Here is a 115,343-nt window from a genome sequence, read left to right as displayed (position 1 = left end):
TTATTAAAATAGCAAGAATGTATAATTTTAGCTTTTTCATGTTTATACTTGTTTAGTGGATAAGATAAATAAATGAGACTGTAGCTTTGGTCGGCCCCCAGTAATTATAATGTGACGATTCTATCTTAGGACCGCAATTCGGACATGGATATTTGTCATATTCTATACGGGCATAACCAACACCGATAGAGGCTTCAAAATTCCATCTCTTACTTAATATCCACTGATGACCTATACTGATGCCTCCACCGTAGAAATATCCTTCGTAACGATATCCTTCCAGATTAGGGAATATACCGAATGGAAGATGCTTGCCTGCAACACTGAACTCTCCCCCGTGTGCATGCACACCAAAGAACGTCCCGTTAAATTTTTCGCAAAACCAGTACCTGTATTCCGGCTGAACCAGCCAATGCTTAAACTTCTTATGGTCGCTGAAAGTAAACGGATTGTAACCTACATTCAGGTCGAGTGTTGACTTTTTACCCAAACCGATTTCCAAACCCAGATTGGGAGTCAGGGTAGCATCATAGACAAGGTTGTTTTTAATACCTATATGCTGGGAAAATGCCGTTACCGATAGTAATAATGAAACCAATATTATAATTCCTTTTTTCATTATATTCTTATTTTATATTGCTACTATTTATTCTATTTCCACTGACCCCGATGATGAACCATCCCAGTCACTGTCTAGATCTACTATAAAGTCCAGTTCTCCGTTATTGAAAGTCACAGCGATATCTATCAGCTGGTTTCTCAACACAGATAGATCTTCTGTGACCATACGTGACATATAAGGCTCGGGTTCTCCGTTGCGGTAGAGATTTATATGGAAAGCCGAAAACTCGTTTGTAGGAGTAGGGAACGTGCCTATCACATACTCTCCGTCTATCCAAGCTTGCTTTTTGCGCGGAGTTATCAGATATTTCATATTTGCTTCACAAATATTCTTATAGTCACCGTCTATCCATTTTTCGAGATATACGTTTTTCATTATTACCTCTATGTCAGACACTTCTTCAGGCATATTGTTGAATGTGTATCTTATGACTCCATTCGTACGCATTAGTCCGACTTCATATTCTGTATTTCTGTCATCCTTTATAGAAAACGGGAATACAGCTGTGAAGTAGTCTTCGTTGTCGAGACATCCCGGGAAGGTAAGTAGCAGATTTGCAGATTTTGCCGCTAATCCTGTCAATGATTTTTTTGCAGAATTGGCAATCAATACCATTTTATATTCGCCTTTTTCAAGATCGGATAGGCTAAAAGTATAACTGCTTGGAGCCGCTTTCGGGAATTTGTCTATAATTCCTTCATCGTGCAGTTCATTATTTTTGTATACGAAATAACGTAAGTGCGTAATTCTGTCTGTAAAAACCGCTTCTCTGTCATCAAGCGGATTTTGCGATTTGTTCCTGAATTTTTCGGCATACACATGTATTATTGCACTTCCGGTTAAAGATCTCGGTTCGGGCGGACATAAGTCTTCACCGTCTTTTACGCAGGCCGATAAAAGAACTACGAATAAGAATAAGCCGATTATTTTTATCTTCTTTGTCATATCTTTCATAAATTATTTATTATGTTCTGCGTAACTGTTGTAGATACCTAATGTATTGTCATGCACACCGCCGTTCATCTTCAACTCCATGTCGCTTATAGGCGGCCATGTAGGCTCCGGCGTGGTATAATAGCCTGGATTGAATACTATTCCATCTACATTGTTATGCTTTAGTGTAACTTCTATCGGATCACCCTTATATACGTAATAACGTTCGTTCGATTTAAAATTAACAAGGGCATCCGTGATGATTACCTTTACTTCATCACCGGGTTTGGAGAAAAAGTAAGGCGAGTGTACGCGTGGACCTATAGGTACACTTAAATAATACCTATTGCCGTTCGGATGTGAGTACATCGGGCTCATGGCCTCTGTACAGTAAGTCATCTTTTTATTTTCTATATCAGGATTATACCAAGGCTCTCCCCATATATCCAACCCGTCTACATATTTACCTTCTACTGCAGGCATCACTGCTTTTATAACCGGTGAGGCATCATTATATGCAAAAGCTTCAGTGCGGGATATACCTTGCGGATCTTCCAACAAAATGCGAAATTTTGTTACGCGCCGTTTGAGTTTGATATGTATATTATCCAGTGCCGGGTCGGGCTGAGAATGTAAATCTTCTGTTTTCCGTACAGTAAAAGTTGTAGTACCGGTGTGGATTTCTTCCGAAAGGTATTTCAGCCCATTATTAGAATAATCTTTTGTACCGGTTCTGTAAGTAGAAGCAAACGTATGACTACCATCGTTTACAGCATCTGCAACTACTCCGCCTCTTCTTATATGGCCGTTCCATGCCATGGCGCCTTGTCCTGTAAAAATGGAAATATAATATTTACCGGGAGTAAGTTCGAGATATAAGTCATCGAAATTTTGTCCGGCCTTAAAGCTTGCCAAGCCCCATCCTGCAGTTCTCATAGCTAAACCTGTAGCAATGGAATCTATAATGATCTTATCGTTTATTTTTTTCATTATTACGATCCTGTACTGATTGGTTATCCTAAGCTTTACTTCATTTGGATCGCTTTTCAGTGAGCCCATCGGTTCATAGCCCGTATTCAGATCAATATCATTGAGTGAAACTCCTATTTTTACAGGAATTCTTTCTTCTTTTGCCTGCCCTGTTCCTGATTGAAAATCAGCATCATCCTGCTGACATGATAGCAACCATACAGCCAAGCTCAATAATATTATTATTTTATGTATCATATAAGCTTTCATATTTTATTGATTATTTATCATTTTCCCAATCGGTATTGAACTCAAATGAAGTCTTTGTACCTACATCTATTATCCTGTTATATCTTATCTGGGCAGTATTCACTGTAAAGTGGTTCGGTATGATGCTTAACGGATCATGTGTTGCTGAATTTTCTTTCGGCAGGTTCAATTCTATAGATTCCTCAGGAAAGCATCCTACAGTATATATATACTCTTCCAGTCCGCATTTAGCAGGCACGTCATAACATTCTTTTCTGTGTGCATGCGATTCTTTTCCGCATGTCAGTTCGTCGCCTGTATAACATGATTGACTATGCATATGCGGCAATTTTCCACATATCGGATTAATGTCAGGATAACAATTACTTGCATGATAATGCTCCCTCTTATCGTTGCATATAGGCGTGGTATCGTAATAGTGGAATATGAGTTTGACTTTCATATTTTTATCGGAAGGCATACAATAGATACCTGCAATATGTGCGCTTCCTGCTTTTTCCTTCGAATATGTCAGGCTATCTACTTTTTGAGACTCATCTATCTTAAAATTACGGAACCATGGGTTTTCGCCCTGGAAAAGAATTGGTGTTATCTCTTGTTTATGCGACTCACCCCATATAGCCTGATGTTTCAATTTGTTGTTCTGATCGTATACTACACCCTGAGTAAGGTTCATATATTCTATTTCAATCTTATATACACGGTCCAATACATTGAAATGAGGCGTAGCGACTCCTGTGCTTACGTATTTATCATCTTGTTTTACGACTTTGTATATATCGAATTTGAGTTTTCCTACAATTCTCGTTAGAGTTGCATTAATATTTTTAGTGCTTAATATTTCTTCAGAAGTTTTATCTACAAATCCCTGATAGTTATTAGCCGAAACAAGTTTCTCATTAGAGTTGATCATAATATCGCTCCATTTGAGACCGAGGGCCAGAGCTGTTCCGTCTTTCTTTGTCAGCGAAACTTCTTCCAAGTTTTTTGAAGTGGCTATAAAAAGGAATCGATACGTTTTCTCTATAAGATCTATATTTTTTATTTCCAGTTTATTATCTCCATTAGGATTAATTGTTTGCGTAGCCTTCAGCGTGTATTCACTATCCTGAGCGGTTGAATTCTTCTGGAAAATATACATTTCACATTGTAAGTAATCCGGTAAAGGTTGACCCAAGACAGTCAGTGTAATAGGCTTATCGTCTTCGCTCTGTTCATTGCCCGGAATATTTTCTTCTACATAATCATCTGAGGAAGAGCATGAGAAAAATGCCATGCTAGCAAAGATGAGCAGGAAATATTTTATATATTTATTTTTCATATTGATATCTTCTTAAGCTTTGTTATTCCCATATTCCTGAATCTCCGTCGTGCACATCCGACATCGGTTCTACATCTACGCTTATATCAATCAATTGATATGTCGACGTAACGAGGAGTGTAATAATTATCTGTTCGTTTCTTTTAACCCTGCTTTCCACTTCTGTTTTCAAAATAGGGAAAGGGCTGTCGCTGGCAGGATTTACCGTTACTTTTATTATAGTTTTATTTTCATCGACAGTAGGGAAAAGGAATGGCCCTTCTAATGAAGCAAAGCCTTTGGCATCTATTTTTGCTTTTGTATTATCAAAAGTATAGAACGTTTTAACCGAGCCTTTGCCCTCTTTTATATTTATATATTCACCGATCCCTGATATATCCAATGTTATATCCCCTATATTATCCATTACATTCTGAGGTTTTGTAAATGGCAGGTGAGTTGTGTCGTTACCGTTTTTAGCTACACGATGCACATTGACCACAACCTGACCTACTGCTCTTGTCAGTTTATTTTTTACGGTAGTAGGGCCTGTGATAGTATATACTGAATCGGCAAGAAGAGTTGTTTCCGGAAAGTAAATTTGATCGACCGGCTTTACATAACCCGGATGCAGAGCATCATCATTCACTTTGATGTGAATATCTTCGAATTTAGTTGTAGCTTTTAGTTCTGTGGGAAAAAGTGTTGTACTGTCACCGGCTGTTTTAATAAACAAAAACTTATATTCCCCTAGTTTGAGCTTTGTCTGTACCTGATTATTTGCATCCCAGCCTGAACTTATCTTCGATTGATAATTGAATGCATCATCTTTTTCACCGAAGATTAAAACCGAAACGTCTTTTACCTGGCTCGAAAGAGTGACAAAATCACCTTTCCCTTCCAGCTTGGTATCATCATGTACTAAACGATTTTCATCCTCATTGCTACATGCTGTCATTAAGATAATCAACATATAAATTATATAATAACCTTTATTCATATCGTTTCGGTTTTTATCTTACGGTTTGAATTTATTATGGTTTGCAACCCGTGAGTCGGAATTATTCCAACTCACCTGTTACTTCGTGCGAACCAGCCCATTTAGTTTCTATTTCAACATCGAATTTTACTTTAGTAGTAAATACTGTAGGAGGAGGTGTATTAGGATCGTCTTCAATTACATATACCTTTACAATTGTTACCTTATTTCTTTCGAGAGGTAATTTCTTGTCAGCAGTAAGAGAAACATTGATAGTTCTTCCTACTTCATCTTTAGGTTTGATATATATTTCCAGAGAAGTTGCTTTTGAAGCATCGTTGTTTGGCAACAGGTAGTTACCGAATACGTGAGCCGATCCGTAAATTAACTGCTCGGAATTGATATTGTCATAGTCGAATGTATCGCCGACACCAATAGTCGAAGCGTTTTCGCTTTCTCCGATCATGATGATACCTTTATCCAGGTTCAACTCTATATTTTTATCAAAAGGAGTAGTAGTCTTGTTAGAACCGAAATAACTCATCAGATTATTCAAGCCTTTGTAACGCATCTCGATCTTTTCGATTTCAGCTTCACCGAATACATCTTTATTTTCAGGATAAGCTGTTTCTGTATAAGAGCCGTCTTCTTCCTTTTTAACTTTGATAAACATAAGGTCTACCCTTGAAACCGCTCTCTGCAATTTTGCAGTAACAGTTTGGTTAGGAGTACTGGTCAGACCCATCGGATAAGCAGTAAGAGCACCTGTATTGCCTACAGTTACAGGCAAGAAAATTTCTGTAAGATCCTTACCACCTTCGTAACCGATAGTATAAGTGTCATTCAGAGTTTTTCCTGCCCAATCAGGAGTTGTTAACAAAGTAGATTGGTTTGCAATACCATATACCGGAAGGAATTTATAATTTCCGATAGGTAGTATGTCTGTACCGGTCAATTTTTTTGTCGTTGGTGAATACGACAGTTTAGTTAAATCTATGGTTTTTTCATACTCATAAACTGAGCCGCCGTCTTGCTTGATACGGAATGCATAAATACTGAATGCATTCTTGGTATAAGAATTGGAAGGGGAAAACTGGTCGGCCTTTGTTTGTACGATATAACCCAGCGAACTTGCATCAAGTTCGAAATTAACAGCAGTTTTGCCCTCCATGTTCTGGGTGTCAACTGATCCTGTATCCATACCATCATCGCTCGAACATGATGTAATGAATAGGCCCATAAGTGCCATAAAATAAACAGCTAGTGAAGTTTTCATCATTTTTTTCTTTTTTTGTTATTACTCTTTTACTAATTTTTTTATTTCCCCCACTTCTCGTTATTTAATTAATCATTGATTCTTGATTTATTTAATAATTAGATAGTTAATAAATAATTAGCTATAAATTGACCTTTATAAAACAGACAAATTTCTCTAGGAAGCTACTTACATAAGTAGACACCTATAACTTCCAGAATCTTAGTCGGATTTACGATATCAATAACCGTAATCAAGATATTTTTGTTTTTTGGGAAAGAGTCCTGAACCTTTTGTGTATCAGGTTTGTTTGCTTAAGTTATCCAAGAGGCAAAATGCTATAAATGTAAATTATATAAAGGGCAGTCACATAAGTATTATTTATTAACATATACTCTTAATCCCAGCAAATATTTAAGTATATTTTTACCTGAAATAAGAGGATTCAACATCTCAAAATTCTATTGTCTAAAGGAATTCGCTGAATTATTAAGCAAATGGCTTTTCAAGGAGTGAAATAATAGGAGATAACTTATACTATCAATAGGTATTCAATGAACAACTAAACAAAAAGTAATTTGTTAATATATGTTTATTGAAAATAAATTTGTATAAGAATGTTGTTAATTTAGGAAGGAAATATAGTAAATTAATATAATAACCTATGAAAAAACAAGAGGTTATGTTAAAGTTATATGTCAATTTGTATAAAAAAAACTGTTTTTTAAATTATTTTAATGATTTTGTTTAATGCTCAAAGTTCTTCGTATTTATAAAAAAAACTGTCCATAATATTATGTTATTCACACAACATTATGGACAGTAAACAGATAGGAATTATTTTATTTTCTGTATTCTGAAAGCAAAGTTCAGAGGCTGATTTTCAGGAATCATATATTCCGGTAGCGGGAACGGCCCGCAGGTTGCATTTCCTAGACCTTGTTGTATACAATCCAGATTTAAATAAACTTGAGGTTCTCGTATCTTATCAAGATTAAAGTCATGTGTTGCTTCCCACACAGCCTTATCTGTGAAATGAAGAGCACTGAAACTCATTCTGTTTTTCGAAATGACTTTTAAACCTGCATTTTTCCATCAGATATTTCGATCCAGCGTACATCTTCCCTGTTTCCTAAACTTTGGGCACGTACGTAATGCTCATATTCCATGCCTTTAGGAGTTGTGGAATATAAACCTACATATGCAGATTTTATACGGTCGATATAGCTTTCGTGGGGCCCTTTCCCATAATATTTGATATTTTCAAATCCTTCCGGCAACTGCATCTGTAGTCCCAGACGGCGGATAATAGCTCCTGTTGACGGCTTGGTAAAGCTTCCTTCTACATCTATCATTCCATTACCATATACAGTGTATTTTACAGAATATGGCAATTTTACAGGAGTAGGACTATTAATTGTAGCAACAAAATCACTGATTAAAATTACAGACTTATTATCATCAGCAACCGAATAGATAAATACCGGTTTGTCTTCTAGTACCGGGTAATAGTTTTGGTCAGTAAATTTATCATTGCCCACACTCCTATACCAGTTCAGATTTAATCCGTTTTGCTTGTAAAGATATTCTGTATTTCCATATTGCAAAGATGTCATTTTTCCTGTTGCAGTATTAAATGCTGTACTGAATCCTGAGCCGGAAATAATCAGGTTACTACCTTCTGTTTTTACATTCAAAGCTGCCAAAACAGAATTGTCAATCGCTTCTATTGCAGGACGAGGTGTCAAAGCAAATTGAGCAGACGCAATCTGATGTCCTTTCTCTGCCCAGGAAGTTTTATTTTTTAGAGTAGCTGAAATATTCAGAAAATATTCTTTTCCCGGATCGTAACGGCGTTTAAATGGAAATTCTATTACTGTTTTTTCATTTGGAACAAGATTTAGTTCTTGCAGTGTGCCCGATTCGACAGGAATCCCTTCCCTCAGAACAATCCAAGATATATCGAATTCATTCAGGTTTAGAAAGTCATATTTATTTTCAATTTCGACTTTCCCTGCCGATAATGCTGTCGGTTTGAATTTTATATACTGGTATATTTTTTTCAATTCTATCAGCTTTGCAGTTATTTTCCTATCAGGGGTAACCAATCCGTTACATGAAAAATCTTCGTCATTCGGTATATCGCCATTAATAAGGTGTACTATTCTTAATACAGATTGATTCCAAAATTACTTAATGAAATTGTAAATTTTTTATTGTTTTTTTCTTTATCTAAAACTTGGGATCGCAACTATTCTATTTGAGAGACATATGCAAATGATGCTCCACCGTACGTTGTGAAAGATTACGTTGCCGTGCAATTTCTGCACTTTTTTCTCTTCAAGATATGCTAATTTGAGAGTGTAATTATATTGAAATAATAGATATTCAATAATCATCATTATCTTATAAAGATCTAGCAAATATAATAATATCAAAACAGATTTAACGAAATGAGTATTTGATCCAATCTATTTTTTCGATATCCGGCTCCAGTATATTCTTTTCAAAAAGGGAATGATTTAGGCCGTCAGGATGATACTGCGCTTCGATACAGAGACCCTCGAAAGGAATAAAATTCCCTGAAAGATAGTCTCCGGTATAAAACTGAAAGCCGGGCATGGAAGTATATAAATCCACACTTCGTCCTGAATAATTATCGGTAACGCTGGCCAAGGGCATATCACTTTTATTTGACTTTGTGCCAAAATATGTATTATATCCTTTTATGATTTCATTTTTCAATTGTAGCATTTGACCAATCTCTCCCGCCCTTCTAAAATCGAAAGCTGTATTATCTAAAGGATAAATATTGCCCGTGGGCAAAAAACTATCATCAGTTTCCAAATAATAGTCTGCATTTACCTTAAACAGATGATTAAGAATAGATTGTTTCTCGCCTGATAAATTAAAATAAGCGTGATTAGTAAAATTAACAGGGGTTCTTTTATCGGCCATAGCTTTATATTCGATATTTAATTCATTATTATCGCTAAATGAATATGAAACATCCAGTCGCAGATTGCCGGGAAAACCGCTTTCTCTGTCAACGCTTTCTGTTGAAAAGACTATATTGTCTTCATTAACTTTATAATCGAATATTTTCCTGTTTAATCCATTAAATCCTCCGTGATTTGAATTTTCTACATCGTTTTTATCAAGATAATATGTTTTTCCGTCCAATATAAATTTTGCATCTGAAATCCGGTTGGCATATCTCCCTACAGTACATCCTAAATAAAAGGGATCTGTAAAATAACTTTCTATATTATTATAGTGTAAGATGATGTTTTCTAATTTATTGTTTCTATCAGGAACTACAACAGATAGAATTGTTGCACCGTAATTCATAACTTCCACATAAGCACCACTGTTATTCTTTATACGAAACACGGAAACCACTTTGTTCTGATGTATTATTGAGTTTATCTTCGAAATCATAGGGTTAACATTGAATGAAAAACTGAATCCGAAGGTAGAAATAAAAAGGATTTTACTCAAGTCAAAATAAGTACAATTCTATCTTTTTATTCTAAAAATTTGTTAATATAAAAATTCTTTATATATTTGCATCTGGATAAAAAGAATACTAACCCTTAAAGATAAGAGAAAGGGTACAATTATGTTAGTCAAAAAATAAACACAGGACATTAGAAACTAATTTGGTTTATCGGGATGATGAACCTGACAATATTATGTATATCTATCACAATTAACAGCTACGAGGTTGATAGTCATTGGTTAGTTTCAAAATCATAATTCTAATTTATTATTTATCAATGTCGATTCATTGACAGTAAGTATCTATTCGTACGTCAGTGTATTCTAATGATGTATCTAGCATTAAAAGAAATACAACCAAACGACTATTGATAAAGCCTTCGGCATGGAAAACAAACCATGCAAAAGGCTCGGTTAATTGGAATAATAATAATCTTCAGCGGAGGAGCCCTGAAAAAATTATAAAGGAGCTGCTGAATAAAAAAATAAAAATATGTATAAAATAAGATTAGATCATGAAGCGCCGTTGGCAATCGAAAAATGGGGCTGGAAATATCATCATATGGGAATTCCAACAGATAAAGTGATGCCAAACGAAAGGTATTTACCTCACCTGAAAATGTCTGTTTTAGGATTCGACACAAGTCCATTCGGGGTTGAATGGATGAGATTTGACGATGACTGTCCAATATCAGAGATAATAAAAACAGTTCCTCATATTGCATTTGAAGTGGATGATATTGACGAAGAATTTGCCAGACATAATTTTGAAATCCTTTCTGAGCCGGGTATACCTGGTCAAGGAATTAGGGCAGCAATGATTTTGCACAACGGAACTCCGATAGAATTAATAGAATTCAAAATTGAAAAGAAATAATGACAAAACAAGATAAAAAGCGAATCGGAAAATAGTCTGGCTCACTGATTATGTAGATGTAAAATATATTTCGGCGAAAAATTTATCTATATAATTGGCTATTAGCTGATGACCAGCTCTTTGAAAGTTTTAGTAGATATGTGAACGAGTTGCGAGAGAAGTGGATAAGTATCTCGCAGCTTGTTTATTTGTCAACTATAGAATCCGTTACTTTTGTTACTTTTTAACTATATTATATTAAAATATGTAAATCTAGGAACAGATATCAATATGTTCTTTCAATATTAAATATTAATTCTTTTTAAAAAGAACCTACTTTAAAATATATTTGGATAACTTTAGCCTAATTAACATGAATTGCAAACCAGATTGAATATTTTGATCGAGAAATGCCCGATATAACTGACTTTCTAGTTAGCATTATCATTTAAAAATAATTAAGTGCCTTAACCAAAAAATTGAATGGAAATCTTATTTACATTCGTATAATTATTATATGGATCAATCTTTACAACTATTTTCTGAAAACTTGCTCCACATGATGCGCGGAGCGCTGATGATGATGTTTATTACAATGTGCCTAAGTCTTTATCCAAGGCGAAAAGAAAGCTCTATTCTGAATTATCTGTTTTGGCTATTCGTAATAATGCCGGCCTTTTTATTCCTTTCCTTCGGGTTTATGATCGAGGAATTGAGGGATGATGAGCGATTCAATATCTTTAATATATTGATAGATCTTTGTCTCATACCATTAATTGGCTCTTTTCTACTGAAAATCATAATGCCTGAATTAATCAACAAGCGGAAAATAATTTTGCTATTAACCCCTACCGTAATTTTTGTTATTATATATACTATTACCCATAATAGCCTAATGCTTACATTTTCTTTTATTTACACGGCTTTGGTAGCTCTTGTCATCTTTGTACTTATAGTATTTATTTCAATACGTTACGATCGCTTTCTTAAAAATAATTTTTCAAACATAGATAACAAGACTGTAGGATGGGTTCGGGTGGTGATTTTTGTTTTTGCCTCATGGTACCTGATATGGAGTATTATCGTCAAATATGATAGTAGATGGCTCGATTCGGCATATTATGTATTCCTTATCACTATCTGGATATTTATATACAAATATTCAATAAGGCATGTTGCCGTCTCTCAAGCAGAAGAATTATTTACATCCCCTAAACAAGAAGATACGAATCTGCTCCAGTCCGAGACAGTTAATAAGAAGCTCGGCTATAATTTAGAGCAATATATGAATCAGGGTCTTCCATGGCTAAATCCGTCCCTGAGTTTACAGGATTTGGCTATTGTTCTTAATACTAATCGCACCTATCTCTCCGAATATTTTCATAAAACATTAAATACTACTTTCTATGATTATATAAATAGCTTTCGTCTGGAATATGCTTGTAAAATCTTACTATCCCAACCGGATTTATCGATCCTTCAAGTAGGAGAAATGTCGGGCTTTAATTCATTATCAACCTTTAGGAGAGCTTTTCAACGACAGATAGGATGCACTCCCGCAAAATATCGCAGGCAAAATATTGATATTTAAATTGTCGATTTATTATCAGATTATCAGATGGTTATATATCCCTTTGAAAAATTGACACATTTTTTGAAAGATTGACACATCCTATTTCAGTATTATTTAATACTTTTGAAAAATAAATGCTAAACGATCATAACAAGCATAGAAGAAATGCCATTTTAATATAAAGGAAGAAATAACTTTAGTCGGATTATGTCCGGTTCAGCACTAAAATCAATTAGAATATTATTATTTGTAAAAGCAAAAATATTAACATATAACAATCTATTGATAAGATGAATTTCTTATTGAATTTTAACGCATATACCGTATATCTTTTGTAAGACTTTTTGAAGAGATTATACTTAGCATCAAAAAAATAATTGCCCAGTTTATTATATTTGTAGATGCTATGGATAATTTCCACACAATTTAATTGAGAATATTTTATATTTTGAGAGGATACATATGTGTCCTTCAACGGCGAAGCTTTTGCCAAATTTGAAGTAAGAGTCTGATTTGCCTAGACTTAAACACACAAACAAAACGATAAGGTGACTATAATTGTATCACCCTGTTTTAATGAGAAATCAAAAATAATATTATCATCTTTCCGGTCATTCTAATGATCTGAGCACCATTTGTTTTTAACATTTGGAACGAACAGCAAATGAAAGAAAATGCCCATATATTCCTATAACTTAACCATTCTTTGAATGTTATATTACAAAACAAATGTCTGGTTGGCTGCTCGTGTCCGGCGCAACCAGGAAAAATCAGTAAAAGCGAAACTGGAACAACTCGGAGTACAGAATTATGTACCATTCCGAAAGGAAATCCGGAAGCGCAAAGATAGAAAAGTTGAGGTCTGGATGCCGGTAATTCCTAATATTGTTTTTATATATACCGATTTTTATAAAGGTATGTCAATCGCAAATGATTACGGAATCGGGATTTCATATCTGAAGGCAATAGACGGTAAAGGCTTGCTGATTGTTCCTCAAAAGCAAATGGACGATTTTAGATTGATTTGTGAAAGCGGGATAAATTGCATAATGGAAGAAACTTTTGAAAAAGGAGATCGCGTACTGGTTGTCAGCGGATGCCTCAAAGGAGTTGAAGGAGAGTTGATAAGCACTAACAGGGATAATAGCAAAATGCTGGTAAGACTCGAAGGGATTGCAACCTTTAAATTAACAATTCCTGTAAATATGCTCAGAAAAACAACAGAATTAAGTGAAATCTACTGATCTTTTAAAACCAAATTATCAGAGATGCTATCATTAAAGAAAAGTTTCTTTTCTATATATACAAGTTATATTGATAAGTTACGTAATCTTCAATATCTGAATAGGGGTATTGTATTCGTACTCGATTTACTTTTGTCTTCTCTCGGAACGCTAAGTGCCCTTTTGCTTGTTTGGTTTATACAGGGAAAAAGCGTAGCAATGGGTTCTCTGGCTTACATTATGATTTTTGCCACGATAATAACCACTCTTTTATTCTTTTTGTCCCGGCAGTACAAAACAAGTATCAGGTTTTCAACGCTTCGGGAACTAAATGGAATATTTTTTTTGCTGATTATCAAATGCCTGTTATTATCATTGGTTGTAATAAAACAGGAAGTACTATATACAAAATATATTTTTATCTGTGGATTGCTGGATTTGTTAATATCCTCATTTCTTATGATTTCGTTCCGTGTTTTTATGGTAAGCATTTATCATTCTATACTGAACATAGACAATAAGCCACGAAATAATGTATTAGTGTATGGGAATGGCGATTATGCCCCACTGGTCGCTTCTCAGATCAATAGTAATGAGAAAGCTCCATATAATGTCGTGGGCATTTTAAGCCGGATTCAGCAAAAAAAAGGATTCAAAATAGCAGGATTACGAGTTTATACTTGGGATGGTGATTTAGAAAAATTATTACTTTCTGTTAAGCAGAATGTTACGCACATTCTATTTACCAGCTACGCCGATTTTAACCACGAGCGTAGCGATTTGGTATATAGCTGCATGGGTCGTAATATTCAAATGCTGATGGGAGGAGAAATACATTTGTTGAATAAAGAGAATGCCCGGCAACATATAAAAAATATTGATATAGAAGATCTGCTGCAACGCGATGAAATAACAATAGATACAGAGTCCGTGTCTCGGGAAGTATGTGAGAAGATTATACTGGTAACGGGTGCAGCCGGTTCTATCGGTCATGAGATTTCAGTACAGCTGGCACGCTTCGGCGTGAAACGCCTGATTCTGTTGGATAGTGCAGAAACACCCTTACACAATTTGGAACTTAACATGAAGAAAGAGTTTCCAAATCAGGATATTACTTTTATCCTGAGTGATGTGCGTTCATATGCAAGAATTAAAGATGTATTCGAACAGCATAAACCTGATTTTGTATTTCATGCGGCGGCATACAAGCATGTTCCGGTCATAGAGGACAATCCTTGTGAAGGCGTACTGACAAACATTTGGGGCACTGTAAATATAGCACGTCAGGCGCAATTCAAAAAAGTAGAGAAATTCATAATGATATCTACCGACAAGGCTGTAAATCCGACAAGTGTGATGGGGGCGACCAAACGTATAGCGGAACTGTGTGTACAGGGATTGAATAATGCATCCGGCACTCAGTTTATTACAGTCAGGTTTGGGAATGTATTGGGTAGTAATGGTTCTGTCATTCCGCTGTTCAGAGAGCAGATAGCTTGCGGCGGACCAGTGACTGTTACACACCCCGAAATGATACGTTATTTTATGACCATTTCTGAAGCTTGTAGATTGGTATTACAGGCGGCTACTATGGGTAAAGGAGGAGAAATCTTTGTTTTCGACATGGGCGAACAGGTAAAGATTGACAATCTGGCACGTAAAATGATACTACTCTCAGGGCTTATCCCTGATGAAGATATAAAAATAAAATATACCGGCCTTCGTCCGGGAGAAAAGCTATATGAGGAATTGCTTACTGAGATAGAATCTACCCAAATAACTAAAAATCAAAAAATCCGCATAGCGCATGCTGACGTAATAGATCATAAAGAGCTGAAAATCATGGTCAGGAAGCTAATAGGTTTTGCTGCAAAAACAGATATAACGGCCACCGTGCGAATGATGAAGCAAATTGTACCGGAATTCAAGAGCAACAATTCCGAGTTCGAAGTTTTAGATAAAGAGGCCATTATTATATATAGTGAAAGCTAAAAAAGTATGCCCGAAAAACCAATCAGAGTACTCATGCTTTTCACTATACTCAACAGGGGAGGTGCTGAAACGATGGTAATGAATTATCTTAGGAAGATAAATCGGAATGAAGTTATTTTCGACTTTATTGTACATCGTCAAGAAAGAGGAGCATATGATGACGAAGCAGAAAGCCTTGGATGCAAGATATTCAGGTTTCCTCCTTTAAGGATATTACATACATCTACATACAAGAAGCATCTATCCGATTTTCTTGATGCACATCCCGAGTATAAAATGATACATGGGCATTGTTCCGAATTAGGTTATTATATATATAAAGAGGCGCATAGAAGAGGGCTTAAATTTATTGCCGCACATGCTCATAACCAACCTTCGGGATACGATATAAAAACTCCTGCCAGGAATATACTCAAAATTGCAATGCGCCCATATCTGACTCACTATTTCGCTTGTAGCTGGGGTGCGGCAAAATGGCTATTTGGAAAAAAATCGTTGAAAGAAGTGAAGTTTTTTCCCAATGCGATTGATGCGCATTCTTTGGCTTTCGATCTAGTGAGGAGAAAAGAGATCAGAATTAGTAACAAATGGAACGGACGGCTGATAATAGGAAATATTGCGAGATTTTCCCACCAGAAAAACCATTCTTTCCTCTTAGATATATTTGCAGAAGTAGTTAAACTGGAACCCTCTGCTCTGCTCGTTCTGGTAGGTAGCGGAGGTGAGTTGGAAAAAAAGGTAAAGGAAAAAGTTAGACGCTTAGGTCTAAAGGATTATGTAAGTTTTATGGGAAGCCGTTCTGACATTCCCGATTTGATACAGGGAATGGATATATTCCTATTTCCTTCACATTTCGAAGGATTGAGTGTTGCCCAATTAGAAGCGCAGGCATCGGGACTGAAAATAATCAATTCGACAGGGGTACCTAAAGAAGGAACTATAATACCGGAGCTAGTAGAATCTTTATCATTAAAACTTTCTGCTGCAAAATGGGCACATAAAGTGCTACATTCTATTCATTACGAAAGAAAAGACCGCTCGCAGGAAATTGCGAAAGCGGGCTTTGATATAAATAAAAATGCACAATGGCTGGAAAATATATATCTGAGAGAAAGCCAACGCTAACCGTATTTACTCCGGCTTATAACCGTGCCCACACGATAGAATTGTGTTATAAGAGCCTGTTGCGTCAGACATCAAATGATTTCAAATGGTTGATAATAGACGATGGCTCCACAGATTCTACAGGAAATTTGGTCAGAAGTTGGATAGAGGAAAATAAAATACCTATTCAATATTATTATCAGGAAAATCAAGGTATGCATGGGGCACATAATGCAGCTTACCGTTTGATAGATACAGAATTGAATGTTTGCATAGATTCAGATGATTATCTTGCTGATAATGCCGTTGAACTTATTGTAAATAAATGGCGGAATGAAGGTTCTGATAAGTATGCAGGTATAATAGCGCTGGATGCAAAGTTTGACGGAACTGTAATAGGAACATTTTTTGATATATCACACACAACCCTTTCAGGCTTTTATATGCGGGGAGGTAACGGCGATAAGAAACTGGTATACCGTACATCGGTATTAAAAAGTGTACCTGAATATCCGCTGTTCGAGGGTGAAAAATATGTAGGATTAGGCTATAAATACCAACTTATCGATCTTAAGTATGAGCTGTTAACAATGAACGAAGTTCTTTGCTATGTAGATTATCAGGCAGACGGTTCTTCAATAAATATGTATAAGCAATATTTCCGGAATCCTCGTGGATTTTCATTTATACGCAAGGAATCGATGAAACATCACCCTTCATATAAACGCAGATTCATAGAAGCTGTACATTATGTAAGTTCGAGTATTATTTGCCATAATTCTAAGTTTATATTGGAATCTCCAAGGAAGCTTATAACCATTTTAGCTATTCCATTTGGCGTCATGCTATATTTATGGCTTTCATTCCAGTACAAGCGTAACAAATCGATGACGCTAAATTCATAAATAGCGATTAATACTTATTGTGAAAGAACGGGAACAATATTTGGATACGCTCAGGGCTCTGGCCTGTATATTAGTCGTATTAACACATAGTGTTCCGCCACTACGAACGGGGACAAGCAGTTCCCATGCATTTATTTCATTTGTATGTTCACCGAGTTCGGAACTTTTTCTGGCAATATCCGGAGCATTGTTATTACCTGTTCGCAGGCCTACCGGAGAGTTCCTGAAAAAAAGATTTATGCGGGTATTTCCCCCGCTGCTCTTTTGGTCGGCTATTATTGTTATTTACAGGTATTTTTCACAATCGGCCTCAATAGATGAAACATGGAGATCTTTAGCAACCATACCTATCAAACCTGTTTTGGGTGCCTATTGGTTTTTCTATGTAATTTCCGGGCTATATGTTTTCGCTCCCGTCATTTCGAAATGGTTGTTAAACACATCGAAAAAAGAGATCAGATTTTTTATGTTTTTGTGGGCTACAACATTATCTCTGGCATCTATAAACATACTTTTTAATATCAATCTGATAGATATAAACGGAAATTATTATTTCATCCTGAATAGTTTCGGAGGATTTTTAGGGTTCATGATATTGGGCAGTTATTTACGTAATTATACGGCTGAACGGAATTTTAAAAGCAATATTATTATTCCTTTTGTTATTCTGTTCACCTTATTGTTATTAGCTGTCGTCGGTTATAAAATGCGGATACTTACGGCCGATTTCTTCATGGAAAATCTGTCATTGCCTACAGCTTTGATGGTATATGCAATTTTTATGTTGTTTAAGAGTCTGAAATTCAACAATAAAACAATTATAAAAATCATATCCGAAGTAGCGCTTTGCTCTTACGGGATTTACCTTGTTCATATTTTTATAGCCAGAACTCTGGTATGGAGTCTATTAGAGAATTTAGGCATAATGAACTATCATGCTGCTATTACTATCTTTTTCTCATTAATATTGTCTCTGGCTATCTCATATGGTGTGGTAAGGCTGATAAAATGTCTTCCCTACAGTAAATATATTGTAGGATGATAACAATCAGATATTAATATATGATAGATTCTATTCCTGCACAGTTATATACTGATGTTTTTAACTATATAGTACTCGGTCTGATTGTTTTCGCCGTATTCGAAAGTTTTTCAGGCGTCTTGTTCAAACCTGAAATAAGAGGTGTTAATAACATCGTAGGCTGTATAGTTCTCATCGGTTTGATTCTGTATATGGGATTACGCCCTGTATCGGTTAATTTCGGGGATACCGTCGTTTATGCACAATCCTTTTACAGGCTGCAGATGGATACCGATAATTTCCGGATACTGAGCGACGGAGAATGGGTCTTTAATACTTTAATGCTGTGGTTTGCCAAGTATAGCAATATCCATATCTTCTTTTTGTTTTGCTCGACAGTTTATGTGGGCACCTTATGGTGGGCGCTGAAACGCATTTTTAGAGAAGATTATCTTATTCCGTTCATAGTGGCAATAGGGATGTTTACCTTTTGGAGTTATGGAGTTAACGGTATCCGAAACGGTATGGCAGCCTCACTTGTAATCCTAGCTTTGACCTACAGACAGAATATTACCGTGCTGGTAATATTATCACTCTTAGGAGTCGGGATTCACAAGTCCATGTATCTCATACTTGTTGCGGCAGCAATAGCATGGTTTGCCAAAGATTCAAAAATATATCTGGGGATCTGGGTAGCCTGCATCTTCTTTTCACTTATTGCAGGTAGTTGGTTTACAGATATGTTAGCTAATAGTAACTTGATAGAAGATGATCGCTTTACAAGCTATCTCTCGGGCGATAACACGCGTAATATCTTTAGCTCTACAGGCTTCAGATGGGATTTTCTGATATACAGTGCTATTCCGGTTGCAGTCGGATATTATTTCATATTCCAAGAAAAATATACAGACAAATTCTATATATGGTTGTTCAATATCTATTTAATGACCAATGCATTCTGGATTATGGTAATAAGAGCAAACTTTTCGAATCGTTTTGCCCAGATTTCATGGTTCCTTATACCGTTGGTATTAATCTATCCTTTCTTCATGAAGAAATTTTGGGATGATCAGCCTGTTAAGATCGGATCTATTGTGATAATCTCCTATTTATACACATTTTATCTTATGTTTTTCCGCTGATGAAGAAAATAATCAGGGTGGCGGCAATACCTGCTTCGCTTGATATATTATTGCGCGGGCAGTTACAATTTCTGAATAATTACTATGAAGTTGTAGGAGTTGCCTCACCGGACAAAGAAATGCACAAGAAAATAGCAGAGCGTGAGGGCATACGCACCGTAGAGCTTAATATAGAACGTAGAATATCACTTCTTAAAGATTTGAAATCATTAATCGATTTATACCTGCTTTTCCGTAGAGAAAAGCCCCATATAGTACACTCATTGACACCTAAAGCCGGCTTGCTTTCTATGATAGCTGCAAGGCTGGCAAAAGTACCGGTGAGGGTACATACTTTCACAGGTCTTATATTCCCTTGGAAGAAAGGCTACATAAGTAAATTGCTTAAAATAATGGACCGGCTGACCTGCATGGCGGCAACATCAGTTATTCCCGAGGGGGAAGGAGTAAAAAAGGACCTTATAGAGAATTGCATAACCAAAAAACTCTCGAATGTACTGGCCAACGGCAATATCAATGGTATAGATACAGAATATTATAAACCCATACCTAAGATTTCGGACAATACTGTTACACGCTTCGTTTTTGTCGGGCGGCTTGTACACGATAAAGGACTAGAAGAACTGAAAGAGGCATTTGAACGATTGGATAATGCGGAACTAACTCTTGTTGGCCCTTTCGAGCAGGAACTCGATCCTTTAAGTGAAAATTGCCGTAAATGGATTAAGAATGGAAACCGAGTTATGAGTGTAGGGTATAAAGACGATATCCGCCCATACCTCGCCCAAGCCGATGTATTTGTGCTTCCTTCTCATCGCGAAGGTTTTCCGAATACACCTATTCAGGCCGGAGGTATGGGGCTTCCTGTTGTAGCAACGAATATCTGTGGATGCAATGAGATTGTCATTAACGGAGTTACAGGATTGCTTGTAGAGCCCCATAATTCCGAACAGCTTTATCAGGCGATGAAATCGCTGGCAGATAATCCTCCCTTACGAAAAGAAATGGGATTAAAAGCCAGAATACATATCACTGAGAAATTTTCTCAGCAGAATGTCTGGAATGCATTATTAGAATTTTATCGGAATGTATCGTAAGTACTTCAAAAGAGTGTTTGATATTATGGGTGCTGTTTTAGGGCTTGTAGTGACATTTCCTATATTATTTGTTATGGGAATATTATTAGCTATAGCAAATAATGGTTCACCTTTCTTTTACCAATACCGGCCCGGCAAAAACGGGAAAATATTCAGGATAATTAAATTCAAAACAATGCATGATAAACGGAATGGTAATGGAGAATTGTTACCGGATTCGGAAAGAATGCATCGGATAGGAAAATTTTTAAGATCGACATCCATTGACGAACTGCCTCAAATGATTAATGTATTACTTGGCCATATGAGTTTTATCGGTCCTCGCCCATTACTGACAGACTATCTCCCATTATATACAGCTGAACAGGCTCGTCGGCATAATGTACGGCCAGGCATAACGGGCTGGGCGCAGGTAAATGGGCGCAATACTATTTCGTGGGCGCAAAAATTTGAATATGATGTATGGTATGTCGATAATATGAGCCTAAAATTCGATATGAAAATATTATGGATGACAATACAAAAAATAGTTATCCGCGATGGAGTTAATGCAAATGAAAATATTACGATGGTTCCGTTCGATGTGTATAAAATGCAGATGAACGAAGTACAAATAAATGAGTAATCTAGGACAATAATGAAAGACTTAATTGTTTTTGGTGCTGGCGATCTCGGAAAACATATTGTCTACAACATAGATATGTTTGAGGTAGAATACAATATTCTGGGCTTTATGGATGAAGATGCCAATAAAGTAGGTTGGGAACTTTGCGGATTACCAATATTAGGCATAGATTATTTGCAATCAAATAAAGCAGAAAATTTATGCATGGTCATAGCCATAAGCTCTCCGTCGGCAAAAGAAGCGATTTCTAAAAAATTGGAACTTTATAATATTGAATTCCCCAATTTTATTTCACCTCATTGTTGGTTATCTAAAGGAGTAAAACTAGGACAGGGAATACTGATATATCCAAATAGTACGGTTGATTTCGAAACGGAAATAGGCGATTTTGTTACCATTAATGCCGGATGCACTATCGGTCATAATGTTACAATAGGGAGATTCTCAACAATCGCCCCCGGGGTCAATCTTGCCGGATTTACTGAACTCGGAGAAAAAGTTAATATGGGTATAGGATGCTGTTCAATACAGAAGATTAAAGTGGGTAACAGTAGTATAATAGGAGGACAGGCCATGCTGATAAAAGATATCGAGTCCGGAAAAACCGTAGCCGGAGTACCTGCCAAAATAATCAAGTAAGCTACAATGGAATCAAAAAAAATATGGCTATCAATCGCTCACATGGGCGGACTGGAACAGCAATACATTCAGGATGCTTTTAATAGTAACTGGATAGCGCCTTTAGGCCCGAATGTAACAGGATTCGAAAAAGACCTGGAAAATTTTCTAGAGGGATGTAATGTAGTGGCTCTTAGTGCCGGAACAGCTGCCCTACATCTTGCTTTAGTTCAATTGGGCGTAGGTGCAGGGGATGAAGTTATATGTCAGTCCTTTACATTTTCGGCATCGGCCAACCCCATTGTTTATCAGGGGGCTACACCCGTATTTGTAGATAGTGAGCCCGATACATGGAATATGTCACCTGAATTGCTTGAAAAAGCTATCCTCGACCGAAAGCTTAAGACACGAAAATATCCTAAAGCCATTATTGTAGTTGACCTTTACGGAATGCCGGCAAAAATGGATGAAATACTTACCATAGCATCCCGATATGATATTCCGGTAATAGAAGATGCAGCAGAAGCCTTAGGTTCGGAATACAACGGACGTAAATGTGGTACATTCGGTGAATACGGGGTATTGTCGTTTAATGGAAATAAAATCATAACTACTTCCGGCGGCGGTGCCTTAATTTGTAAAACAGCGGAACAAGCCCGACAAATTACTTTTTTGGCCACTCAAGCAAAAGAAAACAAGCCATACTATCATCACGAGAGGATAGGCTATAATTACCGATTGAGTAATATTTGTGCAGGAATAGGTAGAGGGCAAATGGAGATATTCCCAAGACTTTTGTCTCGAAGGCGGGAAATCCATGCCTTATATACAGAACTATTAGCAGATGTGAGAGGAATAAAAGTAATGCATAGCGAAGATGAGAAATTCAATTGTAACTATTGGCTGACTTGTATTACTGTGGACAGCAAAATTTCCGGAGTGACAGCAAATGATATCCGGATACATCTCGATTCGGTAAATATAGAATCACGGTTGCTTTGGAAGCCATTACATATGCAGCCCGTATTTGAATTATATCCTGCATATACAAACAGAACATCGGAAAGAATTTTTAATAAAGGTCTTTGCCTGCCTTCTAGTCCAGCCTTGAGTGATGAAGATATAAAAAGGGTAGTCAAAGAGCTGAAAAACATATACCTAAGTTAACGTACAAGCAAAGCTCAACTTGCTTATAAACAACAAACAAAATATAAATTATGAAAACAGTATTCAAATTATTCGTAGGAATAATCATCACAATTTTGCTCGGTTCATGTTCTTCCAAAAAAGTAGCCTATTTTCAGGATATCGAAAAGCAGAAAGACCTCACAATCTATCATAATTACGAACCAAAAATTAAAAAAGACGATAAACTCAATATCGTTGTTTCAGCACCGGATAAAGACGTCGTCACACCTTATAATAATGATCGCATGGCTTATCTGGTAGATGCAAACGGATACATAAACTTTCCTGTACTAGGGAAAATAGAGGCGGAAGGTTTAACCGTGCGGGAGTTGTCGGACAAGCTTACAGCCGAAATATCCAAAGATGTAAAGAATCCTATTGTCAATGCATCCTTTACTAACTATAAGATAACAGTTTTGGGCGAAGTCCGTACACCGGGTACATTCACCATGACAAGCGAAAAAACAACTCTCTTGCAGGCGCTCGGTATGGCCGGCGATCTCAGCTTAGGCGCAAAACGGAGCGATATACTTTTAATCCGCGAGATAGACGGCAAGTACAAACATATAAGAATAGACCTTCGAAAATCCGATATTTTTTCCTCACCATATTATTACTTATGTCAAAACGATGTCATTTATGTTACCCCTACATCTTCCCGTACATTTTCAGGTTCGAGTCAGGCCACTTTAATACCGATAGTAACTTCTTCTATAGGATTGGTAATATCTATAGTAGCACTGGTATTAAGCAATAATTGATAGTAAAGATTATATTTTAATCAAATATTATAATTCAACCATGACCGATAGAGAATTTCTAAGAGATAAAGAGCGGGTTACCAAAGTAGATTTTCGTAAAATACGTATCATCTTATGGAATATTAAGTACATATTACTGGTATCGATTATAGTATGCCTGACAGGAGCTTATTTTTATCTTCGCTATACTACGCCAATCTACAAAAAAAGTATAACTGTTGTTCTTAAGAACCAACAGACCCAGTATCTCGATAATTATCAGCTAATATCCAATACTTTGGGTATGGGAAACAAATCGAGTTTTGACAACCAGATATTCATCATGAAATCGGCAAGACTGATGAGCCGTGTTGTCGAACTTGGCAACTTTAATATAAGATATTTCAGTATAGGAAGTTTTATCGATATAGAGCAATATAACGATTCCCCTCTCAGATTCTCATTCAATGCAAAAGAAAACTATGAGGAAATCGATGTCGATATGGAAATAACATTCTCAGGAGAAAAAGGAATAACAATAGACACACTGTTAATTAATAATGCTCCTGTAACATTACCGATAAAAAATATCAGTTACGGTCAAACTATCAACACGTCTGCGGGCAGCCTCAATCTGGCGGCAAAAGAGAAAATTAATACTTCAAAACTGACAGGTAAAATGCGGATTACCCGCTCAGGTGTGGAACGTGCAGCAAGAGGATTAGCCGAATCTCTGGAGATAACCTCATCGACACAGCAGCCTGATGCTTTAATTATTTCGCTAAAGGGGAAGCATCCCAAGCGGATAGAAGATATCCTGAATATGCTGATAGATGAGTATAATATTCTGACTAAAGAGAATGACAGTCAAAGCATTCTCGGTACAATATCGTTCCTTGACGAACGCATCTTGGGATTAGAAAAAGAACTGAAAGAAGTAGAAGGATCGTTTACCAAATACCGGTCAGCGAATGAATTACTTGATCTCGGCTCACAATCTCAAATTGCAATGAGTACCGATCAGGGGTATAAAGAACGTTTGAATCTACTTACAATGCAACTCAGTCTTCTCGAAAGCATCAATGATTCCTTTCATAGTGATACTCATGAATTAATTCCGGTGAATATAGGTATTACCGACGGCACCCTGAATGCATCTATTTCTCAATACAACCAACATGTGATAGACAGGAACAGGATGCTTGCAGGATCTAGCGAAAGTAATCCTAAGGTACAAGCTATAAACGGCGTGTTAACCACATTAAGAGAGAATATTAAGCTATCAATAAATAATCTGGTATCAGGTTATAAATTTCAGTTACAATCCATCGCCAAACAACAAAACTTAAATCAGCGGGAAATGGTTGCCATGCCGTCAAAGCAGCTGGCGCTGACACGGATGTCGCGCTTGCAACAAGTGAAAGAACCGCTCTATATACTTCTGCAACAGAAAAGAGAAGAGGCATTGCTTATGTTATCATCATTGTCTAATCAAGCTTATGTTGTAGATAAAGCGTTCGGGTCGAATCTACCTATTTTCCCAAAAAGAGAAGACATTTATATGTTAACTCTGGTTTTAGCAATTATACTTCCCATAAGTGTTGTGTTCGTACTGAACGTGCTTCGTGAAAGAATTATCTTCGAAAAAGACATTGTAGACCGGACTAACATTCCGTTGTTGGGAGTGATACCTTCTTCGCCGAAAAACAGAAAATCTCCTATGAAGGCCGATATAATAACTGATACAGGGTTAGATCCTCTTACAGAAAGCTTTCGTATGATGCGCTCCAAGTTAGAGAATCTTAGTATTACAAAGAAAAAACAGGGAGCGCTGATTCTGCAGGTATCTTCATCCGGACCATGGGAGGGAAAGAGTTTTGTATCAATCAACCTCTCTTTATCACTGGCATATTTAGGTAAAAAAGTCTTGTTGATAGGGGCAGACTTACATAGGCCGGCATTGAACAGATACCTGGGAATAGACAATAACGAAATGGGGTTGTCCACATATCTGGCAGGGATGCAGGATGATATCCATCAGGTGATAATTCCTTACAAGGATACTCCCAACTTAAGCATTATCCCCGCAGGTCCAGTACCATTAAATCCGAGCGAATTACTCTCTTTCCCATTATTACAACAAACATTGGATAATTTACGAAAGGAATACGATTATATAATAATTGACTCTGCTCCGTTCCTGGTAGTTTCCAGTGGATTTATTGTCAGCAAATATGTTGATAGCACTTTATACATTGTAAGATCGGGCTATACCAAATTCGCTATTATCGATACTCTTAATAATATAATTCGGGAAGGTAGCCTGAAATCGGTAATGATTATGCTGAATGCTGTCGATTACAGGAGAAAATCGATTTATGGCACCGGCGGTTTTGGAGAGAGTTACAGCTATGGGTACGGCTATGGCTATGTGAACTACCACAGAAAGAAAAAGTAATTGCCGCATCCGTAAACAATAAAATACACCTTAATACTTTACATAAATTCTGGTCAAATAGAAAACGAAAATAGTTTCAATAAAAGTCTACGATTAAAAAACAAAATATAATAATAGAGGAATTACACATACTTGCTATTCGGATTAAACTCATTTTTAGGGTACTTATTTATATTAACTAAAACGAAGAAAAATGAAAAATGAAAAAATGAAAAAAGAGTATGTATCTCCTCTGATTGAAATCATAGAGGTAGAAGTGGAAGAAGGATTTGCCATGTCGACAGGCGTGGAGATAAGAGGTGCTTCACATAATTTTACCAGCAATAGCTTCGGCAACGGAGATGGCGGTAATACAATGGGAGATTTTTAACTTAAGTATGATAATTAAAAATTCGAAAAGTAATGAAGAAAGTAATATTTGCCGCACTTGTATTAGTAGCGGGGTTGTGGTCATGTTCAAGTGATGATAATGAGGGGCCGGATAATGTGCCTGATGGATTTGTAAAAGTAGAAATCGGAAGTGAATCCAAAGGACTGAAAAGTATTATAATACCCGGAGGCGGAACATCTTGGGATGTGATCGATGAAGTGAAAATTATTGATGCCGACGGTGCACCACGAACATTTACATATGGAGCGTCGGGTACTTCTCCGTCAGCTAAATTTAATGGAATGCTGTTGGCTAATCAAGGTGAGAAAATATACAGGGCATATCATGCACCTAAAAAGTCTAAATGTACACTGGAAAGTGGACATATTCTCATTGTAGAAAGAGAAGACCTTGATATAACTGAAGACGGAGTTAATTACAATTCGGCTCTGTTTGGCTCATATTGCCCTATGGTGGCTTTTCCTGTGAAATTCGATGCGCAAAGTAAGGACCCAAAACTATTTAGCTTCTCTCATTTGACCAATATGATTGAAGCAAGAGTGACTTTGAGGGAAACTGAAGAGAAAGAATTTTTGGATAAAAGGTTTGACAGAGTAGTGTTTGAACTCAAGGCAAATGGATCTAAACCATTCTATACAAAAATAAAATTTGATATGAAATTGCTTCAGGTGGGTAATAATGCAGAACATCTGGATGATTGCATAATAAATAAAGGTGATAAGTCAACTAATACCGACTTTATGTCTACTACTATGAATATGAAAGAACGTACTATAAGAGAACTTATGAACGAGTACGATATTAAAGGATTCCCTATCCCGATATTCGCTCTTCCAACTGATGATCCGTTTGATTATACAGCTACAATATATTTCTACCTGGGAGAAACAATCCAACTAAAGATGGAAGGTAGCGAACATTCAACCGGATTGAAACCTGTAGGTTTGAATACCCTGCCGTTCGATCACGAGGAAATTGTTCGTGAATAACTAATTCCATAATTTATACTATAAAGGACATGCTAATATATTGTTAGCAGTCCTTTATAGTATTATTATCTAAATGTATTAATATGAGAATTAAAAAAGGTTTTAAAATGCAATCTGTAGGGGGAGAAAATATTATACTCCTGCAAGGGACATACGGTGTTGACACTACAAAAATAGTATCGTTCGACGACACTTCTCTCTTTTTATGGAGCCTCTATGAAGATAAGGAATTCACCACGGAGCAAATAGCAGAATCTCTTATCGAAGAATATGGTATAGAAAAAGATCTGGCACTTAAAGATGCCGAAAGCTGGGTTGATACACTGATCCAAAACAGACTGATAGAACAGCAATGACGAATGTAACTGATATGTTCTTTACACTGCTCAGACTGAGTCTGAATATTGATAAAAACAGTACGGGGCATAATTCTTCTTCGTTTGTAGATGCAAAAGATGAAGATTGGGAACAATTGTTTAATCTTTCCGTAAGGCAAGGGGTATTGTTGCTATCATATGGTGGTTTGCAATTTTTACCGACAGAATCACAACCGCCCCGCAAACTGAAATTGCGCTGGTGTGTAAATGTGGTGAAGGGTAGCGAGCGCTACGATAACTACAAACGCGTTTTAGCGAAGTTATCGAACCTATTTTTAGATAATAATATAAATCTTCTTGTAATCAAGGGAATTACTATTGCCGAATTATATCCTGTACCGTATTTTCGCGAAAGTGGTGATATAGATATTTATTTACAGGATAAAACCAGACAGGCAAATGATCTGATGTTGTCTATGGGAATAAAAAAGGCGGCAGAAATACCGAAGCACTCAAGCTTTATTCTGGAAGGAATATCTATAGAAAACCACTTCACACTTTTCGATACCGCCTTGCAATTCCGAAAAGAAAGCCAATTATATAAAAGAATGGAAGATATCCTTAATGTAATGTGCACTGAGAACATATGTTTCCCTATACATTGTGGTAATATCTTCCAGTTATCACCACAAGCAGCTTCTCTTTATCTTATAGGTCATACTTTCAGACATTTTTGTTGCCTTGACATCAATATCCGGCAGATGTGCGACTGGACAATATTTTTCAGCAGAAACAAAAATGATATCGATAGCCAATTATTATCTTCACAAATAAAAGAATTAGGGCTGGAAAAATTTGTTCGACATATCAACTCTTTTTGCGCCAGTCGTTTCGGATTCGATCCATATTTCATATCTCCGGAAAAAACAGATAAAAAAGCAGAGCAGTTTGTCCTGAATACAATCATGCGTTATAGGCTTACTCCCAAAATACATATCCCTGTTTTTGGTGTATTGCGCTATCTTATCCGTAGAAATAATATATATAGGAAATATCTTGACAAAGTAAATATTTGGGAATTCTTACTTCCTGAGGTGAAAAGTTATTTTACTTATTTGCTTAAATACAGATGGTATCCTGCCAGTAAAAAGCAGGATTAGTTCTTAAATAGAACTTTGCAATGAGAAGTAAACAGTTTTTAAAATCCACTAGTAATTTTGCGTATCCTTTCGAAGATCGTAATATACAGAATGTAATATTTTATATTTGTATATTCATATGCTTTTCTTCCATACTAATACTAAACTATCTGTTTCCTGTTTTTGGGGATGATTGGGTTTATACTTTTGTTTTCAGGAGCGATCCCCCCATACATATTACAAATCTAAAAGAAATAATATATTCTCAATACACTCATTATTTGACATGGGGCGGACGTTTCGTAACTCATTTTATAGCTCAATTTTTATTAATGCTTGAGCCATGGGTGCAAAATTTAATGAATGCATTCGTCTTCACCGTTTTCATTTATTTAATCTTTAAGATTTCCAATTACAATAAAAAACTGAATCCGGCTTTATTTATATTTATATATTCACTTATTTGGTTTTTTCAACCTGCTTTTGGAGCTACAATCTTATGGATTACAGGGAGTTCGAATTATTTATGGAGTACGACAATTATTCTTCTCTTTATTTATCCTTATTATATTTTTTTTAGATGTCCCCAATATAATCCGAAAGGTATTTTTACCTGTATCTGCTTTTTCATAGGAGGAATTTTGGCAGGATGGACTAATGAAAATATGTCTGTGGCGGTAGTCTTAATGCTTTTGTTAATCTGTGGGTATTTTAAAAAAAGAGGAAGATTGCCTAAATGGGCTACCATAGGTTTTATAGGATTTTGTTTTGGATGCGCTTTACTTCTTGCGGCTCCGGGAAATTATGTACGGTTAGACACTATTAATGAAAATATCAGATCGATAGAGATGGCGGATATTTTTAAGAGCAGATTTTATACAATGTTATATCACTACTTTTATCATATTTTGTTATTGACAATCATTTATATAATCGGGCTTATTATTTTCATAAAAATCAAAGATAAAAAAGATAAAAATTGCAGAACTGCAATATCCATATCTTTAATTTTTATTATTACTGGTCATATTGCATTTGCTGCAATGATTATGTCTCCTCAATTTCCCGATCGGGCACTATTTGGTACAATCACCTTTACTATAATTGCTATTTGTATTTTGTATACAAATATCGGCATACCCAATATATATGTTAAGGTGTTGAAACGGTTAGGAGTAATATTGTTGATAGTCATATTAAGTTATGATTATTATTCCCGATATAAGGTTTTATGTTATGCTCACAATATGTGGGAGAAACGTTATGCATATGTAATTCAGCAAGTAGAGAAGGGGAATTTGGATATTGAGTTGAAAGAAGAAATAATAATAGAGCCTAAATATTTCTTACATGAATTATCACCTGACCCGAATATATGGTATAATAAAGCCTTTTCAAAATATATGGGTATTAATTCTGTGAAAGTTATAGAATAGCCTAAACCGGAGAGATACATCAACAAGCTCAAAGTTACTTTTGTATGAATTTAAACCTATACCTGAAACTGCTTCCGTATCGATTTCGAAAGAGAGCGGCCCGAATAGTTATCATCGGTATAATAAACAGACTGTTGGATTTAGTTGGATTAGCCTCGTTGCTACCAATTATCATAGTAATTATGAATCCGGCAAGTATTCAGTCAGACGGTTCTTTTATGTCACGCCTTTTCGAAATCATGGATTTGGAATCTCTGGCACAATTCGGCATTATATTAGGAGTAGTTGCTCTGATGTTATTACCACTCAAAAGCGTTATTACAATCTGGTTGGGAAATATTCAGAATAAATATTATCTGGAAATATATAAATATTATTCCTTAAAACTTTATAATTATTATCACGAGAAGGGCCTTTTATTTATACGTCAAACATATTCTTCGCAATTAGCGTTTCATATCAATGGTGCTTGTTACGGATTTGCAACCAATATCATCCGAACTATCTTGGACTCTGCATCTAACCTTGTGATAACACTTCTTTTAGCAAGTTTTCTAGTCTGCCTCGCACCTATGGCCTCTCTGATATTATTGGTGGCTATGCTGCCCGTATCTCTGTTATATCTGGCTGTAGTAAGGAATAAATTAAAAAAGATCGGATTGGATGCATACGAAGCCCGGCGCAGACAAGCGCAGATTGTACAGGAAAGCCTTAAGGGGCATGTGAGTCTGAGAGTTAACGATTCATTCGATAGAATAAGCGAAGAATTTGAAAACGGGCTGGATACAATATTCAAAGCAGATATAAAAAATTCGATTTATAAGCAAATTCCATCCGTAATCTTTCAGATATGCATTGTTGTTGCACTTATCATATTACTTCTTGAAGGAGTGGCTAACGGCACATCTGTCAATTCTTTTATAATCTTCGGATTTATAGCCATCAGGATAATGCCTTCGATACTGACTCTCATAAGTAGCTGGCATACACTTCAGAACAACCAGTATGTAACAAATGTCATTAAAGGTATAGAAGAAGATGATGATAACAGGAATGAGGAAAATGAAGAATGTCTGCAGCCGATAAGTCTAAATGAACAGATAGAATTAAGAAATATCACTTTTGCTTTCAATGCAGATGAGCCTATGTTTTCAAACTTTTCATTAAAAATAGGCAAGGGTGATATAATTGGCTTCAGAGGAAACTCCGGATCAGGAAAAAGTACTCTATTCAATCTGTTACTGGGTTTCTACGTTCCGCAACAGGGAGGTGTATATATAGACGGAGTAAAGTTATCTTCTCAAAACAGGAAAAGCTGGCACAAAATGGTAAGCTATGTAGAGCAGGATGTATTTATAAAGAATGATTCTGTGATAAAAAATATAGCGATGTCGACAGACAAGCCTGATAGAGGCAAGATACTTTTTATATTAGAACAAGTAGGACTAAAAACATGGTACAACAGTCTGAAAGACGGATTAGACACCATTATTGGAGAAGGGGGCACCACCATTAGCGGAGGAGAAAAGCAACGGTTAGGTATAGCAAGGGCATTATATAAAAACCCGGAAGTGTTATTTGTCGACGAAGCTACTTCTGCCCTCGATGCTAAAAGAGAAGAGGATATCGTTTCACTACTTTATTCTCTGGCTTCCGGCAATTTTACACTTTTGATAATATCGCATCGGGAACGTACGCTCCGGTTTTGTAATCGTATAATTGAGATATAAGTAATTGTCTTGATTACTTCTTTATAAAACAGTTTCACAGAGATAAAATGAAAAAAATATATTCTATCGCGGACTTGAATGTAGAACTGAATGGAGAACAAACCTTGCAGCGGGTAATTGACTTACCCGGATTCGATATATTCGAAATAGAGAATCCCGGTCAAGAAAATGTAGATATCCGTATACTGATGGACAGAGACATCGATACTGCTAATCTTATAGAAATCTGCCCTATTCATCGTTTTAAAGTATTGGATGTAGATCATTGTTTTTCAGCACACAGAGATGGATATTGCTTTGAGATGCATAGGCTAGACAAAAGCAGAATCGTCAGTATAACTTATAATCCTCATGAAAATATTGTTTTTATGTCTCCCTGCGATTGTAATATGTCTATTAAATACGCGGTATGGATTGCATATCTTCTTGCTGCAGTCAACAGGAATGTAATTCCTATACACGCTTCGGCAATAGTAAAAAATTCGCAGGCCGTTCTCTTTCTTGGTGAATCAGGGACAGGAAAAAGCACCCATACAAGGTTGTGGCTCCAATATATCGAAGATTCTCACCTGCTGAATGACGATTCACCTCTCTTATGCATTAAGAATGATAAAATATTAGCCTATGGTTCACCTTGGAGTGGAAAAACCGATTGCTACAAGCAGGAAATATTTCCCTTAAAAGCTATAGTCAGACTTAAGCAATATCCAGAAAACGTCATGACTCGTTTTGGAAAACTAAAATCGATCGGGGCTATTCAACCTTCTTTTCCCCCTTTCTTAGCTTATGATGAGTTTTATACTCAAAAAATAATTTTCCTGATAGATAGGATAGTTAGTTATATACCTGTATATGAATTTAAGTGCCTTCCGGACAAACAAGCAGCAGAAATGGCATATGCCGAAATACATTGATTTATATGGCTGTGAAAGAGATATCTAACAATTTGTTTTTTGCGAATGTCGAGAGCATAATTAATTCGGGTAACTCAGTAGAGCTCAAAGTTAAGGGAACGAGTATGTATCCTGCATTGCGAAACGGGAAGCATAAAGTGGTTCTTGTTCCTTATCGAAAAGAATTTCTCAGAATTGGTATTATAGCCCTTTTTATACATAATCAAAAACACATATTGCATAGGCTTGTATCTATCGATAACAATATTTTGACATTTCAAGGGGATAACCTTCCTTATGTAAAAGAATATATTGAAGAAAAAGATATAATAGCCATAGTGGAATTCATTATTACGCCCGACGGTAAAGTTACAGACTGTAAAAAGCAATGGTTCTTTATTAAAAACAAATTATGGCGGCCCATATATAAGAATCATATTTTGTTTATGAGAAAAATAAAGAGCCTCTTTTACAAAGCATTCGTTATCTCCAATTAAAAGAAGATATTATATGTTCAACAGGTGCATCAACTTTATAAAATCCCGCATAAGAAAATTTTTTTTGGATGAGTACTGGCTTGACGATTATATAAAATTAGGAATGAAAGTAGGCAACAACTGCTCTATACAACCCGGACTAACTGTCGATGTAAGTCATTGCTGGCTCATAGAAATAGCAGACAATGTGGTTATCGCACCACAGGTTTATCTGCTGGCACATGATACAAGTACAAAAAAATATACAGGATATACGAAAATTGGTAGGATAAACATCAAAAAAAATGTTTTCATCGGAGCACGATCAATGATTATGCCGGGTGTCACCATAGGTGAGAACTCTGTGATAGGTGCAAATAGTGTAGTAATAAAATCAATTCCGGATAATGTTGTCGCAGCCGGCAATCCGGCAAAAGTGATATGTTCGTTAGAAGAATATCAAGAGAAAACCGATGAGATTTTCAGAAATGCTCATATATTTTCAGATGAATATACTTTACGTAAAAAAATTGATAGGGATAAGAAACAGCAAATGAGAGTTCTGTTGACATCAGATAAAGCCGGTTTTGTAGAATAAATTATTTGTACTGAACATGGAGCCCAAAATAAAAGTATTGTTTTTTATAGAATCGCTTGCCGGAGGCGGAGCTGAAAAAATACTTTTTACAATCGTAAATCATATAGACAAAGATAAATTCGATATTACGGTGGCTACAGTAGTAGCGGATGGTGTATATGTGAATCAGATCAGCAGGTTGGCTAAGTTTAGACCATTGATAAGTACCCGTAATAAAATATTATATAAAATATTATATCATCTGATCTATTTTTATTTACCACTAAAAATGGTGTATAATTTATTCATGCCAAAAGGAAATAATGTCGAGATTGCTTTCTGTGAAGGTTTTGCTACAAAATTGCTGGCTTTCTCTCCAGCTAAAAAAAAGTTTGCGTGGGTGCATACCGATATGTTGCTCAATCCGTGGACACAAGGGATAGTTTATTCGTCGATAGATAAAGAAAGAAAAACATATTTAAGATATGACAAAGTAATATGTGTTTCAGAAACCGTAAGAAAATCCATTCAAACCAAATTTGAGATAGAAGCTAATACGATATACAATCCTATTGATAGTGAAGAGATTATTAATAAATCGAAAGAAAAAGTTTCTTTACCTACAAAAAAGAGACTTCGGTTTGTTAGCATTGGCCGTCTGGTTGAACAAAAAGGATTTGACCGATTGATAAAGGTTATCAATAAACTCAAAAACGAAAATCTGGATTTTGAATTATGGATACTGGGGGATGGACCTGAAAAGAAAGATTTAGAGGATTATATCGAAGATAATCACTTGATTAATTACGTGAAAATATGGGGGTTCATCTCCAATCCATATCCGTATATAGCAGCCAGTGATATTTTTATCTGCTCGTCACGATGCGAAGGATATAGCACAGCGGTAACAGAAGCACTAATTCTTGGAATCCCTGTAATTACTACTCTTTGTGCCGGAATGACAGAGCTTTTAGGAGATAATAAATATGGGATTATAGTACAGAATGAGGACATGGCCCTACTTGAGCCTATGAAAAAAATTATTTGTGATCGAAATTATCTTACTATGCTAACAGATAAGGCAAGGGAAAGGAGTAAAGATTTCTGCATATCGTCTTTAATGAATCCGATAGAGAAATTGTTGAGATGAAAAAGAAAGAGATTGCATTTGTAGTCAACGGTCTTTACGGCGGAGGTGCGGAGAAGATATTGCAGGTAATTCTAAATAATTTCGATTGGCAGAAATACAATATTACTCTTATTAATCATAGGGAAGAAGAGATTATCAATGAACTTTATCCTGCCGATATTAAATACAAAAGCATACTTAAGAATACAGAAAAAAGGAAATCGAAAAGAGGCAGGCTTTGGGTCAAAATATATAATAAAGTCAATCTTATTATATATGATAAATTTTCTTCCCGTATTTTCCGATGGCTTTATTTAAGAGATAAATTCGATGTTGAAATTGCTTTTATTGAAGGTTACGCTACACGTATAGTCAGCGGTGGCCGATCTGATAGAAAAATAGCATGGGTACACATCGATTTGAAATTATCTCCATGGACAGATATAGCATTCCGATCTAAAAAGGAACAGATTGAATGTTATACATGTTTCGATGAAGTAGTTTGTGTTTCTGATAGCGTAAAGGAAACCGTTGAAGAGTTGTTTTCCCGTCAGTCTATAGTTATCCATAACCCTATCGATACAAAAGAAATTCAAAAAATGTCTTCTCTTTTTACTGTTGAAAGAGAAAATCAACCAATACTTTTCATATCAGTTGGGCGATTAGTTCCACAAAAAGGATATGATCGGCTGATTCCTATTATCGGTAAGCTAGTTGCTGAGGATTTCGATTTAAGATTATGGATAGTAGGCGAAGGTACGGAAAGAAAATCTTTGGAAGAATTAATCCAGAAATGGCATCTTGAAGGAGTTGTTAAATTATTGGGATACAAAAGTAATCCATATCCATATATGGCAGTCTCTGATATTTTTGTTTGTTCGTCGCGAAGCGAAGGATACAGTACGGCCGTAACTGAAGCATTAGTATTGGGAATTCCTGTAATCACCACACTTTGCGCAGGAATGAGAGAGCTTCTGGAGGATGATAAATATGGGGTGATAGTAGAAAATGATGATATCGCTTTATTAGAGGGAATAAGAGATATACTGAAGAATAAGGATCAACTCATAAAATATAAATCACAAGCAAAAAAAGCTGCCGGTCGCTTTTCTTTAGAACATCAGATGAATAAAATATACAATTTAATTGATAGAAGTTCCTCTTCTGTTATATGAATATATCAGTCATAATCCCTGTTTATAATACTGAACAATATCTGGAGGAATGTCTGGATTCGTTATTATTACAGCAATTTCAGGATTGGGAATGCCTGCTTATTGACGATGGCTCTACCGATGGTAGTGGTAATATATGTGACCGATATGCTCAAAAAGACAGCCGCTTCCGTGTTTTCCATACTATAAATTCCGGCGTATCTGCTGCACGGAATCTTGGGATAGAACACGCATCGGCACCATATATTGCATTTATAGACAGTGATGATACAGTCGATAGTACATATCTTTCACAGCTTTATGAAGCAATCATAGAACAGAAAACGGAATTAGTGGTTTGTGGAATTAAGCTTATTCGTCAGTCAGGAACAGAAATAAATTGTGTAAATAAAGGCCTGATTACTATCGGAAATAAAGATGCTGACCGTTTTACCGAACTGAACGAGAAACACCTATTATATGGCCCGGTTATTAAACTCTACCGTTCGGATATCATCAAAGAAAAAGAAATAAGATTTCCTATTGGAATACAATATGGTGAAGATCTTATATTCAATTTAGAATATCTGGAATATGTAACTACCATTTCTACCATAGATTCATCTGGTTATAATTATCGGATTATATTGGAAGGTTCGCTCTCCTCTTCAGCTCAAAGACTGGATTTTAAAATGAATTATGAGCAATGGAAAATTATCTGTTCTTTTTTTGAAAGGAAAAAAATAGATGGTATAAATACTCAAATATATTTATCCAACCGCTTATGGGGAATTGCTTATGATTTGGTAATGAATAATAGGCTATCTGTAAATGAAATAAAGTATACTCTTTGTTGTGATGTAATACATAGTTTGAAAACCTTTGATAAGTATACTATTTGTATTCCCAAATGGCTGAAAATAGTTTTATTAAAAAGATTCTACGGGCTGATGTGGCTGATACAACGAAGAGTTAAATAAATAATAATATGAAGATCATTCTTTCACCGCACGGCGGGAGTGGTAATCACGGATGCGAAGCAATAGTCAGGTCTACATTAAGTATGCTCGAAAAAGCAGATTTTCATTTATTTTCTTCATCCCCTGAAGAAGATACCAGATACGGATTATCTGACCTTTGCAAAATATCTTCTCCCCAAAAACCAATCAATCGTTTTTCAATACCATATCTTCAGGCCCGTATAAGTGGAAATCAGGAAAGATTTGACAGGCTGGTGTTTGATCCGATTATCAAAGCTGCAAGGGAAAGCGATATGATGTTGAGTATCGGTGGTGATAATTATTGCTACGGAATCAATGATCATATTTTATTGGTAAACAGGGCAATCAGGAAGATGGGGAAAAAAACTGTATTGTGGGGATGTTCCATAGAACAGGATGCAATAGATAATAATGTCGTTTTTGAAGATTTATCTGCTTTCGATTCGATAATTGCGCGGGAGAGTATTACCTACAATTCTTTAAAGAAAAAAGGGCTAAAGAGAGTATCTTTATTTCCTGATCCTGCCTTTCAACTTAATCGGATAGATCTCCCTCTACCCAAAGATTTCAAAGACGGGAATACAGTAGGGATTAATATAAGCCCAATGATTATCAGCTACGAAAAAAATGAAGGTTCTACATTCAAGAATTACGTCAGACTGATAGAATATATATTAACTTCTTCAGATATGAATGTAGCCTTAATCCCCCATGTGGTCTGGGCACATAATGACGACAGAAAACCACTTTTGCAACTGTATGAACACTTTGCATATACAGGAAGGGTAATTCTCTTAGAAGATGCCACATCGCCCGAACTTAAAGGATATATAGCCCGCTGCCGTTTCTTTGTAGCAGCGCGTACACATGCTAGTATTGCCGCATACTCCGAAAGTGTGCCCACATTAGTTGTTGGCTATTCGGTGAAAGCAAGGGGCATAGCCCGGGATATTTTCGGAACAGAAGATAACTATGTAATACCCGTCCAGTCTTTGACAAAAGACAATCAACTGACCGAAGCTTTTAAATATTTATACAGACACGAAACTGATATTAAAAAACATTACGCTTCAATGATGAAGCAATATAAGGCAAAAGCAGCAGAAGCTGTAAATGATATTTTGAAAATATGATATTAGTTTTATCACTATTTACCATAATCCTTATTTTTATAGGATTTGACTTTGTCTTATTCTTCTATGAATGGCAAGCTAGAATACACATAGGCCGGTGGAACGATCGACTGGAGTGGCAGAAGGCTATAGAAGCTAAAGCCCATAAATGGTTGAGAAGGTCTCCTACGGTAAAACTGACTGATAACAATTACTGGGTTCTTTACGACGTATTGCGAGGCCGATACCGCAATAGAACAATACAAAGCTGGCAAGCAGCGGGACTATTAATTGCTTTTGGCAAAGAGGAATCAGCACAATATGCAAACCGGGTAATAGATGACGACACAAATGATTGGAAAGTAGAGCCTGCTCATATAGATGAAGTATTATTGGCATACGTTCTGAAAAAAAACGGAGTATTATCTCAAAAGGCTGAGGCATCAATTCTTTCGCTTTTGTTGAATTTGAAAGGTAAACAAACGACTATTCCTTACAGATCAACCATTCCCAATGTGAGGTTTGTAGATACTATAGGAATGGCTGTACCTTTTCTTTTCCACTGCGGAGAATCAGAGCTTGCTATGAAGCAAATAGTGGAATATGACAAGGCAAAACTATCAGGTACTTCTATCCCCTCGCATGCATACGACATAATCCATAATGTACCTTTAGGAATATATGACTGGGCACGCGGCATTGGGTGGTATATTCTCGGACTTGTGGAATCCAATACAAAAGGATTATTAAATAACCGTATCATTTCATTAGCAGAAGAACTATTGCCTTATCAAAAAGCAGAAGGAGGATTCGGGGCTATGTTTTTCAATAAAGAAGCTGTAAGCGAATCATCCGGTACGGCCCTGATAGGTTTGTTAATGATAAATGCGTACCGTATCAGTTCTGATTCCCGATTTCTGGATGCTGCTTTTCGTGCAGAAAAACAATTAATGGCATCAACCCGCAGAACAGGTGCAATAGATTTATGTCAGGGCGATACGAAAGGTATTGGTTATTATTCCACCACTTTTTCAGTTATGCCTTTTGCTCAGGGGATTGCACTAAAGTTATCAAAAGAGCTCAACGCATATGCGAACCGATAACTCCCGGAAGAATTTTATTGCCAGTCTTTCAATCATGTTTGCGATGACTCTTCTGGGTTTTGTCACCCGAAAAGTCTTCGTAGATAATATCGGTGTTCAATATCTCGGGCTGAATGGCCTGCTCCTAAATATTCTGGGAGTGGTTTCTTTACTCGAAGGCGGTTTCGGAACCAGCATTGTTTACAATCTGTACAAACCGCTAGCCGAAAAAGATGAACCGCGTATTATTGCGCTCATCCAATTATACCGGAAAATATATCGTTACATCAGTCTCGGTATACTGATTATGGGGCTGGCGATATACCCTTTTCTCGATGTCTTTATTAAAGACGGGGATTCACTGGAATATGTTTCTATAGTATTTTTCATTTTCCTTTTTAACAGTATAGTTCCCTATTTTGCTGCTTATAAATGGTCATTAATCAATGCAGATCAGAAACAATATAAACTCGCTGCAATCAATCTTGGATATCAGATAGGAGTAAATCTGACTAAATTAGCCATTCTCTATTATACAAAAAATTACATTTTATACCTGCTTCTGGAATCGCTCTTTCTTGTCGGATACAATGTTGCAATCACTCAAAAAGTTAATCGTTTATATTCATATATCAAAACTAAAGTAAGATACGAAGTCGATAAGTCTACGCGAAAGCAAATTATTACGAATTCCAAGGCACTTTTTTTACATAGTTTAGGCGGTTATTTAATGCATTCTACAGGTAATATAGTTATTTCTTCATTTGTCAGCATCGCCGTAGTCGGTTTATATTCCAATTATACATTGATAACAAGCTATATAAACAGCCTTATCACACAGACTCTAAATAGTTTTTCCGAGAGTGTAGGCAACCTTATCGCTACCGAAAGTGACAGCCGCGTGAATGAGGTTTTCAATACTATATTCCTGCTGAATTTTATCATAGTTTCTCTGCCTGTCATTATCCTTTCAAATACGATTAATCCATTTATTGTATGGTGGCTGGGTTCAGAGTATTTATTAGATGCGGCCACTGTAGCCATTATTCTGATCAATCTTTATATTATGGGAATGCGTGTTTCCGTACAAATTTTCAAGGTAAAATCAGGAATTTTTACACAAGATCGTTTCTCGCCACTTATACAGGGTTGTCTAAATATTATCTTATCACTTATCTTGGTACAATTCTGGGGTATAACAGGGGTCCTGCTTGCATTCACCATTAGCATACTATCTATAGGGTTTTGGCAATTCCCATATCTTGTTTACAGACATACATTCAAGAAGCCACTCCGGCTTTATTTCATAAGATATGCGAAATATACTTTGATTGCACTTATTTCATGGGCAGTAGCATATTGCTTATGTCATCTTATAAGTAACAACTCGCTTATCGATATTATTCTAAAAGGTATGATTTCTTTAATCACACCGGTGTTATTCTATTATTTGATATTTGGTAAAACCGAAGAGATGCAAAGATTTTTATTCACTTATATTAAACCGATGTTCGTCAGGTTATTAAAAAAATGAAGAAACGGTTATTTATTTCAATTCAATATATGGAGATCGGGGGAGTAGAACGTTCGTTGCTCGGTCTTCTGGATAGTATAGACTATTCACGCCTCGATGTAGATCTTTTTATATATCGCCATTCGGGAGAATTGATGCAGTTCATTCCTTCTAAAGTAAACTTACTGCCGGAGAATCCTATATATACAACACTTACACGTCCTATAGTCCAGATTGTACGCGAAGGATATTGGAAGATGGCCTTGGCTAGGTTATATGCAAAATTTCAGGCGAGATTTTTTAGCAAGAGAAATAAAAATAATGACGAAAATTATTCGATATATCAATATGTTGCCGATGCTACCACTCCTATTTTACCCGCTATAAACAATATCGTATACGATTTAGCAATAAGCTTCATAACTCCCCATAACATAGTAAAAGATAAAGTGAATGCTAAACGTAAAATTGCATGGATACACACTGATTACTCAAATGTCACTATAAATGCAGAGCGCGAATTAAAGACGTGGAGTGCATACGGCTATATTGCTGCTATTTCGAAAGAAGCGAAAAAAGCATTTATATCTAAATTTCCGTCTTTGTCTGAGAAGGTAATTGTGATTGAGAATATCCTTTCTGCAAATTTTGTCCGCGAACAAGCACTGCTGGAAAAACCGGAATTATATGGCCAAATAAAGCTTCTTACTGTAGGCCGCTTCTGTTATCCGAAGGCATTTGATCAGGCAGTGCGGATATGTGCGGATTTAGTAAAAAGGGGTATTCCTGTAAAGTGGTACGCTATAGGCTATGGAGATGAAGAAATTCTCCGAAATGCAATACAAGAGTGCGGAATGCAGAAGCATTTCATCATTCTAGGAAAGAAAACAAACCCATATCCTTATATTGCTGCCTGTGATATATATGTGCAACCTTCCCGCTATGAGGGAAAAGCGGTTACTGTAAGGGAAGCTCAGGTACTGGGAAAACCGGTTGTAATAACTGCATTCAATACTTCTGCAAGCCAATTGATAGATGGTTATGACGGGCTTATTGTTCCAATGGATATTGATGGTGCTGCCTCAGGAATTGAATATCTCATAAAGAATAAATCATTGCAGGAAGAGTTTCGCAAAAATATGGCTGCAACAGATTATAGTAACACCAAAGAAATCAATCTCATATATAATTTATTATGAGGTTATTGTATATAACGAATGGTTTTACGGGAATCGGCGGTCTTGAACGCGTCCTGTCTGTGAAAGCCTCCTATCTTGCTGAAAATCTAGATTACAATATCTGTATAGTTTCGCTTAACGAGAAAGGAAAAGAACCATTCTATAAATTCAGTTCAAAAATAGTTTTTCATTCGATAGATACGACCATTAGTCGTTTCGAATATTTTTCGGGTATACGTCGTATCGTGAAGGATTTTAATCCTGATGTTGTTTCTGTTTGTGATGATGGACTAAAAGGCTTCTTCGTTCCGCTCTGGGTCGGAGGAAAAGCTAAGATAATCTATGAAAGGCATGTCTCGAAAGAAATGGTTACCCAAGGTAAAAAACCTAATCTAAAACAAAGAATATCCTTTTTATTGATGAATATAGGGTGTAGGCTCTATGACAGGTTTATTATACTGACAAATGACAACAAGCAGCAATGGAAATCCGCAAATGTAGAAATAATACCTAATCCGCTCCCTTTTTATCCCGATTCGGTCTCTAAATTAGATAATAAACGTATCATTGCTGTTGGAAAAGTGTGTAGACAGAAAGGTTATGATCGTTTGGCTGAGGCTTGGAAATTAATTGAACACAAATATCCGGATTGGAGAATCGATATATATGGTTCGGTCTCTGATAATAGTAATCTGATAGAGGATATAAAGGGAATATGTATAAAAGAGCCTGTCAGCGATATACAAAAAGAGTATTTATCTTCCTCCATTTATGCATTGCCTTCCCGCTTCGAGGGCTTCGGAATGGTACTCATAGAAGCTATGGCCTGTGGAGTTCCCTGCGTGGCATTTGATTGTCCGTGCGGCCCACGAGACATAGTAAGCAATGGAGAAGACGGATTTTTGGTAGAAAACGGGAATATAGAACTATTTGCCAAACAATTATCAATATTGATCGAGAATGATCATCTACGCAAAAAAATGGGAAAAAATGCCCGCCTGAATGTTCAACGATATGATATCGACACAATAGCCCGTCAATGGGATAAGCTTTTTAAAAGTTTATGATAAGCATAATTGTACCTGTTTATAATGCAGGTCTTTATTTAGAAAGATGTTTGAATAGTTTGTTACAACAAACTTATCGTAATATAGAAGTGATCTGTATCGATGATGGTTCACAAGACGATAGCAATTCTATTCTGAATAAATATTCGCAGAAAGACCTTCGTATAAAAGTAATTACTCAAGAAAACAACGGTATAGCTTCCGCTCGCAACAGGGGCTTGGAGGAGGCGAAAGGCGAATGGATTATGTTTGTCGATTCTGATGACTGGATTGATATTACTACCTGTGAGAAAGCAATAGAAACGGCTTTAAGTAAGAACGTTGATGTAGTGTTTTGGGCATATATCCGCGAATTCACGGATGGCAGGAAGAGTCCGCGCTTTCTAATGGAAGAAGATAAACTATTCGACGAAAAGAATATCAGATCGCTACATCGTAAGATAGTAGGCCCCCTTGGACCAGAATTGCGTGACCCGACTTTGCTTCATTCGTGGGGAACAGTATGGGGAAAACTATATTTACGTAAAGTGATTTCCAAAATCAGATTTACAGATACGAAAGTTGTAGGCTCGGCCGAAGATGTCTTGTTCAACATGGAAGTATTTGCTGATGTAAAAAGGGCATATTATATAAATGAGCCTATGTATCACTACCAAAAGAATGCCAAATCATTTACCGGTGGTTATAATGAATATCTCAATGAACGGTGGCTAAATCTTTATGCTATGATGTCGGATATAATTATTAAACACAGTCTCCTTTGTGATTTTGTTGAAGCACTAAATAACCGGATTTTATTAGGAATAATAGGACAAGGAATAAATGAATGCAAATCGTCACATAACATACGAGGCAAAATAAATACAATAAAGCAACTAATAACACAACAACACTATCGACAAGCAGTGCAGAATTTGCGGCTTAATTATTTTCCTTTTCATTGGCGCTTATTTTTCCAAGCAGCAAAAAATGGTAATGCAACAATACTTTATCTTCTCCTACTTATAATTTACAGCAGAACTTAATTACATTATAAGCTTTAATCTATAATTAAAGTTTTCCGGAGATCGTTTTGATAATCCCACAAGAAGATTTTTCATGGTATCTCTTTGAGTAAATACATTGATATATTTAGACTTAGGTGTAATTTGTATCTCCATCACCATAACTATACCTTCTTTAGCCTTGTTGCTAATAACAGCTTTACGAACTACGTCTATACTTTCCACATATTTACCAATCTCAATTTGGCAAAAGCTCAAAATATTATGCTTTGTCAATATCCTGTCCTTTGAAGTTAAATAGAAACTGTTTATTGCCTTCAAATCTTCAAGATCAAAAAAATCCTTTCCTCCTGTAGTCGAGGTTAAAAGAATAGCCTCCGATTTATTAAGTTCGGGAATTTTATTAGCCATAAGTCGTGTGCCTGCTGATATCCCGTTCAGTAAATTTGCGTATGTGGTCCAATATGAAATGTTTACGGAAGAAACTTTTTCTTTTGGTATCAGTACTAACGAAGCTGCTTCCAGTTTTTCATTCAGCCTGTTAAGTTCAATTTTCTGAGTATCCTGGTCTTGTAATGAATATATTGAATTAAGAATGCCTATCACCTTATCGTTATCGATACCTGAAAATGCAGACCTTTCATCATGAATGATATCCGATAGACGCTCCAGATAATCTACTATACGTGGATCGTCAATATTTTTTCTTTTCGCAGCAATTACTGTATATTTCCCTTTCTCGGCTATATTGCTTATATTTTGATGATATATATTGCCTGCTGAATCGGTAACCGATTCTATATGAAGAAATTCCTGTCGTATAGCAGAGGATAATGAAATACTTCGTCCAAGGTCTTTTTCGTAAATCTCTAATTCATTATAATTCCTGTCCATAACCGGAAAGGCATTAAGCATTATAGACATTCTTTTTATATCTTCCTGTTGAAAATCAGCAGGGAATGAGAGTGATATCCAATATAATGAAGGTAACGATATAGATTCATATCCGATAATATCTGCTAACTCATCCGGAAGGCTTTTTTTATGGAGATCACGAAGATTTATTTCGGTTGCTATAGTATAGAAATGATCTTCGTAAAAATCAAGAATATCTCTTTCTCCCTTATTGAGGACTTTATTTTGTTTATCGGGAATTCCTTTTCTTACTTTGACTAACTGGTTATCGAAATTCCATCGAACCTCATTTAATATATCATAATATTCATGATGATTGGGCAAATGACAAAAATCCATATAAAAGCTTAAGTCTTTTAAAGACTTGATTTCCGGGTCGATATCCAGTCCAAGCCATATCGTATTATATTTTGCCCTATTGGAAGTATTGAATATATTTTTTCTTTCACCGGCTTCATTTATCACCCAAAGTTCTTTATCACAAAAGCAATGAGTAATTTTTATCTTATGTAACGATATATCAGTAACAGGAGTATAAGAAGCAGCGGTTATCCCCCTGCTTCTTATCTGCTCCGGCAGCTGTTTTAATACAAAGCCTGTGTGTTTATTCAATTTATAAACAGCTTCTGCCGGATCTATCTTTAATATTGCATGACTGGGACGTACATAGCTGAACATAACAGGAGATAATCGTTCAACAAGTTTACACAGAACAGAATAATCTATTTCTTCAAGTTTGTTGTCCAGCAAAAATAATTCATGGCTAGTTTCTTCAATCATCAACTGAACCAATGAATTCATATTATTGATATTATTTACGTCCCAAAGCAAATTGGCATAGTGTACTATGTCCTTCCTTATGGCTTCCTTACTTTTCATCTATCCTGCGCAATCCGTTTTTATGCCAACTTATGGCAATAATCTTCTGTCTACCCAATAATAAATCTCCCCGTTAGATTCAAACTTTTCGGCCTTATCCAACTCTTTTTTCATTTTTTTGTAATAAGTGATTAATTCATCTAAAGTTTTGTCGGATACTTTTTTCTTATCCTTCAAGTCTTTTATTTTGATAGTATTAAGTTCAACTTTAGACGTCGGACATCCCGTTATTCTGAATTGGGCCTCAGCCAAAGTAAGGAATTTCAAATTACCGCTCTTTTCTTTACATAGCTTACAATACTTTATCGGATCGATAAATGCCTGTTCCAAATGTTTACGAATCTTTTTCGTATTGATATAAGTCTTGGAAGACGCTTCATTATTAATTGTATCATTCATCATAGCTTCACGTTCAAGCTCTAGAAACAAATCATCTTCCGGACAATTACAAGGCTTACGTTTCGATGCGTCTCTTTTCTTTTGCTTGTAAACGTAATCGACCTCTTTTTCAGACAGACGAACTATGAACTCTTTTATTTCAGTCATCTCCTGCTCTGATAACATCAGATTGTAATTCTGTAGTTTATTCACCGAATCACTCAAAACAACAACCTTTGACGGGATATACCATCCGGGAACATCGTTAACAAAGCTTGTGACCAGTCTTTTACGCGATATGCCCAATGTGTCGATATTATTGCTTCTTACATAGAGACTGTCAAACTTTGTACGGTTATTACCTACCGAACGGAATGCCTTTGCCATATGTCCGACAACATCTTTATTGTCCATTTTCACCTGCTGAATAATGGTATCGACATTATTTGCCAGTACCTCCATTGGCAGCATTTCATTCTTCTGCGGGAAGAATAGAGCTCCCTGTGTTACACTATTATCAGGGAAATCCAAACGGTAACCATTGGTTTTTCCTCCGGCCGGGATATAATAATTCGCTCGTCTTATCTGTTCGGGTGAAGCCATTATTTCACGCTTTGTTTTAAGCATCTTTTTGGAATATGCACTGATTACATCTTCAATATCGAGCACGAAATTATTGTAATCATCTCCTTCTCCGCCATATACCTGGAATCCGATAAGACGGCAGTTATTTTTTATCATTCTGTTCACCAAGAGTGAATCTATTGCATTGTTGGTAACCCTCTTGTCGCCAACCAAGACAATCAGATTTGTAGCCTGTTTTTCCTTTTCAAATAATTCAACAGATTTACGCAATGCCATCCAGGAATTGCGAGCCAGCATTATCGGACGTAACTTTTGATGCTGATTAGCCTTGTGCGATAAGAAATTGATTAGTTGGGTGTAATCATTCGTAAATTCCGTATTTACAGGACGTAATATATTTCCTGATTCGTCAAAGGTCATTACAGTATTGAACTGATATTGATAATTATCGTCCGATTGTTCAAAAATAGATTTCATATTTTGTAAAGCATTTACAATCTGCGGGAATTGAGCAATTGTCTTTTCTCCTCCATCGAATACAAATGATATATTTATCTTATTCAGCTTCTTGGCAACTGCCTTAAATTTCTTGTGCGATACAGGATTCCCATCTACATTAAATACATAATTATCACTATAATCGAATATAGGCAATACCATGCGTGTTTTGAATGCCGTCAACATATTCTGGGAAGAATAAGAAGATACCGGATTATATTTTAATGTCTTGTATTGCTCTGCCAGCATATTTCCGGCATCGATCATATCTTCCGTTAAGGCAAGATTTTCGTTCTTCTTCAAAGTATATTCTTTTGCTTCTTCGGGCACACCTTTGAGATTCACATGTAATCCTGTGCCAATATCTTTTATCAAGGCATTATCTATCCAGCCCAATACGTCTGTTTTTACTTCTTCCGGTTTTATATAAGGTTTTCTTCCTATCAGTGTCATTGTATGGTCTTCTGACTCTTTCAACTGATAAACCACACTATACGGAAGAATAGCTGCAGACTGGGATTTATAGTCCAAGTCTTTATAAATTTTGATCAAATCGCTTGCGAAAAACTTTTCAGGTTCGTTAATAAATACAGTATCTGAAAATACAGCCAGCATTTTATTCTTCTTACCACTAGCAATATCAGTCACCGATTGATGATTGAGCAATAGTTTCGACATATGCATCCATCCGTAATATTCGGCATTTTTATACTCCAGTTTACCATTTTTAAGTATATCAGGGGTGTATTTTATAAGTTTAAGGTATTCACCTTTCTGGCCAATAACCAAGAACGGTTCAAGGTATTCCACATCTTTGGCTTTAACCTTGCCTCCGGCATTATGGAAAGACTGATTCTTATCTCTGTCGGAATAGACTATCCAGGGTTTTTTATTCAAGTCGGTTTTAGGGGCTTTAATATCGCCTCCACAATAGTTCAGGGAGTATTCCCGTGGAATTTTCTTTACGCGTGTAAAACGGTGTACATGGCCACATGAGGACATATATAATAAGATTCCTGTTAAGGCCAAAACGAATAATATGTATTTTTTGTAAAGCATTGTTTCAGTTAAAAGTCAGTTTGTACTATTATTAATTTCTTTATACAGGTGTCTGTATCCTCTATGTCTATCACTACCTTTTCTATAATAGTGCTTTGCTTACCAATAATCTTCAATCCCTGACAGTAAGAATAGAAATCGTTTCTCTTGTCATTATTTATAATTACCATAGTATTAGGATTGTTGCACAGGTAACTAGTCAATATATGATTGTAATTCTTATTAAACGGTTTTTGATCGATTATCGCCTGTAGTTTTTCTTTTATATCATTTGCTATGATTGAACTTACATCTTCTGTATCCGCTTCTGTATATTGAGGCAGGATTTCGATTGTATGTATGACCGGATATTGCGTATCTTCCGTTCTCAACGAAACCGTATAGCGCCCTGCAAGCTCATATTTATAGATAGCCGTTTTTTCCATAGCATCGACATCTCCTGTTTCGCCGAATTCCCAGCGCCATTCTTTAGAAGGGCCCTCACCTCGGAAAGTAATGTATTCTCCTTGTAAGGCTTCTTCCGGTGCAATAATTTTTACTAGTTCCGGAGCTTCCTCTTTTTTCGGAGCGCGGATATTGACTAAAAATCTCTTTTCCAGATTGTCGTTGACCGTTAGTCGTATCTGATATTTTCCTGTCTCCGGGAAATAATATTCTCCGTTCTTTTCAGATGATGTGTCTCCGTTTCCAAATTCCCAAAGCCACTTATGGGCTCCTTTGGTGCTGTCTGCATATGCGACAGGCATTCCTAATTCGATATCCATAGGGGTTACTCGGGCTATTATCTCTTTATTATACATCTGTGAACGTATAAAGAAGATAGCTGCAAGTAAAACACCAATGGCTATGATAATAATATAAATCCGATGGTTCAACAATTTACTCATATTCTATTTTTTTGAATTTTTTAGTTCATCTTTCTTTTTTTCAAGACCTATACGGCATTCTTCCAGATTCTTTTGAAAGCGGACAATATTTTGCTGTTTGCTCCAAAGTTCCTTTTTATCGGCAAACCACATACTATAAAAACCCGATACCTGAGAAAATATCTTATAACGTCCGTCATAACTATTGTCTTCATGTAGTTTTTTTATATCATTCAGGTAAAATTTTATATCGTTTTCTTCATAGCTGGCATTAACGCCAAGGTTAAAACTTTTTATTTTATTGTAGATAGAATCGACGATCATTATTTGTTCGGCCTGTACATTCTGGAATGCCCGTATGCGATCCATTTTAGCAATCACGAATTCTTTACGTGTTTCATTGCTTCCGTCGGTGTAATAGAATAGACACCACCCACAAATAAATGTGACAACGATGAATAACATACTTACATAGATAAGCCCGATTGTCTTCTCCCTTCTGTTACTCGTATTTTTAGTCTTCTGTTTCATACTTTATTTTTTTACAGTTATGCCTCCAATACTAAGCTGACGTGATGTTTGTTTATTTTCTTCTGTACACCTCAACAGATCGGCTTTCAACATATCTTCTTCTGCTTTTGCTGTACGGATAGAGTCTTTTGCTCCCAAAAAGACATTCACTTCACTCATCAGTTTCTGATATAGTCGTACATCACGGCCGCTCATATTGTCCATAATCGTGAATATGTCCTGCTTGCGACGGCTTACGAGATGTGACAGTTGAGCATCATTCAGATTGTTATTGAAAAGAGTAGTGTAATAATAGAGCGAATCGATTCGATTGGCCAGATCGATCTGGCGGACATAAATCTTATCATACTCTTCCGTTTTCTCCACTATCCTTGACACTTCTATACCCGAAGTATGGATATAACAGAAATAAATAAATACACCCAAAAATACCGTAGCGATAAAATAACCTGAAAATTTCCTGTAGCCACGATTGATCTCCTTGTAATTTTGTGCGCGCATAGATTAATTGATTAACATTTACTTGTTTTTTATAATTATATATTGTCAAAATTTTATTTTTATTCGTATCTGCAAATTGATAATAAACTGCTTCAAAATCGTGAAAAATATTTATTATATGCTTATTGATTCATTTTAATATTTCCGGCTTTCACATTCATTTTGCTTCCCCCGTCAATATTCATTTTTGATGAAGCTTTCATAGAGACCGTTTCGCCCTTCAGGGTAAATTCTCCTGTACTTTCTTGTGCAACAGTTGCCCCAAGAATTTCTACTTTATCGCCGCTTTCTGCGTGAAGCATGCTTTGAGCAACCATTTCGATTTTATCTTCGGCTGTGGCCTGAATCAGTTCAGCTTTCATGATGATTTGCTTTGCTTCCATCTGGATCAGTTCAGGTGCTTTTATGAAGATATCCTGAGTAGATTCGATATGGATAGTTCCTTTATCTTTTTCTACTGAAATGGAAACTGTATTGTTATCGTTATGTTGCAGAATGACTGTATATTTTTCTTCATCTTCTATATCGGCAAATTCCAGTTTGCTACCGCTTCGGGTAATAATACTCTTTTTGAAGTTCTTTTCGCCACCTCCTTCTCCATTTGTGCCATGGAACATGCTACCCATCACATATGGGCGGTTAGGGTCTCCAAATTCGAAGCCTACCATTACCTGATCGCCTTCTTCGGGAATAAATACGATGCCTCTGTTTTTATTCACAATGTCGCTTGAGCCCGCATGCGGAGTCATTACTCTCATCCATGTAGCGCTTACACGGTCTTTTGCAAAAGGAAACTCTACCCGAACCCTGCCTTGTCCTTCAGGATCGGCATTATTAATCACTGTGCCCAGCAATGAACTAGCTACCGGCATCTTAATTTCCTGAACAGGGAAGAATTTCAGACTTGAAGGGATTGCCTCAAATTCACATGAATAATGATGGTTCTCATCGATAGTATGAGTTACTTTCACTACACGGTAAGTACCCAGATCGCCAAACTCAGACATTCCCTGCGGCATTGATATGGTGATCAGGCGGCCAATACGCGGATCGCAGGTTTTTGCTATCCCTTTTATATAAACAGTGCGCGCAGCGGTAGAGGCTTTTCTCCTTTCAGCCATATCGTTCAAAGCTCCTTTATCTTCAACTTCTAATGAAGGCGGTATAAGAACCGGCCTGTCTTTTACCATAGTTTTAGCTTTTTGTGCTGCCAAATCGACATATTCGTTCGAATTTTCTATTTTATCCGGCGATTCCTGAATAAGAGTTTCATCTTTTTCCGGAAGATATTGATAATTAGTAAATTTATTGGCCAGCAAACGGGAACCAAACTGTATATGTGTAAGTTCTTTATCATACATGACATTTGTTGCCGCCCAGTCTTTATACTGTCCGAATACAAGATCTCTCCCCGTGTAAAACAGAGTTTCTCCGGATATAGCCGACAAGCGTTGCAAAAATTCCCAGTCGCTTTCATTGTATTGCATCAGAAAATTCAGAGGCACATTATACACCGGGCTATTTACTTTAGAGAGCGCTGAACCTTGTACCCCATCAGTAACTTCTTCAAATACTTCCTGCAATCCCATATCGGCAAAAATATCAAGTCGTTTACCCCTTTCCAGCAAATATGTAGGACTATATCCACAGATAACAAGATATCCGTGTTTACCTTCCCGCCCTTCCATATGGACATCATTGATTATGCCCCTGAATTCGTAGGCCTTTCCGCGCTCATTACCTTGCTGCAACTCTATATCGAGTGTCTTGCCGATCAGGTTTATCTGATCAGTAGGGTTACCTAAAAAGTTCTTCTTAATTATATCATAATCTAAGATTACCCTGAATGTATGGTGATGTCCAAATTCCTGATTCAGATACAATGAAACTTTATTCACTTCTTCACCTTCTATGTATACGATAGCATTGGTAATGTGTTTCTCATCGAGTAAATTCTGTGTTGCCATATTTTTTAGTTTTGTTTATAGTCTTGTGTTAATGCCCAGATATGCTGTATGATTTTTTCCGGATAAACGAAATTTTGCTTCCGACTCGGCTATTTCGTATTTTTTTACCGTATTATGATTAAAAGGAATTAATAAATCGATCAGTTCTGCAAGTATCAGATCGTTAGTCCGGTTTGCTTCGAATAATCTCATTTGGTTAAGGTTTATCGGACCTATATTGATAATTAAATCCAGATTACCATATTCCATAGTATTACCCAGTATAGAATTTACACCCAGTTTCCAGTCCCCGAGTTTTGCTTTGTCCTGCTTTTCGAGATGTAATCGCGATTTTTCTCCCTTCTCTATCTTTACCGGACAATCCAATATGATAGACATCACTTTTGCGGTGAGGTTCAAATTCCCCGGAATTTCATTTATTATAGATACAATTTTTATAAAAAGTAAAGCTTGTTCTGTGTTCAGATATTGTAGAATATTCCAGTATCCTTTTACAATATCGGTTAGATTACTATAAAAATTAACTTTATCATATTTCTGTTCATATTCCTGAGCATCTATCAATAGCTTATCGATAGCTATCTCGAAAGGCAGGAAGAACTTACGGATATCTTTTTCCCTTCCTCTTTCAGACCGGATCTCGCGGATAATATCTTCCTTATTCTTTTGTTTTCCTAAAGTCGACGATTGATGAAATAATCCTTCAGGTAAAGAATCGTATATACTTTCCCTATTGGTATATATATACAGATACTCCATCATATCGAAATAAGAATATTGATAGTCCAGTTTATCTATATCCTTAGATACTTCTTTTTTATTCCCTTTATGGCGTACAATAAGGAGCCTTTCGGAATCTACCGCATTACCGATCAGGTGAGAAGCTACAACTTCTGCCCGAAAATTAGTATCAATGGTATTTATGTCCGGTAATTTCTTCATTCCTTTTTAATCCAAAATTGTCCAACCTCCTGCTTTTTTAGCCTGTTCCTGCTGATATACTCTTTCCGATACAACAATATTTTCTTTGTGCTGACCGATATATTCCAGAGTGCTCAATCGTAGCCATAATTCTGACATAATCTGTAAGAAAGATTCGACCTGTATCATTGTCGAACGGATATTGTTGTGGTCATAAATAATGCTCAACGTATTCGATAATAATTCTTCGAAAGAACCGGGAGTAACATCACTCCATTCGTAGAAGTATTTCAGCAGTTCTTCTTTTTCGGTTTTACTGGCAAAGTCCAGACTGATATAACAAGTATGTGCCAATGTAGAAAAATAGTTTATAATTTCTACCGGCAGTGCATCTCTGCCGGTATTGCGGTAAGAGAAGTAAATACTAGCAATGTAGCGCATCATATTCTCACACATTACAGCAATGTAGTTTGCTATAGGAGAGTTCTGACTCCTATTCCGTATTTTTGAAATAATAATTTTTGAAGCCCTTTCGATATCATTAAGGCAACTTCCAAAACTCTCATAGTATTTCAGCAAATCAGGATGGCTGCACATACTGGTACACGGCGGTATATAATTTGTATCGACTTCGTATCTTCCTCCATACTGGCGAACTCTTCCGATTACCAGATGAAAACTTCCCAAACGTTCATAATTGACATGGCCTTGCGGTGCCAGCGATAACTGATAATGTTCAGTTACATCCGGGTGCCGTGGCGGGTTTTCTTTACTATCGGGAATGCCCGAAGGGATTCGTTCGAAAGGATCGACGGAGAGAATGACATCCCAATAGCTTGTATTTGAATTATCTTTTTCTTCATCAAAAGAGTGAGTATATAGTAAATATTCGGAATGCACCGGATTATAGGATATACGATAGCCCCCGGCAGTAATGCCATTGCAGCTTCTCAATCTTATCTCTACTTTTCCAGTAACCCTTTCACTAATATCAAATTCGCCAGAAGCCTGCTTACGGTCTAAAGAAGGTAAAAGCCCGTAATTATATCCTGTGAGGCGGCTCGCCAGATTATCACCTAAACGTTCAATAAAATAATTTTCAGTCTGTTGCAGATGTTTGAAATCAACATCCATACCTTCTGTCCAATTGACCAGCTTATATCTATTTTCACTCATTAGTCGATTCTCTTTATATTATTAATCTGTATAATCTTCGTATTGCACCCGTTTAGCTATAATGATTTTCTTTTCCTTTATTTTATTTTTACTAAAGGACAAGTCCGGGTCTATATATCGCTTCCTTCCCAAAAAAGACGTCACATAAAATATCCATCCATAGGAATCGTTATTGTCTTTGTATCTTATCGGGCTTTGCGGGGATTTCTTATTGTAATCGCTGATAAAAGTTTTGAACCATGGCCCGAAAGGTGTGATTTCGGATGACTTCGCTTTGATATTAAGAGGCTCTGTATCCTCTACCTGTTTGAACATTTCAAGTTCTACTACGATAATATTATCTTTGTCGAAATCATCTATAGTTATTTCCTTCTCTTCTTTGTCATAGGACCATATACGGTAAACTTCCAATGGTATTTCCATGAAAGATTCATAACTCTTAATAAAAAGAGTAGGAAAAATGAATGTAATAATGCATGTTGAGGCCCACAACCCATATTGCAATTCATTACATAAATTAAAGGCTAATGAGAAAAAGGCAGCACTAACAATCATTAGCACAAATGAAAAAAGAAACTCTACATAATAAGGTTTTTCATCATAATCGTCTATAATTTTTTCTAAGATACCTAAATGTACATAGCCCAGAATGAGGTATAATCCCATCAGTCCGATATATACATACGGCATAAACCAATAATCGATAAATCCTAAGAATGCAGGCACCACCATTATCACAACTGCCGACAGAAAGTAGAATATAATCTTTTTATTAGCCAGTAATTTGTTTTTCTTTGCTACAACTACCATTACTACACCCAATATCAATCCGATAATAGGCATCAGTAAGTATAACAATACAAATTTTCCAATAGCAAATTCCATTTATTATATGCTTATATTTTCTAATTTCAATTCTGTAATACTCTATCTATAAATATCCGGTAATTAAAAGTCGCCGGAGATTTTTCCTTCAAAGCCTTCAGATAATAATTCTTATCAGCCTCATTCATGTAATCCCTCATCGTTTCTATCGGTAGCAGATATACGTCGGTAGTTTCAATGAATCCGAATTTAGGATTATCGCTTTTCATAAAACCTTTCGATACTCTGACGCTTTTGACAGACTCTCTAAATTCTTCTGTGCAAAACTTCTCTATATCTTCGTTGGTCACCAGTAGATTATGTGACATAAGATTCTTTTTGTAGATTACCTCTTTTTCTGATGCCTGTGGTGCATATTTTCCTCCTGTGGTACGGTTAAGACTGTATATAGAAGAAGGTATTAATGCCATATCCGACAATATACTGAATACAACTCCCGATTTTATGTCATTTGCTTGTGTGCCGTTTGTTATCCAGTAATCCAGAAAATATACTTCATCTTCTTTTTCAGGATCAAGCAACAAATAGTTCTTTATTTCATAATTATATTTATTATCGGCAAGACTTTTATTTAATTGCCTTATCAATCGATTGATCCGGGTTTCTATCCTTTTCAAATCGTTTTTGATACTGTCTTTATCTTTAAAAAAAGATGTAATTTCCCTGTTCAAGTCATTTATTACGTTTATAAGATATTCTCTGGCATCCCGTCTATCGTAATGCTCTATCCCCCCTCTGCGCAATGCATAGACTCCATAAGATTGCGTGGATGTATTTTTGACCGGAAAATCGTAATACCTCTTTCCCGATGAATCAATGACATTGTGTACAGAAATAAAAGATTCTCCGTTTCCGGTATCGAGCGGAATAACAGGTGTAGTCTTTTTTATCCTAATTATCTTACTGACAAATCCTTTATTGACAACCGGAAATGCATTGATGTCCAACTGTATGAGATCTATCATTTCGGGGGCAATTTCCTGAGGGCAGGTTACTTTTATCCATACCAAAGGCTTATTAATCCCTGTCGAAAGATTTTCAGGGAAACTATCTGTTAGTTCTTTCGGAAAAGGCTCTTTTTTATCTTTTATAAAACAATCTTTATCTATTGAAAGAAAGCAATTATTATAGTGTTTCTTTACCGATTTATTAATTTTATTAGACAAATCATTATGAGCAAATAATTCCAGTGTGATATTCTCATATTCGTCTTTTGATGAGAATATTCCTTTACTTACAGGAATCTTCTTACCTTGTATGCTCCACGTAGTATGCGGTAATAAATTCAGATATTTGTCTTTGTCGAAAACACCATGAAAATCAAAATAAAAAGATAGGCCGCAGATGTTTTCTATATTCTCATTTAAATCCAACCCTATCCAGAAGTTGTTCTTATCCGGTGAATTTTTCTGATGGCTGCGATAATATAAGGTTCGGGATAAATCTCGCTCTATTGTATAAACAGATTCTTTATGAATAAAATAAGCTATCCGCCCGTTGTATACTCTGGTATTACAAACAGGATAAAACGATAAGTTTTGTTTTCCATTATAGTACTGAAAGCCTGATTGGGCTGTTATATCTGTAACAACATTCTGAGATGATGCATGCATAATGCAATAAGCAGGCTTTGCTATAGTGTCTAGTGTCGGCACAAGGATTGAAGATAGCTTATCGAGTATGCGGTTTTCAATATTGTCTATTTCTCCCGCTATTTTATAAATTTCTTCGGAAAGGGATTCAAGGAACAAGTTGATAACAGGATCCAACAGTTCGGTCTGATTAACACCGGACAGATTAGCTGCGAACTGGCGCATTCTGTCCAAAATTTGTTTTTTATTTGTATATCTGTTGTTCCTTATCATATTTTATTCTGTTGACAGAGGTCCTAAAAACAGTTTATACCTGAATTCACAATATCCACCCGAGGAAACGAGTATTCCTTTTACCTGAACTATTACTTTTTTCTTAATAGCTGTTGTCTTCGTAATACTGTCTTCTCTAGTCACTTCCATTACCTGAATGGCGACTTCAATATCTTTGATTCTCGACTCGAAACGTTGTATAGCATCCGCAATATGTCCTGTAAATTCTTCTTCCCATTTTTTGCGGAGAACGACTCTCTCAAAGTCCATATCCCAGATACGGCAACCAAAATTTTTATTGAATTTGTGCTCTCCCGGACAGGTAGTAATGATCAGTTCTATATGCTGGTCTATGGATTCTATTTCACTGCATGTATGCAGTTTTCCGCCATCTTCATCAAAGATGTTATCGAGATTCAATGGTAGTTTGTAGTATATAGTATCCATAGATAGATATTTATTTTTAATGTTTTCTTGTCACCGCGTTTAAAGGACTGGCATCGAATACAGCCCGGTTCGCCTTCTTTCGGAAAACTGATTTTCGCCTTCTTGCATGTTCCTGCATACCTGACATAAATGACGATAAAGTATTGAATTTATAGCCGGTAACCAACTTAAATGCATAAATACAGTTTTCTGCTTTCTGAAAATGATCTGATACAGAGATCACCATCATATAAATGTTTTTGGTAGCCTTGCTATGCAGATAAAAATCCAACAGATAAACATTATTGTATAATCTTACCATTGGAATCTGATTTTGATACTGCCCGCCCGGTTTTATCAATATGCAACCGCTGTCACCGGAAATGTATCCCCAACCCGTAATTTCACCGCCTGTGAATATGCCGAGTTTCAGCAGAGTATAAAAATCTGATATAGTGTGCATATAATTCATCTATATCAGTTTTTTATTCGCTCCAACTGTTACGAAACTCTTCATTTCCCATTTTTATAATGCGTGGCGATATCACTAAGGTTGTCAATACACCTGAACCTTTCGGATTCATTACTTTCCGGTAGTTCACGCAATAAGCTTCCTTGAAATGAATCTGTAATAATGCACCCTCTCTTATCATACCTTCATTACTCAGAAAATGAATCTCTCCATCTTGTGTCCGGTGAGTATCCATCATCCACGAATTTATATTGTCGTCAGGTATATCACTAATAGTTATAGCCATCTGCCCTCCATATGGGAAACTGTTTGGTTTACCACTGTCGCTAACATCCTGCTTGAAATCCAGATCAAATTCCTCGACAATATATTGTTTTCCTTTGAAAAGAAATCTGACTATCATTGTCGGGACTTCTTTTCTGCCGAAAAATAAATTACCTTTTCTTATTCTGTCGAAAAATCCCATTACCTACGATTGTTTGTATATTCGGATTCTCCGATAATCAGGTGTTGTGCGTTGATAGTAAGAAGCAGGATTACATTTGTTGTATCTCCCGGCTCGTAATGCAATCTGAAACCAATAGGACGTGCTTCCTCGAAATAGATCTTCTCTAAAGATTCTTCGTAAGCATCATTTATAGAGATTTCTCCATTATATTTCCGGCTAACGTCAAATACCCATGTCATGATATTATCATCAGGTAAAATAGGTAGAGCAACAACAATATTACCTGCACGAATATTCCCATTCACTTTACCTTGTTTGTTTACCTGTTTGCTGAGAGAATATTCGCAATGCAACAAGTCGTAACTTTCATGATAAAGGTTCTGGATATTATTTGTTAAAGGTCTTCTTAATCTTAATGTTGCTTTTCCGTCCATAACATATTAATATCACTCAGGGTATTTGTATCTAAAGTGTCGGATTTGAAAACACTTTAGATACCGCCCTATATATTTATGCCTGCTCAACCTCTGTATTCCAGGTATTTTCCTCTTCTCCCTTAGTTCCGTCGAGTTTGATTACGAAACTTTTTGCAGGGAAGAAAGGTGTTAAATGGATATCCAGATAGATACGGTCTTTCTGATTCGGGTCACGTTCGAAACGTTGTATTTTAAACTTCTCAATCAGCCGGTCGGGACCTTGCACTCCATCGAGGAATTTAATAATCTGTGAGCGTAAGTCTCTCTCTGTCTTATTGTTCCAATTTTCAAACGCTCTGCGGTTAAGGAAGTCAAACAATACTTTTGTTATGTAGTCGAATACACGTACTACAGAATAGGTCTGAAGTCCGAGATTGTCCCCGTTAAACAGCGTTTTTCCCGAGAATGCCATTACTTTTCCGTATTCGTTTACCATAGGTATCAATCCCATTTTATCCAATTGAGATATTTCACTCTTCTTCAATGGGAATACTACGCTATCTACTTCATTTATACCGCCATGCTTTTTACCTGCTGTGATTTGCGACATCAAAGTTGCATATACTTTTCCGGCTAATGCAGCCGAAGGCGAAACATGCAAATCGGCTTCTTCTCCCAATTCACTGTATTTACCGCGTCCGATTAGCCAGTTACAAGCCATACAAGTATTTGCCTTGAATGGTTCACCTCCAGCCAAATTGGAAGTAAAGAACATATCTACAACATCATCAGGATTTTCAAGGTCCATAAAGTCTGTATAGAGCATCGCTTTGTTATCGTATGCGACCTTCGACCATTTGTCCACTACTTTTGTACTTCCCAAATATCCGGGTAGTACAAGTAAAGAATAGTTTGAACGCAGATCGAGTTTATCGAAATTCTGTTTCAATTCGCTTGCCACATGATCTATAAAGCGTGAATTATCCAGATCGGAAATCTGCTCACGGGATGCATTCAGTATAGAAATATTGGTAAGTTTATCAGACTCGGTATTCTTGTAGAACAACATTACATTCCTGTATGATTGCTCTAAATCCCGGACTTCTTCAACTACCTTCAATTGATTTTTTGCCAAAAGTGATGATACATTTGTTGCATTCTCATTAGCCTTTTCCAACATTTCCGAAACCGAACTTGTTGAAGTCAGCAATTCGATCCAAAGATTTATGTTGTTTTCAAGACTTTTTCTGGCTGCTTTTCTGTCATTATCATTAAGAAAAGCTTTCTTACGGGCAGCTCTTTCCGGATTCATTGCAGCGATTCCATCTACTACCGATTCAAGAAAGTTAAACCCTCCAAAGCGGGCCAGATTATTTACAGCTTCCTGCACCGAATGTGCCGAGGCCGCTTTACCTTTCGTATTTTTAGAATCCTGTGCAATTGCTGCATCTTTAATTTCTTGTGCCATATTCTGAATAGTATTATATTATTTATCAGCTTCCTTTAATTCTGCCAATATTCCTTGTAAAGATTCAAGGAATGCTTGTTTCGACTCAGAATTTTCTAAAGCACGCTGAAGTACTTTATTGGATCGCAATTGTTTTTTCAGGCTTTCCCAAAATTCCTTTTCTCCGTTTATCTGGCTTAGGAAAGGACTTTGTTCTGTCATATTTTTAACAGAAAAGTCGCCTACATTAGCGAAATGGAAAACTTCCGATACAGATTGACCTTCTGCATTTTCAAGTTCCACTTCTTTTTGCGGCTTATAATGTTCAAAAACCTGTTCGATAGTGGATAAGCCCGTTACAACTTCGGGGTTGACAGGTTCGTCTGAGGTCAATTGCTCAACCATCAATGTTCTGTTCTCAGGAATTGCTGCAATAGATTCAGAAGAATCCACTCTCACTTCATTGCCTCCAATCCCATACTCAAATATTGCCATATTCGTGTTTTTTTATTAAGGTATGTATTCTTTATTTGCTATCTTTGCAAAAGTTTCCTAGGGGATATAAAAAATGCGTTTGATATTTTATATACCAATCGAAATCTCCTGAGAAATACTTAAGTAAGGACGGAACGGAGGGATTAATCATTCTTGGAAGGAGCTGAAGAATCCACTCCGCATCCGTTCTGTTTTTAATTTGCCGGCCAGTTTTGCTCAAATTGTGCACCGCCGATTTTCAACACTTGCGCTGAAACGACAAAAGTCAATGTCATTGGCTTGTTTCCGATTATATCGATATCTTCTTCAAATTCGATAATGTAACCGTTTTCAAATGTCAATTCTTTCATTTTAGCCTCTTCATCGCCTTTTTTGAAAACGATACTGCCCGAAATTGGTTTGAACTGACTTACCATACTCTCCAGAATAGATGTATCATCTGTGGATTCCACATGTACTCTTACTTTACCGCCGTAAATGTTAGATGATGGGCGTCCTTTTGAGTCTACATCTCTCTTCAATGAATAATCACAATCAAGGACATCGAACTCTTTGCCACCGAGTGATAGTGTTGCTCTGAAAGCCATAATTTTAATTTATTAAAATGAATAAATTACCGATACTGATGTATCAGCGTTAACTGAGTTTTTTGATGATTTTTTAATAGTCTGATTATATTTATTAGCTTCTAGTTTTATAATGTTAATTTGCCTCTATTTGTCGTTTGTCTCTATTCTGATTTTTTTATGTTAAGTTTTTTTAAAACCAGCCAATCTTTTTCTTGCAGTTATAAAAACGCAGATAAAGTTAATTCTTGTACGTCTGTGTAAAAATACGTGTGCTTTGTATATTAAGTGTCAAAGAATTCATTTCCTTTCGCTGACAAAATAAATAAATAAATTTTAGATATGCAATAAATCCATATTATTATTTATATTTGTCGTCACATACAAATGAGAACTTTAGCACACATAATATGAGTTATTTACTTAATGATTTAACCGTAAATTTGTTACTGACAAAGCTTTATTGTGTAATTTTTGACATTACTTAATTTTTTTGATGATTTAACAACTATTTATCAATTCCTATTAAAAAATATTCCAACGGCTATTTAACAATAAGACTGATGTGTTTTAACAAATAGGGCTATAAATTCCAATTTGCCAAGGCACTGATGCTTTAGAATCGTAAATTCTTTCTGAGTTATAAGTGGAGTAACTTAATAGAAAAATATCTTGACATATGAACTTTATAAATCTAAATGAATCTGTAAAAACTGCTACCAGAATTGCCGGGTCTATTGCCCGCGAGTACTACAATGCGAACTATGGCGCCCCGCATTTATTAAAAGCTTTGCTGCATAAAGAAATAGGCATCAGAGATTTTATCTTAAGTATGGATAAAGACCTCGGATATTTTGAAGAATGGGCAGAAATGCGTATCGAAGATTTTCCGAAAGCAGGAGTTGTTGCCGATATACAGCCAGATGATATAATACCCGTAGTATTTGAAGAAGCCGATAATGTCCGCCTCAAACTGGGGCTTTTAGAAATCAATCCCATATGTGTACTTGCAGCTTTAGCCCGTCCTAATATTGCTTTCACTTCGGACCAGTTGAAGTCGTTTCCATTACGGGAAAATGAAATATTCGACCTATATGTAAGTGGGAAAGAAACTGTGTCGGCTATCGGGATGGCTAATAATGCTTCATTTGTAACTACAGAAGATAAAGGTGCAATGCCTCTGATCAATTTGATGAAATACTGTGTGGATAAAACAGCATTGGCGCTGGATATGAAAGTACACAGCATAGTTAGCCGGGACAAGGAAACCCGTATGATGATGGAAATACTGGGACGCCACAGCAAACCAAACGTGATGATCATAGGTGACTCCGGTGTCGGTAAAACTGCTCTTGTAGATGGTCTGGCTCATGATATTGTTAACAATAAAGTACCACCTTACCTTCAGGGCACTGTTGTTTATGAACTGGATACAGGAGCACTAATAGCAGGAGCGACATATAAGGGTGAAATAGAGGACCGCATAAAAAATATAATAAAAGAAATACGCAATATTGACAATGCGATTCTTTTCATCGATGAAATTCACATTCTCCTCGATCCTAAACAAGGAAATTCAGGTGCAGCTAATATTCTGAAACCGGAACTGTCGAAAGGTGAACTAACGGTAATAGGTGCGACCACTATAGATGAATATCGTAAGTTAATAGAGCCGGATCATGCTTTCAGCCGGCGTTTCGAAGTGTTGCAAGTCAATGAGCCCGATATATCATCGGCAGTACTGATGATGCATTCTGTACTTCCCCGTTATGTAGAATTTCACAAATTGGAAGTGTCGAAAGATGCTGTGGAAGAATGCGTACGCTTGGCAAAGCGTTATGATAAAGATCGAAGACTTCCTGATTCGGCTATCGATCTGATGGACAGAACCATGTCGGCAACCAAAATGGTAAACGAAACAGCACAGGGAGATATACAATATTATACGCAGGAGCTGGCAAACATAGAAGCAGAAGTAGAAAAATCTGCAGAAGACAGGCTGGAGGATTTACGTTTTCTCTTATTTTCCATGCAAAACAGATTAAGTCCAATATTGCAGGGAATTATTAATGATGAAACGGACGTAAAAGAGATTGAAGATCCTCAACAACTCTTTGAATATATAGATAAAGCACTGAATACTCTGCGGGAATTTGCAAAAGAGAAAATAGTCAAAATTTATCCGCATGAAGTGGCAGCAATTATTTCTTCCAAGACTGGGATTCCGATAGGGAAAGTTCAGGCGCAAGAAAAAGAGCGTCTGTTAGGAATGGAAGATTTGCTCCGGCGTAGGGTCGTAGGACAGGATGGAGCATTGAAATCACTTGTTGATGCTATTCTCGAATCACGTAGTGGACTAAATAAGCAAGGCCAGCCTATCGGTTCATTTTTCCTTCTCGGACCAACAGGTACCGGTAAAACCGAATTGGCAAAATCATTGGCAGAGGTATTATTCAACGATGAAAAGGCGATGATCCGCTTCGACATGTCGGAATTTAAAGAGGAACATTCGGCTGCTTTATTATACGGAGCACCTCCGGGATACGTGGGATATGAAGAAGGGGGATTGCTGGTCAATAAAATCCGCCAACAGCCTTATGCGGTAGTTTTATTTGATGAGATTGAGAAAGCCCATTCATCCGTTTATGATATTTTTCTTCAGATAATGGATGAAGGGAAATTGCATGACCGTTTAGGTAAAGAAGGAGATTTCTCTAATGCAATTGTCTTATTTACTTCGAATGTGGGTAGCCAGTGGCTTACAGAGCAATTGAACAAAGGCATAACTCCGGAAACAACACAGCTAATGGAAGTAATGGGGCAATATTTTCGGCCGGAATTTTTAGCCCGTCTCTCTGAGATCGTTCCTTTTTCGCCGATTAACGAGGCAATGTTGTTGAAAATATTCAATATACAACTTCGTAGTATGGTGGATGCACTTGGTAAACAAGGTATAGAACTGGAAATCGACGAAGAAACGCGCAAAATGCTTGCAGAGAAAGGCTTTACACCAAAATACGGAGCCCGTCAGGTTGCCGGAAATATACGTACATATTTGAGAAGACCAATATCGAGGCTTATCGTCGGAAATAAACTGACCCATGGTCATAAGCTTATTGTAGGGAAAAACGATAAAGATGAATTGACGTGGAATATAGAATGATATTGTAATACTTCAAGACAGCATAGAGCAGAATCTATGCTGTTTTTGTATGCATCAATCCGATTAAATAATTACTTTTAAGCTTAGGCTTAAACCTATATTATGAAAATAAGAACAATGTGCATACTAATAATTATTTTAGTCAGCATTGACCAATTTATCAAGGTTATAGTTAATCGATTTCATATTTTAAACCGACTTTCAACCATAAATATTTTACCTGAATTCTCTTTATGATTTGGGTAATGGTTATTGGATGTATATCATCGGGTGCATAATATCAATTCTTATAATGATGGCAATTTATATTTATTATAAACGTAGAAATCAGGAAACTTTTATTCTTTCTGCTGGAATAACGATTGCTATTGCAGGAGCAATATCGGCATTGATTTGTACTATTTTCTGGAACGGTACACTCGATTATATTTACCTAAAACCTTATTTTGTTTTTGACTTAAAAGATATATACTTGAATACGGCCATGCCTTGTATAATAATACATGCTTTTCTTTTGTATAAGAAACAGAAGAAAGTATGATCAGTGTGAAAAAACATTTTTTACACTGATTGTTTATAAGCTATCGAAAGGGCTATTATAGACAATAGGCTCATCAAAAATAAGTTTATCAAGCTCGCAAAAAGGGACTCAATAATTAATTCTTTTTGACTTTGCAAAAAACATTATATTTGTATTAAAGAAAATATTCAGTAAGATAATATGATATTAAGGAATGATTTAAATTATAAATATATTCATTCCTTAAAGTTATTCTTTTAATATGCAAATAGAGCAGATAGATGAAACAATTCTGAAAAGGATTAATTTAGGCGACGAAAAGGCATTCTCTATGCTTTACAGGGCCTATTATGTTTATCTCAACACAATTGCTCTTTATTACATCAACGACGAAAATGTATCCCGTGAGATAGTAAATGATATTTTTCTTCAAGTCTGGAATAGACGGGGCTCTCTTACCTATCCGGTTCATTCTTATCTTATCAAAGCCGTGCAAAACGGGAGTATTGATCATTTACGTAGTGAACAATCTTCTCAGCGGGCATTAGAAAATCATAAAAAACAATTTTCCATATCATATCACGAAAGCTATATACGGTCAACACCGCAACCTTTGCAATATGTGGAATTACGTCAGGCTGAGGAAGAAATACAAAAAGCATTAGAACAATTACCAGCCAAATGCCGGCAAATATTTACAATGTATTTTTATGAAAATATGACGGCAGAAGAAATTGCCAAAAATATGGAGATTAAAGTCAGTACAGTTCGTGTGCAATTGAAGAATGCATTTGACCGAATAAAAAAACTTTTGGAACATCTACTTTTCCTCCTTTTTTAGTTAAAAACAAAAAAATTACATTTTTCTCTAAATTTTTTCGTCACGAGATACGTATATATTATTAAAGGGTAAAATATATATGGAAAACGGCGATCAGTTATTCGAATATTTTTTGGAAAAGTACTTTTCCAAAAATATATCTATTGAAGATAAAGAGAAAATGTTCTCCATGATTATGGAATCGCCTTCTTACAAAGATCAGTATGAGAAAGCTGCAAAGCTAAATACCTTACTTCATATATCCTCTTTTGATTCATTTATAGACGATGACTATCTGTTATTACAAAAGAGAGGTGCTATTTATTCTGAAAACCGGCTTGATAACAATAAGGCCGAAAGATTTTCACTATGGCGAAAAATTGCTGTTGCAGTTATCTTGATTTTGTTCAGTTCATCTGGATCGATATATTTATATGAAAGACTTAATAATCAGGGTGAAATAGTCAGTTTGATTGAAACATCTACACCATTAGGAGGCCAGACTAGACTTATATTGCCCGATGGATCTGTTGCATGGATAAACGCAAAATCAGAGTTGAAATACAATTCTAATTTCGGAAAAAATAATCGGGATCTTCTTCTAAATGGAGAAGCTTATTTTGAGGTAAATAAAAATGAAGAGTTACCTTTCTCTGTTTCAGCTGGTGATATGAAGGTTGTTGCAACCGGAACGCAGTTCAATGTTCGCTCATATCCCGATGATTACAAATGGGAAGTAAGTCTACTGGAGGGAGGAATAAATGTTTCCGTTTCCGATAAACACTTTGCTTTAATTCCTGATGAAAAAATTATTTACAATAAAACATCAGGAGAGCTTCTGGTAGAAAAAACAGATGCAGAAATGGCTACACAATGGACCAAAGGAAAACTTTCATTTTATCAGGCTTCAATATCCGAGATATATAAAATGCTGGAAAGACATTTTAATGTCCGGATTGAAATCGAAAGCGAAGAATTAAAAGAAGAATACTTCCTTGGTAGCATCAATCTGGAAATGAGCCTTAGCGAAATTTTAAGCTATCTGGATGTGGATAAGAAATACAAAATACAACTAAAAGATGAAGTCATTATTATCAGAAAAAAATAAAAGCCGAAGAAAATACAGGAGAATTTATACCTGACTGGCTAATTGAATGTTTAACCCTTAAATCTAATTATTGCTTATGCCAGACACTTCATAGACCCCAAAAAAGAAATCGGAGAAAATAGCCGTTTCTCCGATTCCATAAGTTGTTATTAAAAACACGTAGTTATTAACAAACAATCATAATACAAAAGTATGAAAATACAAATAAATAAGGAATTGAAATGCATGAATAATTTCAATTCAGGGCGGATTTTTGCCCTTTCCCGTTTTCTTTCATTAATCTTATTTTTAAATTTACTGTTTGCCTTACCCTTATTCTCTCAGAACGCGAAACTTACGATCAGGCACGACAATGTTTCTCTAAGTAAGATAATCTCTGATATAGAAAAGAAAAGCGGCTATTCTATAATTGTACGTCTCAATGACTTGGATGTACAGGAAAAATACTCGGTGAACGAAACCGATAAAAATCTTGACCAGATATTAACTGCTTTATTTAAAGGAAAAGATATCGGTTTTGAAGTAACAGCAAATACTATTTCCATTTTCAAATCACAAAGACAGCCGGATAGTAATGAACAGCAGACAAAGCGACAAATTTCGGGAATAATAACCGACGAAACCGGTGAACCGGTTATTGGAGCTAGTGTAGTTGAAAAAGGAACTACAAATGGAGTTATTACAAATGTAGATGGACAATATACTTTAAGCGTTTCAGAAAATGCTGTCCTCAAGATTTCGTATATCGGATATATCGGCCAGGAAATCAAGGTTGGCAATCAATCGAATATTTCAGTACAATTAATAGAAGATCTTCAGGCGTTGGACGAAGTTATTGTTATCGGTTACGGGACAGCCAAAAGAAGAGACTTCACAGGTTCTGTATCATCTGTCAGACTGGAAAATTCACCCATTGCATTAACATCAAACCTGAATGCAATGGAATCATTGAAGGGAAATGTATCAGGGCTTGACATCGGTTTTACAAATACGGCAGGAGGAGAACCAACTATGCAGGTTCGCGGACAAAATTCAATCAACGGATCCAATGATCCGCTGATAGTAGTTGACGGAGTCATATTTATGGGAAGAATGAATGATATTAATCCGAATGATATTGCTTCATACGATGTACTGAAAGATGCGACATCAGCAGCTGCATACGGATCCCGTTCGGCGAATGGAGTCATTATTATTACAACAAAAAAGGGAAGAACCGGTAAGCCTATTATTCACTTCACGGCAAAGGGCAGTATGCAAACCTGGCATCGAAAACCTAAAGTAATGAATGGCGAGCAGTGGCTCGATGCCGTGGCAGCAGCCAATTCATATTCCGATTATAGTTTTCTTGTACCTCAGGAAGAATTGAACTATAAGGCCGGGAAAGAAACAAACTGGCTGGATGCAATCTCTCGCACTGGTTGGATACAAGATTATCAGGTTGCCGTATCGGGTGCCGGAGAGAAAATGAACTATTATCTGTCGGCTTCATATACTGATAATGAAGGTATAATCAAAGGGGACGACTTTAATCGTACCTCTATACTCGGAAAAATCAATACGGATATCACCAGTTGGCTACAGATAGGAATAGATGCTGCATATACGCGCACAGACTATTCAGGCATAGGTGCAGATATGTGGTCCGCTACAATATTATCTCCGTATGGAATGATGTACAGGCCTAACGGCGAGTTAGAAGCAATTCCCGACGGTTCCCGCGGCCGTGGCAATCCTTTATGGGGAATAGATGACAAGTCTAAGAAAGAAAATATTGATTACATCGATAATTTTCGCGCCAATGCTTATGCTGTAATCAAATGTCCATGGTTGCCGGGCTTAAGCTATCGCATAAATTATGCCGGTAATCTGGCTTATCGGAAAATAGGAAATTTCACTCACGAATCTTATTTTGTTCCTAACGGATCTTATGATGATGATTCACGTTATTCTGTTGCAACTCAAAATAGTTATTTGAGCAGTGCAAATGGTGAACTCATAGACGAAAGAATCTCCAGTTACGTGATAGATAATATTTTGAATTATACTAACAGATTCGGCAAACACAGTATCGACCTTACTGCTGTTGCCACCCGCGACCGGAAAAAGTATGATTATCAGAAAGTAACCGGATCGGATTTCGCTGCAAACGGCAACACAGTATTGGGTTTAGGCGGATTGCAATATGCCACTACTCAAAAAATACCACAGACTAACTCCGATAATAAGTCTGTAGGAAAAGTAACGAATGTAGGCTATTTCGGACGTGCAAACTATTCATTTGACGACACTTACTACCTTACAGCATCTTACAGGCGCGACGGAGCTTCTGTTTTCGGAGCGAATAACAAATGGGGCGATTTCTTCGCCGTAGGAGGCTCATGGCGTATCTCTAATGAATCATTCATGAAAAAGATATCATCCCTCGACGATTTAAAACTTAAATTATCGTGGGGTAAGAACGGGAATCAAGGATTGAATCAATACTCTACACTCTCTAAGGTGAGTAATGGTCCGACCGGTAAAATATATTATGCTTTCAACAATTCAGGTAAACCGTCTTATGGAATTAACCAGCTGACAATAGGTAATTCGGATCTGGGTTGGGAAACCACCGAAGCATGGAATACAGGCTTTGAATCTGTCTGGCTAAACAATCGTCTGTTTGTTGATATGGATCTTTACTTTTCCAAAACATATGATCAGATTTTCGACCGTACCATACCTGTCATGACGGGCTTCCTAAAAATGCTTTCATCGATGGGTGAAGTGAAGAACAATGGGATTGAATTAACTGTAAGAAGCGTTAATATTCAAAATAAGGATTTTAACTGGACGACAGGTGTAACATTCTGGAGGAACCGTGATAAATTAGTTCGTCTTTACGGGGAAGACTTAGATGGTGACGGTAAAGAAGATGATGATATTGGAAACGGTAAATTTATCGGAAAATCTATACACTCAATTTTTGGATATGAACAGGATGGAATCGTTCAGGTCACAGATACTAAGTATATGGAAGTAAACGGTGTTTCTGCCGGTGTCCCTAAATATGTGGATAAAAATAACGATGGTATAATAGACGAAAAAGACCGATCGGTAATAGGCAATCGAAGACCTAACTTCAAACTGAACCTGAGTAATACGTTGCAATATAAGAACTGGGAATTGTACGTAATGATTGCAGGCGTATTCGGTGGTAACGGGTATTTCCAAGATGAAAATAAAAATGCGTTTATTACAAGTGGTGACAGGAAATGGTTCGCTTCCAACGGACTGCACATTCCTTACTGGACAGAAGAGAATCAAAGTAATAAGTATCCTGCTGCCACTTTTACCGGAGATGACTATTTTCTTGGTTTACAAAGCCGTGCTTATATCCGGCTACAGGATGTTACCTTGTCCTACACATTTAATCAACCATGGGTAAAAAAAGCAAAGATAAATGATCTTAAGGCATTTATCACCGGAAAAAACATCGCTACAATTACAGGATGGGATGGCGGAGATCCTGAATCAGGTGGCACGATGCTGAGTAAAACCTATCCGGTTATGACTAATGTTTCATTGGGTTTTAATTTTAATTTTTAACTTTTTATCTTGTATTATAATGAAAAAAACATATAGTAAAAACGTTTTGTGGTTACTGATTGCCTTTATTTCTTTTGCAGGTTGTGACGATTCCGGTTACCTGAAAGAAAAGCCTGATACATTTTATACCATCGACAATATATTCACTACTTCGGGGCAAGTAGAGCAGGTTTTAACAACTTGTTATGCCAAAGTTCGAAATATATATTGTCCTTACAATAATTTTTCAGAATTGAATCTCTGGTCGTACGGCATGGGCAACGGGACTGATGTTTTTGATGTGCCGACTATACGTTACAGTTATCGCTTCAATGATTATAGTATAATTAGTCCGCAAAATGGAGTGTTCAAGGATACCTACGCTGCTTTTTATCAATTAATAAGCACCTGTAACATAGCCTTATATGCAGCAAATATAGAACATATTGCATGGAATTCGCAGGAGGAGAGAGCATATCTTATCGCTCAGGCCCGGTTCTTCAGGGCTTTTGCCTACCGAAATTTGAGCGAATTGTTTGGCGGTGTTCCTTTAGTTACGGAAATGACTACCACACCACGTTACGATTACGCACGTGCTTCACGGATGGAAACTTATCAATATGCTATTGATGAAATGGAAGCTATATTGAACGATCTTCCGGTAACCACACTAAATGCCGGACGTTTGGTAAGGGCAGCAGCACAGCACAACCTTTGCCAGTTATATATAGATAAAGGAGTATTGCTGGAAAAAGAAGGAGGTGATGCAACCACAGCGTATAATAAGGCTCTTTCTTATGCCAATGATGTAATTGATACCGGCACATACAGCCTGATGACGGAACGCTTTGGTTCGCGTAAGAATGAAGGACCGGAATTCTATTATGCTACTTCGGTAATGGATCAGACACCAGAGCACAGCTACTCATCAGCAGGTTACTCTACCGAAGGAAATGTATACTGGGATTTGTTTCAGATCGGAAATCAGGACTATCAGGAGGGAAATAAGGAAGCTATCTGGTGCGCTCAATCCGACTATGAAGTTTTCAAATCGGATGGTAATCTTACTTGCTTAGACTATCCGGCTATTTACGGGCCGGTGTTCAGAGATCAAGGAGCTGGTAATATTACAGGACAGATGGAAGATGTCGGAGGTTTCGGATGTTCTCAGATAACCCCTACTGCCTATGCCCGTGACATGGTTTATGATGGCAAATGGAATGAAGATTTACGCAATTCGGAAGCTGCTCTTCGCCGTATTTTTCTAGGCAATGTAAAAACATCTGAATATTATGGTAAGCAAATCCCATGGGATGTATTATACAGAAAAGATGGTAACGGAAAATACGCAGATGCAGCTTACACACTACTATATCCAATATCATGTAAAATAGGACCGGACTTTTTCACTGTTGCGGCTGACGGAAGAGTACTCCGCAATATTTTCAGGGACGATTATCTGATCCGCTTACCGGAAACGATCCTTTTGCGCGCTGAAGCAAAATTAAGACTTGGCGATAAGGCCGGGGTTGTATCTGACATTAATATGCTTCGCCAAAGGGCAAAATGCAGTTATCTGGTGACAACAAATGATGTCAGTCTCGACTTGATTCTTGATGAAAGGACACGTGAATTGATGTATGAAGAAAGCCGCTGGAATACGCTGCTTCGTATGGGTGGAACTGTTGCTGTAGACCGGATAAAAAAATATTCGTATTGGGATTATCCGAGGACGACCCTTACAAAGCCATTTAATGTATGGCCCATACCTCAGTCGGTTATTGATACAAATAAAGATGTAGTATTAGAACAAAACGAAGGTTGGAAATAATTATAATGGAAACGAAAGAATAAAAATATGTATTTTAGTGAGGCTTTCTCATATGATAGGGAAAGCCTCCCTTTTTTAGTCATTATATAGAATATCAGAGAAATATAAAACTTTTATTTATGAAAAGAGTAATTGCCCTTCAGTTCTTTCTTCTATTTTTTCTTTTCTTTCCGCTTATTCATGCTCAATCACAGAAATATAAAGGATATCCGGAAAAGAATGCGGATATTCTTTCTGGATTTACCCGCCCTCCGAAAGGCTATGGGAATGTACCTTTTTATTGGTGGAATGGCGACAGCCTGAATAGGGAAAGGATGAAAGAACAGCTTGAAATATTATCCGAAGCTGCCATAGATGGTTTTGCCGTAAGTTATATACATATGGATACTGAAGTCGATATTGAAGAAATGAAAGACGGATACGGGCTTTACGGAAAAACAGAACCGGGAAGGCCGAAAGTTTTTTCGGAAGACTGGTGGAATATCTGGAGTTGGTTTGCAAAAGAATGTGCATCAAAAAACATCGGACTAGGCATGGATGACTATACTGTAGGATGGATAGGTAATGGTTATTATACCGATGAAGTATTGGAAAAAGAAAAGTTTAAGAATTATAAGGGAGAACTAGATATAATATCAAAAACCGCGCAGGGAGGAACAACTTTTGCTTACAATATACCAGAGAAATTTTTAGTAGCGGTAGCTTGGCCCGAAAAGATTGACCTCACACAATATATATCCGGAGGAAAACTTGTATGGAAAATCCCGGAAGGAAAAAATTACAATATATATATAATATCTACTAAGGATAGTCACTATTTACATCCCGATATTGGAAAAGAATATGTAAATGTTTATTTCGACCGTTTTGAAAAAAAGATGGGGGATGCTGTGCAGGGGGGAATGAATTATTTCTTTCAGGATGAACTGTCGTATCCTATAAAAATGGGCTCATGGTCGGAAGACTTTAAAGAAGAATTTGTGAAAAGAAAAGGATATGATATCACATTATATCTTCCTGCGCTAAAATATGACATTGGAGATATAACACCTAAAATACGTCTCGATTATTGCGATGTACTGATGGATTTAGCAGAAGAACGGTATTTCCGCCCCATTTATGACTGGCATGCATCGCGTGGGTTGATTTATGGCAGTGATAACTTAGGCCGCGGAATGGAACCGTTGGCATACGTAGATTATTTCAGAGCAAATTCATGGTATACTGCTCCCGGAAATGATGCACCATCGACAGGTTCCAGTTTTTTACAGACAAAGGTATCCAGTTCTATTGCCCATTTATACGATCGTCCACGAACATGGCTCGAGGCTTTCCATAGCATGGGGTGGGGAAGTTCCGGCTCATGGCTGACCCGGCAGATGGATCATCATTTCATGGCAGGTGGAAATCTGGTATGCATGCATGGATTGTATTATTCTACACATGGCGGTTGGTGGGAATGGGCTCCTCCTTGTTTTCATTTCAGGATGCCCTACTGGCCGCATATAAAAAAATGGCTGAAATATACAGAAAGGTTAAGTTATCTGATGAGTCAGGGAAATCATGTTTGTGATATTGCATTGATGTATCCTACCGAATCGATGCAGGCCTATCCGAATGCAGATGCTAACATAGCCTTTAATCAGGCTGTAAAACTCAGCAATGCCGGTCTGGATTACGACTTTTTGGACTACAGGTCACTACAACAATCCAAGGTGGAAAATGGCACTATAAATATAGCTGGTGAAAAATACCGTATATTGATTCTTGCAGATATGAAAGCAATGCATCATGCTTCTCTGCAAAAAGTTTTGGAATTTTATCAATCAGGAGGAATTGTATTAGCAACAGGAGATATACCAAAAGCGAGCACGCACATGGGAGAAAACGATCCGGAGGTGGATAAGATTATTCATGAAATATTCGGGCTTACTGCCCGGGAAGCTATTCAGAGAAAAAGTGCGGTAAAGCAAGTTAATAATTCGAATGGCATGGGCATATATCTACCGGATAGTGAAATGGCTAGTGAGATATGGAAGCTCATAACCCCCGATTTCAAACCTACTGGAGGAGTGGGTAAAGTTTTGCACAGGCATATTGGAGAACGTGATGTCTATATGGTTATGGACGTACCGAAAGGCACAGAATGTTTTTTCAGAGCGAAAGGTAAAGTCGAATTGTGGAATGCTTCAGATGGATCGATATCCGATTATCCGGTTGTCCGTCAAACTGAAGAAGGTACATGGCTTTTGCTTGAAAAAGAGCCGGATAATTCATATCTTTTTGTTTTCTCACCGGGCACTCCGACTAAAATGCTTAATCATAAAAAAGAGCAAAAGCTCGTTTATAACTCTCCAATTACTGGATTTTGGGAAACTGAATTATTGCCTACTTTAGATAATAAATGGGGAGATTATCGTTTCCCTCCTTCAGGAATTATTGGAGCCGAAGCCCGCTCATTCAAGCATCAGCCGGCAGTTTTTTCTCCACAAAACTGGATGCACCCCGATTTTGACGATTCACAATGGCCGGAAAGTATTTATGGTTTTGGCCCTCAGTTTGTAAGTGAGCTTGAACCTTCGGAAAATCCTCTGGTCAATGTAGAGAAAGAAGCTGATCGTGCAAAAGATATATTGGAATTTTCATGGCAATACGGTGTATTTGATAACCCCGGATCGCAGGGTTGGCATGGATTGAAAGGAAAAGTCAGTGACGGGTTTTTCATTTTGGATAAGGGTGCGCACCAGATATACAGAACTATGGTATATGCTCCCCAAAAAGATAATTACCGGATTGAAGTGTTTGGAACAGAGCCCGATTATCTATCGGTAGATAAAAAAGTTGCAAGTAAAAAGATTTTACTTGATAAGGGCTGGCATCAGTTAGTTGTTGCATATGCAAAAACACAACAGAATAATTATAAACTTCGAAAAGGAGCATACAGGGATTTCAGAGACAGAAGCGCTGTAGTGTTTTTCCCTGAATCATCTCCTACCCCGAAAAAGCTCTCTCCTTATGATAAAATAATTTCTACTCGCTGGGGGATAGGAAATCATTTATTATATGATCCTTACGGAGGTGAAAATCTTCAATGGAATTATCGGTTTCATTCGGTACCGGGTATGGAGGAAATGGAAATGACAATAGCAGGAAGTAATTTAAAAATCTGGTTTAATGGAAAAGAAATAAATCGGAAAAATATCCGGCTCATATCGAGTAATGCGTCGGGAATATCCACATATAAAGTTGTTTTCCCAAATATCCAAAAAGAGGCTGGCTTAGTTGCTTTTTCTATTAATCGTAAACCGGGCTATCAAGGAGCCGGAGCAATAAGTGAACCTATACGAATTAAGACTGGTAAAGGTGTATTAGAGGCAGGTAATTGGTCCGAAACAGGCGCTTTGAAATATTATTCGGGAGGGATGTACTACAGAAAAAAGGTTTCTATTCCCCAGATAGAGAAAGGATATAAAATAATTCTTGATTTGGGCGAAGTAAATGCATCGTGTGAGGTGAAGATCAATGGAAAAGATGCAGGGATAGTTATGAGCTCACCTTATCAGATAGATATCAGCAAATATGCTGAAACAGGAGATAATGATATAGATATTTTAGTATATAGCACATTATCCAATCACTACCAAACAATCCCCACTCCTTACAGAGGGGATGCAATTGCCGGCCTTTTGGGTCCTGTGTCGTTGAGTGTTATTAAAGCAGAATAATTGCTTATCGATTATTTAAAATTGAGAATAGATTTATAAATAAAATAGCCCCAAAACTCGGGATAGCAAAAAAACATTCCCTGAACTTTTTTATTGAAGTTCAGGGAATGTCAGTCTATAGCAGTATATTTTATATTACACGATCATTTTACTCTTATCGTCTTATTAAAAATTATATTATCAGAAGAATTTCCTATTTGAATTTCAAATTCGCCCGGTTCAACCACCCTATCCATTCTTGCATTGTAAAGTGCCAATTCTGAAACGGGAACCTCCAGTTCTACTTTCACTTTTTCTCCGGCTTTTATAAATTCTTTTTTGAAAGCTTTCAGTTGCTGAACAGGTGTAGCCACCGAACTTATCTTATCTTTTACGTATAGCTGAACAACTTCTTTTCCATCCATCTTACCCGTATTTTCCACCTCTAGGGAAACTCTGATAGTTCCGTATGCGGAGAAAATGCTGTCGTTCAATGCACAATTGGAAAATTGGAAATCGGTATAGCTCAAGCCATATCCGAAGTTCCAGAGTGCATAAGGCTTTTCAAATATATAGTGCCCCTTAGGATCTTCCGGTGAGCCGCCACTGTCGAACTGCTGCTCGCGATCAGTAGGCAGATAGTTATAAAAGCAAGGTAAGTTACCCGTACTGCGGGGAAAAGATACATTTACTTTTCCCGAAGGATTTACATTCCCTACCAAAATATCAGCCATAGAATTACCCTGTTGCTCACCGCAGTACCACTGAGTGAGAACAGCATCGGCATTTTCTTTTGCCCATGACATTACCATCGGCTTTCCGGCAATAAGGATAACGATCATCGGCTTTCCTGTAGCTTTTATAGCCTTCAGTAAATCCTGCTGTTTGCCGGGCAGATCAAGAGATGAAAGGTCGAAACCTTCACCTGTAGTCGATTTATTAGGGCCTCTACCCAGATAAGTACTTCTGGTGCCTACGGCAACAATTGCTATATCGCTCTGCTTTACCAGATCCACTGCCTTTTTAATATCATTTGCATTTTGGCTCCACCAGTCACAACCGTCAGCTTGGGTTATAACAGCTCTCTTTCCAATGACGTTTTTAAGTCCCTGATACAGAGTTACTCCTTCTTTGGTATCGCTGCCTGTCCATGCATAATCGCCGTAAATAGCCTGATTGCTGTTAGGCCCCACAACAGCTATTTTTTTATATTTATTCAGGTCGAGCGGAAGAATGTTATTTTCATTTTTCAGCAGGATAGCGCTTTCATCTGCCATTTCCTTTGCTAAAGCAACTTTTTCAGCATTACGGACAACGGTTTTAACTTTTTTAGGTTCTCCAAAAGGATTCTCAAATAATCCAAGCTTGAATTTAACCGTAAGAATACGGCGTACCGCCTCATCTATGTATTTTATATCCATTTTCTCATTCTTAACCAGGTCTGGAAGAAGTTCGTAAGTCCAGTCGACATTCAAGTCGACACCTGCCTCCACCGACATCTGTGCAGCCTCTTCCGGAGTCTCCGCTGCGTAGTGGAATGACTTCAGTCGCTCGACCGAGCCCCAGTCCGAATACACATATCCATCAAATCCCAGCTCTCCGCGAAGTATGTCCGTCATATAATAAGAAGAACCGGCAGTGGCAACGCCGTCATAAGCGCTGTAGGCACTCATTACCGATAAAGGTTTGGTTTCCGCAATCACCCTTTGGAATGGATACAGATAAAGGCTCCGCAATTCCCTCTCGCCGCCGCTTACATGCGCACAATTAAGACCACCGAGAGGTGTTCCGTGCGCTACAAAATGCTTCGGCATACAGGCAATACCCTTATTTTGATACCCTTTTACAAATCCTATTCCCATTTCGGCTATCAGGTAAGGGTCTTCACCAAAGGTTTCTTCCACCCGTCCCCAACGAAGTTCGCGGGCTATATCCAATACAGGAGACAGCACCTGACGGATTCCGATGGCTCTGCCTTCATCTCCGGCAGCTTCTGTCATCCGTTGTATCAAAGCCGGATTGAATGTACTGCCCTGAGCTATGGCATGAGGAAACAAGGTACATTCATTCTGCAAAATCCCCTGGATACCTTCGGCAGCAGTTAATAACGGAATGCCAAGGCGGCTATTATTGAGTACATACTCCTGAGTTTTATAAAATATATCGGCACATTCCTGAGCAGTTTTACCCATCTCGTGCGTAGTACCGAAACTCCTGCCATCGAATGTTTTTTCTATCTCGTCGATATTGCTGTTAGGCTTGTTCTGCATCTGCCAGACTTTCTCTTCCAATGTCATTCTGCTTAGCAGGTCCTCCACACGTTGCTCAATGGGGAAGTTTTTATTTTTGTAGATAATGCTATCCCCGTCTTTAGCTAGAATTAAATTAGATGCCAGAGTCAGGCCAATAGTAAATAATAAGGTCTTTTTCATATAATCGTTTTTATAAATTAATCTATATAAAGCATATTGCCGGATGGCAGTGTTTTTCAAAGTGATATAGTTATCTAATTAGTTATATATTAATTATTTATATTATCTCTTTGAATACAGTCCGGGGCCATCGAATTTATACCTGAACCAGTTAAAATCGGCAATGCCATTATCCGACAACGTATTATAAGAAAAAAGGCCTGTACGTATTCCTTTCCAGTCGGCGGTACGAAGAGAAAATGCTTCTCCTACAGGAATAAATTCTTTATTATCAAAGCTGTAAAACAATCGGTGTTGATTCTTCTCAGCATCCAACGATACTTTGAAATAAATTTTATCTGATGCGAAAGACGTTGTATTTTTAGCTTCCCCGTTACTTTCGTAATAGACGGAATTTTTTCCGTTATCATTAACAACGCCGACTGCATTGAACCTATCACCTATACAGAACAAACCGGCACGTTGCCCGTTTTCCATTTTACTGCAATCGACCACGGTAGATGCATTGCCGTGATAGCCCATTACTTTCTGGGTAACCATATTTTTTGACGAGCGCAGATTTTCAGCCTTCAATGCTTTAATCCTTAAATAGCCTTTCCGCTCTGTTAAAGACCAGTAGGCATTTATAGGATTATGATTGAATTGCCATTGAAAATTTAATTCCGGAGATGAAAACTCATCACTTCCCTGCGGAGCAGATATTTTGCCCTTTTTTCCTGTTTTCGGTTTATCTCATTCTTTGACAGGCTCTCCGAATCCATTGCCATCATAGTCTTTTCCGACTTCCGGCCAGCCGTTTTTCCATGTTACAGGTTGCAGATGCACTACACGGCCTAATGGATGCGTATCCTGAAAATGATAGAACCACCATTCGCCATCAGGTGTATCGACCAAAGAACCCTGATGAGGCCCGTTGATACTTGTAGAACCTTGCTCCAGAACAATCTTGCGCTCGTACGGTCCATAGATATTTTTAGACCTCAATACTGTTTGCCAGCCCGTAGCAACACCGCCTTCGGGTATACTCATGTAGTAGTAGCCGTTCATTTTATGAATTTTGGTTCCTTCGGCAACAGGGCCTTCATATACCGTCACGCCGTCATCCATCAGATATGTGCCATCCGGGCTCATTTTATGTAAGATGATGGGTCCGGCACCCAGCTGGCTTCTTCCTATATAAGCCTGCCCGTCTTCATCCCAGAAAGGACAGGGGTCTTCCCAGTCACTTACATTCTTTACATTCAATAGGGGAGACCACGGTCCTGCGGGATTTACCGCATTCGACATGAATAAACCCTCGTGAGGAGTACAAAAGAATACCCAGAATTTACTGTCATGGTGGCGAATGGCCGGAGCCCATGAGCCTCCCCCGTAACGCTCGTTTTTATCCCATTCGGGAAAATCGAATTTGTTATAAACCTGCGATATAATCTTCCAGTTGACCATATCGTCCGACTCAAGAACCGGCATACCTATATAGTGGAAATCCGAGCATACCATGTAGTATTTGCTACCCACCCGTATAACATCGGGATCGGAGTAATCTGCAGCAAGAACGGGATTCACATATTTACCGTTTCCCTGATCTCCCCAAGCTACCTCCTGAGCCTGAATACTGATTGATACAAAAATGCATATCAGGAGGTAAAACTGTCTTTTCTTAAAAGTTATAGTCATATACTTCAGCAAATAGATTATTATTCTTCAGTAAGCATTAGAGCCGAACTATCGAACGGATTTCCTATATTCAGATTGATACCGACTTTCATCAGATAATCACCCGTGAATACTTGTCCGTCACCGTAAAATGAACGGTTCCAGCCCCGCGTATTCAACTCAGTTATCTTATAGTTCTTTTGCGGATCGAGACCCTTCAGCTTTGTTTCCAGATACGTAGTGCGGCCATGATATTTAAGGCTGTAAGCAAAATATACGGCCTCTTTTTTATCTTTAGAAACAAACATATGAGATGCCCAGCCGTTTTTCCCATATGGAGATACCAGCCTGTACAAGTCACCTAAATGCACAATAGGGCGTATCCGCTTATAGTTTTCAATAGCTTTTGTCGCAAATTCATAGTCTTCACTGTCGATATCTTTTGGTTGCAATTCCATGCCGAGGCGACCCGACATAGCTACATCGAAACGGAACTTAAGAGGAGTCATCATGCCTGTCTGGTGATTAGGACTGGTAGAAACATGGGATGCCGTAGCAATAGTCGGGAAAAATATATTTGTTCCGTACTGGATAAAAATACGGTCGAGCGCGTTTGTATTATCGCTTGCCCAGAACTCGTCATGATATTTTAATGCGCCATATTCAAGGCGCCCTCCGCCCGATGAACACAATTGTATCTGGATATCAGGATGCTTTGCCCTTATCCGTTCATATGCCGAGTACAATCCTTTCACATACTCGTACCAGAAATGTGCCTGCTCACCGGCCGGAAGGTATTCCGAACCCACATTGTCCACATGGCGGTTTGCATCCCATTTTATATAGCTGATATTAGGCGACAAAGCAATCACATCGTCAAATGTTTTCACTACGAAATCCTGCACCTGAGGATTACTCAGGTCGAGCAACCACTGGTTGCGCATCGGTAAGATATCGCGTTTGCCACTTTTTACAATCCATTCAGGATGTTTTTTAGCCAGCTCGCTATCCGGGTTCACCATTTCCGGCTCTATCCATATACCGAATTTAATACCTTTGTTTACAGCATAATCGGCCAGATAGCCGATTCCTCTCGGTAGCTTTTTTGTATTTACCTGCCAGTCGCCAAGCCCGGCATTATCGCCATTACGCGGATATTTGTTACCAAACCATCCATCATCGAGGACAAACATTTCTACACCGAATTTTGCCGCGCTGTCTATCATATCTGTTAAGGTCTTTTCATCGAAAGTAAAATAAGCCCCCTCCCAACTGTTGAGAATAACAGGGTTCACTTCATTTCCGTGCATCATTCCGTATTTTCGTGCCCAGTCGTGATAATTGCGTGATATTTGTCCTGTTCCCTTTGCACTATAAGCCAATACCATTTCGGGTGTCTGCAATTTTTTGCCTGCTTTAAGGGTAAAGGTTGAAGCAAAAGAGTTCATTCCGGATATAATACCTAATTTCCCTGTTTCATCCAGTTCGAAAGATAATTTGTAATTACCCGACCATGCCAGCGTTCCGGCATATACTTCCCCCGTATCTTCATTTGCAGGGTTGTCGATGGATAGTAGAAATGAGGGGCTCTCCGACTGTGTGGCTCTTACCCCTTTTTTGGTTTCTATCACCTTTATCCCATGGGTCAGTTCCTCCTCTTCCATCAGCATTTCGCTAGACCACGTACCATTAAAGTGCGTCAGGTAATACGATTCTGCATGGAGAGGGATGTATGAAGATGCCAGATTTTCTACTTTTATATCCTTGTTTTCGTTGTGTCTTATTTCTACAGACTGACAAATGATATTTTCCCGCTGATAAGCAACGAAGCGCACATCTACAAATACCGGATACAGTTTATCCCTGAGATGTACTACTGTTTCTGTCCTGTTGTTGTCAAGTGCTTTATTTTCCGAATTGATATAAACTAACTCGGTTGTCAACACCCCATCGGCATGCGTCAGTTTAAGAGCCGGAGTAAGATAGTAGCGTCCGCCATAGGCCGGATAAAGCTGCGAAGCGAAATCGTCGCTTGTATCGGGCTGCCCTTTTATTTTGCGGTTTAGGAACGGGGCAGTGCTGTTAACTTTCCTTCCCCAATATTGGAAAATGACCTTGTCATCAGATTCTGCAGTGAGGATTATCGCCTGATCCTGCGTCTCTATCCGGATAACATCTTTCTGCTGCGCTGTAAGATTCAGGCAGAACAGATAAAGCGAAATAAAGATCAATGTGTTCTTTTTCATGCTATTATAGTTTATATTATTTCTTCATTAATTTGTATACATGTACGTCCTGTACGGGTACCGAATAAGAGAGTTGATTGTTTTTAACAGATACTTGTGCCGAAGTCCACAGTTCTTTTGCCTGCACATTATTCATATTGCTTTGACAGACACGGCTCATATCTAAAATTCCCGTTTTTTCATTCACTTTATCGAAGTTAAATACAGCTATATAAATGCAACTGTCATCGTCGCGCATAAATATGGTTTCGGTTTTACCCGGTGCTGCGGCTGTATATCCTTCTACGGGATAGAAAGATTTTCCTTTACGTGCTATTTCATTTATTTCCTTATTGGTGGCTACTGCAATCGCCTTGTCGCGCGCTTCTTTTGCTCCGGGAATACGCCCGGTAACGCTAAAGTTATCACCAAGCATATATATACCTGTTATGACGGCCGACGTGATTCGTGCCCTGTTTGCCCCTTCTTTATAATCGTCTGCTTCCTGAGGCTTATATAAAAGTATGTGATCGGCATCATTGAACGGATAAACGCGGTCGAGCCACCATCCGAAAGAAAGACTGTTGAGCATATAACCTGTCGTGCCCCAGTCTACCTCTGTCATTGCGCCCCATGCATCGCAGCTTATCCGCTTCGAAGAGCCGTACTGAGACGGAAAAGTGGGGGCAATAGAGAGTGCCATAAACATATCTTCTCCACACAAATCAGAAAGGTATTTCATTCCTTCGTTATATGCCTGAATACCGGTTGTTACTTCCGGGTTGTAGAATGAATCCGCTTCAAGTGTGCCGTTGTTTATAAAATCGAGTTTTACATATGAGTACCCCAGCCGTTTAAACTTGTTTATGTAATAATCCATGCGCTGCTTGGTGGCAGGGTGCGTCGGGTCTACGGCAAGCGATTCCACTTTACGCGGTTTACCGTCGGCGCGAAGATATATATCCTTGTATTTCCATTTCCCGTTTGTACCTTCCACATCACCGTCGGCATTTCCGTGCCAGTCGGAGAACGGGCACCAGTATATTCCTGCCTTTTGTCCGTTAGCCTTACAATGTTCCACAAACTGGCCCAGTTGTTCTTCCGTAAAGTTGTCCCAAAAAGAGTCGAGCCCTATATATACAATGTTATCGTTTTCAAAGCTTTTGGGCTGCAGTTCTTTTTTCATGAAGTCGGAAACATCCGTTGCTCCTTCATAATTCACTTTATCAGCCATAGCTCCCCAGCTGTTCCAACCGAAAGGAGTTCCGCTGTTCCATTTGCGCGGAGGTGCTATCTGTGCATTTACTTCGCCGAATGTTTCGAGCCCTCTTCGCCAATCGGTAAATACACCGAAAAATATTTTCGGCGATTTAAGACTCTTTCCTTTAATGCAGCCATGCTCTTTGGACGGGCGGTCGGGTTTATCACTAATATCCCTTGTCTGTTCATGCGCAACTCCGCCAAAACATTCCAATTCACTGATAAACCGGTTGTTTTCGGTCTTATAACGGATTCCCGTTTTCCAGATATCATGCTCTACCGAACCGATGACCAATCCGTCACGGTTCTTCCCGTTAAAGATTGCTGTTACTTCAAATGAAATATCTTCTACATCTAACGGAGATGACAGATAGTGAACAAAACTATCATTATCGAACGGCACGCGTAAAACACGGTTGCTTTCATCTTGCGGCAAAAAAGCATTTTGGGTGATTGTATAAACAGGCGAAATATAGTTACTCGATATATCCGTATCCGATTTTAAGAAAACTTCAGTAAGGAAATAATCTTTATCGGGATAAAAATAGAATATCTGTTCTATAGAGGCTTTCCCAGGCTGGGTATAAGTCACGGTAAATCTTTTTCCCCTGCCTGTATTATCACTAAAATCACTTTCTTTTATATCTGCTGATGTATAAGAAGTACTTTCTATGTATTCCCTATCGATCTTTGCCTTTACATATGTGTTTTTTAGTATGGCTTTGCCTTTATGTATAAAGTCCATAGTCATATCTTGGTTATGGACTATAGACCAGTTCTTATATCTTATACTTTTCTTGAAAGGAGCAGCCTTTGCCCCAAGGCAAAGGAACCCCACACACAGGATAACCAACAATCTTTTATTTACCTTCATCATTTCCCCTTTTAACTAATTACTAAATATATTTATTTCGACTGATTATTATATGGCGTCACGGTCAGCACCGGTTCTTCACCTGCTTTTAGAAGATTTTCGTCAAACTCTATCAGAATGTCCTTCGATTCTCCTTTCAACAAAGTAAAATAATTATCATTCATTATGGCAGGCAATATTCTTTCTTTCGTTTTCGAATTATGCAATTGTACCCAGACGGCAAAAGCAACGGCAGCAGACGAAGACGGATTGTTTATCTTCACATCCATAAAGCATTTGCCGTCTTTTCTTATCAATTTGCTTGTTGTCTTAAGATTGACTTTCGGTAAAGAATTGAGCGCTGTAAAATCAGTCCGGTTTGTGCCTCTCCAATATAAATTCTCACTGAGCAGCTTGCCGGATTTGTTTTTCAGTGTCAGTTTTAAGAAATGTACATCAGTCAATCCTTTTTGATGCTCTGTACCGCCATAAACTTTGAAATCCCAGAGAGAATAGCCCCACGAAGTACCCCTCTTTTCGCCAAGCATGCGTACATAACGTGCTTTGACATCATCGAAGAAGAATTCCTGTACTCCTACTTTTCCCTTTTCTATTGCCGCTACATCTTTCCATGTTTTTGCATCGTCAGAAACCTGTATTTTATACTTCTTGGCATATGCCGATTCGAAGTTGAGGCACACACCGAATACATTCTCCTGTTGCTGAAGATCGATATATATCCATTCATTATCATTTGATCGGCTTGCCCAGCGGCTGCCCAGATTATCATCTGTCACCTCCTCGGGCCTTCCTCCGTCAGAAGAAGATGCTGTTACAGGCTTATTCAGTGCTACATTTTTCAGATTTTTATAAAACGGAACAGTAAAGCAGTGTGTTGCTGTATTATATGCAGAATAAACCTCTTCTGTCTGACTTAATGATGTCACTTCCGAGCCGTCCATATTGTATACATGGGCTTCTGCAATAAGGTCTGCAGCATCTCTCGATGTAGTATTTACAACCTTTACCGAATTGTTAGCAGGGTTCCATTGTATATGCAGAGGTTCGCAAGCTTTCTTCAAGCCCCAATAGGCGCCTGTCAGGTCGTAATAGTAATCATAACTTTGCCATACCATAGAGGGGTATGCCGACTGGCTCATCCAAGTCATAATACCCGAAGCATCTTCCCACATATTATCCAGCCAGCCTTCATACATAGACTGATTTGTCTCTATATTGAGCAATTGGGCTTTAAGACAATAATCTTCGATACCTTGCGGTTTACCGTAGCGCTGGCTGATAGATTCATCATATTTGTCGGGCAGGGCATTGAATGCCTTCTGGCCGAAGAAGTGCTGATCCCACATTTCGTTTCTAGGCCACAACTTATCTTCCGGCATGAACTTCTTCAAACTCTCATAATTCACAAACACTGCTGTTCCTATTTCGGTACGGAATCCCCAGCCTATGTCGCCGTGTGTGCTACTTTTTGGGCTGGCCGTAAAGTAGTATCTGGGATCGAAATTTCCCCACATACCACTGCCTGAAAGACCGTCATAGTTGGATGTTGCCTGATAATACCTATCATCACCGTCGAAAGCGGAGATATTCTCTTTCAGCCAGTTGCTGAGCGGAGGCTGAGGATAACCTTCATTATTTCCGCACCAAACAGCCACACTCGGATGGTGGCGGACGCGCAGTATCTTTTCTATAGCATTCCTGTTGAAGCTGTATATATCGGATGGAAGCACAGGGTTGGCATTCAGCCAGAAATCGTCCCATATCAGTATACCGTACTTGTCGCATGCTTCGTAGAACTCATCATCGGTAGTCGATCCCAGCCAGTTGCGTATCATATTAAAATTCATTTCTTTATGAAGGCGTATTTTCGTATCATACTCTTCATTGCGGCAACGCAACAGGTACTCGGACATACCCCAGTTTCCTCCTTTTACAAACACCCGCTTACCGTTGATAGATATATGGAAAACATTTCCCTCCTTATCGTAGCTGTATTTCTTAATACCGAATTTAAACTGTTGGGTTTCGGAGACTTTTCCGTCAACTTCTACAGATAGATCGCAGGTGTAAAGATTTGGTTCGCCATAACCGTTAGGCCACCACAGTTTCGGGTTGTTAATAATAAGTTCTGCAAATTTTGATTTGTCGAATTTCACTTCCGAGATACGTCCTTCCTGAACCCCGATATTCTGTGATAAAACTATATTTCCGGGATTGATCGTGATTTTTATAGTTCCGGACTTATATTCTTTTGAAGAATTCTTCACGCCTACAGATACGGATAATTCGGCCTTCGCATTTGTCGGCAAGTCTGTTCTTACCCAAGGGTCTTCTATCTGCAAAGCTCCGGTATTGCTTAAAAACACTTTATCGGTTATACCCGAATTCAGGCCGGGAACATAGGGCATCCAATCCCAGCCGCCGCTGGATATGTAAGTAGGGCTTCCATAATTGTTCAAAGGATGCTCCGGTATATGAACTGTTACTACTAAAACATTTTTTCCGTTTTTGTTAACATAAGGCGTTATGTCAAATTTGCCGCGATGCATAAATCCGTCGACTACACCCAATGATTTTCCGTTGAAGTAAACTTCTCCTTTGCGGTTGATTCCACGAAAGTTTAACCAGATTATTTTTTTATTGAAGTTTGAAGGTATTTCAAACTCTGCACGATATACAAACGGGCGGTCGTATTTCGCTCTGTCTACTTTATAAATATTATCTCCGAAATTCGGGTCTTTTTCCAGCCCTGCAGCAACATAAGAAGAAAAGGCTGTTCCGGGAATAACAGCGTCGACCCAGCCATTCATATTATACCCGATGGATGAAATCCTGTTGATGTCTTCTTTGATTTCTTGCTGTGGTATGACTTTCCATTTTACATTTGGGTTTTTGCTGTCGAGCGATTCCACTATCTGAGCACATAATAAAACCGGGATTAAATATATCCCTAAAAGCAAACCTGTAATTTTTCTATTCCTTACCATTAAATATAGTTTTTAAATAATTTTCATCAAAAGCAGAACCTGCATACTAAATCAATGCAGGTTCCGCAAGAGCAACCTTAAAGTCCTAATACCATTAATTTAACCCAATTAATGTGATACCATGTATTCGACCCCGGTATAGTCACCGTCCAGCCAAAAGTTATGATCTCCTCTTTATCGAGCTGGAAATTTATAGTATGGTTTCCTGTTACAACTCCATCCTTGCTTATTTTGTGCGCCAGGGTGTTACCTTCAATATCCTCCAAGTCAGGTAAGGTATTACCTAATGCCACTGCAAACATAGATGTAGCACTGCCGCCGAAACCGTCGCTATAATATTCGAGAGAATATTTACCTGCAGACAGGGTTATTGTCTGGTATATTTTACCATTTGTAAAACCATCTCCTCCCCAGTCGCGCGACTCTAAATGTATTGTCCCGTTCGCATCTGTAGACCATCCTCCGGCAGTATTGCCGTTTTGGTTAAGCACGTTCGATGTGTATTGCCAACCCTTTAGTGTACCCCATTTGCCATCGCCGTCATCTCCCCGCAGAAACGGATTACCCGGATTAACGATATATTGCCGTGTAATATTTTCGAGAGCGACAAGTTCATCTACTTTAGCCTTGAATGTATCAATCGCTATAGTATCAGGTAAATAATATGCCTGCAGCCTGACTAGACTCATACTTTTGTAGTTTTTAAGAACAGTAGTGTCATCTTTATTCACGGCTTTTACTGTATGTATCTGCCCGTCGGTATCTTCATAGTCGATCTTTACAAACGGAGAAGATTCATCTCCGTTATACCATTTGATGACTGCATCGACACCTACTTTTTCCAGACTTTTGATAGGTCTGTTGTACAATCCCGATTTATATTCCTCCCCATAAGATATACCAGCCTTAGACACAGTTATAGAAGGTATGCCTTTGTCGTCATACGAAATCACTTCAAAATTATATCTTCCTTCGGGTAGCGGTATCGGCTGAAATAAGGTATCTACCCCGCTTGTCCTGTTAATATCCAGTAGCAATGAGTCTTTGCGGTTATTCCAGTATATCATTACTTTCCTTATCTTAGGATCGGAGGTCAATAAGCCTGAAAAGACAACACGTTCATCGCCAGAGTGAAAGGTTGCCCGGTCCACAATGCCCGTATAAGTAGGGATTCCATTGTCCAGATATTTCAGATAGTCATCCATATCCGAACAAGATGTCATTTTGCAACACAAAAAGATTATATATCCTGAAAGCAGGAATTTGATTATATTTTTCATCTTAGTCATTTTTTAATTATCATCACCCCACAATGTGATTTCACTAATACACATATTCGTATTACCCGACCAGTTTTTAGTACAAACAATCCGCAGATATCTGACCTTAGGCATCTCTACCGGGATGTCCGCATCATCTCCGTTACGACCGGCGCTACGGTCGTCTTCTGTCAGCGTACCGACAGATAATCCCGATGGTTTTATATTTTCTATAGATACCAGCTTCGTCCATGAATCGAAGCTGCCCGACGGATCAGGATCTAAGGAGCCCCATATTTCGTAAAACCGTGGCGAAACATCATTATACCAGTGCTTATCGTCAGGCACTGTTTTCACATTTACACGGCTTAGCTTAGCCTCCACACCCATATCGAATGATATATGTTTAGGCATAGTACTTGCATCATTTCCGGTATGGGCGGTTTTATCGTTCACCACATCATCCCACATATAATCTAACGAACCCTCCCAATGTGTCGCAGGGGCATCGTTAGGGAAAATGATAGATCGGAACAGCGATTTATTAAGCTTCGTTTCATAAATAGGGGTAAGGGTCTGGTATAGCCCTTCTGAAGAATTCTCCCATTTGTCCTGTACTACGATTCCAAATAAACGCGGTTCTGCAGCATATCCACGTACCGCAAACTTTGAGCTTTTGCTCGATGTGTAAAACGTTTCGGCGGCAGTTTCCGTTCCATCCGCATCTGTAGTGAATACAATAAAAGATAGCTCTGCTTTTGTTTCATTTTCGAAAGTGAAACTCATCCCTCCGAAATCGGGCTGTACTTTCAGCGAGCCGGCAGTGAGTTGGACTTGCGGATCCGATGGGTTGACTTTGATAGCCACAGGTGCCGACCTGTTTTCGCTGCGGTCTACAGTATAAAGATTAACAGTATATTCTCCGGCAGCACCAAAACCTTCGACTTTTATATTATTGGTATAGTATGATGCACGGAAATCAAATACTTTGCCGTTATTGTTGGTATATTCGGCTATCACATACAGCAAATCATCGTCTGACGGCAAACTATAGGTTATCAGAGCGGCACCCGGAAGATTTTCAATCGAGGTATTGAATACCTGCCCCGGCGCTTTGTTGTCTTTATCTATCGGGGTGTTCTCATCATCTTTACAGCCCTGCAAGGAAAGGAAAGTGATCAGCGCCCCTAAAATTATTATATATAAATTATGTTTTTTCATAATCAGTCTGTTTTTGGTTTTTACCAATTCGGATTTTGTACCAGATTCTTATTAAAATAAAGTATTTCTTCCCTTAATGGTGAGAAATAATCGCGTGGCGCGACAAACTGCTGATCGAATAATACTTTAGGCCTGTAATAGGCTTCGGGTGCTTCCTGATCGATATCCCAACCATGTATTTTCTGGTTCAGTTCGGTAGCGGCCGTCTTCCATCTTCTCACATCGTAGTAGCGTTGTCCTTCGAATACCAGTTCGATTGTCCGTTCCTGTTGAATTATTTCGCGCAGGCCGGCTTTTGTCTTATATTTATCCGGTTTGGTAGAGTAGTTTTTCCATGATTCTTCCACACCTTTAAGTCCTGCCCTCTTACGAACCGGGTCTATCCAATCAAGTGCAGCTGTAGTCTGGTCTCTTTCGTTCAATGCCTCGGCATAAAGCAGATACAGGTCTGCCAGACGCAGTTCGGGCCATGGGAACCACTCTGTGGTAGAGCTGTTGTTTGATAATACAAATTTCCAGCTGATCAGCTTTTTGGGCCAGTATCCCGTTACGGAATAATTGTATGCACCCAGTTTAGCCTGTGGCTGTCCCATACGTGCTTTTACGGTAAATGCCTTTTCATCCGAGCCGTTCTTTTGCATATACCATACGGAGCCGTCGAAAGCCAGACTCGCATAATAACGGTTTTCGCGATGGTAATTCAATTTTGCGGTCTCGTAACCTTCTGCCAGATTGAAACGGTCTTCCGAGCCTGCAACCTGACTACTATACCTGCCCGAATAATCCCATACTTTATCTTCGTTTATCGGTACGCCATTGTCAGTATAAAAACTATTGGCAATCTCGATAGTCGGGTTCAAGCGTTCCTGCGCCGCCCACATATTTCCAAGATTTTCCGGATCGATACGCGCCATACAGAACGATTGCAGATCATTGACGGCTCTACCGGAAAGTCCCCAGATAAGTTCATTATTCCATTTCTCGCATATACTGTTTCTGATGCTCATCTGTATTTTGGTAACATCCGACAGCTGTTCATTTCGTTTTGAAAGTATATAATTCTATATTATTGAGTTTGCACGATTCTATAGCATCATAACACGCTTCTGCAGCTTTTACCCACTTGCTTTGGTCGTATTCGGTACTAAACAGATGCATGCCCTCTTTGTCGACAAAGTCTGCATAATCGGGATTTCCGTTAAATAAGGGACTGGCAGCCGTAACGAGTAGTTTGGCTTTCAGGGTAAGGGCAGCCGGTCTGGTTACGCGGCCTAATTCTTCGGTCCTATTCGTTACCTCCTGCGGTAAATATTCATAGGCATCGTCCAGGAGGTCTGCTATGTATTCCACAACTTCATCCACAGAACTTCGTTTTTTTTGCATTTCCAACGGTTGCGCATCGATAGGAATGTTTTTATCTACGATGACAATCGGGCCATAGATTCTGAACAGCAGAAAATGATAATATGCCTTCAGGAATTTAACTTCACCTATCCAGCGTTGCCTCATTGTTGTTGTCAGGTCGGGAACTTTCTCCGTATTCTCCACATTTTCGAGAAAGATGTTACAATCGTGTAAAGCATTGTACAATGATTTGCCGCCTCTCTTTCCTTCCCAGAAGTTCATATACGGATCGTTAGTGTTTTGACTTCCCCGGGCAATCATCCACGGGTCGAAGTCGCTTCCCGGATAGTAGGCCCATAGTTCGTCGGCACCCGTCAGGGCGATATTACCGGTATGCTGATGATGAGACGGAATATATGAATAACATGTCATCAGGTATTTCTCTGCTTCGTTCCTGTTTGCAAATGCGTTTTCGATAGTCGCTATTTTATCAGGGACGATATCCAGATAATCGTTGCATGAGAAAAAGCAGCACATAAGCAAGACAGAAAACAATATTTTTTTAGTAGTCATGATATTGATTGTTAAAAGTTAACTTGTATACCCAGATTTATAACGCGCTGAATAGGATAGCCTAAGCCGTTTCCACCCATTTCGATATCCCAGAGATCAAATCCGCTCCATGTTAAAAGGTTGGTACCCGATACATAGGCTCTGAAAGAACTTACATGAAGTTTTCTCAAATAATGTTCAGGAAAAGTATAGCCGAGTTCGACGCTTTTTAGTCTTAGGAATGCGCCATTTCTCATAAACCATGTACTGCGGGGATCGGTATTGTTGCGCACTAGATTAGGGCTCAGCCGTGGCCATAAGGCATAGATATCCCTATTCGTTTCCGACCAGTGATTGTCTGCATATGCTTTGATGAGAGGCACGTCGCGATGGTATGGATGGTCATTGTCAGGACTCTTATGATCGAAAGGACTTGTATCCTGAGCATTTATCCAGAACGACGAACGTGCCGAACCCTGAAAGAACATGGAGAAATCGACCCTGTCGTTTCCTGCCGAAAAACCGAAGCCATACACTATTTCGGGTACGGTAGGATAGCCTATAGGTACCATGTCGGCATTAGTAATCTGTCCGTCTCCGTTCATATCCACATATTTTATATCGCCCGGCCCGTATTTACTCCATGTTTGATTAGGCGAATTGGCAACATCGTATTCGTCGATAAACAGGCGTTCTGCTATCAAGCCGTATTCCTGATTGAGCGATTGCCCTATATGTGACCTGTACTTTTCATTATATTCGGGTTCTTCATATTTCAGGAATTCACTGTGAGCATAGGTAAAATTGGCCCTGCCCTGTATCCAGTAGTTCTTAGGCAGCATCTTATTATAATCGAGTGAAAGATCTACACCTTTTGCCTTAGCCTCTCCCACATTCGCCCTTACTTCTGCAGCCAGACCCATCGACGGGGCTATATGCCGTTTCATCAGAATGTTTGTTCGTTTTTCTGTGAAATAATCTACTTGAAATTCAAAGTCATTCAAGAGTCCCAGTTCTATACCGAAGTTTGATTTGTAGGATTTTTCCCATCCTATGTCGCGGTTTCCATACCGTTCAACTGTTATACCGTTTTTTACATATTGGAAATTTTCTCCGAAAGAGTAAGACTTCTGGTCATCATCCATCTTCACATTCGATAAATAAAAGAAGCGGTCGTTTTCGTTACCGATAGCATCATTACCTACGAGACCGTATGTAGCTTTAAGTTTCAACTTAGAAATGACACGGCTCATCGGTTCCCAGAATTTCTCGTTAGATACATACCATCCTCCCCCTACAGCAGGAAAAAATCCATAACGGTTTGTTTTATAGAAACGTTCCGAACCATTGTACCCGAAATTGAATTCTGCCATATACCTATTATCGAAAGCATATGTAAAGCGACCCGAGAGACCCTGATTTCTGTAAGGCAGCGATTTCTGCAAATCACCTTTATTTGCTTCCAGTTTCTCGCGGCGCTGGAAGACCAGCAATCCGCCTAAGTCGTGTTTTTCATCGAATTTTCTGTTATATGACAATGCCGCCTCTATATAAACGGTAGATGTTATATCTTTGTCTTTTTCGACGTAATCGAGATATTCAGTCGGATTGTCGTTCTCGTTAAGCTGTGATATTGTATATGAATCTGTTGGCTTGTCGTACGAGCCTACTGCATAAAAATAAGGTTTGTATTGGCGGTTTATCCTATAAAATGAATATCGGGATGTGTTAAACATAGCCCTTATATTCAATCCCTGTGTGATGAACCGTAAATCCTGCTTCAGTTCCATTGTGGCTTCCATTTGCGATCGTGAATAGTCTGTATAGCCTTTAACCATTTCAGCATACGGGTTTGTATAATCCGCGCTTGAACCTCCGCCTGCATATCCGCGCTTGGCATTCCCGAACAGGATATGATTGGTTTTAGGTTCGAGTGATGACGGATAATATGCCGGAAACAAAACAGGATTGGTTCCCATTATTTTTTTATACATGACTTCACCTCCGTCTATAGGCCCTGTATAGTCATCGAAAGTACCGCTTAATCGTACTATGGCACGTGTTGTCTTTGTCAGATCGAGATTAATATTCGATCTTAGCTGGTAAGTCTGAAGGTCGATATTGCTATTGAAATTATTTCGTTCATCCATCTTCAGATTCCCGTTATCCTTGCTATAAGAGGCAGCTACATAATATCGGCCTATGCCTCCCCCTCCGCTCAGATTTACATTGAGGCGGGGGTTATATGATGTATTTTTCATCAGCATTTTACGCCAGTCGTTGGCCGGATAAACATAAGGGTTTAAGCCCTGCCTAGTCCTTTCTATTTTATCATATGAATAAGGTAATGCTGCATTTAATTCTCCTTCTGCTCTTGTTCTGGTTGCTTCATTTGCCATTTTCATGAATGTAATGGGGTCTGCCAGTTTTATATTTTTGGTATTGGACGACCATGAATTTTCGAAACGTACAGAAACTTTTATCGGCCCTTCTTTCCCTTCCTTAGTCGTTATCTGGATAACTCCGTTGGCACCTCTGGCTCCGTACAATGCTGTAGCAGTAGCATCTTTCAATATAGAAAAAGCCTGAATGTCGTCCGGCTGCAGGCGTGCCAGATCTGTTGTAGTAGACTCGATACCGTCTATCAGTATGAGCGGGTCTTTTTTATATCCGAAAGTGGTTACCCCACGAATAAAGAAATCGGCATTGTCCATGCCCGGCTCTCCGCTCCGCTGATAAGCAATTACTCCCGATAAGCGTCCTGCCAAGGCGGTGGTGAGGTTGCTCGATGGAACCTTTAACTCTTCCGGGCTGACAGTCGAGATAGAACTGATCATACTCTCTTTTTTCTGCGTACCGAAAGCCACGACAACAACGTCGTCCATTTTTATGGCATCTTCTTTCAAAACAACATCGATAGATGTCTGGTGATTTACTTCTACCTCGGCTGTTTGCATACCTATAAAAGAGTAGACCAGAATTGCATCTACCGGTACACTTTTCAGTGTGTATTCTCCATTGGCAGATGTCATTGTTGCGTTTGTTGTCCCTTTTACCAGAACGGTAACTCCTGCCAGCGGCAAGTCAGTTTCATCCTTTACAATACCCTTTACGGATATCCGCTGTTGTAGTTCTTCGCGCGTCTCATTAATCCCATCGACAGCAAATAAGTGAAATGGGAATAACATCAAAAGTGAAATAAGGATATAAGTCTTACAAGCAGACCTAAATCTTATACATTGTGTTTTTCTCATAAGATTGGTAAATTATTTGAATTAATATAAGTGTGAATATAAGGCAGTCTATGTGAGCATTTATTAATATAATTCCATAATACTATTTTAAGGTTTGACAAAAAAGGTTTACCAAGCCAAAAGTACGATTTCGGTATTCTACTCCTTTTACAGATATCTTCCAAAAAATAGGAGAATTCTACTATTAATGCCTTAATATCTATGTTTTAGTAAATCTCTCCTATTTTTTGGAAGATATGTCAATAACCATTTACTTATATTTGCAACATATATTAATTCTCTGTCTATGAAAAGACTAATTTGTTTCAGTTTGTTATTCTTTTCTATTTTCGTCAACCTGTTTGCTTATGACTTCTATTTCTCGCAAATAGACGGCAGGGCGGGATTGTCACACAATAACGTAAAAGCCATAGTACAGGATAGTTACGGGTTTATGTGGTTTGGCACCCGTAACCGCCTGAACAGATATGACGGCATCTCGATAAAACAATTTGATTGTTACGATCCGCATCTTGAAAAACGAAATAACAATGTAGGTGCACTTTATGAAGACATAAACAAAATATTATGGGTGGGAACAGATAAAGGTATATTCCTGTTCGATCCCCTTAAGGAAACCTTTAGCTTCTTTGATAATAAGACAGAAGACGGATTGGGTGTTACTGACTGGATATCAGATATACAGGCCGACCCTGACGATAATATCTGGATAGTGTCTCCGAACGAAGGCGTATTTAAATATATAAAGACCGAAAATAAATTAATACGTTACACGGTTGTGGAAGACCTGAAGCCCAGTGTGAGCAATCCGCAGTGTATAACTATAGAAAAAAACGGTAAAATATGGATAGGTACAAACGGTTCGGGTGTATATTTTTATAACAAGCCGGATGAGACTTTTACGCAGTATCTGGGGAATAGCGACGGGAATAATTCATTGTCGGGGAAGAATATATATACTATTTCGCATGATAATGACTATATAATAATAGGTATCCACGAAAGCAAACTCTTGAAGCTGGATAAACGCCGGAACCTGATTGTGGATATGGGCATGAGTGATATCGATTATAAAATAATAAGAGATGTACATACATTCAACGATAATGAAATATGGGTGGCTACCGAAGACGGGGTATTCGTTATCGATCAGAAACGAAATACTGTATATCATGCTAAGGAAGATCAGAGCAACCCATATGCTTTGTCGGATGTACTTTTAAGGCATCGCGCTCTAACCTCTATGCATATAAGATGGAAAACATCGATGACGACTGGATATATACCCGAAACAATCATTCTGCCTCGTATGCCAAATTGCCTTCGGGAAAGTATACATTTATGGTAAGGACTTCGAATAACGATGGGGTTTGGAGTGAGGATGTGCGAACGATAGATATAGAAATACTACCGCCATGGTGGGCTTCTGTTTTTGCAATTATTGCTTATGTTTTTCTGTTCCTGATTATATCTTATCTCGTTATCAGATATTCTTTAAAGAAATACAAAAAAAGGAATAAGGAAAAACAGAAGCTATTCGAAATAGAGAAAGAAAAGGAATTGTATGAAACAAAGGTCAATTTCTTTACCGAGATCGCTCACGAGATACGGACGCCGGTCACCCTTATAAACGGACCGCTTGAAACAATCATGAAAACAGAGATAGCTGATAAGAAAGTTAGGCACAATCTTGAAATAATCGAAAACAATACCAAGCACCTGCTGAACCTGATCAATCAACTGCTTGACTTCAGAAAAGTCGATAGTGACAAGTTCATGTTACACTATGTACAGATAGACCTAGACCGCTTTGTAGAGGAGATAAAGAACAGATATCAGCGGGAATGGGCTGTCGGGAAAAAAGAATTCAGGGTGATCTGTAATTTTGCCGGAAGTCATATCATAGCAGATAAGAATGCTTTGACAAAAATCTTCGACAATATGCTTTCGAATGCTATAAAGTATTCACATAAGCAGATAGAGATGGAAATATCTTTAGACCAAACCTATCTGACGGTTAAAGTATCGAATGATGGGGAACTTATTGAAGATGAATTCAAGGATAAAATATTTGAGCCTTTCTTTCAGATCAACAGGACGTACAGCGAAAGTTCGGGCTCGGGTATAGGATTACCGCTTGCAAGATCACTAGCAGAACTTCACGGAGGATATTTATTATATAACATTCATGATAACCTGAATACCTTCACTCTGAAAATACCTATAAACCTCGATGCTGAAGAAGAAATCGAAGAAGCGAATAACAGTTCTCATCAAAATATACTGTCAAAAAAACATCGCCTTTCTATCCTTATCGTCGAGGATAATAAGGATATGCTGTAATTTATAGCAGACTCTCTGTCCGACGATTATATTATAAAGAAGGCTGTAAACGGGATCGAGGCGCAGAAAGTAATAGCATCTGTAAATATAGATATAATTGTCAGTGATGTCATGATGCCCGAAATGGATGGTTTCGAATTGTGTGAATACATAAAATCATCTGCAGAATACAATCACATTATATTCATCCTGCTTACTGCCCGTAACGATCTTGATAGTAAGATCAAAGGCTTAAAGCTTGGTAGCGATGCGTATATAGAAAAACCTTTTTCGCCCAGTTACCTCAAAACCTCTATTGCATCTTTGATAAACAACCGGCAGAGAGAACTTGAAATATTCAAGAAAAAACCTTTCCTGCCGATGATGGACAGTAATATAGGCAAAGGAGATAATGAATTTATAGGTAAAGTTGTTGAAGTAATCAATGAAAATATCGCAGATCCTAATTTCAATGTCGAGCAGCTTGCAGAAGCTTTATTGATGAGCAGATCAAACTTTCACCGCCGGATAAAAACTATAACCGATAAGCCACCGCTTGACTTAATACGCCTTATAAGAATGCAAAAGGCTGCACAACTTATCCACGAAGGAAAATTCAGAATCAATGAAATATGCTATTTGGTAGGAATAACAACCCCATCCTATTTTATCAGGCTGTTTCAGCAACATTATGGAATGACACCTAAAGAGTACGAAATGCAACGTAATAATTAATTATCTGAATTAATTATTACTACATCTTGCTTGACGCAGAGAATATCCAAAAAGAAAACTTCCGAATTCACAAATAACATTCTTGTAGGGCCTAATGCCATAATAGCATACAATTATTATTTATAAACTGGAAGACTGTTAAATAAATACGATGTGTTGTCATCTATATTCTACAGATATTGTAGCAGACTATAAAAATGGATTGATCTACGACTGTCAAACCGGAGATGTTTTAGACCTTAATCTAATTCTTAGTGGATATTACGAAGATTTTAACAACGGAAGAACCAGGTCAGTTATTTGGCTCTCTCGAATCATTAAGATGAACTTATCATAAGTTATTGAATGCGTCCTGCTGACTTTTTACCAATGCTGAATTATGTTAAAAATGGTCGTGTAACCAATATCTTACCAATTAAAGAAGATACTCAATTAAGTATATACACCTCTTCTTCTATTACTTTCGATGGAAAAATTGTTGTTGCTCTGCTAGTTTCAACTATTTTACCAAAGATCGCAACGTACAGCTTGTATTTACAGATTACCATAGGTAACTCACTGTTAAACATGAGTTTATTGAAAACATTATGATCAAGATTATTCCTGTAGTTGATGGGAAACTCTTTTTAATCATACAGGGAACCGCATTTTTGATTTGCGATCAAGTTGGTTACTGACTACTATAGATGAAAAGGTAGTAAAATCTTACAAAGCGTCTGAAGGATATCGTCATAACAAAAAAAGCATGTCTCAAATATGTCTTCTAGGTTTATTTCTGCAATAATACACTTAAACTATATCATAATTTTTCGGTCTTCAGCATCCAAGGTACAAAATTGGATATAAATCAAAAAGACGCAGCAACCTATTATCAGGAAAAAGTAATATTTCAACAAAATTTGTGACTCCTAGAGATTATTTATGGGCTTTAAAAGAGTTAATTTATTAATATGCTAAAGATATTCGAAAATGAAAAAAATATAAGTTATATATTTATTCTTGTATTTTCTTTGAGCTTTGCGCTATCATTTTCTGCAATGAGTGAATAAAAAGGTTTTGCAAATGGTGGTCAAATATCTTATACCGGAAAAATAGATTCGGTAGTTATATTTTCCGGAAACGAATATATATATTAGAAGACTGATTCATATATGTTAGAAGACTGATTCATATATGTTACACAACATATGGGATTATCTTGCTTATTTAAATCCGTTAGCATTATTTTGCATTTTTTAATAAAATGTTGGAGACTTTATTTATCTATATCATGAATCACTAATGTATCCGAATCACTTCAACAGAAGAATAAGCAATACTAAAAACATTTAATATAATTAACCTAATGAAAAGAACATTATTGATTCCATTTATGGTTATCGTCTTTTTATTGCCGTGCTCAGGGCAACTGAATAGAGACCACAACCATCTTCGCGCAGGAGACATACTGATCAAGCAACAAGTCGAATTTAAAGATTCTGGAAAGCCCGGCAAAAATATTACCTGGGATTTCAGTAAACTCAAAACAATAAATGATCAATACACCCTTGCTTATTCCCTTCCGCCGATTGAGGGAGACAGTGTTTATATACTGGGTGATGCCCTATATAATAAAAAGGATGTACAGGACAATGAACTGATAGTCGGTACGGAACACAATACCATGTATTATTATAGAATCAGCGGAAATTCCCTGTTGCAAACAGGACATGAGAATCCTGCCGTGGAACTGGCATACTTAAAGCCTATGGTATTAATGACTTATCCATTAAATTACGGACAGTCAATGCGATCTGAATATACATCGGAAGGTCTTTATTCGGGAACTGTCAGAATCAGAACGAAAGGTACAGTAACTACCACAGCCGATGCCTATGGGAAAGTCATACTTCCATCGGGAGATTCATTAAGCCCTGTATTAAGAGTAAAGACAGTGCAGACTATACTCGATGACAGCCTTGACATCCAGGGTAAGGCATTGGAGACCTGCCGTTGGTATAGTAAAGGTTATCGTTATCCGGTATTCGAGACGGTAAGGAATATCAATTTAGCAGATAGTACGGAGATATTCAGTACAGCATTTTTCTATCCGCCACAAGACCATCTGTATCTGGATACTGATCCTGAGAATCTAGCTTTACTCGAAGAGATGTGGAATATGGAACAGAAAGATAAACACCAGTCGGAATTACAGAAAACGGATGCAAAGACTGTAAAGCTGGAAGATATTATGGATTGCCGTATCTATCCTAACCCAGTGGAATCAATTATGAACCTGGAGTATGAATTGAAAGAAAATGCCAATGTATCTTTCGAATTATACTCGATGGACGGGATGCCAGTCAGGAAAACAAAGGTGCAAAGACAATCTGCAGGGACTCACCATCAGACTATCGACTGCTCGGCTTTGCATTCCAGGAATTATGTACTCAAGATTACGGCTAATGGTGTGGCTGTGAATCAAGTGATTATTAAGAAGTAAAATACATATACTATGAAAAAAGTAATAATTATAATTTTAATAAGCCTCATTTCAATCCAAAATTATGCACAAGACTGGAATAGTGAATTGAGTATGCACTCTCAATTCACAAAAACCCCCGAAGCAACAATGTTGGATCGTTTTCAAAATTATCCGGTAAGTAACAGTGTGGGTATTCCTGATATCAATATACCCCTATACACAATCAAAGTAGGAGATTTGGAATTGCCTATCAGCTTATCTTATCACCTCGGAGGACATAAAGTAAACGATATAGCTACATGGGTCGGGCTGGGTTGGAATCTGAATGTAGGAGGTATGGTCAGCCGTCAGATAAAAGGAATTCATGATGAAGAAAAATCTTATGGTTTTCTTAATAGTCCGGAATTGTCATTCAATGCAATATCAGGGGGAAAGATTACGGGTAAAGTCCCGTTCAAAGAGGAAATTTTTAACAAAATGAATGATTATGGCGAACAGGGATTTCTAAATATTAATGGATATCTCGAACAACTTGCGGATGAGGTTCATGATATGGGTTCAGATATATATACTTATAGTATGAATGACCTTTCCGGCTCTTTTGTATACGATATGGACAGGAATTTGGTAAATATCCCTTACTCCGATAACAAAATAGAGAGAAATCTGACAAATAATACTTTTACTATTACTAATCCTAACGGAACTATATATAATTTCTCGGATAAAGAAGAATTGTATCTACCCGATAAAAGAGTGAAAATAGGGATTCAGGCTGTTTCAAACTGGAAAATATCAACCATAACTTCATCTAGTTCATCCAATTCAATAAAATTTACCTATGGTAATCCTATAGGATATAAGGTCTATAATCGATCAGCTACTTTGAGCGCAGGGTATAGATCAGACGGAAGTGGGTATGAAGGAGGCGGAAGTAATTATAGTTTTTCTTATACAGAATTTTATGAAAGAAGCTTAACAAAAATAGACTTTGATAACGGTTCTATAGAATTTATCTTAAATTCTACAGAAAGGCAAGACAAAAAAGGACATTATAGTCTAAGAGCAATAGTAGTAAAGGATAAAAATGGGACAGAAATCAAAAGAGTCGGGTTTAACTATTCATATTTCCAAAGTTCGAATACTTCTACAGAAGATGCAAATTACAGGCTTAAACTTGAGTCTATAGAAATTAGTGGTAGCAGAGGAGGTACACCCATTAAATACAAATTTTCTTATAATGAGGATCGTTTACCTGCCCGGTGTTCAGATCAACCATCATTATTTTCATTAGGGCAAGATCTGTGGGGCTATTATAATGGAGTGAAGACTAATCGACATTTGGTAGGAAAAATATCCGGAATTGATTTGGAGAATTATGGTCCTTTCCTTCAAAATAATTTAGCAGACAGAACTTCCTCAGAAAGTTATATGCAGTCGTGGACACTTACAAAAATAGATTATCCAACGGGAGGTTATACAGAATTTTTTACGGAAGCCAATAGGGATAAGGATAATAAAATTGTAGGAGGCCTCAGGATTGCCAAAATGATATCGAAGCCTGATGCGAAATCAAGTCCTGTAACAACCGTATATACCTATGAAGATCCACACTATATGAAGTTATCTAATGATAATAAAGATTATGAATCATATAAATACAGGGTATATATTGGACTTAAAGGATTGATGGAGAATCAATTTACAAATCATCCCAGATACTATTTTACTGAAGAACCCTTTTCCGGATTATTTTTCAATCAGGGAAGCCCTGTTTTTTACAAGAAAGTTATAAAAAAAGAACAAGGGCAGGGTAAAGCGGAATATACCTATAGTAATCCATATATTTACAGGCAGGTGATTAGTGCAAATCCTACAACAGGGCAAACATATGTAACTCCAAGATATCCATATATTGAAAATTTGCAGTCATGGGTAATGGGCAAATTAGAACGGGAAGCCTTTTATAAAGAAAGCGAAAGTAAACCATTTAAAACTATAGATTATATATATAGAGTTGACCATAAAAAAAGAGTTATCATCGGGAAGCATGTCTATCGGAGGCATATTATTAATTATCCTCTTAATGGAGTATTGACCCATGCCAGCGGCCTTTTTGATATATTCTGGGAAGAGTATGAAACCGGATTTTATAAATTAGCAGAAACCGTTGAAACTATGGATGGAGTAAGTACCAGCACTAAGTATCAATATGGTAAAGTAAATACAACTACGGCCAGCAATATACAATTGACCCAGAAAGACGAAACTGTTAATAATAAGACTATCACTCACGAGTATAAATATCCCCGGGATTTTACTGATGCCGTTTCAAAAGAGATGGTTAAGAAAAACATGGTAAATGTATTACTTGAAAATATAACTAAAACGGGAAACACTCATCTTTCTACCCAAAAAAGAACTTTCGCAAAGTTTGGGAACTTTTATAAGCCTGCTACAGAACAATCTAAAAAAGCCACAAGTGGAACCTTCACGACAGATATTACATATGATTTATATGACAAAAGAGGAAACCTGCGGCAATATACTATGCCAGACGGGTTAGTTACAACTCTTTTATGGAGCTACAACGGACAATATCCTGTTGCGGAAATAAAAAATGCAGATTTCAAAACGAATATTGCAAATCTGATAGGAGAAAGCAGGATCGACAACATGCTTAACAGCACAACAATCAGCCAGCAGGAAAACGGATTAATAAACCTTCTGAGAGAAGGCCTTCCTGCCAGTTATATTACAACATATACCCACACGCCTCTTATAGGTGTATCAACTGTTACATCTCCTTCGGGAATAACCACATATTACGATTATGATCAATACGGTAGGCTTGTAAAGACCTATACAACAGAAGAAAACAAGGCAGTAGCAATCAATTCATTTTCATATCAATATGTTGATGGAGCTGGATGGTCTTCCACAGCCTTTATAGCTCCAAAGCCAAATTTAAATACATCTAAAGAAATCAAGTCTGTAATAATTCCGGAAACCTCCTCTGCCTATAAGGCTGCTTCTACCTTTACTGTAAAAATTGACGGAGGATCAGGTTATTATGATTATGAATGGTCGATAGGCGGAAGTATAAAGAGCAGAACCTCTGATTATAAGCATACGGCTCAGGACTTTAATAGTTTTACGCTGACTTGTAAGGTTACTGACCAGATATCAGGAGTGACAAAAACAACTTCTAAAACTATAAAAATAGACCCTTATGTTTTAAAATTTGAGGACAGGCAATATTCGACAGATTCCAGGGAAGGAGTGGGAACTATAAAAGCTAAAATATGGTCTCCTGTAGATGCCACTATTACTATCAGGTCTACATTTCTCAGAGCATCTGAAAGAAGAGAACCTATTAGGGCGACATTCTATATGCCTCCTTATTCGTATGAGCAAAATGATACGTGTGGCGCTGAATGTAAAAATGAAAGAACTATTACATTGAAGGCCGGAGATAATTATGCTACTATTCAGATTTTTAAAGGCACTCATATTTATCAGGGTTCGTCCAGGGCGGAAATTCAGATAATTAGTACTTCGACATCTTCTGTAACCATACCCAAGACACCCGACGTATTAAGCTTAATTTATTAAAACTATAAAATATGAAAAGATATATTTTATTTATAATATTAAATAGTTGTTTGAGTACTTTATGCTATTCTCAGACATTTAATGATAATTATATAATCAGTAAGACCTACACCGATGCCTCCGGTACACAGTCATTGGATGTCATCCAATACTTTGACGGATTGGGCCGACCTGTTCAGACCGTACAAAAAGGTATAACTCCGTCAAAAGCCGACCTTGTCACCTATCAGCAATACGACGCTACCGGAAGGGAGGCCAGCAGTTGGCTGCCTGCCGTAGCCTCCGGAAATAACGGTGCCTTCATACCGTTTGCTACCTATAAGACGAAAGCTATGACCACCTACAACAACGATTCGGCCTATAGCCGTCCGGTATATGAACCCTCCCCGCTAAATCGTGTACTGGAACAATACGGTCCGGGGAAAGACTGGTATACAGGTAAGAAAGCCGTCAAGACCGAATATACCACAAATAACCGGACAAGCACAGGAGCCTATACTGGCGCTCTTAGTTGTATGAACCTGCAAATAGAAGGTACCACAATCAAGAATAAAGAATACTATGCCGACGGAAGCCTTTACGTCACCAGGATGACCGATGAGAACGGCAATGAATCTTATGAATTCAAAGACAAGCAGGGACAGGTAATCCTTACCCGGCAGGTCAGTGGAGGCCGCTCGCATGCCACCTACTATGTATACGATGATTACGGTAACCTGCGCTATGTGATCCCTCCTAAGGCATCCGACCTCTACGACCTGAGGTCTTCCATATCGGAAAGCCAGACAGATGCCGCTGCCCTTATCTATATCTATAAATACGACAACCGCAACCGTTGCATATGGAAAAAACTGCCAGGCTGCGAACCGGTCTATTATGTCTACGACAGAGCGGATCGTTTGATATTAAGTCAGGATGGCGAACAACGTAACAGGAAAACAGGTGATAAATCGGAATGGACATTCAATAAATATGATGCCTTTGGAAGACTGATAATGTCTGGTATATACTGGACCGCGTCGGCTCATAGTGCCCTTCAGACAGCATATGCAGGGATTGCTGTCAAAGAATCACCGGGAAGCGGCAACTACGGGTACACATGGAATACGTTCCCGGATGTTGCTGTCAATGACGTATTGCTTATTAATTACTATGATGATTATGAGATGATGCTGAAGACGAATTCTTATTATAAGACAAATCTGGATTATAATGCAGAAACGGGCTATGGCACACGGTATTCCAATGCCAAAGGACTACTGGTGGGAACACGGGTAAAACTGATAGGCCCGGACGGTAAATCAAACAATACAATAGAAGGGCAAATCGTTACCGCCATGTATTATGACGACCGGGGCAGGCTGATTCAGACCAAATCGACAAATCACTTGTCAGGTGGATTGGAAAAGGAATACATCGCCTATAATTTCACAGGGCAGCCCACACAGAGAAAACATGTCCATTCTGCAACAGGAAAAACTACGGTAACGGAAATCTATAAATACACATACGACCATGCCGGACGGCTGACCAAGACTACCCATAAATTTAATTCATTGGCAGAAACTGTTATTGCCGAAAACACTTATGACGAACTGGGCAGGCTCAAGACCAACAAGAAGAACGGACAGGCCAACCTGACAACTACCTATGGGTATAATATACGCTCGTGGACGAAATCGATTACAAGCCCGTTATTCAGCCAGACATTGTATTACAATGAATCTTACGGGGGAAGTGCCAAACAATATAACGGCAATATATCAGCGATGAACTGGAAAGTGCAGGGGGAAACCACTCCTAGGGGTTATGCTTTTACATATGATAACCTGTCGAGATTAACTGTAGCATATTATTTGTATAACGGCTCTGTCGTCAATAGTTTTAATGCCTCATACGAATATGATAAACATGGTAATATGACCACATTAAAACGCAGAGGGCGAACAAGTGCCACACAGGCAGGAGAACTGATAGATAACCTGACGCTGACTTATAACGGCAACCAGCTGACCAAGGCGGAAGATGCCATAGGTACAATCAGCCTTGCCGAATCGGCCGACTTCAAAAACTACAGCAATGTAGCCGTCGAGTATACCTACAATAAAAACGGTGCGATGACCAAAGATTTGAATAAAGGGATAACCGATATTCAATATAATTCTTTAAATTTACCCAGACAGATGGATATTAAGAGTCCCGTTGCAGAGGCAAGGAACGAATATACCTATTCTGTTGGTGGTCAGAAGCTGAAAGTGGTGCAGAAATGGAACCCGGGTTATAATACCGCTCCTGTTATCGGTTCGGGAATAAATGTAAGTTCATTGACCCAAAGTAAGACTACCGACTATGTAGGCAATATCATCTATGAGAACAACTCTCTGAAAAGAGTTTTAGTGGACGGGGGATACATTGAAAGCAATACATACCACTTTTTCCTAACCGATCATCTTGGAAATAACCGTGTTGTAGCCAATGCTAGTGGAACCGTAATACAGAAGAACCATTATTACCCTTTCGGTACTGCTTTTGCAGAGAATACCGTAAGCGAGCAGGGTAAACAGCCGTACAAGTACAACGGCAAGGAATTGGATCAGATGCATGGGTTGAATATGTATGATTATTCTGCTAGGTTTTATGAGCCAAGTATAGGTAGGTTTAGTACGATAGATCCCAAAGCGGAGAAGTATTATAGTATCAGTCCGTATGCGTATGTGGCGAATAATCCATTGAAATTTATTGACCCAACAGGGATGGCCCTGGATTCTGTAATAGTAAATGTAGAAACTACAGGTACAGGACATACTTGGATTACAGTTGGAGAAAATGATAAAAAAACAACTTATTCGTATGAACCTGAGAGTAGAAGAAATATAAAATCAAAAGGAAATTTAATAGTCAAAACAGGAAGACATGCCCAATCTTATGAAAAGGGTAAGAAAAAAGAAACTTCGGTGAGTTCTTATGTGGTTAAAGATGTAACAGATGAAGATATGATTAAAACTATGGATGAGATAATTTCGAATAATACAAATAAAAAAGAGGGAGCAGGATCAAACGAAGAGGGGAGGACGGATATATATGACGTAGAAGGCTATAACTTCTTTATATTTAATTGTACAACATTTACTTCTGATGCGTTAAACACTGCTGGCTCTAAAATTCTAGAAAATAAGAATATGTATATCTTTGGTGGCCTTAAAACTGAAAATGACAGATTTGTGATACCTCATTCTTTTAAAAACTTTCTAGATCGTAAGTCAAATATAAATTCAAACATTATTACTAAAATTTATCCGATGAGAAAATGAAAAAGATTATATATTTATACATTTTTATATCAATCATTTTTGGAATTTTTACTTTATATCAGTATATAATTGAACATATTCAATTAAAATATGGTTCAGATGATTTTAATTCAATTGGAGAAAATCCTTATGATGTAATAAAGACCCAAAGTAATGATATAATTAATTACTTATATTTTGTAGGTATTTACGTAATTATTAGTATAATTATAGCCATATACATACTACGAAAAGCAAAAGACAAAATCTATGTTTAGAAATTATAATTGTATTTGCGTTCGGCTTTTGCAGTTGTGACAGGTGCGGATACCCAGCCCTACAAGTACAATGATAAGGAACTGGATCAGATGCATGGATTGAATATGTATGATTACAGCGCGAGGTTTTACGAGCCGGTTATAGGTAGGTTTAGTACGGTTGATCCATTGGCGGAAAAATACTACTCTATCAGTCCATATGTGTATGTGGCTAACAATCCATTGAAGTTCATTGACCCTACAGGCAAATCATATGAGTGGCCCCCTTTGGGTGCTAGTCGAGATTATTATCGACAAGCAGCTTCCTGTAGCTACACAGACAAAACCATAAGGGATAATGCGCATGTTTTCCAAGAAAAGGCACTATCTTTTACGGATGTCAACGATGCAACGGTTTTAACAACAACTGTAACAAGAAAGGGCAATGCTGTAAATGTGGATGGAACTCCAGCGGGAATCTCTGATATTGGCTTTGCTGCATTAGGTACAATTCTGCCTGCAGTTAGTGGGGCAGCGGTGAAAGCTGGTTTTAAAGCTTTAGGGGAAGCGCTCGGGATAGGAAAAGGTATAGGAAAAGGAGTGAAAGGTGCTGATGATGTGACAACTGTTTATCGTGCTGTCTCAGGGGCTGAAGCTGCCGATATCGCGGAAAATGGTTTTAGAAATATTCAAGGTTCATATGAAACTGGGAAATTATTTGCTCCAACAATAGAAGAAGCGGTTCAATTTGGAAAGAATAATTTTAAATTTGACGGAATTCCCAATTCTATCATGAAAGTAGAAGTACCTAATAGTGTAATGAAAGATGCTTATAAATTTAATGCTGATGGAATGAATGCAATTTCTATACAAAAAGATCAATTGCATTTATTAAAAGGAACTCCATTACCATATAGTCCTCTAAAATAAGAATTATGATTAAAATTAAAGCTGAAATTTTATTATATAAAGATGGCAGAACAACCCCATTTATAAGTGGATATAGACCTGCATTTGATTTTATACCAGGCGCAAAGACTTCTGGAAAGATTGAATTAATTGATTGTTCACATTTATATCCTGGACAAAGAGCAGAAGTATTTATATATTTTTTGACTAATAAATATTTAGGTGAAGATTTTTCCGAAGGCAATTTTTTTACTTTTGGAGAAGGAGGACCTCCATTAGGAGAAGGAATTATTACTGAAATTATCTCTTTAGCTTAGGAAAAGTGAGATAATGGGCTAAATTAGGAAATATACTCCCGTTGCAGAGGCAAGGAACGATTATACCTATTCTATTGGTGGTCAGAAGCTGAAAGTGGTTCAGAAATGGAATCCGGGTTATAATACAGCTCCTGTTATCGGTTCAGGGATAAATGTAAGTTCATTGACCCAAAGTAAGACCACTGACTATGTAGGAAATATCATCTATGAGAACAACGCACTGAAAAGAGTTTTAGTGGACGGAGGATATATTGAAAATAATACATACCACTTTTTCCTGACCGATCATTTAGGCAATAACCGTGTTGTAGCTAATGCCAGTGGAACGATCATACAGAAGAACCATTATTATCCGTTTGGTAGTGCCTTTGCAGAGAACTCAACAACAGAACAAGGCAAGCAGCCGTACAAGTATAACGGTAAGGAACTGGATCAGATGCATGGGTTGAATATGTATGATTACAGTGCAAGGTTTTATGATTCGGGTATAGGTAGGTTTAGTACGGTTGATCCATTAGCAGAAGAATTTTACTCTTGGTCGCCGTATGTATACTGCTATAATAATCCTATTAAGTTTATTGATCCAACAGGAATGGACACAATATATGCTTATAAAAATGGAGTAGAATTCGATAGAGTAAAATCAGATGGAGATGATGTTACAATATATGGGCCGGAACAAGATACCGAAATAACTGGTTTTCATATAAAAAAGATTGGAGATGATAATGGGCAGGTAAGAGAATCAATTTGTCTGGTTTTTGGGGATTTTTAGGTTATCATGTATTGGGGATAGGTAATACGCATACTGATGAAAATGGTGGAAAATGGAATGTCAATAGAGATGGCTATATTACTGGATTAAGACCTATTATGGGTACGCCACCATCAGTAGGTCCAATAAGAAATCTCAATGTTGCGCCAAGGGTAATTAATACTCTGTCGGCGCATTCTATTAATCAAGCATTAACAAGAGGCTTTAAAACAAAAGACATTGCCGATATAGTAAAAACGGGAACAGCAAATTTACGAAGAAGTCGTTTTGGTAATCCTCAATGGCATTATTCAAAAAATGGTAATACTGTAGTTGTTGATGCTACTAAAAATAGAATTATTACGATTTTCAGTAATAATCCTGGTACACGAAATGGTTTAGGTGCTGGAAATATTAATTTTTAATGTTAAGAAATGGTTGAAAAGATTAACGATTTACTCGCAGAGTGGGATCCTATTGGCATTGGCTTACCTATGTCTAAATACGAATATGTGCAATATGTACCTAACATAATATCACAGAAAGATAATTATTTAAAATTGAAAGAATACATTTTTACAATGTTAGACAATATGGGACTATATTATAATTCTGAATCTGAAGTTGTCCAAAAGGATATTGAGGAATTGATATATAAGATACAGGCTATTAAATGATTAAAAGCGTTTAGGATTAAATAGTCTAATAGCAAAAGTTGAGATTTTTTGCGCATATTCAGTTGACTGTAAGGATTTTAAGGCAGCCTGAAAATTGAATCCTAACTATAATACCGTTCCTGTTATCGGTTCGGGGATTAATGTAAGTTCCCTTACCCAAAGTAAGACCACCGACTACGTAGGTAATATCATCTATGAGAACAACGCACTGAAAAGAGTTTTAGTGGACGGGGGATACATTGAAAGTAATACCTACCACTTTTTTGTGACCGATCATCTTGGCAACAACCGTGTGGTAGCTAATGCAAGCGGAACCGTAGTACAGAAGAGCCATTATTACCCTTTCGGTACTGCTTTTGCAGAGAACTCCACAACCGAGCAGGGCAAGCAGCCGTACAAATACAATGGTAAGGAACTGGATCAGATGCATGGGCTGAATATGTATGATTATGGGGCCAGGTTTTATGAACCAAGTATAGGAAGGTTTAGTACGGTAGATCCGCACGCGGAGAATTATTATAATATTTCCCCACACGCATACGCAGCGAATAATCCAATTAATGTAATTGATCCAACAGGAATGGATACTGTATATGTTAATCATCAGGGTGAAAAAATTGAAAGTATTGCAGGAAAAGGAGAAGATTATATATTAGCACCTGCCTTTTCTCCAAGTATAATTGAAGCAAAACGAATTCAAAAACCGAGAAATGGAACTGTTGCTATAGGATGGACTGTCCTCTCTTTTGATGCACAAGGAGGTATTGCGGGGGATATAAGTAATTCTCATGTAAAAATATTGAAAGGTCCTGATGCAGGAAAGACTCTCTCTTATGAAAATATTACTTTAGGTGCAGGAGGATTAGGTGTTTCAGCAACTACAGGACTTACTTTGTATAATTACCATGGAGATATAAATAACTTTAGGATGGAAGTCTTTGAAGGAGAATCAAATATGAATGTCACATCTATAGATGCAGTTGTTAGTGTTGGATTTGGAACAACAACAGCAGTGAATCAGGCGACAGGAGAAAAAACTTGTTGGAAGAACATTTCTATTGGCGCGGGCATTGGAGTTCCATTAAATGGATATGTTGGCAATACCACATCTACTCGGTATTTAACAGGAACAGAGACAATCCAATATTATAGAGAAACAGGAAAATCAGGTGGTTTTATAAAAGCAAAATAAGATATGGATAATAAAAAGATTATAGTGGGAATCATTTTTTTAAGCTTGTTCTTGTTTAGTTTATATTATTTTGTCGTATTAGATAGGCAAAATGCTCAACAAATAGCTACCGAACAGATTGATAACTATCCTCTATTAAAAGACATTAAAAAAAAATCGCTTATAAATGGTGTCATATTAAGAAAAAATCTTAGCCTTAATCGTTACAATAAAGGAAGTTACATGATTGAACTATCAAATGGCGTAAGATTTGCATTATATGAAACATCCAGAAATTATGAATATGAACCTGAGCCAGATTTAAATAGGTTTATAAAAGAAGGTGATTCCATCTCAGTTCGAGTAAAAAATGATTCTATTTTTGTTTACAGGGAAAGCCATGAATATTATTTCGTCTTGGGAAAAATAATTAATAAAAAGGAATAATTTGTTGTAGTAATCGAAACAGCAGACTATGTAGGCAATATCATCTATGAGAACAACGCACTGAAAAGAGTTTTAGTGGACGGGGGATATATTGAAAATAATGCATACCACTTTTTTGTGACCGACCATTTAGGTAATAATCGTGTTGTGGAAAAACAAATATCAAACCACGAAAATCAATGAATTTGTAAATACAATCCTTAGTGACAATGCAGGATACAGGACAAAATAAAACGACTGACTTCTATTTCTGAAAGTCAGTCGCATCAAGTGATCCGAGCGGGAACACTAAATTTTGTATCTAAATGATTAATAATTAACTATTAAGACACACCCTGTTTTGGTTGTGGCACCGATTAGGTACCGAATAAAACGGTGTGTTTTGTCTACCCCTGACAGCGTTCTGTCTTACAAGATTTTGTATATGTAAATATATAAAATAAATTGAAATAATAGCCTGTTTTATGTTCAATAAGTCAACCCTAACTGCCAAAGAGGGATAACATTTAAAAAGCCGTACTCAATATCGTCTTTTACGATATATCCGTTATCGACTTCTTTAATCTGTTTTTGCCCCTTATTCTTTCCTCCAACTTCAAAAGTGCTGTTGTCAATTAAGAAATCGGCAACGGGAGATGAAAACACATCATATTTAACCCGCATCTGGTTTAAGAAGAATGTTTCCCGAATGTTTCCGATATTTGAAGTATCTTCCGCAAGATTGTAAATCAGATTCGTATTATCCAAATATATCTTATCGACTTTACCCAACCCGCGAATACCTCCGGTATTATCTCTAAGCTGGGCTATCATACCTGCTTCTTCGATATACAGACAATAGTCTGATATATTATTGCGGCTGGCAGATAACATCTCTGCTATCTTACTCATGTTCGGTTTGAATGGTGCGCTTTTAGATATTATTGCAAGTAGTTGTTTCAGTTTTCTGCCTGTTGCCACATTCATATCGGCATACATTGGAATATCATTTTCCAGGGTTTGGTTTATTATCTGTCCTAAACGTATTTCAAAATCTTCTTCCAAGGCAAAAGGATAATAACCTCTTTTTAAATAATCAGCGAAAAGGGGTAATGGGCGTTTCAAATCGGAAATTTCTACTTTGTGCTTTACAATCTCTTCTAATGAATATGTTTTAGCAGGAATTTTATGAAACAGCATCAAATATTCCCGGAAAGATAGGCCTTGCATATTATAAATAACGGCTCTGCGACTCAGGTCGGAAGCTCCCTTCTTAATATCTAAAACAGAGGAACCCGTAAAAACGACTTTTAAGTCTTTATGATAGTCATAAATTAGTTTAAGCTCCTTTGCCCAATCTTTATACTTATGAATTTCATCTATAAATAGGTATTTTCCACCATACTTAGCAAAGGTTTCTGCCAACGTTGTTATTCGATTGTCTACGAAATAGAAATCCTCCGCCGTTACATAAAGTGTTTCGGAAGGATTTAAGTTTTGTTTGATATATTGCAGAACAAGGGTAGTTTTACCTACTCCACGAGGTCCGATAAGTCCTATCATACGACTTTGCCAATTAATCTCAGCATACATATAGCGCAAAAAACTCGTATCGGCTTCTTTTATCAACTTATTAGAATATTCAAATAGCTTTTCCATATTCTCTGTTTTATTACAAAGATAACGCATTTGCACTCAAATAGTGCAAATGTTTAATGTTTTTGTATTGTAACGGTGCTATTTATTGAATATAAACACTAAAAGCCATATCAAACATAAGTTTTAATACTGCCAGTATTATATACAAAATATATTCTTGCCCTGATATTTTAATTATACGGGACAAGAATATAAATAAAACAAACCAAAAGTGAAATGCTATCTTAAAATAGTATCTTTTTTACTTGTTCAGTAATTGATTTACTTTTTTCGAATATACCAGTTGCAGAAAAGAAATCATGTGCTATTGAATTTGAGGAAGAAAGAATTAGTTTTTATGGTGCTGATTCTCCTTACTGTAAATTTGAAAGTGAACCTGTACAATTACATCATACGCCACGCCCTAAGAAAACAGAATACAAACTAAACAAGAAGAAAGTGAGAGAAAAATGTTCTGCTTTCTTCGGGCTGAAACAATCTAAAAAGTTCTTAGCATTTTATTCCATATCCTTTCCAATGGGCTTCCCTGACGAATTCGCCTATCAATGCCTTAATACAGTATTAACCCGAATGAGAGAAGAGTGCGGTCTAAAATCGTATTTATGGATAGCAGAACGCCAAAAGAAAGGAACGATACACTTTCATATGCTCACCAATACATTTATGCATATCAGGAAAGTAAATTCTTTCATGGGAACGGCTATTAACAATCGAATCAAAGACAAAAAGAACAAAGGAAAAATAAAAGTAAACTTTGATATACGGAAGTATAACGGTGTAGATGTGCGCCATGTAAATAATAACAGAAAGGCATTGAATTGCTATCTTACCAAATATGTATCAAAGAATACCGCTTTGTTTCATCGCTTGCCTTATTCGTCCAGCCATGATATAAGCGAATTGTTTACAGCCGAAACATTCATCAATGAAAACTGCTCTGACTTCCGACCAGTCAAAGAAGCACTAAAACATATCACAACCTTTGTAGTGGATAATGAATGGTGTACAATAGAATATCTCTGTCAAAAACAGGATAACGGAAAATTCTTTAATCCGCCTGATGAGTGGTATTGGCTTCGTGATTTCCTAAACGAGCAAATATATAAGAATCA

The 115,343-nt window shown here is 37.5% G+C and carries 89 protein-coding genes and 2 pseudogenes (2 of these 91 running past the window's edge); 53 read left to right on the top strand and 38 right to left on the bottom strand.

All coding sequences use genetic code 11. The features are described from left to right. The 10 genes from K348_RS0116960 to K348_RS0116915 all read right to left on the bottom strand — a co-directional run. Nucleotides 1-40 carry the beginning of a DUF3868 domain-containing protein gene (locus tag K348_RS0116960; RefSeq protein ID WP_029906735.1) on the bottom strand. 1,412 nt of this gene lie to the left of the window's left edge, so only the first 40 of its 1,452 coding nucleotides appear in the window; it begins with the start codon at nucleotides 38-40; its stop codon lies off the left edge, out of view. A 12-nt stretch (nucleotides 41-52) separates the two neighbouring features. Next, nucleotides 53-619: a DUF3575 domain-containing protein gene (locus tag K348_RS0116955; RefSeq protein WP_029906734.1), complete on the bottom strand. Its 567-nt coding sequence runs from the start codon at nucleotides 617-619 to the stop codon at nucleotides 53-55. 27 nt (nucleotides 620-646) lie between these two features. Continuing rightward, nucleotides 647-1,576: a hypothetical protein gene (locus K348_RS0116950; RefSeq protein WP_029906733.1), complete on the bottom strand. Its 930-nt coding sequence runs from the start codon at nucleotides 1,574-1,576 to the stop codon at nucleotides 647-649. A 3-nt stretch (nucleotides 1,577-1,579) separates the two neighbouring features. After that, nucleotides 1,580-2,782 (bottom strand): hypothetical protein, encoded by a 1,203-nt coding sequence (locus K348_RS0116945; RefSeq protein ID WP_156032915.1) that lies wholly within the window; start codon nucleotides 2,780-2,782, stop codon nucleotides 1,580-1,582. 22 nt (nucleotides 2,783-2,804) lie between these two features. After that, a complete protein-coding gene (locus tag K348_RS0116940; protein WP_156032914.1) occupies nucleotides 2,805-4,115 on the bottom strand; it encodes a DUF5031 domain-containing protein in 1,311 nt (436 codons plus the stop codon). Nucleotides 4,116-4,137: 22 nt separating this feature from the next. Further along, a complete protein-coding gene (locus K348_RS0116935) occupies nucleotides 4,138-5,067 on the bottom strand; it encodes a FimB/Mfa2 family fimbrial subunit (RefSeq protein ID WP_156032913.1) in 930 nt (309 codons plus the stop codon). A gap of 88 nt (nucleotides 5,068-5,155) precedes the next feature. Continuing rightward, nucleotides 5,156-6,352 carry a hypothetical protein gene (locus K348_RS0116930; protein WP_029906729.1) on the bottom strand — a complete coding sequence of 399 codons (1,197 nt, stop codon included), beginning with the start codon at nucleotides 6,350-6,352 and terminating at the stop codon, nucleotides 5,156-5,158. An 813-nt stretch (nucleotides 6,353-7,165) separates the two neighbouring features. After that, a complete protein-coding gene (locus tag K348_RS19530) occupies nucleotides 7,166-7,384 on the bottom strand; it encodes a hypothetical protein (RefSeq protein ID WP_029906728.1) in 219 nt (72 codons plus the stop codon). 20 nt (nucleotides 7,385-7,404) lie between these two features. Continuing rightward, a complete protein-coding gene (locus tag K348_RS18605) occupies nucleotides 7,405-8,394 on the bottom strand; it encodes a beta-galactosidase domain 4-containing protein (protein ID WP_255359429.1) in 990 nt (329 codons plus the stop codon). 379 nt (nucleotides 8,395-8,773) lie between these two features. Beyond that, a complete protein-coding gene (locus K348_RS0116915) occupies nucleotides 8,774-9,769 on the bottom strand; it encodes an aldose epimerase family protein (protein ID WP_156032912.1) in 996 nt (331 codons plus the stop codon). 553 nt (nucleotides 9,770-10,322) lie between these two features. On the opposite strand from K348_RS0116915, the gene K348_RS0116905 reads away from it, so the two are divergent. The 32 genes from K348_RS0116905 (at nucleotide 10,323) to K348_RS0116750 (ending at nucleotide 44,580) form a co-directional block, all read left to right on the top strand. Further along, complete coding sequence (locus tag K348_RS0116905; protein WP_051697990.1) at nucleotides 10,323-10,706, top strand: VOC family protein; 384 nt, start codon at nucleotides 10,323-10,325, stop codon at nucleotides 10,704-10,706. A gap of 496 nt (nucleotides 10,707-11,202) precedes the next feature. Beyond that, the gene (locus tag K348_RS0116900) at nucleotides 11,203-12,276 is read left to right on the top strand and encodes a helix-turn-helix domain-containing protein (RefSeq protein ID WP_029906724.1); all 1,074 of its coding nucleotides are present in this window, start codon (nucleotides 11,203-11,205) and stop codon (nucleotides 12,274-12,276) included. A 692-nt stretch (nucleotides 12,277-12,968) separates the two neighbouring features. After that, nucleotides 12,969-13,502 carry a UpxY family transcription antiterminator gene (locus tag K348_RS0116895; protein WP_029906723.1) on the top strand — a complete coding sequence of 178 codons (534 nt, stop codon included), beginning with the start codon at nucleotides 12,969-12,971 and terminating at the stop codon, nucleotides 13,500-13,502. A gap of 24 nt (nucleotides 13,503-13,526) precedes the next feature. Then, nucleotides 13,527-15,473, top strand: coding sequence for a nucleoside-diphosphate sugar epimerase/dehydratase (locus K348_RS0116890; protein WP_029906722.1), 1,947 nt, complete (start codon nucleotides 13,527-13,529; stop codon nucleotides 15,471-15,473). Nucleotides 15,474-15,479: 6 nt separating this feature from the next. Continuing rightward, nucleotides 15,480-16,598, top strand: a complete 1,119-nt coding sequence (locus tag K348_RS0116885; protein ID WP_029906721.1) for a glycosyltransferase — start codon at nucleotides 15,480-15,482, stop codon at nucleotides 16,596-16,598. Then, nucleotides 16,559-17,482, top strand: coding sequence for a glycosyltransferase family 2 protein (locus K348_RS0116880; RefSeq protein WP_029906720.1), 924 nt, complete (start codon nucleotides 16,559-16,561; stop codon nucleotides 17,480-17,482). Before K348_RS0116885 ends, K348_RS0116880 begins: the two co-directional genes overlap by 40 nt. A gap of 19 nt (nucleotides 17,483-17,501) precedes the next feature. Further along, the gene (locus K348_RS0116875; protein ID WP_029906719.1) at nucleotides 17,502-18,524 is read left to right on the top strand and encodes an acyltransferase; all 1,023 of its coding nucleotides are present in this window, start codon (nucleotides 17,502-17,504) and stop codon (nucleotides 18,522-18,524) included. Between the two features lie 20 nt (nucleotides 18,525-18,544). Then, entirely contained in the window at nucleotides 18,545-19,645 is a 1,101-nt protein-coding gene (locus K348_RS0116870; RefSeq protein ID WP_029906718.1) for an EpsG family protein, read from the top strand. Further along, entirely contained in the window at nucleotides 19,645-20,742 is a 1,098-nt protein-coding gene (locus tag K348_RS0116865) for a glycosyltransferase family 4 protein (protein WP_029906717.1), read from the top strand. Before K348_RS0116870 ends, K348_RS0116865 begins: the two co-directional genes overlap by 1 nt. Then, the gene (locus K348_RS0116860; RefSeq protein ID WP_029906716.1) at nucleotides 20,732-21,367 is read left to right on the top strand and encodes a sugar transferase; all 636 of its coding nucleotides are present in this window, start codon (nucleotides 20,732-20,734) and stop codon (nucleotides 21,365-21,367) included. Before K348_RS0116865 ends, K348_RS0116860 begins: the two co-directional genes overlap by 11 nt. Before the next feature lie 12 nt (nucleotides 21,368-21,379). Further along, the gene (locus K348_RS0116855) at nucleotides 21,380-22,006 is read left to right on the top strand and encodes a NeuD/PglB/VioB family sugar acetyltransferase (RefSeq protein ID WP_029906715.1); all 627 of its coding nucleotides are present in this window, start codon (nucleotides 21,380-21,382) and stop codon (nucleotides 22,004-22,006) included. 6 nt (nucleotides 22,007-22,012) lie between these two features. Further along, entirely contained in the window at nucleotides 22,013-23,152 is a 1,140-nt protein-coding gene (locus K348_RS0116850; RefSeq protein ID WP_029906714.1) for a DegT/DnrJ/EryC1/StrS aminotransferase family protein, read from the top strand. Between the two features lie 50 nt (nucleotides 23,153-23,202). Then, the gene (locus K348_RS0116845; RefSeq protein WP_029906713.1) at nucleotides 23,203-23,934 is read left to right on the top strand and encodes a polysaccharide biosynthesis/export family protein; all 732 of its coding nucleotides are present in this window, start codon (nucleotides 23,203-23,205) and stop codon (nucleotides 23,932-23,934) included. A 40-nt stretch (nucleotides 23,935-23,974) separates the two neighbouring features. Beyond that, entirely contained in the window at nucleotides 23,975-26,371 is a 2,397-nt protein-coding gene (locus tag K348_RS0116840; protein ID WP_029906712.1) for a tyrosine-protein kinase family protein, read from the top strand. 193 nt (nucleotides 26,372-26,564) lie between these two features. Next, nucleotides 26,565-26,741, top strand: coding sequence for a hypothetical protein (locus K348_RS19230; protein ID WP_156032911.1), 177 nt, complete (start codon nucleotides 26,565-26,567; stop codon nucleotides 26,739-26,741). A gap of 32 nt (nucleotides 26,742-26,773) precedes the next feature. After that, nucleotides 26,774-27,751, top strand: coding sequence for a hypothetical protein (locus K348_RS0116830; protein ID WP_029906711.1), 978 nt, complete (start codon nucleotides 26,774-26,776; stop codon nucleotides 27,749-27,751). Nucleotides 27,752-27,834: 83 nt separating this feature from the next. Beyond that, nucleotides 27,835-28,107, top strand: coding sequence for a PqqD family protein (locus K348_RS0116825; RefSeq protein ID WP_029906710.1), 273 nt, complete (start codon nucleotides 27,835-27,837; stop codon nucleotides 28,105-28,107). Next, nucleotides 28,104-29,228, top strand: coding sequence for a nucleotidyltransferase family protein (locus K348_RS0116820; RefSeq protein ID WP_029906709.1), 1,125 nt, complete (start codon nucleotides 28,104-28,106; stop codon nucleotides 29,226-29,228). Before K348_RS0116825 ends, K348_RS0116820 begins: the two co-directional genes overlap by 4 nt. Before the next feature lie 20 nt (nucleotides 29,229-29,248). After that, the gene (locus K348_RS18600; protein ID WP_036930754.1) at nucleotides 29,249-30,643 is read left to right on the top strand and encodes a DUF6056 family protein; all 1,395 of its coding nucleotides are present in this window, start codon (nucleotides 29,249-29,251) and stop codon (nucleotides 30,641-30,643) included. A gap of 44 nt (nucleotides 30,644-30,687) precedes the next feature. Further along, the gene (locus K348_RS0116810) at nucleotides 30,688-32,373 is read left to right on the top strand and encodes an ABC transporter ATP-binding protein (protein WP_081852603.1); all 1,686 of its coding nucleotides are present in this window, start codon (nucleotides 30,688-30,690) and stop codon (nucleotides 32,371-32,373) included. A 47-nt stretch (nucleotides 32,374-32,420) separates the two neighbouring features. Continuing rightward, on the top strand, nucleotides 32,421-33,287 hold the full coding sequence (locus K348_RS18890) for a hypothetical protein (RefSeq protein WP_051697988.1): 867 nt from the start codon (nucleotides 32,421-32,423) through the stop codon (nucleotides 33,285-33,287). Nucleotides 33,288-33,292: 5 nt separating this feature from the next. Continuing rightward, nucleotides 33,293-33,763, top strand: a complete 471-nt coding sequence (locus K348_RS0116800; RefSeq protein WP_029906706.1) for a S24/S26 family peptidase — start codon at nucleotides 33,293-33,295, stop codon at nucleotides 33,761-33,763. Between the two features lie 64 nt (nucleotides 33,764-33,827). Further along, nucleotides 33,828-34,340 (top strand): DapH/DapD/GlmU-related protein, encoded by a 513-nt coding sequence (locus tag K348_RS0116795; RefSeq protein ID WP_231496819.1) that lies wholly within the window; start codon nucleotides 33,828-33,830, stop codon nucleotides 34,338-34,340. Between the two features lie 16 nt (nucleotides 34,341-34,356). Then, nucleotides 34,357-35,469 (top strand): glycosyltransferase, encoded by a 1,113-nt coding sequence (locus tag K348_RS0116790; protein WP_029906704.1) that lies wholly within the window; start codon nucleotides 34,357-34,359, stop codon nucleotides 35,467-35,469. Further along, complete coding sequence (locus K348_RS0116785) at nucleotides 35,466-36,623, top strand: glycosyltransferase (RefSeq protein WP_051697986.1); 1,158 nt, start codon at nucleotides 35,466-35,468, stop codon at nucleotides 36,621-36,623. The genes K348_RS0116790 and K348_RS0116785 overlap by 4 nt, the downstream gene beginning before the upstream one ends. Next, the gene (locus tag K348_RS18885; protein WP_051697984.1) at nucleotides 36,620-37,582 is read left to right on the top strand and encodes a glycosyltransferase family 2 protein; all 963 of its coding nucleotides are present in this window, start codon (nucleotides 36,620-36,622) and stop codon (nucleotides 37,580-37,582) included. The genes K348_RS0116785 and K348_RS18885 overlap by 4 nt, the downstream gene beginning before the upstream one ends. A gap of 8 nt (nucleotides 37,583-37,590) precedes the next feature. Then, nucleotides 37,591-38,736 carry a polysaccharide pyruvyl transferase family protein gene (locus K348_RS0116775; protein WP_029906701.1) on the top strand — a complete coding sequence of 382 codons (1,146 nt, stop codon included), beginning with the start codon at nucleotides 37,591-37,593 and terminating at the stop codon, nucleotides 38,734-38,736. Further along, entirely contained in the window at nucleotides 38,733-39,818 is a 1,086-nt protein-coding gene (locus K348_RS0116770) for a glycoside hydrolase family 88 protein (protein ID WP_029906700.1), read from the top strand. Before K348_RS0116775 ends, K348_RS0116770 begins: the two co-directional genes overlap by 4 nt. Beyond that, nucleotides 39,805-41,331, top strand: a complete 1,527-nt coding sequence (locus K348_RS0116765; protein ID WP_029906699.1) for a hypothetical protein — start codon at nucleotides 39,805-39,807, stop codon at nucleotides 41,329-41,331. Before K348_RS0116770 ends, K348_RS0116765 begins: the two co-directional genes overlap by 14 nt. Next, entirely contained in the window at nucleotides 41,328-42,509 is a 1,182-nt protein-coding gene (locus tag K348_RS0116760) for a glycosyltransferase (RefSeq protein ID WP_029906698.1), read from the top strand. Before K348_RS0116765 ends, K348_RS0116760 begins: the two co-directional genes overlap by 4 nt. Further along, complete coding sequence (locus K348_RS0116755) at nucleotides 42,506-43,555, top strand: glycosyltransferase family 4 protein (RefSeq protein ID WP_029906697.1); 1,050 nt, start codon at nucleotides 42,506-42,508, stop codon at nucleotides 43,553-43,555. The genes K348_RS0116760 and K348_RS0116755 overlap by 4 nt, the downstream gene beginning before the upstream one ends. Next, nucleotides 43,552-44,580: a glycosyltransferase family 2 protein gene (locus K348_RS0116750; RefSeq protein WP_029906696.1), complete on the top strand. Its 1,029-nt coding sequence runs from the start codon at nucleotides 43,552-43,554 to the stop codon at nucleotides 44,578-44,580. The genes K348_RS0116755 and K348_RS0116750 overlap by 4 nt, the downstream gene beginning before the upstream one ends. Here K348_RS0116750 and K348_RS0116745 read toward each other — a convergent pair whose 3' ends face one another. From K348_RS0116745 to tssD (K348_RS0116665), 17 genes are all read right to left on the bottom strand, one after another. Continuing rightward, nucleotides 44,581-46,353 carry a hypothetical protein gene (locus K348_RS0116745; RefSeq protein ID WP_029906695.1) on the bottom strand — a complete coding sequence of 591 codons (1,773 nt, stop codon included), beginning with the start codon at nucleotides 46,351-46,353 and terminating at the stop codon, nucleotides 44,581-44,583. It lies immediately after the preceding gene. A 30-nt stretch (nucleotides 46,354-46,383) separates the two neighbouring features. Next, nucleotides 46,384-48,873 carry a type VI secretion system protein TssR domain-containing protein gene (gene tssR, locus K348_RS0116740; RefSeq protein WP_029906694.1) on the bottom strand — a complete coding sequence of 830 codons (2,490 nt, stop codon included), beginning with the start codon at nucleotides 48,871-48,873 and terminating at the stop codon, nucleotides 46,384-46,386. 8 nt (nucleotides 48,874-48,881) lie between these two features. Then, complete coding sequence (locus K348_RS0116735) at nucleotides 48,882-49,760, bottom strand: PKD domain-containing protein (protein WP_029906693.1); 879 nt, start codon at nucleotides 49,758-49,760, stop codon at nucleotides 48,882-48,884. Between the two features lie 3 nt (nucleotides 49,761-49,763). Continuing rightward, nucleotides 49,764-50,270: a type VI secretion system transmembrane protein TssO gene (locus tag K348_RS0116730; RefSeq protein ID WP_029906692.1), complete on the bottom strand. Its 507-nt coding sequence runs from the start codon at nucleotides 50,268-50,270 to the stop codon at nucleotides 49,764-49,766. Between the two features lie 3 nt (nucleotides 50,271-50,273). Next, the gene (gene tssO / locus K348_RS0116725; RefSeq protein ID WP_029906691.1) at nucleotides 50,274-50,771 is read right to left on the bottom strand and encodes a type VI secretion system TssO; all 498 of its coding nucleotides are present in this window, start codon (nucleotides 50,769-50,771) and stop codon (nucleotides 50,274-50,276) included. Between the two features lie 122 nt (nucleotides 50,772-50,893). Continuing rightward, entirely contained in the window at nucleotides 50,894-52,738 is a 1,845-nt protein-coding gene (locus tag K348_RS0116720) for a type VI secretion system Vgr family protein (protein WP_029906690.1), read from the bottom strand. Nucleotides 52,739-52,753: 15 nt separating this feature from the next. Then, nucleotides 52,754-53,680, bottom strand: a complete 927-nt coding sequence (locus K348_RS0116715) for a type VI secretion system baseplate subunit TssG (protein ID WP_029906689.1) — start codon at nucleotides 53,678-53,680, stop codon at nucleotides 52,754-52,756. Between the two features lie 6 nt (nucleotides 53,681-53,686). Further along, nucleotides 53,687-54,835, bottom strand: coding sequence for a hypothetical protein (locus K348_RS0116710; protein WP_029906688.1), 1,149 nt, complete (start codon nucleotides 54,833-54,835; stop codon nucleotides 53,687-53,689). Nucleotides 54,836-54,856: 21 nt separating this feature from the next. Continuing rightward, nucleotides 54,857-55,720 carry a TssN family type VI secretion system protein gene (locus K348_RS0116705; RefSeq protein WP_029906687.1) on the bottom strand — a complete coding sequence of 288 codons (864 nt, stop codon included), beginning with the start codon at nucleotides 55,718-55,720 and terminating at the stop codon, nucleotides 54,857-54,859. Nucleotides 55,721-55,746: 26 nt separating this feature from the next. After that, nucleotides 55,747-57,537 (bottom strand): type VI secretion system baseplate subunit TssF, encoded by a 1,791-nt coding sequence (locus K348_RS0116700; protein ID WP_156032910.1) that lies wholly within the window; start codon nucleotides 57,535-57,537, stop codon nucleotides 55,747-55,749. 51 nt (nucleotides 57,538-57,588) lie between these two features. After that, entirely contained in the window at nucleotides 57,589-58,032 is a 444-nt protein-coding gene (locus tag K348_RS0116695) for a GPW/gp25 family protein (protein ID WP_029906685.1), read from the bottom strand. 16 nt (nucleotides 58,033-58,048) lie between these two features. Continuing rightward, nucleotides 58,049-58,483, bottom strand: coding sequence for a hypothetical protein (locus K348_RS0116690; RefSeq protein ID WP_029906684.1), 435 nt, complete (start codon nucleotides 58,481-58,483; stop codon nucleotides 58,049-58,051). 13 nt (nucleotides 58,484-58,496) lie between these two features. Then, a complete protein-coding gene (tssD, locus tag K348_RS0116685; protein WP_156032909.1) occupies nucleotides 58,497-58,886 on the bottom strand; it encodes a type VI secretion system tube protein TssD in 390 nt (129 codons plus the stop codon). 62 nt (nucleotides 58,887-58,948) lie between these two features. Beyond that, the gene (gene tssD / locus K348_RS0116680; protein ID WP_029906682.1) at nucleotides 58,949-59,365 is read right to left on the bottom strand and encodes a type VI secretion system tube protein TssD; all 417 of its coding nucleotides are present in this window, start codon (nucleotides 59,363-59,365) and stop codon (nucleotides 58,949-58,951) included. 76 nt (nucleotides 59,366-59,441) lie between these two features. Next, on the bottom strand, nucleotides 59,442-60,815 hold the full coding sequence (locus K348_RS0116675) for a DUF5458 family protein (RefSeq protein ID WP_029906681.1): 1,374 nt from the start codon (nucleotides 60,813-60,815) through the stop codon (nucleotides 59,442-59,444). Between the two features lie 18 nt (nucleotides 60,816-60,833). Further along, a complete protein-coding gene (locus K348_RS0116670) occupies nucleotides 60,834-61,289 on the bottom strand; it encodes a hypothetical protein (RefSeq protein WP_029906680.1) in 456 nt (151 codons plus the stop codon). Nucleotides 61,290-61,483: 194 nt separating this feature from the next. Further along, nucleotides 61,484-61,876 carry a type VI secretion system tube protein TssD gene (tssD, locus tag K348_RS0116665; RefSeq protein WP_029906679.1) on the bottom strand — a complete coding sequence of 131 codons (393 nt, stop codon included), beginning with the start codon at nucleotides 61,874-61,876 and terminating at the stop codon, nucleotides 61,484-61,486. Between the two features lie 658 nt (nucleotides 61,877-62,534). Between tssD (K348_RS0116665) and K348_RS0116660 the strand changes: the two genes are divergently transcribed. The 7 genes from K348_RS0116660 to K348_RS0116630 all read left to right on the top strand — a co-directional run bounded on the left by K348_RS0116660 (nucleotide 62,535) and on the right by K348_RS0116630 (nucleotide 76,592). After that, nucleotides 62,535-65,018, top strand: coding sequence for an ATP-dependent Clp protease ATP-binding subunit (locus K348_RS0116660; protein ID WP_029906678.1), 2,484 nt, complete (start codon nucleotides 62,535-62,537; stop codon nucleotides 65,016-65,018). 256 nt (nucleotides 65,019-65,274) lie between these two features. Further along, a complete protein-coding gene (locus tag K348_RS19590; RefSeq protein ID WP_029906677.1) occupies nucleotides 65,275-65,559 on the top strand; it encodes a signal peptidase II in 285 nt (94 codons plus the stop codon). Between the two features lie 241 nt (nucleotides 65,560-65,800). Further along, the gene (locus K348_RS0116650; RefSeq protein WP_029906676.1) at nucleotides 65,801-66,379 is read left to right on the top strand and encodes an RNA polymerase sigma-70 factor; all 579 of its coding nucleotides are present in this window, start codon (nucleotides 65,801-65,803) and stop codon (nucleotides 66,377-66,379) included. A 112-nt stretch (nucleotides 66,380-66,491) separates the two neighbouring features. Then, nucleotides 66,492-67,466, top strand: a complete 975-nt coding sequence (locus tag K348_RS0116645) for a FecR family protein (RefSeq protein ID WP_197027686.1) — start codon at nucleotides 66,492-66,494, stop codon at nucleotides 67,464-67,466. A gap of 192 nt (nucleotides 67,467-67,658) precedes the next feature. After that, nucleotides 67,659-71,057, top strand: a complete 3,399-nt coding sequence (locus K348_RS0116640; RefSeq protein WP_231496818.1) for a TonB-dependent receptor — start codon at nucleotides 67,659-67,661, stop codon at nucleotides 71,055-71,057. Nucleotides 71,058-71,076: 19 nt separating this feature from the next. Beyond that, nucleotides 71,077-72,867 (top strand): RagB/SusD family nutrient uptake outer membrane protein, encoded by a 1,791-nt coding sequence (locus K348_RS0116635; RefSeq protein ID WP_029906673.1) that lies wholly within the window; start codon nucleotides 71,077-71,079, stop codon nucleotides 72,865-72,867. A 119-nt stretch (nucleotides 72,868-72,986) separates the two neighbouring features. Continuing rightward, on the top strand, nucleotides 72,987-76,592 hold the full coding sequence (locus K348_RS0116630; RefSeq protein ID WP_029906672.1) for a glycosyl hydrolase: 3,606 nt from the start codon (nucleotides 72,987-72,989) through the stop codon (nucleotides 76,590-76,592). A gap of 143 nt (nucleotides 76,593-76,735) precedes the next feature. Here the strand turns inward: K348_RS0116630 and K348_RS0116625 are convergent, their stop codons facing one another. The 10 genes and pseudogenes from K348_RS0116625 to K348_RS0116585 all read right to left on the bottom strand — a co-directional run bounded on the left by K348_RS0116625 (nucleotide 76,736) and on the right by K348_RS0116585 (nucleotide 95,569). Further along, nucleotides 76,736-79,003 carry a glycoside hydrolase family 3 N-terminal domain-containing protein gene (locus K348_RS0116625; protein WP_029906671.1) on the bottom strand — a complete coding sequence of 756 codons (2,268 nt, stop codon included), beginning with the start codon at nucleotides 79,001-79,003 and terminating at the stop codon, nucleotides 76,736-76,738. A 102-nt stretch (nucleotides 79,004-79,105) separates the two neighbouring features. Further along, a pseudogene (locus K348_RS18590) lies at nucleotides 79,106-80,680 on the bottom strand (glycoside hydrolase 43 family protein). 20 nt (nucleotides 80,681-80,700) lie between these two features. Then, entirely contained in the window at nucleotides 80,701-82,905 is a 2,205-nt protein-coding gene (locus tag K348_RS0116615; protein WP_029906670.1) for an alpha-galactosidase, read from the bottom strand. A 16-nt stretch (nucleotides 82,906-82,921) separates the two neighbouring features. After that, nucleotides 82,922-85,021 (bottom strand): hypothetical protein, encoded by a 2,100-nt coding sequence (locus K348_RS0116610; RefSeq protein WP_029906669.1) that lies wholly within the window; start codon nucleotides 85,019-85,021, stop codon nucleotides 82,922-82,924. A 29-nt stretch (nucleotides 85,022-85,050) separates the two neighbouring features. Further along, nucleotides 85,051-88,005: a discoidin domain-containing protein gene (locus tag K348_RS0116605; protein WP_029906668.1), complete on the bottom strand. Its 2,955-nt coding sequence runs from the start codon at nucleotides 88,003-88,005 to the stop codon at nucleotides 85,051-85,053. Nucleotides 88,006-88,082: 77 nt separating this feature from the next. After that, nucleotides 88,083-89,285 carry a DUF4998 domain-containing protein gene (locus K348_RS0116600; protein WP_029906667.1) on the bottom strand — a complete coding sequence of 401 codons (1,203 nt, stop codon included), beginning with the start codon at nucleotides 89,283-89,285 and terminating at the stop codon, nucleotides 88,083-88,085. Between the two features lie 12 nt (nucleotides 89,286-89,297). Then, nucleotides 89,298-90,485, bottom strand: coding sequence for a DUF5000 domain-containing lipoprotein (locus K348_RS0116595; protein ID WP_029906666.1), 1,188 nt, complete (start codon nucleotides 90,483-90,485; stop codon nucleotides 89,298-89,300). A gap of 20 nt (nucleotides 90,486-90,505) precedes the next feature. Continuing rightward, nucleotides 90,506-91,492, bottom strand: coding sequence for a RagB/SusD family nutrient uptake outer membrane protein (locus K348_RS19335; protein ID WP_197027685.1), 987 nt, complete (start codon nucleotides 91,490-91,492; stop codon nucleotides 90,506-90,508). A 28-nt stretch (nucleotides 91,493-91,520) separates the two neighbouring features. Further along, nucleotides 91,521-92,402 carry a RagB/SusD family nutrient uptake outer membrane protein gene (locus K348_RS19330; protein ID WP_197027684.1) on the bottom strand — a complete coding sequence of 294 codons (882 nt, stop codon included), beginning with the start codon at nucleotides 92,400-92,402 and terminating at the stop codon, nucleotides 91,521-91,523. 11 nt (nucleotides 92,403-92,413) lie between these two features. Continuing rightward, complete coding sequence (locus tag K348_RS0116585; RefSeq protein WP_081852602.1) at nucleotides 92,414-95,569, bottom strand: TonB-dependent receptor; 3,156 nt, start codon at nucleotides 95,567-95,569, stop codon at nucleotides 92,414-92,416. 352 nt (nucleotides 95,570-95,921) lie between these two features. Here K348_RS0116585 and K348_RS0116580 point away from each other — a divergent pair, with 352 nt between their 5' ends. The 13 genes and pseudogenes from K348_RS0116580 to K348_RS0116510 all read left to right on the top strand — a co-directional run bounded on the left by K348_RS0116580 (nucleotide 95,922) and on the right by K348_RS0116510 (nucleotide 112,593). Then, a complete protein-coding gene (locus K348_RS0116580) occupies nucleotides 95,922-96,983 on the top strand; it encodes a two-component regulator propeller domain-containing protein (protein WP_029906664.1) in 1,062 nt (353 codons plus the stop codon). Beyond that, complete coding sequence (locus K348_RS0116575; RefSeq protein WP_081852601.1) at nucleotides 96,890-97,978, top strand: ATP-binding protein; 1,089 nt, start codon at nucleotides 96,890-96,892, stop codon at nucleotides 97,976-97,978. The genes K348_RS0116580 and K348_RS0116575 overlap by 94 nt, the downstream gene beginning before the upstream one ends. A 3-nt stretch (nucleotides 97,979-97,981) precedes the next feature. Beyond that, the gene (locus K348_RS0116570; protein WP_369793901.1) at nucleotides 97,982-98,692 is read left to right on the top strand and encodes a helix-turn-helix domain-containing protein; all 711 of its coding nucleotides are present in this window, start codon (nucleotides 97,982-97,984) and stop codon (nucleotides 98,690-98,692) included. Between the two features lie 1,345 nt (nucleotides 98,693-100,037). Continuing rightward, entirely contained in the window at nucleotides 100,038-101,174 is a 1,137-nt protein-coding gene (locus K348_RS18580) for a T9SS type A sorting domain-containing protein (RefSeq protein WP_051697975.1), read from the top strand. Between the two features lie 12 nt (nucleotides 101,175-101,186). Continuing rightward, nucleotides 101,187-104,771 (top strand): hypothetical protein, encoded by a 3,585-nt coding sequence (locus tag K348_RS0116555; RefSeq protein ID WP_029906660.1) that lies wholly within the window; start codon nucleotides 101,187-101,189, stop codon nucleotides 104,769-104,771. A gap of 11 nt (nucleotides 104,772-104,782) precedes the next feature. Continuing rightward, nucleotides 104,783-108,082 (top strand): DUF6443 domain-containing protein, encoded by a 3,300-nt coding sequence (locus tag K348_RS0116550; protein WP_051697972.1) that lies wholly within the window; start codon nucleotides 104,783-104,785, stop codon nucleotides 108,080-108,082. 311 nt (nucleotides 108,083-108,393) lie between these two features. Then, nucleotides 108,394-108,589 (top strand): annotated as a pseudogene (locus K348_RS19585) (RHS repeat-associated core domain-containing protein); the annotation flags it as partial. Nucleotides 108,590-109,253: 664 nt separating this feature from the next. Beyond that, on the top strand, nucleotides 109,254-109,544 hold the full coding sequence (locus K348_RS0116535) for a hypothetical protein (protein ID WP_029906656.1): 291 nt from the start codon (nucleotides 109,254-109,256) through the stop codon (nucleotides 109,542-109,544). A gap of 94 nt (nucleotides 109,545-109,638) precedes the next feature. Next, nucleotides 109,639-110,319, top strand: a complete 681-nt coding sequence (locus tag K348_RS18880; protein ID WP_051697969.1) for an RHS repeat domain-containing protein — start codon at nucleotides 109,639-109,641, stop codon at nucleotides 110,317-110,319. Further along, nucleotides 110,295-110,723 (top strand): hypothetical protein, encoded by a 429-nt coding sequence (locus K348_RS0116525; RefSeq protein WP_156032908.1) that lies wholly within the window; start codon nucleotides 110,295-110,297, stop codon nucleotides 110,721-110,723. Before K348_RS18880 ends, K348_RS0116525 begins: the two co-directional genes overlap by 25 nt. A 9-nt stretch (nucleotides 110,724-110,732) precedes the next feature. Beyond that, on the top strand, nucleotides 110,733-110,975 hold the full coding sequence (locus K348_RS0116520) for a hypothetical protein (protein WP_051697967.1): 243 nt from the start codon (nucleotides 110,733-110,735) through the stop codon (nucleotides 110,973-110,975). A gap of 94 nt (nucleotides 110,976-111,069) precedes the next feature. After that, nucleotides 111,070-112,167 carry an RHS repeat domain-containing protein gene (locus tag K348_RS18875; protein WP_029906652.1) on the top strand — a complete coding sequence of 366 codons (1,098 nt, stop codon included), beginning with the start codon at nucleotides 111,070-111,072 and terminating at the stop codon, nucleotides 112,165-112,167. 3 nt (nucleotides 112,168-112,170) lie between these two features. Then, nucleotides 112,171-112,593 carry a hypothetical protein gene (locus K348_RS0116510; protein ID WP_029906651.1) on the top strand — a complete coding sequence of 141 codons (423 nt, stop codon included), beginning with the start codon at nucleotides 112,171-112,173 and terminating at the stop codon, nucleotides 112,591-112,593. A 468-nt stretch (nucleotides 112,594-113,061) separates the two neighbouring features. Here K348_RS0116510 and K348_RS0116505 read toward each other — a convergent pair whose 3' ends face one another. After that, the gene (locus tag K348_RS0116505; protein ID WP_029906650.1) at nucleotides 113,062-114,231 is read right to left on the bottom strand and encodes an ATP-binding protein; all 1,170 of its coding nucleotides are present in this window, start codon (nucleotides 114,229-114,231) and stop codon (nucleotides 113,062-113,064) included. Between the two features lie 438 nt (nucleotides 114,232-114,669). On the opposite strand from K348_RS0116505, the gene K348_RS0116500 reads away from it, so the two are divergent. Beyond that, nucleotides 114,670-115,343, top strand: the 5' portion of a protein-coding gene (locus K348_RS0116500; RefSeq protein WP_156032907.1) for a hypothetical protein. Its footprint extends 40 nt past the window's final position; only the first 674 of its 714 coding nucleotides appear in the window; it begins with the start codon at nucleotides 114,670-114,672; its stop codon lies beyond the right edge, outside the window.

Origin of the sequence: Prevotella sp. 10(H), assembly GCF_000711235.1 — a bacterium.
Lineage (GTDB): Bacteria > Bacteroidota > Bacteroidia > Bacteroidales > Dysgonomonadaceae > Dysgonomonas.
Note: the sequence above shows the minus strand (reverse complement) of the source record. Positions and strands in the feature narration are given on the sequence as shown.

What these genes read in the sequence shown, in the direction of transcription:
- K348_RS0116825 (WP_029906710.1), top strand. Translation starts at nt 27,835, where the DNA reads ATGAGAATTAAAAAAGGTTTTAAAATGCAATCTGTAGGGGGAGAAAAT.
- K348_RS0116535 (WP_029906656.1), top strand. Translation starts at nt 109,254, where the DNA reads ATGATTAAAATTAAAGCTGAAATTTTATTATATAAAGATGGCAGAACA.
- K348_RS18890 (WP_051697988.1), top strand. Translation starts at nt 32,421, where the DNA reads ATGAAAAAAATATATTCTATCGCGGACTTGAATGTAGAACTGAATGGA.
- K348_RS0116670 (WP_029906680.1), bottom strand. Translation starts at nt 61,289, where the DNA reads ATGGCAATATTTGAGTATGGGATTGGAGGCAATGAAGTGAGAGTGGAT.
- tssD (WP_156032909.1), bottom strand. Translation starts at nt 58,886, where the DNA reads ATGATAGTCAGATTTCTTTTCAAAGGAAAACAATATATTGTCGAGGAA.
- K348_RS0116865 (WP_029906717.1), top strand. Translation starts at nt 19,645, where the DNA reads ATGAAGAAAATAATCAGGGTGGCGGCAATACCTGCTTCGCTTGATATA.
- K348_RS0116610 (WP_029906669.1), bottom strand. Translation starts at nt 85,021, where the DNA reads ATGATGAAGGTAAATAAAAGATTGTTGGTTATCCTGTGTGTGGGGTTC.
- K348_RS0116715 (WP_029906689.1), bottom strand. Translation starts at nt 53,680, where the DNA reads ATGAAGAAATTACCGGACATAAATACCATTGATACTAATTTTCGGGCA.
- K348_RS0116840 (WP_029906712.1), top strand. Translation starts at nt 23,975, where the DNA reads ATGACCGATAGAGAATTTCTAAGAGATAAAGAGCGGGTTACCAAAGTA.
- tssR (WP_029906694.1), bottom strand. Translation starts at nt 48,873, where the DNA reads ATGCTTTACAAAAAATACATATTATTCGTTTTGGCCTTAACAGGAATC.
- K348_RS0116755 (WP_029906697.1), top strand. Translation starts at nt 42,506, where the DNA reads ATGAGGTTATTGTATATAACGAATGGTTTTACGGGAATCGGCGGTCTT.
- K348_RS0116915 (WP_156032912.1), bottom strand. Translation starts at nt 9,769, where the DNA reads ATGATTTCGAAGATAAACTCAATAATACATCAGAACAAAGTGGTTTCC.
- K348_RS0116810 (WP_081852603.1), top strand. Translation starts at nt 30,688, where the DNA reads ATGAATTTAAACCTATACCTGAAACTGCTTCCGTATCGATTTCGAAAG.
- K348_RS0116935 (WP_156032913.1), bottom strand. Translation starts at nt 5,067, where the DNA reads ATGTTGATTATCTTAATGACAGCATGTAGCAATGAGGATGAAAATCGT.
- K348_RS0116895 (WP_029906723.1), top strand. Translation starts at nt 12,969, where the DNA reads ATGTTATATTACAAAACAAATGTCTGGTTGGCTGCTCGTGTCCGGCGC.
- K348_RS0116785 (WP_051697986.1), top strand. Translation starts at nt 35,466, where the DNA reads ATGAAAAAGAAAGAGATTGCATTTGTAGTCAACGGTCTTTACGGCGGA.
- K348_RS18600 (WP_036930754.1), top strand. Translation starts at nt 29,249, where the DNA reads ATGAGAAGTAAACAGTTTTTAAAATCCACTAGTAATTTTGCGTATCCT.
- K348_RS0116760 (WP_029906698.1), top strand. Translation starts at nt 41,328, where the DNA reads ATGAAGAAACGGTTATTTATTTCAATTCAATATATGGAGATCGGGGGA.
- K348_RS19530 (WP_029906728.1), bottom strand. Translation starts at nt 7,384, where the DNA reads ATGAGTTTCAGTGCTCTTCATTTCACAGATAAGGCTGTGTGGGAAGCA.
- K348_RS0116505 (WP_029906650.1), bottom strand. Translation starts at nt 114,231, where the DNA reads ATGGAAAAGCTATTTGAATATTCTAATAAGTTGATAAAAGAAGCCGAT.
- K348_RS0116890 (WP_029906722.1), top strand. Translation starts at nt 13,527, where the DNA reads ATGCTATCATTAAAGAAAAGTTTCTTTTCTATATATACAAGTTATATT.
- K348_RS0116750 (WP_029906696.1), top strand. Translation starts at nt 43,552, where the DNA reads ATGATAAGCATAATTGTACCTGTTTATAATGCAGGTCTTTATTTAGAA.
- K348_RS0116580 (WP_029906664.1), top strand. Translation starts at nt 95,922, where the DNA reads ATGAAAAGACTAATTTGTTTCAGTTTGTTATTCTTTTCTATTTTCGTC.
- K348_RS0116735 (WP_029906693.1), bottom strand. Translation starts at nt 49,760, where the DNA reads ATGAGTAAATTGTTGAACCATCGGATTTATATTATTATCATAGCCATT.
- K348_RS0116945 (WP_156032915.1), bottom strand. Translation starts at nt 2,782, where the DNA reads ATGATACATAAAATAATAATATTATTGAGCTTGGCTGTATGGTTGCTA.
- K348_RS0116830 (WP_029906711.1), top strand. Translation starts at nt 26,774, where the DNA reads ATGAAGAAAGTAATATTTGCCGCACTTGTATTAGTAGCGGGGTTGTGG.
- K348_RS0116550 (WP_051697972.1), top strand. Translation starts at nt 104,783, where the DNA reads ATGAAAAGATATATTTTATTTATAATATTAAATAGTTGTTTGAGTACT.
- K348_RS0116700 (WP_156032910.1), bottom strand. Translation starts at nt 57,537, where the DNA reads ATGCGCCAGTTCGCAGCTAATCTGTCCGGTGTTAATCAGACCGAACTG.
- K348_RS0116860 (WP_029906716.1), top strand. Translation starts at nt 20,732, where the DNA reads ATGTATCGTAAGTACTTCAAAAGAGTGTTTGATATTATGGGTGCTGTT.
- K348_RS0116710 (WP_029906688.1), bottom strand. Translation starts at nt 54,835, where the DNA reads ATGAGTGAAAATAGATATAAGCTGGTCAATTGGACAGAAGGTATGGAT.
- K348_RS19335 (WP_197027685.1), bottom strand. Translation starts at nt 91,492, where the DNA reads ATGAGCATCAGAAACAGTATATGCGAGAAATGGAATAATGAACTTATC.
- tssD (WP_029906679.1), bottom strand. Translation starts at nt 61,876, where the DNA reads ATGGCTTTCAGAGCAACACTATCACTCGGTGGCAAAGAGTTCGATGTC.
- tssD (WP_029906682.1), bottom strand. Translation starts at nt 59,365, where the DNA reads ATGGACGGAAAAGCAACATTAAGATTAAGAAGACCTTTAACAAATAAT.
- K348_RS0116775 (WP_029906701.1), top strand. Translation starts at nt 37,591, where the DNA reads ATGAAGATCATTCTTTCACCGCACGGCGGGAGTGGTAATCACGGATGC.
- K348_RS0116510 (WP_029906651.1), top strand. Translation starts at nt 112,171, where the DNA reads ATGGATAATAAAAAGATTATAGTGGGAATCATTTTTTTAAGCTTGTTC.
- K348_RS0116770 (WP_029906700.1), top strand. Translation starts at nt 38,733, where the DNA reads ATGATATTAGTTTTATCACTATTTACCATAATCCTTATTTTTATAGGA.
- K348_RS0116575 (WP_081852601.1), top strand. Translation starts at nt 96,890, where the DNA reads ATGGAAAACATCGATGACGACTGGATATATACCCGAAACAATCATTCT.
- K348_RS0116850 (WP_029906714.1), top strand. Translation starts at nt 22,013, where the DNA reads ATGGAATCAAAAAAAATATGGCTATCAATCGCTCACATGGGCGGACTG.
- K348_RS0116640 (WP_231496818.1), top strand. Translation starts at nt 67,659, where the DNA reads ATGAAAATACAAATAAATAAGGAATTGAAATGCATGAATAATTTCAAT.
- K348_RS0116800 (WP_029906706.1), top strand. Translation starts at nt 33,293, where the DNA reads ATGGCTGTGAAAGAGATATCTAACAATTTGTTTTTTGCGAATGTCGAG.
- K348_RS19230 (WP_156032911.1), top strand. Translation starts at nt 26,565, where the DNA reads ATGAAAAATGAAAAAATGAAAAAAGAGTATGTATCTCCTCTGATTGAA.
- K348_RS0116880 (WP_029906720.1), top strand. Translation starts at nt 16,559, where the DNA reads ATGGCTGGAAAATATATATCTGAGAGAAAGCCAACGCTAACCGTATTT.
- K348_RS0116520 (WP_051697967.1), top strand. Translation starts at nt 110,733, where the DNA reads ATGGTTGAAAAGATTAACGATTTACTCGCAGAGTGGGATCCTATTGGC.
- K348_RS0116660 (WP_029906678.1), top strand. Translation starts at nt 62,535, where the DNA reads ATGAACTTTATAAATCTAAATGAATCTGTAAAAACTGCTACCAGAATT.
- K348_RS0116765 (WP_029906699.1), top strand. Translation starts at nt 39,805, where the DNA reads ATGCGAACCGATAACTCCCGGAAGAATTTTATTGCCAGTCTTTCAATC.
- K348_RS18885 (WP_051697984.1), top strand. Translation starts at nt 36,620, where the DNA reads ATGAATATATCAGTCATAATCCCTGTTTATAATACTGAACAATATCTG.
- K348_RS0116730 (WP_029906692.1), bottom strand. Translation starts at nt 50,270, where the DNA reads ATGAAACAGAAGACTAAAAATACGAGTAACAGAAGGGAGAAGACAATC.
- K348_RS0116695 (WP_029906685.1), bottom strand. Translation starts at nt 58,032, where the DNA reads ATGGATACTATATACTACAAACTACCATTGAATCTCGATAACATCTTT.
- K348_RS0116900 (WP_029906724.1), top strand. Translation starts at nt 11,203, where the DNA reads ATGGATCAATCTTTACAACTATTTTCTGAAAACTTGCTCCACATGATG.
- K348_RS0116690 (WP_029906684.1), bottom strand. Translation starts at nt 58,483, where the DNA reads ATGAATTATATGCACACTATATCAGATTTTTATACTCTGCTGAAACTC.
- K348_RS19330 (WP_197027684.1), bottom strand. Translation starts at nt 92,402, where the DNA reads ATGACTACTAAAAAAATATTGTTTTCTGTCTTGCTTATGTGCTGCTTT.
- K348_RS0116595 (WP_029906666.1), bottom strand. Translation starts at nt 90,485, where the DNA reads ATGAAAAAACATAATTTATATATAATAATTTTAGGGGCGCTGATCACT.
- K348_RS0116705 (WP_029906687.1), bottom strand. Translation starts at nt 55,720, where the DNA reads ATGGAATTTGCTATTGGAAAATTTGTATTGTTATACTTACTGATGCCT.
- K348_RS0116585 (WP_081852602.1), bottom strand. Translation starts at nt 95,569, where the DNA reads ATGTTATTCCCATTTCACTTATTTGCTGTCGATGGGATTAATGAGACG.
- K348_RS0116600 (WP_029906667.1), bottom strand. Translation starts at nt 89,285, where the DNA reads ATGAAAAATATAATCAAATTCCTGCTTTCAGGATATATAATCTTTTTG.
- K348_RS0116635 (WP_029906673.1), top strand. Translation starts at nt 71,077, where the DNA reads ATGAAAAAAACATATAGTAAAAACGTTTTGTGGTTACTGATTGCCTTT.
- K348_RS19590 (WP_029906677.1), top strand. Translation starts at nt 65,275, where the DNA reads ATGTATATCATCGGGTGCATAATATCAATTCTTATAATGATGGCAATT.
- tssO (WP_029906691.1), bottom strand. Translation starts at nt 50,771, where the DNA reads ATGCGCGCACAAAATTACAAGGAGATCAATCGTGGCTACAGGAAATTT.
- K348_RS0116745 (WP_029906695.1), bottom strand. Translation starts at nt 46,353, where the DNA reads ATGAAAAGTAAGGAAGCCATAAGGAAGGACATAGTACACTATGCCAAT.
- K348_RS0116930 (WP_029906729.1), bottom strand. Translation starts at nt 6,352, where the DNA reads ATGATGAAAACTTCACTAGCTGTTTATTTTATGGCACTTATGGGCCTA.
- K348_RS0116905 (WP_051697990.1), top strand. Translation starts at nt 10,323, where the DNA reads ATGTATAAAATAAGATTAGATCATGAAGCGCCGTTGGCAATCGAAAAA.
- K348_RS0116940 (WP_156032914.1), bottom strand. Translation starts at nt 4,115, where the DNA reads ATGAAAAATAAATATATAAAATATTTCCTGCTCATCTTTGCTAGCATG.
- K348_RS0116555 (WP_029906660.1), top strand. Translation starts at nt 101,187, where the DNA reads ATGAAAAAAGTAATAATTATAATTTTAATAAGCCTCATTTCAATCCAA.
- K348_RS0116885 (WP_029906721.1), top strand. Translation starts at nt 15,480, where the DNA reads ATGCCCGAAAAACCAATCAGAGTACTCATGCTTTTCACTATACTCAAC.
- K348_RS0116855 (WP_029906715.1), top strand. Translation starts at nt 21,380, where the DNA reads ATGAAAGACTTAATTGTTTTTGGTGCTGGCGATCTCGGAAAACATATT.
- K348_RS0116675 (WP_029906681.1), bottom strand. Translation starts at nt 60,815, where the DNA reads ATGGCACAAGAAATTAAAGATGCAGCAATTGCACAGGATTCTAAAAAT.
- K348_RS0116955 (WP_029906734.1), bottom strand. Translation starts at nt 619, where the DNA reads ATGAAAAAAGGAATTATAATATTGGTTTCATTATTACTATCGGTAACG.
- K348_RS0116605 (WP_029906668.1), bottom strand. Translation starts at nt 88,005, where the DNA reads ATGGTAAGGAATAGAAAAATTACAGGTTTGCTTTTAGGGATATATTTA.
- K348_RS0116820 (WP_029906709.1), top strand. Translation starts at nt 28,104, where the DNA reads ATGACGAATGTAACTGATATGTTCTTTACACTGCTCAGACTGAGTCTG.
- K348_RS0116870 (WP_029906718.1), top strand. Translation starts at nt 18,545, where the DNA reads ATGATAGATTCTATTCCTGCACAGTTATATACTGATGTTTTTAACTAT.
- K348_RS0116845 (WP_029906713.1), top strand. Translation starts at nt 23,203, where the DNA reads ATGAAAACAGTATTCAAATTATTCGTAGGAATAATCATCACAATTTTG.
- K348_RS0116625 (WP_029906671.1), bottom strand. Translation starts at nt 79,003, where the DNA reads ATGAAAAAGACCTTATTATTTACTATTGGCCTGACTCTGGCATCTAAT.
- K348_RS0116615 (WP_029906670.1), bottom strand. Translation starts at nt 82,905, where the DNA reads ATGAAAAAGAACACATTGATCTTTATTTCGCTTTATCTGTTCTGCCTG.
- K348_RS18580 (WP_051697975.1), top strand. Translation starts at nt 100,038, where the DNA reads ATGAAAAGAACATTATTGATTCCATTTATGGTTATCGTCTTTTTATTG.
- K348_RS0116630 (WP_029906672.1), top strand. Translation starts at nt 72,987, where the DNA reads ATGAAAAGAGTAATTGCCCTTCAGTTCTTTCTTCTATTTTTTCTTTTC.
- K348_RS0116950 (WP_029906733.1), bottom strand. Translation starts at nt 1,576, where the DNA reads ATGAAAGATATGACAAAGAAGATAAAAATAATCGGCTTATTCTTATTC.
- K348_RS0116790 (WP_029906704.1), top strand. Translation starts at nt 34,357, where the DNA reads ATGGAGCCCAAAATAAAAGTATTGTTTTTTATAGAATCGCTTGCCGGA.
- K348_RS0116720 (WP_029906690.1), bottom strand. Translation starts at nt 52,738, where the DNA reads ATGGCAACACAGAATTTACTCGATGAGAAACACATTACCAATGCTATC.
- K348_RS0116650 (WP_029906676.1), top strand. Translation starts at nt 65,801, where the DNA reads ATGCAAATAGAGCAGATAGATGAAACAATTCTGAAAAGGATTAATTTA.